We start from the raw sequence: 107,592 nt of genomic DNA on the forward strand, positions 1-107,592 counted from the left end.
ACCGAGTGACTATTCGCATCGCATCCCATGCGGACAGGCTTTTGCTTGGGACACCCCTTGCACTGACCTTGTCAGCGCAGTCGGCGGAAGCTGATACCATTCGCTTCTGGACCACGGAAGAACAGCCCGAACGCCTGGCAAAACAGCAGGAAATGGCTGATCAGTTCAAAGCCGATACAGGCACCACCGTCGAGGTGATCCCGGTGACGGAAAGCGATCTGGGCACGCGCGCAACCGCAGCGTTTGCCGCCGGCGATCTGCCGGACGTGATTTACCATACCCTGCAATATGCCCTGCCATGGGCAGAAGCAGGCATTCTGGACACAGAAGCCGCTTCCGAAGTGATCGAAGAACTGGGCGCTGATACATTCGCACCCGGAGCGATCGCGATGGCCGCGTTCAACGATGAAACCGCATCGGTGCCTGTAGACGGCTGGACCCAGATGGTCGTCTATCGCAAGGACCTGTTTGAGGAAAACGGTCTCGAAGCCCCGGATTCCTTTGCCGATATTCAGGCGGCATTGGAAAAACTGCACAATCCGCCCGAGATGTACGGGTTCGTGTCCGCCACCAAAGTCGATGAGAACTTCATGAGCCAGGTTCTGGAGCATGTTTTCCTCGCCAATGGCGTCAGCCCGGTTGGTCCGGATGGCTTCCAACCACTGGACGAAGCCAAAACCACCGAAGTTCTGGATTTCTACAAGGCGATTTCCAAAGCCTCACCTCCGGGAGAGTTGTACTGGAAGCAATCGCGCGAGCTGTATTTTGACGGCAAAGCGGCAATGATCATCTGGTCGCCTTTCATTCTGGACGAGCTGGCCGGTCTGCGCGATAGCGCTCCGCCGACCATCAACGACGACCCGACCTCGCGTGATCTGGCGGGCAAGACAGGTATCGTGACCAAATTGTCCGGCCCTTCCAATCCTGACGGCGCGGCCTGGGGTGACGTCCGGTATTTCGGCATCACCAGCGACGCGGACACCGATGCAGCCATGGAATTCGTGAAATACGCCATGGATGACGGCTATACTCAGACGCTGGCAATCGCGCCCGAGGGCAAGTTCCCGGTCCGCCGAGGCAATGCCGAAAATCCGACGGCCTTTGCAGAAGCCTGGGCCGAATTGCCGGTCGGGGTGGATCGCAAGGCACCCTTGGGTGAGCTTTATGATCAGGCGATGATCGACGAAATCGTCGGTGGTCTTGACGTCGCACAACGCTGGGGCGTGACCGAGGCGCAATTGTCCCTGGCATCAAAAATGATCAACTCGCAGGCCATCAACCGTGTCGTTCGTCAGTATATCGACGATGAAATCGACGCTGCCCAGGCCGTAGCGGCCATGAACGACGAACTGGCCAAAGTTCAGTAGAACCGTCTCTCAATCGGAAACCGCAGCGGCGTGCGCGCCGCTGCACCCAACCCTCTCCGAGGTCTTCCATGTCTTCTTCGGTAACCCCACCGACCGGAACCGGGGCACTTGCCAAACGCGAGGCGCGTATGGCCTGGGCTCTGCTGGCTCCGACCGTGATCAGTGTGTCGCTTGTCGTGATCCTGCCGTTGCTGGCAATCATCTGGATCAGCTTCAAGCCATTTTCCCTGTCCGACCTGCGCCCACCCGCGCCGGTTGTCCGTGAAAGTCTGCGCGGATCGGGCGACGATCTGCGGATCGAATACCGCTTGCGCAACTCCAGCCAGGAGATCGCGATCGAAGGCGTGACCCTGGCCGATGTTCTTCCTGACGGGGTGACCGCCGGAGAAGTCGTTGCGCCATGTGTTCTGGACGGGCAGGACTTGTTTTGCGATTTCGGCACTTTGCAGGGTGGACAGCGTGAGCGTATCCGCATCCCGGTCACATTCGACGGCGACCCGGATGCGGTCGAGGATGCGGTCGAGGGATCAGAGCCGAAAGTCACCGGCAGCGGGCCGAATGTACTGACCAGCCTTGAATTCAGCCTCGAAAACTTTGCCCGCGTCTTTGACGGGAAAGAATTCTGGGGCGTTCTTTGGGTCACTCTGTTCTATACTGTATTCGGCACAATCGGTGCGCTGGTCATGGGCCTCTTTGCGGCCCTGCTGCTGAACAAAAGCTTCAGGGGGCAGGGCATCATCCGAGGCCTCTACCTGTTCCCTTACGTTGCCCCGGTGATTGCGGTCGCCTTCACATGGGTCACGCTATTCGACCCATTCTCAGGTTCCGCCAACGCGTTGCTGGTGCAGATGGGACTGACCAGCGATCCCATCAACTTCTTCGGTGAACGCCCATTGGCCCTGATCATGGTCACAGTGTTTGAGATCTGGCGCTATTTCCCTCTGTCCTTCCTGTTCATCCTCGCCAGGATGCAATCTATCGACTCCAGCATGTATGAAGCGGCGGATATGGACGGGGCTTCGCCATTCCAGAAATTCTGGTGGCTGAGCATCCCGCAATTGCTGGGTATCCTGTCAGTGCTGTTCCTGCTGCGCTTCATTTGGACGTTCAACAAATTCGATGACATCTTCCTGCTGACCGGCGGCAATGCGGGCACTCGCACGCTGACCGTGAATGTCTATGAACAGGCTTTTGCAATATCGAACATCGGCGCCGGTGCGGCGGTGGCGGTGGTGATCCTGGTGTGCCTGATTGCCTTCAGCTTTGTCTTCTTCCGCTTCATTAGCCGTGAGGAGGGTCTGTGATGCGCAAAGGGTATATAACCGGCCCAATTCTGGGCGCGCTTTGGCTGGTTGTCATCGCGACAACCGTTGCCGTCACCATGTCGTTTTCCACCGGGGCGGCATTTCGTCCCCAGATACTGCTCTGCCTGATCTGGGGTGCGCTGGCAGGATGGATCTACATCCGGTTCCCGGCGCACCATGCACCGGCCCGCCTGGGTATATCGGCCATGCTGGGCCTGTCCGGCCTGACCGGGTTTGGCCCCGTTCTGATCGGCCCGGACACGTCGGTGCAGGCAGTCCTGGTTACTGTTCTGGCAATGGCCGCCGTAATTCACGTCTCGTTGGCTGCAATTCTCAGGGAAACCCCGTTCGGAGAGCTGACCCGGCACGAATTCGAGGATGCGGTAATCCGGTTCTGCACCGGCTTCGGGTATATTTTCTTCACGGCCATCGTGGTCATCCCGTTTTACGTCATGGTGATGACCAGCCTGAAATCCCAGCAGGCGTTGCTGCAAAATCCGCTGGATTTCTCGGTCGACCTGAGCCAGGGCACCGCACTTTTCCGCAGTTATACCGAGCTGTTCCGTGACTTCAATTTCGGCACCTATTTGTGGACATCCTTCTACGTCTCGGTCCTCACGGTATTCATTACGCTGGCCTTCAGCGTCCCCGGGGCCTACGCTGTTGCGCGGTTCCGGTTCAAGGGGCAAAAGGCGTTCTCACGCTCGATCCTGTTGATCTACATGGTCCCGATGATCGTACTGGCGCTGCCGATCTATATCGCATTCTCTCTGACCGGCTTGCGCAATTCGATCCTTGGCATTGTCATGATCTATCCGGTGACAACTATCCCGGTCGCGCTCTACATGTTGCAAGGCTATTTTCGCGGCTTGCCGACCGAGGTCGAGGAAGCCGGTTTGATGGATGGGTTGTCACGCCTGTCGGTGATCTGGAAGATCACCCTTCCGCTCAGCCTGCCGGCTCTGGCGTCGGTCTCGCTTTACGTCTTCATGATCGCCTGGAATGAGTTCCTGCTGGCCTTCATGCTGCTGGACGATCCGTCAAAATTCACCCTGACCCGAGGGGTCACGATGCTGAATTCCTCAGAAATTCCCCGTCAGCACCTGATGGCCGGTGCCGTCATCGCCACTGTCCCGATCATGGCGCTGTTCCTGGGGCTTGAACGTTTCATGACCAAGGGCCTGACTGCGGGGTCCGTCAAAGGATGACACAGATGAACCAACATACGAACCCCGACCGCGAGGCGCGCAATATCCTGATCGCCAATGACCGGGGAGGCTACACCATCCCGACCGAAGGGCTGTATCCGTATCAATGGAACTGGGACAGCGCGATCGCCGCGCTTGGGTTTGCCGAATTTGACATAGATCGCGCCTGGATTGAGCTTGAGACGCTGTTCTCGGGACAATGGGCTGACGGGATGGTCCCGCATATCCTGTTTCACAAACCCGATCCTGGGTATTTCCCTGGACCGGATGTCTGGGGATGCAACGGCCCGATCCCGTCGTCGGGCATCATCCAGCCACCCATTGCGGCCACCATGGCACGCCTTATCTGGGACAAGGACCGGACACTGGGCGAAGCTCGTATTCGCGCGCTGTTCCCTGCCATGCTGGCCTGGCACCGTTGGATCATGAAATGGCGGCTGGACGATCTGGGGGCTGTCTGCACCACCCACCCCTGGGAGGCGGGCCGCGACAACGCTCCGGACTGGGACAAGGCGATGGCACGTATGGATGCCTCGGACGTGGGCGAATATGTCCGCCGGGACACAAGCCACGTCAACAGCGACGACCGGCCCACCAAGTTCGACTATGACCGGTACATCAAGCTGGTTCAGATCGGACGCGAGGCCGGATGGGATCAGAAGACCTTACTCCGTAAGAACCCGTTCCGCGTGGCGGACCCGACAATGACCTTCACCACCTTACGCGCGGCCCGCGATCTGTTGGCCGTAGGCACCGAACTCGGTCTGGAAACCGACAGCTTGAGCAACGACATCGCCCGGCTGGAGGAGGGCGCGCGGTCGCTGTGGAATGCCGATCTGGGGTCTTTTGACTCGCGCGATGCCCATAGCGGCGACTGGGCGAACAGTATCTCGAACGCTTCCTTCATGTGCTGGTTTGCCGGCATCGAGTCACCCGAAATGCTGGAAAGGCTCCGAAAAGTTCAGAAAACGGTCCCGCACCCTATTCCCAGCCACGACACAGAAAGCCCGAAATTCGATCCCCGCCGATACTGGCGCGGACCAACCTGGGCGATCATGAACATGATGATCGGCATTGGCCTTGCCGAAATGGGCCATGAGGCCGAAGCGGAAGACCTGCGCGCCAAAACCGCCGCGTTGATTTCCAATTTCGGGTTTGCTGAATACTTCGATCCCAATACCGGCAGTCCCGCGGGCGGGAATTCGTTTACATGGACAGCCGCCGTTTGGCTGATCTGGGCAGGGAGGAACTGATGGGCAGCATCAAGCTCAACGCGGTCGAAAAGTGGTTTGGTAACGTTCAGGTCATCAAGGGCATTGACCTTGACATAGACGAAGGTGAGTTCATCGTGTTCGTAGGCCCATCGGGCTGCGGTAAATCCACCCTGTTGCGTATGATCGGCGGCCTTGAAGATACTTCGCGCGGCGCAATTCTGATCAACGACAACGACGTCACCGATCACCCGCCTTCGAAACGCGGTCTAACCATGGTGTTTCAATCCTACGCCCTTTACCCCCATCTGACCGTGGCCGAGAATATGGGGTTTTCGCTGAAGGTTGCCGGTGCCCCAAAAACAGACATCGACGCCCAGGTCAGCAAGGCTGCGGAGGTGCTGAAACTGACGCCATTTCTGGAACGCAGGCCTAAGGACCTTTCAGGTGGTCAGCGCCAGCGTGTCGCTATCGGCCGCTCAATCGTGCGTGATCCCACCGCATTCCTGTTTGACGAACCTCTTTCGAACCTCGACGCCGCGTTGCGCGTCGAAATGCGCTACGAGATCGCCAAACTGCACCAGAACCTGAAACGTACCATGATCTACGTCACGCACGATCAGGTCGAGGCGATGACGCTGGCAGACCGGATCGTCGTGCTGGAATACGGTCATATCGCCCAGGTCGGCACTCCGCGCGAATTATATGAGCATCCAGCGAACCTGTTCGTAGCCCAATTCATCGGCAGCCCGAAAATGAACATCCTGCCGTGCACGACCGACAATGGTTCTTACCGCCTTTCGGGGGGTGGCAGTGGAACCTATGATCGGGCTGTAGCCGCGACACGGTTGGGCATCCGCCCCGAACATATTAAGGTCGTAGCACAAGGTGCAGGTCAGTGTGATGGCGTTATCGAGGTTATTGAGTATCTTGGCGCAGACACATTCCTGATCCTCGATTGTGGTGGCGAAGACAAAGTTACAGTCCGCATCACCGGTGATACCGAATTGCAGCCTGGCGCAACGGTTGGGTTGCACCTTGCACCAGAATTCCTGCATTTCTTCGATGTCGAGGATCAAAGCGTTGATGTGTAAATGGGATTCTAAAGGCTAAGGTCGACACAATTGCACCCGTGACATGGCCCGAAGTAGGCATGCGCCGCCCGTTTGCACGTCGCACGGCCTGGATGTTTTTCCGGGCGCCCCTTCGGGATGAATTTACCTCAATCCCGGCGTGAAGAATTCAGTTTCGATCTTTGCTTCCGACTGAAAAACATGGACTCTGAAACAGGAGGCAATGTGATGCGGACAGGCGGACAGGTTTTGATCGACATGCTGCGGGTCAACGGTGTTGAGGCCATTTTCGGTGTCCCCGGTGAAAGTTACCTAGCGGCCCTGGATGCGCTGCATGATTGCTCGAACACACTAAAGTACTACACGACACGGCAAGAGGGCGGCGCGGCCTTCATGGCGGCGGCGTATTCGGACGCCACAGGCAAGCCCGGGGTCTGTTTCGTGACACGGGGCCCCGGGGTGACCAATGCCTCCATCGGGGTGCATACTGCGCAACAGGGCTCGACTCCGCTGATCCTGCTGATCGGTCAGATCCCGCGCACTCATCGCGACAAGGAGGCGTTTCAGGAGGTCGATTACCGTCGGTTTCTGGGCCATATGGTGAAATGGGTGGCCGAAATCGACGATCCCGCCCGCATCCCGGAATATGTGAACCGCGCCTTTCGCACCGCCCTTTCGGGACGGCCCGGCCCGGTGGCGCTGGCCCTGCCCGAGGATATGCTGGCCGAACTGACCGACGCCGCAGATCTGCCAAAGGTCAAACTGACCCCTCCCGCACCCACACCGGCCGATCTGGAACAGGTGTCCGCGCTTCTGGCCGAAGCCGAGCGCCCGCTGCTGCTGTTAGGCGGCACCTGCTGGACCGAAGAGGGGCATGCAGCCGCGATCCGCTTTGTCGAAGACCACGGGCTTCCGGTTGCCGTAGGGTTCCGCCGCCAGGGTCTGTTTCCGCATGACCACCCCAATTTTATCGGGAATCTGGGTTTTGGCGGCAATCCGATGCCAAATGAATACGCGACATCTGCTGATCTGGTGATCGCACTGGGCGCGCGCCTGAATGACGGGACCACACTGAAATTCAGCCTCATCCAATCGCCCCAACCGGATTGCAAGCTTGTGCACATCCTGCCGGGCCCCGAGGATCTGGGACGGCTCTATCAGGCCGACCTGCCCATTCTGGCCGACCCGAACGAAGCTGCAAAATCCCTGGCCTTGCTGCCGGTCGCAAAACGCCACTCGCCTGCCCGCGCGCGTGCCGATTACCAGGCGATGCGGGCCCTGCCTGTCCAACGCGGCCCGGTCGACATGGCCGAAGTGATGTGCGTGCTGAACTCCACTTTGCCTCGGGAAACTACGATGACCACCGGTGCGGGCAACGCGGCCGACTGGCCCAACATCCATTTCGACTACCGTCAGTTTCTGGGCGCTCTGGCCCCGATTTCCGGCGCGATGGGAATGGGCGTTCCGGCGGCGGTCGCCGCCAAGGTGGCGCGCCCCTATGCACCGGCCGTCTACGTCGCCGGGGATGGTGATTTTCTGATGAACGGGCAAGAGTTGGCGACGGCAATTCAATATGGGCTCGATCCTATATTCATCATCGTTGACAACGGCATGTACGGCACCATTCGCACCAATCAGGAGCGAAAGCATCCCGGGCGTATTTCGGGCACTTCACTGACAAACCCCGATTTCGCGGTCGTCGCGCAAGGCTATGGCGCACATGGCGAGCGGGTTGAGACGACCGCCGATTTCGCACCCGCGCTGGAACGCGCAATGGCATCCGGAAAAGCCGCCGTCATCCATATTCTTGTTGGCCCCGACAGTCTTGGCCCCAATCTGACCCTGACCGATCTGGCGGAGGCATCATGATGCTGTCCCGACTGGTCGACGCGCTGCCCGCATCACCGATCATCGGTGTCTTCAACAAAGCCTTCGAAATGCGGCAGGCCGGGGCCGATCTGATCGACTTTTCCGTGGGCGAGCCGGATTTCGACACACCCGCCCATGTTTGCGAGGCCGGGATTGCCGCCATTCGGGCGGGCGACACACGGTACACTCCGACCGACGGAAACGGAGCCGTCAAGGCGGCCGTGATCGAAAAGTTCCGCCGCGACAACAACCTGACCTTCTCTGCACAAGAAATCATCGTCTGTTCAGGCGCGAAGCCATTGCTGGCAACCGCCATTCAGGCAGTCCTGAACCCAGGGGACGAGATGGTCCTGCCTGTACCACTCTGGGCCTCGCACTTGGGTATGGTGCAGGCCGTGGGCGGAACGCCGGTTTTGGTCGACACTGCAGACAGCTGCTTCAAACTGACGCCCGAAGTATTTGAAACGGCAATCACACCCCGGACGCGGCTGATGATGATCTGCTCACCCTCCAATCCGACCGGAGCCGTGTATTCGGCCACCGAGCTGGAGGCGCTGGCCGTGGTCCTCAGACGCCATCCGCAGGTCAATGTGATCTCGGACGATCTGTACGAACACATCATTTTCGATGGCGCGGAGTTCGCGACACTGGCTGCTGTCGCGCCGGACCTGCAGCAGCGGATACTGACAGTGAACGGCGTGTCGAAATCCTACGCCATGACGGGCTGGCGCATCGGGTTTGCCGGTGGGCCCGAATGGTGGACCAACGGCATTCGCAGCCTGTTCAGCCAGACCAATGGCGGTCCGTGCTCGATCAGTCAGGCGGCGACAGTGGCGGCTCTGACCGGGCCGCAGGAATTCCTGAAGGACTGGTGCGCCATCTACCAGAAACGCCGCGATCAGGCTTTGACCGGGCTGGCCGAAATCGAAGGGCTGCAAACACAGAGCCCCGGCGGCGCGTTCTATTTGATGCCCGAATGCGGCGGATTGTTTGGACGCCGGACGCCCGAGGGTAAGATACTGACCAGCTCGACCGAACTGGCGGCCTATTTTCTGGAACATGGGGTCGTCGTGGTCCCCGGGCCCGGATTTTCATGTGATCCGTTCTATCGCATGTCAATCGCAACGTCTGAAAACAACATATCGGAAGGTTTGAAGCGCATGAAATCCGCCGTGGACGTGCTGAGCTGATGGGACACAGATTCGACCATTTCGCCGCCAATCTGCGCCATGATGATCTGCCCGAAACCGTCCTGTGGACGCTGCGCCGGTCCTTTGTCGACACGATCGGCGTGGCGGCCGTCGGCGTGACCACCGAAATGTCGGGCATCGCACGCCGCGTTGCACCGATGATATTCGGGGCGGGCACATCTGGTTCGGCGAAGATGCTGATGGATGGCAGCTCGGTCAGCCCTGTCGGGGCCGCCATGGCCGGCGCATTCACAGTGGACAGCATCGACGCCCATGACGGCACCACCCCTTGCAAAGGTCATGCGGGTTCAGCCGTGTTCCCGGCGTTGATCGCAATGGCACAGGCCAGCGGCAATCAGATCGACGGCAGGCGCTTTGCCGAAATCCTCGCCACCGCATACGAAGTCTCCTACCGTGCCGGGTTGGTGCAACACGCAACCTGCGCTGATTATCACACCTCGGGGGCGTGGACCGCCGTAGGGGTCGCCGCCGCTGGAGCCAAACTGCTGGGTGGTAAAGCGGAACAGATCCGGCAGGCCGCGGGGATCGGGGAATACCATGGCCCCCGCAGCCAGATGATGCGCTGCATCGACCATCCCACCATGGTTCGCGATGGCGTCGGTTGGGGCGCGCCCTCGGGGGTGACGGCGGCTTATCTTGCAATGGAAGGGTTCACCGGTGCCCCGGCGCTGACCTGCGAGGGAGAAGACGGCGCGGAATTCTGGGCCGATCTGGGCACCGGCTGGCGGCTGGTCGACCACACGCATTACAAGGCCTATCCCTGCTGCCGCTGGGCCCATCCCTCGCTCGATTCCGTACACGACATGATGCAGAAACACGGCTTCACCCACGAACAGGTGAACAGCGTCGAAATCCGCACCTTCCACTATGCAACACGGCTGGCCGGTCACGAACCGCAAACTCAGGATGAGTTCGCCTATGCAATCGCCTTTCCCGTCGCCGCGATGCTCGTACGCGGTCAGGTGGGCGTCGACGAACTGAGCGCCGAAGCCCTACGCGACCCCGACATCCTGCGCGTAAGCCGCACCATCAAGCTGATAGACGATCCGGAAATGACCCGCATAAGTACCGACAAACGCTGGGCGCAGGTGACAATCATCCTCAGGAACGGTCAGCGGATCGTGGATGAGCCCCGCACACCGCGCGGTGACGCGGACATGGCACTCAGCGACGACCAGATCACCCAAAAGTTCCGCATGCTCGCCGTTCCGGTTTTGGGTGAAACCCGAGCCGAAGAAATCCGAGACCTGTCCGCGCAGTTCGATCAACTGGCAGCACAAGACCTGCGGCATCTGTTCGATCTGTGCACGGCTCCCGTATAAGGGGACAGGGCTGGGAGCAGCGTATCATTTGTTCTAGGGTCCGCACGTTGGCCCTTAACCGGATGTTCAGATGTCACGCAAGATACCGCCATTTGCCGCCATTCGCGCGTTCGAAGCCGTCGTACGGCTGGGGCGCAACATCGAGGCCGCGCGCGAGCTCAATATCACGGCCTCGGGCGTGAGCCATCAGATCCGGTCACTCGAAACCTTTGTCGGCACGACCCTATTGAAGCGCGGAGCGCCTCAGAGCGTGGAACTGACAGACGAAGGGAAAGCGCTGTTCGGCCCAGTGCGCCAAGCCCTGGACACGCTTGATGCCGCTTTCGCCGAATATACCGGCGACAAGAGCGAGCAGACCGTGTCAGTCCATATGTACCAGTCACTGGCCAATATGTGGCTGATACCGAACCTGCCCAACCTGCGCGAGGCAGCGCCGAACGTGAACGTCAAAATCATCACCATGCCCGAGGAAATCACCCTTGCAGGGAGCGACATCGACATGGCGATCGTCTTTGCCGACAAACCCCCGCAGGAGGCCCGCTGCGTCAAGCTGTTCGATGAGATCATCCAGCCGGTTTGCGCCCCCGAATATCTGGAAGCCAGAGGCAGCATTCCCTTGCCCGAAGAGATGCAGTCCGAGCCTCTGATCAGCAGCAACCACCACGCGAATGAGTGGAGCCGTTGGTTTTCGGCAGCTGGTCTGAGCGAGATTTCGTGGAAACCGGTCGCCGAGATGGACAATCGCTCGAACGCACTGCAGGCCGCCAAAAGCGGGCTGGGCTGGGCCATGGACCGCCGCCCTTTTGGTGAGGAAAGCCGGCGTAAGGGCCAACTGGTTGCGCCCCTTGATTTGAGCCTTCCGACCGGCAATGCCTACTACCTGCTGACCTCGTACCGCGCCGACGGGTCGCGTGCGGTCACCCAGTTCCGCAACTGGCTGCTGCGCATTTGCGCCAGAGAATTCCTGCTCAGGTAGGTTGTTCTGTTTCGCGCTTGAAATAATTCAGCGACGGGAAATGCACCTGTGCGCGCTGTTGCGGAAACCTGAGGCGTCGGCATTAGAAGGCTGGTCTCAAGCTGAACAGGTTTCAACTGGGATATACCCGTATTCTTCGACTGCCGGACAATGCCTGAGGGCGACCACAGTCAATAGGTTGTGCGCATCTGATAGCCTTGGTGGAATGTCATGCGCACGAACGTGACGGGTTTGTTCTGAAACCATGTCGTGCGTTCCAGCTGAAACAGCGGTGTTCCGGACGGGACGGACAAAAAGTCCTGCAACGGGCCTGTGGCGGGAACGGCCGAAAAGGCGATTTCCGCATTTGAAAAGGGTACTTCAGCCAGCAGCCATTCGTTGGGACCAACTGTCAGGAAATCTTCGTTCGCAACATGGGGCACGGCGTCGATATTGATCCAACGCTCTTCGAACTGGAAAGGGCGGTTGTCGGCGTGGTGCATACAGGACAGATGAAGGACCTGCGCCGCCTCGGGCAGGCCCAACTTGGCCTGCAGCCAGGCCGGGCAGGCAATGACAGTTCGGCTGACAAGCGCATAACGGTATTCGGCATTCATCTCTTCGATGGTCTGACGAACCACGGTAATGGGCAGTTTTGCCTGTTTGACCGGCATGGTGACCACGCGGGTGCCGCCCTTGCGTTTACGGGTGACGATCCCCTGATCTGCCAGTTCGCGCAGGGCCCGGTTGACCGTTGCCCGGGCGCAGCCGAACTCAGCCGCCAGTTCCAGCTCGGTCGGCAGCAGGCTGCCCTGCGGCCAGACACGCGTCTGGATGCGGTTCAGCACTTCATCGCGGATCGCCTGAAAGCCTATGTTTTTCTGCTCGGTCAAGTTCTGCTCACTATATCATTTTGCCCATATTCATATTATGTCCAGATTAATGACAACATGCAAAGAAATTGACCCGCATGCGTATCAGGCTTGAGGAGACGGCAGCCGCCCCCTGGGCCAATGGCGGTGGCGTGACCCGTGAACTGGCCGTCCAGCGGATCAAAAATCAACTCGACTGGCGCATAAGCGTTGCCGAGATCGGCCGTGACGGGCCATTCTCGCGCTTTCCGGGTCTTGCGCGGGTGCACACGATCATCGACGGGGCCGGGCTGAATTTGCAAGGCTCGACCGACATTTATAAGGCCCGGCCGTTCAAGCCGCTGTATTTCGATGGGGCGTTGCCGCTGAATGCGCGGCTGCTGGGCGGGCCGTGCCGGGCATTCAATGTGATTTACGATCCGCAGGCTATCACGGCCAGCGTGGATGTTCATATCGGTGCACAACATTTCGATGTGGCACCGTTTAGCTTCGTCTTTGTTGCGAAGGGTCTGGCTGTCACATCAGTTGGTGCTCAGTTGATCGCGGGAGAGGCGGAATGGCCGGAAGACGCCTTAACCGTCACTCCGGCCCCTGATGCCATAGTCCTGTCTGTCCGATTTGCACAGGTTCGGGCCTAGAGACCAGACAAAAGCCCGGCCATGGCGGCCCGGTAGCCGGAGATGATCTGGTCCCGTGCCACGTGGCGGCCATTTTGCACGCGATGGCGGCCGGCAGACCACAGATCTGTCACCACATGGTCCTTTGCGGCAAATACTAGCCCGTCCAGAAGCTGGTCCGGGCGCAAGGCACACAAGGCTGGGTTTTGGCCGTCCACAGCCACGAGGTCGGCGAGCTTGCCCTCGGCAATCTGCCCCGCATCGCGGCCAAGCGCCTGCGCGCCACCCTCTGCCGCGCCGCAATAAAGCGTCCGCCCGACCGAGCCCTCACCTACGACCATCACATTGCGCGACAGATCGCGCAGACGCTGGGAATACTCCAGTGTGCGCAACTCTTCAGTCAGGGATATCAACACGTTGGAATCCGAACCCACGCCAAAGGCGCCGTTTGCAATTAGGTAAGTAGGGCCGTTAAAGGGACCATCGCCCAGATTGGCCTCGGTCACGGGGCAGAGGCCCGCAACGGCACCGCTGCCAGCCATGGCGCAGGTCTCGGCCTCAGTCATATGCGTGGCGTGGATCAGGCACCAGTTGGCATCGACCGGCGCATTGTCCAGCAGCCATTCAACCGGGCGCGCACCCAGACCCGCCTGCACTTCAGCCACCTCCTTCGGTTGTTCGGCGATGTGAATGTGGATCGGGCCAGCGCCCTGCGCGGCGATAACCTGCGCCAAATCTGCTGGCGAGGTGGCACGCAGGGAATGCGGTGCGATGCCGACCCGGCAGTCATCTGGCAGATCACCAAGCGCGCCACGGGCTTGCTCCACCAATTTGCAGAAACGGTCCACATCGTTGCCAAAGCGGCGCTGGCCACTCTCCAGCGGCTTTTCCCCGACGCCCGCATAGGAATAGAGCACCGGCAGATGCGTCAGTCCAATCCCGGTCTCGGCGGCAGCGGCCATGATCCGGTCCGACAGCTCGGCAAGGCGGTCATAAGGCGTCCCGTCCGGCTGGTGATGCAGATAGTGGAATTCGCCGACCGCGGCATATCCGGCCTCCTGCATCTCAAGATAAACCAACGCCGCGATGGCCTGAACCTGTTCGGGGCTGAGGTGGCCGGTAAAGCGATACATCAAATCGCGCCAGGTCCAGAAACTGTCGCGACCGGCCAGACGATACTCGGTCATCCCGGCCATGGCGCGCTGGAAGGCGTGACTGTGCAGGTTCGACAAGGCAGGCAGCAGAATGTCGACGCGGGTATCTTCATCACACGCCGCGGAATCCGGGGTCAGGCGCGCAATCCGCCCGCTTTCGACCTCAAGCCGCAGGTTCTCTGCCCAGCCAGTGGGCAGCAGGGCGCGATTTGCGAATATGGCTGTCATGTGTGTCTCCGCTTTATGGATAGACATATGACATAAAGACCTGTACCAGAAAAGAGAGAATTGCAGGGGAGGGGTATTCGAATGCAGGCCCGCGATCATCTGTTCACCGATCTGCACGCAGCGACGATGTTGGAAGCTGCCAATGCCTATGGTCTGATCGAGGATGCCGCGATTGCGGCTGTGGATGGCCGTATCGCCTGGGTCGGTCCGCAGACCGAACTGCCCGCTGAATTTGCAGCGCTGCCCCGGACCTCGTTCGAGGGTCGACTGGTGACACCTGCATTTATTGACTGTCATACGCATGTGGTCTTTGGCGGCCACCGCGCGGTCGAGTTCGAGATGCGGCTGAACGGCGCCAGCTATGAAGAAGTGGCGCGTGCAGGCGGTGGCATCATCTCGACCGTAAAGGCGACGCGCTCTGCCAGTTTGGAGGATCTGGTCACGCAGGCGCTGCCACGAGTGGATGCGATGCTGGCCGAAGGTGTTTCGGTGATCGAGGTCAAATCCGGCTACGGGCTGGATAAAGAAACCGAATTGAACATGCTGCGCGCGGCAAGGGCGCTGCCACGACATCGCCCTGCCCGGGTCGTGACCAGCTTTCTGGGCGCCCATGCAGTTCCGGTTGAATATCAGGACCGCCCCGAAGCGTATATCACCGAAATCTGCATTCCGACCCTGCGTGCCGCCCATGCGGAAGGGTTGGTGGACGCGGTGGATGCCTTCTGCGAAGGGATTGCGTTCCTGCCCGAGCAACTGGTGCCATTGTTCGATGCGGCCACAGAATTGGGACTGCCGATCAAATGCCATACCGAACAGTTGTCCAATCTGGGCGGCACGAAACTTGCCGCATCCTACGGGGCGATCTCAGCCGATCACATTGAATATCTGGACGAGGACGGCGTTCAGGCCATGGCGGCTGCCGGCACGGTCGGCGTCATCTTGCCCGGGGCCTTCTACACCCTGCGCGAAACACAAGCCCCGCCAATCGACCTGCTGCGCAAGCACAAGGTACCGATGGCGCTGGCCACTGATTGCAATCCGGGTTCTGCGCCAATGACCTCGCTTTTGCTGGCGATGAACATGGGTTGCACCCTGTTCCGGATGACGCCCGAAGAGGCGCTGCAGGGTGTCACCACCCATGCGGCCCGCGCACTGCGCCTGGACGATTGCGGCCGTATCGCCCCCGGTTTGCGCGCCGATCTTGCCGTCTGGAATGCAACGCACCCGGCTGAACTGGCCTATCGCATCGGCTTCAACCCGCTTCATTCCCGCATACTCGGAGAACTCAATTGACCACCCTGACACTCACCCCCGGCTCTGTGTCTCTGGCGCAACTGGAACAGGCATACCGGGAAGAATGCGCGGTTCGGCTGGACCCGACCTGCCGCCCCGGTATCGAAGCTGCCCATGCGCGCATTGCCGATGCGGCAGCGGGCGAAGCGGCGGTTTACGGGGTCAATACCGGGTTTGGAAAACTGGCCAGCGTCAAGATCGCGGCCGAAGATACGGCGACCCTGCAGCGCAACCTGATCCTGTCCCATTGCTGTGGGGTGGGGCCGGCCATTCCGCGCGCCCATGCGCGGCTGATGATGGCGCTGAAACTGCTCAGCCTCGGGCGCGGTGCATCCGGTGTGCGGCTGGAACTGATCGACCTGATTGAGGCGATGCTGGACAAGGGCGTGACACCGGTGATCCCAGCGCAGGGGTCCGTGGGCGCGTCAGGTGATCTTGCGCCCTTGTCGCATATGGCAGCGGTGATGATGGGCGCAGGCGAGGCCGAGTTTGGCGGCACCGTGATGCCGGGCGACCAAGCACTGGCCGCAGCCGGTCTGACCCCGGTCGAACTTGGCCCCAAAGAAGGTCTGGCCCTGATCAACGGAACCCAGTTTTCGACCGCGTTTGCTTTGGCCGGTCTTTTTGGTGCGTGGCAGGCCGCTCAAAGCGCGCTGGTGACATCGGCGCTGACCACCGACGCGATTATGGGGTCAACCGCGCCATTGCAGCCCGAGATTCACACATTGCGGGGCCATCGCGGCCAGATTGAGGCCGGAGCCACCATGCGCGCATTGCTGGCCGGATCGGTGATCCGCGACAGTCATCGCGAGGGCGACACGCGGGTGCAGGACCCTTATTGCATCCGCTGCCAGCCGCAGGTCGTGGGTGCCGCGATGGACGTCCTGCGACAGGCCGCCACGACGCTCGAGATCGAGGCCAATGCCGCGACCGACAACCCGCTGGTGCTGGCCGACGCGGGGCTCATCGTCTCGGGTGGCAATTTCCATGCTGAACCCGTGGGGTTTGCCGCCGATATGATCGCGCTGGCGATTGCGGAAATCGGGGCCATTGCGCAGCGCCGTATCGCCCTGATCGTCGATCCGGTGCTCAGCTTTGACCTGCCGCCCTTCCTGACCCCCAATCCTGGGCTGAACTCGGGGCTTATGATTGCCGAGGTCACCACCGCCGCCCTGATGAGCGAGAACAAGCATCTGGCCAACCCCTGCGTGACCGACTCTACCCCGACCTCGGCCAATCAGGAGGATCACGTGTCCATGGCCGCTCATGGTGCACGACGTCTGGGGCAGATGGTGACCAATCTGGAACGCATTCTGGGGGTCGAACTGCTTTGCGCCACGCAAGGGATCGAGTTCCGCGCGCCGCTGCCCACCAGTGAAACCCTGCAGGGCGTGATGGCGCGTCTGCGCGCGGTGGTTCCTCCCCTTGGCGATGACCGCTATACCGCCCCGGATATCGAAGCCGCCTCGGTTCTGATTGCCAGTGGTGAGATTGCCAATGGCACAGAGATAGAAATGCCCGGGCTTGGCGCATGACCCATCCGATGGAAAACATTCGGGGCGACAGCCCCCTTGTGCTTGGGCTGCCCCATACGGGCACCTACGTTCCGCCTGACATCAAGGCCAGGCTGAACGACCGCGGCCGGGAACTGGCCGATACGGACTGGCATATTGACCGGCTTTACGACGGGCTTCTTCCGGGGGCCACCACGGTGCGGGCCACATTCCACCGTTATGTGATTGATGCCAACCGTGATCCGTCGGGCGTGTCTCTCTATCCCGGGCAGAACACCACGACGCTGGTGCCGCTGACGGATTTCGACGGGCATGACATCTGGGACCAGCCACCTTCCGAGGCAGAGATCACCGAGCGCCGCGAGACGTTCCATGCACCGTATCACGCAGCGCTCGAGGCCGAACTGGCGCGGGTGAAGGCGATCCATGGAATTGCGGTTCTGTATGACTGTCATTCGATCCGCAGCCACATTCCATTCCTGTTTGACGGTGTCCTGCCGGACATGAATCTGGGTACCAATGGCGGGACAACCTGCGCGCCCCAGATCGAGGCCATTGCCCATGAATTTGCCGCCTCGTCCCCCTACAGCACCGTATTGAACGGGCGGTTCAAGGGCGGGTGGACAACCCGGCACTATGGCCGCCCGGCTGAGGGTCTGCACGCCATTCAGATGGAACTGGCCCAATCCACCTACCTGACCACAGAAAGCCCGCCCTGGTCCTATGACGACCGCAAGGCCACCCGCCTGCGCCGCTGGCTTTCCGACATTCTGGACGCCATCCAAGACACTGCACTGGAGCTTGCCCCATGACCGACCCACGCAAGAACACCCGCGACATCTTTCCGCCAACCGGCCCTGAGTTGAACGCCAAAAGCTGGATGACCGAAGCCCCCCTGCGGATGATGATGAACAACCTGCACCCGGACGTTGCTGAAAACCCGCATGAACTGGTGGTCTATGGCGGCATCGGGCGCGCCGCGCGGACGTGGAAAGATTTTGACACCATCGTCGCCAGCCTCAAGGATCTGGAAGAGGATGAAACGCTGGTGGTGCAGTCCGGCAAGCCGGTGGCCATCGTGCGCACCCATGCCGATGCTCCACGTGTGCTGATCGCCAACTCGAACCTCGTGCCGCACTGGGCCAACTGGGATCACTTCAACGAGCTCGATAAGAAGGGCCTGATGATGTACGGCCAGATGACCGCCGGCTCGTGGATTTATATTGGCACGCAGGGCATTGTTCAGGGCACTTACGAAACCTTTGCCGAGGCCGGACGTCAGCATTATGGCGGCGATCTGAAAGGAAAATGGATCCTGACTGGCGGTTTGGGCGGCATGGGTGGCGCACAGCCTCTGGCCGCCGTCTTTGCCGGGGCCTGCTGTCTAGCGGTCGAGTGCAATCCCGACAGCATCGATTTCCGCCTACGCACCAAATACCTGGACGAAAAGGCCGAGACGCTGGACGAGGCGCTTGAGATGATCGACCGCTGGACCAAAGCGGGAGAGGCGAAATCCGTCGGCCTCCTCGGCAATGCCGCCGAAATATTCCCCGAAATCTATGCCCGGATGCAGGCCGGCGGCATGCGTCCCGATATCGTCACCGACCAGACTTCGGCACATGACCCGGTCAACGGTTATCTGCCCCTGGGCTGGACCATGGCACAGTGGAAAGACAAGCGCGAAACCGATCCCAAGGCGGTCGAAAAAGCGGCACGGGCCTCGATGAAACAACATGTGGCCGCCATGGTCGATTTCTGGAACGCAGGCGTTCCGACATTGGATTATGGCAACAACATTCGGCAGGTGGCACAGGATGAGGGTTTGGAAAACGCCTTTGCCTTCCCCGGATTTGTCCCGGCCTATATCCGTCCGCTGTTCTGCCGTGGTATTGGCCCGTTCCGCTGGTGTGCGCTGTCGGGCGACCCCGAGGATATCTACAAGACCGACGCCAAGATGAAGGAACTGTTCCCCGAGAACACCCATCTGCACAATTGGCTCGACATGGCGCAGGAGCGTATCGCCTTCCAGGGCCTGCCCGCGCGCATCTGTTGGATCGGGCTGGGCGACCGTCACCGCGCCGGGCTGGCGTTCAACGAAATGGTCAGGAACGGCGAGTTGAAAGCACCTGTCGTCATTGGTCGCGACCATCTGGACAGCGGTTCGGTCGCATCACCCAACCGCGAGACAGAGGCAATGCTGGATGGCTCGGACGCCGTCAGTGACTGGCCGCTGCTGAACGCGCTGGTCAATACTGCCTCGGGCGCCACATGGGTGTCGCTGCACCACGGTGGCGGGGTCGGAATGGGGTTCAGCCAGCACGCAGGCGTCGTGATTTGCGCCGACGGCACGGATGCGGCCGCCAAACGGCTTGAGCGCGTCCTGTGGAACGACCCGGCCTCGGGAGTCTGGCGGCACGCGGACGCCGGCTATGACATCGCAAAAGACTGCGCCCGCGAACATGGCCTGCGCTTGCCCGGCATCCTGGGGTAAATGTAAGTGGCGGAGGGGTTGCCCCTCCGCATCTGTACTGAAGATTGCGATTGCCACGGAAGCCCGCAAGGCCTAGGCCTTGCGGCACCTGAATTCAGGTTCGAACGCAGTGGTGATCGCGTGCTCCCTTATCTTGGGCGACCCGATACTAACGGACATTCCCGGCCGCCTCAGCCCTCCATCTTGGCATCGACCATCGCCTCTTCGGCGATCATTGCTTCCAGTTGGCGGCGGAACCGCAGCTGGCCTCCGTCGATGCTCAGGTCGATATGGGGGCTTTCCTTTTCGTCCATGCCGATCTGAACCTCTTCGAGAACGGCCAGGTCTTCTTCGAATGCGTGGCGGACATCCTCACTCATCATCCTGGAAAGCTCGGCGTCGTCCGGGCGGATGTTGCGCAGCTGAAACCAGTAATACCGGGTCTCGGTTTCCGAGGTCGGCGTCATGAAGTTGTAGCTGTCCATGATGAAGGTCCGCGCATGCAGCGGTCCGTCCGGCCCCCCAGTACCAGCAGGGGTGAAGACGGCCTTAATCAGCGCATGGCTGGGATAGTGCACTTCATAGTGCTGAAGCCGGTCGCAATTGCCTTCGAACTCGACCACCTTCTTGTAAAACGGGGCAGGTTCCACATCCATCATCCACCGATGCACGACGATGCCGTTGTCCTTTTTTGTAACCGACAGCGGCGTGTCCTTCGTGGCATCCTGCGCGAAAGAGCTTTGGTGCACCCACGCGACATGGGTTGGAGGCAACAGGTTGTCGATCATGTACAGATAGTTGCACCTGATCTCCATCGCCGCACCACGGTTTATGCCCCAGTCGGGGTCGTCGTAATGCTCGATCTCGAAGATCTCGGAAGGCTCGGCCATGGCCGGATTGCCCATCCAGATCCAGACCAGTTCGTATTTTTCGTGCACGGGATAGGAATGCACCTTAGCCGAGGATGGGATGCGCCCTTTGCCGGGGGCCGAGACACACTGACCGACGCAGTCGAACGTCAGCCCGTGATAGCCGCATTCCACATCGTCGCCTTTCATGCGGCCTTTTGACAGCGGCAGTTTTCGGTGCGGGCAGGCGTCCTCCAGCGCGACAACTTCACCGGCCCGGGTCCGATAGACACAGATTTTCTTGCCCAGAACCCGGATTTGCCGCAGCTCATGAGTGATCTCGGAACTCCAGGCCACAACGTACCAGGCATTTTTCAGAAACACGGTTCACCTCCCGCAGAATAGTTTGTTCGAGCTTTAGGAACTTATGTGCGGGGAATGCGGGCTTGTATAGTATTGCTGCCTGCCTTGTTGTTCAGGAAAACTAAATCATTTTACCGATCTCTTGAGGAGTTTCCGAGCGATCTTGAGACGTCCCGTCCTGCCTGCAGAATCTAGTCCAGAAAGCTGCGTGCCGTTCGTTCATCCAGCGCGCCTTCACCCCAGCAGACCAGATAGGGTCTGGGCAATGGTATTTCCTGTTCGGACAGGCGACACAGATAGCCCATCTGCAAGTCCCGTTGAACAAAAGACGTTTGCGCCAGCGCCACACCACGTCCCTGAATGGCGGCATCCAAAGCTAGGCTGGACAGCGAAAAGACGGCATCCTTCCGTCGTGGTGAGGCGTCGATATCGTTCGCTGCAAACCAGTCTTCCCAGTCCGGGACGTCTTCGAAGCCGGGCCCCCAGTCTGTGCAGAGCAGGGGCGCGCGCGACCGGTTTGTTCTTCCAGCACCTTGAGCTGCTGACTGACCGCACCGGGTGTGACGTTCAGCTCCCGCGCGGTATCGGCGACGGAATTGGTACGCCCAAACACCTCGAATGTTTGCAAGGCCCGGAGGGAGGGGAGGGGGGGTCGACGCATATATACCGCTTGGCGAAGTTTAGAAAACTGCATTGTGATGCAGGCTACCCAACTTGGCGTCTGAAGAAAACAGATCCAGTTCAGGTATGAACACAAGAAGCGGCGACATGACCGACGGCTTTCACCTATAGGCCTTAAGCAACATAGGTGGACACCAACCCGGCCGTTCGAGCTGGCCACAGATCGGAATTGGCGAAGAGCGGCACCGCGGGGAGCTTCTGGTCAGGGGGGCGCCCCCCGAATTGTTGATTGGCCCAAAAAGCGATCCGATGATCACTGATGGCCAATGCAAGATCAGATCAACGAAGGCTTTGATCTCAACCATAAAGATGAGAGCATGCGCGCGGTGGTCGAATTTGAAGCCGCTGACAAACGTGACATTTTCAGAAGGTGCCTCGATGGTTCAGAATTGCCCGGTCCGATGCTCGCTTGATCTTGTAAGTCCGGGCAAGCGGACCGGTTTCATCGACGTGACCCTGTCCAACAATGCGCTTGCTTTCAGCACCATTCGCGTTCCCATTGGCGTGTTGTGCGGTGGGGCCGGACCTACGGTGCTACTTACGGCGGGCAACCACGGGGACGAGTACGAAGGGCAGCTTATCCTTCACCGGATGCTGAGAGAGCTCGAGCCGGAGCAGCTGAACGGGCGCATCATTGTGCTGCCGGCATTGAATGCGCCTGCCGTGCGTGCGCGTACCCGTGTGTCGCCACTGGATCAGGGAAATATGAACCGGGCGTTCCCCGGGACACATGCTCCCGGACCGACGGCTGCTATTGCCCGGTTCGTGTCACAGGAGTTGATCCCGCAATCCGACATCATTCTGGATTTTCACTCAGGGGGAACTGCGACGCGCTACATTGACTGCGCGTTCGTTTGCCTGGGGAATGATGCGGCGCTGAATGCAGACAATATTGATCTTGCGCGCCAATTTGGTGCCGATTTTACAATGGTAAGCCGAACGTCCGACGAGGGTGCAGATTTCGACTCGGAAGCCTATCGTCAGGGCAAAAAATTCCTTTCCTGCGAGCTTGGGGGGATGGGCACGATGACCACCCGCTCTTTCCAGATTGGCTGGTCGGGCTGCTGCCGTGTTCTGTCTAACCTAGGGCTTTTCGCAGCCGATGAGGTCATGACGGAACCCGCGGATGCTGCCATGACCCGTTTTGTTGATGTGGGTGCAGACTGCTCGCATGTCACCAGCAATTTTGAGGGGTTGATTGACCTTCACGTGCAGCTTGGTGGCGAGGTCGGCAAAGGACAGGTCGTTGCGACCTTGTATGACATACACAACATCGGGCACCCACCTGCGTCATTGACGACTCAGCAGAACGGAGTCGTTTGCGTCACGCGTCGAAACCCTTTGGTCTCACCCGGTGATCACCTGCTGATGATTTGCGGGGACTACGCAATTTAGCCAATAGGCTGCGTGGGCCGGCCGAGATTCTGCCGCAGACCGACAATCACAGCATGGGCATGGGGGACGTGTTCAGGCAAGTGGCGACGAACTGTGACCTATGTCAAGGACAGCGCTCGGGTCTCGGTGTCCATTGGGCGCGGTTTGTTGGCCGGGTTGCGACCCGTCCGATCATGAACAGTGTTGACGCTGATTTGCCGGGGTTGTCCTTGCATTCGGCTGAACCCGGAGAAACACAGATGGCTGATGGATGCGCCTGCGACCGGCACGCCCACCTGTACGTGTCCGTGGCTGACGCCCTGACACGGGGGCTGGCCGCCGCCAATCCGATTGTCGAAACAAAGCCCGTACCGCTGACTGAGGCGATTGGCCGGGTTCTGGCCGAGGATTGCCTCAGCAAAACTGACATGCCCGCCTTCGACAACTCTGCCATGGATGGCTACGCGATCCGCACTCGCGATCTGGGCGCGGGGCCGGTCTTTGATCTGCCCGTCGCCGGGCGCGTGGCCGCCGGGGACAGCGGCGCGCATCAGGCACCCGCAGGAAGCGCCTTGCGTATCTTTACCGGTGCGCCGGTGCCAAATGACTTCGATGCCATTCTGATGCAGGAGGATTGCGAGCTAACAAAAGGCGGTATCCGCTTCTCAAGTCGCCCGACCGCCGAACAGCATATCCGCCGCGCGGGTGAGGACCTGAAAGCGGGGGCACTGATCCTGCGTCACGGCTGCGAGATCGGCGCGCGCGAGGTCGCGGCGCTGGCCTCAGCCGGGTTTGGCCAGGTCAAGGTATACCGCAAGCTCAAGATCACCATCTTCTCGACCGGCAGCGAATTACGCCAGCCCGGAGAAGACCTTGGCCCCGGCCAGATTTACAACTCGAACCGTAATATGCTGCGGGCGCTGCTGGACAAGCGCTGGATCGACCTGACGGACATCGGCCCGGTCGAGGATGACCCGGTTTTGCTGGAACAGGTCTTGCGGCAGGCATGCGACACATCCGATCTGATCGTCACAACCGGCGGCGTGTCTGTAGGCGACGAGGATCACATGCCGCGCCTGTTTTCCAAAATCGGCGGTCAGACGGATGTGATGAAAGTGGCCATGAAACCGGGCAAGCCGATCATGTTCGGACGTCACGGCGATGCGCTTTATATCGGGTTGCCGGGCAATCCGGTTTCCGCCTACGTTACCTGGCAAATCATCGGGTCGCCGATGATGGCACGGCGCGCCGGTTTGCATCCAAGCCCGCTTGTCGCCGAACAGGCGGTGCTGGCGGAACCGCTGCAGCGTCATCCCGGGCGGCAGGAATTTCGCCCGGTGCAGATCCGGGGCACAGCTCCGGACGGCAGGCCGCGCCTGCACCTGATGGCACCGTCCTACAGCGGGCGCGTGGCGTTGCTGGCGCAGGCGGACGGGTTGGCCATTATCCCTGCGGATGTCGAAACCCTACCAGAGGGGTACGCGCTGGAACTGTTGCGGTTCTGAACGCTCGGTGCCCGAGCTGAAGGTTATGTCCCTATTGTGTGTTAAAAAGCGGTGGCTTGATCCTTTGGTGGGCAAAAAATCAAGCATTCTCTGTACTTTCCACTAGTGGCTGTGAGCTTCATCAACCAAGACCTTGGGCAAGCTTCTTCAGCTCACATTGTGGGGCCACCAATCGTTCTGCCAGCGCGACATTGTCCTCCATCAGCGCGCGGCAAATCTCTTCCTCCAATTGGTTTGCAAGTCGCAGCAACAAAGGCGCGACTTCGTTGACACCGTTGTTGTTGCCAGAGGCTCCGGTTTGACCCAGTTTGTTCGTTGATACTTGTGGCATAGCGCGAATTCCCGATTGGCTCTCCGGGACAGGGTATCCGCATGAACTTGGTGATGCCGTTGACTTATCGTTGATGTATCGTTGATCTTGCAGGCAGTGTGGGAGGAGCACATGCGGCGATGGATATTGAATCTCAAGGATGGCAAATTGTCATCGGGACAGGATCAATCGACACTATCGCCAAAAGCTACCGAAGTGCTGGAGTACATGATTTCCAGGGCCGGTATGGTTTTGTCTCGCGAAGAAATACTTCAAGCCGTATGGCATGGCTTGTTTGTGAACCCGGATCTTGTGCGCGAGTACATTTTTGAGATCCGAAAATCGCTCGGGGATGACGCAAAAAATCCAAGTTATATTGAGACTGTAGGCCGGCGCGGATTTCGGCTGATTGGACCAGTTTCCGTCCAACACGGTGAAGATCAGGCTGCACACTCTGCTCTTTCCCAGGCGCAACCCAACCCATTGCCTTTGGTGAAATATTGTCGTTCCAAGGACGGGACCTCCATCGCGCATACTGTTTCCGGCGAAGGGTATCCGATGTTGATTTCCGGAAGCTGGATGACCCACCTGGAACAAGACTGGCAAAACCCTGCTTACGGCGATTACATTCGACACCTTTCGGATAAATTTACGGTCATTCGCTATGACCAACGGGGGAATGGTCTGTCCGAGTGGGCGGATGTCGACATCAGTTTTGAGCGCATGGTCGACGATATGGAAGTCGTGATCGATGCCTACGATTTTGAACAAGTAGCGATCCTGGGTTTGTCGCAAGGTGCATCTGTTTCGTTGGCATATGCGCTGAGGCATCCGAAACGAATTTCGCATCTTGTACTAAGTGGAGGGTATTCAAGGGGGCGAAAACATCGCGGCAACGAAGCCGAGATTGAAGAAAGCGAAGCTCTTGTCAATTTAATCCGCAACAGCTGGGGAAACGAAAACCCCGCAATCCGGCAAATCCTGACCACGATGTTTATGCCGGACGCTACAAAAGCAGAAATGCAGTGGTTCAACGATTTCCAAAAGCTCTGCGGACCAGCCGAGAATATTGCTCAGTTTCGCGCTTTGTTTGACGACATTGACGTGAGCAACCTGCTAACAGAGATTTCATTGCCGACCTTGGTTCTTCACAGCGACAGGGATGCAGTGGCACCGCTTTCGGAAGGGAAAATACTGGCTTCCCAGATTCCGGATGCTTCATTCGTGCAACTGGATAGCCCCAACCACTTACTTTTTTCGTCAGAACCAGATTTCGAAAGAATGATTGCCAGCATCGAGAGCTTTGTTCGGTCCTGATGCTTAAACTTGATGAGTTGTCGTTCCTTTTCCAACAGTTGCACAACAGGCCTGCCAAGAAACACCGCTTCAGCCCGGCGCTCTGAGAAATTCAGACGCCGGGCCGCTTGGCTCGGATCAGGCGGTTGCGCCCTTTATGCGGATGGCACTGCCCACCGCGCCCGCGCAAACGCCGACGGCGATGGCGATCATCAGTTCCAACACTTCGACATGGGCAAACTGCCATTTGGCAAAAACCAGTGTCTCCAGCACGCCGACCACACCGCCCATGACCGCGCCCAGCCACAGCTTGCGGGTCATCATGCCAAGCGCCAAACCCAGAATGCCGGGCAGGCTGAGGATGTTGCCACCGATGGTTCCAAGTAATTCAAGCATATGTCGAGCTCCTCTCAGTCTGCCCGTTTGGCCAGAAACGACCGGATTTCGTCACTGCCTGCCGAGGCGTGCTGCTGCAGGTTCTGCGGCGCCTCGTCCAGTTCGGCAGTGATGTCCTGATAGGTTTCCAGATAGTTGGGCGGCAGACTGTGGGCGATGCCCTGGTGGCAGTCGATGCATGTCATGCCGGAATCGATGGCGCGCTGATGCTCGGACGCGGCGCGGGTTTCCTGAAGGGTGAAGTCCATATACTCGAAATTGTGACAGTTGCGGCATTCGCGGCTGTCGGATTCCTTCATTTTCTTCCACACCGCCGAAGCCATGCTCAGACGATGGTCTTCATATTTTTCGGGTGTGCTGATGGTGCCGGCCAGCTCGTGATAAACGTCCTTGACCGCCATGATCTTGGCTTTGATCTTGTGGTTCCATTCGTGCGGCACGTGGCAGTCGGAACAGATCGCGCGGACGCCCGAGTGGTTGTTGTAGTGGATTGTCTCGCGGTATTCACCCAGATTGGTTTCCATCGTGTGGCACGAGGTGCAGAATTCCTCGGTATTGGTCAGTTCCAGCGTCCAGTGGAAACCGCCCCAGAACAAGATACCGGCCAGAAAACCGGCCAATATCAGAAAGCCCGAGCTGAACATCACAGCCGGGGTCCAGATCGCGTTCCAGAGGCGGCCAATCCAGCCGCGATTTTCGGGGGAGTCTGCCATATCGGTGCTCCTTTCAAAGATGCGTTGGATCAGTTGCCGGAAGAAGGTTCGAATTCATTGTCGACCAGCGCCGGAGTGTCGGCCTGCGGCACGTGGCACTGATTGCAGAAATACCGTGTGCCCGCGATCCGGTCCAGTTCACGGCCTTCGCGGTCCAGGTAGTGGGTCATCGAAAGGGTCGGTGCGTTGCGCTCGCCCGCTTTGGTCCAGTCGTGACAGGACAGGCACTGATTGGTGCGCAAGTCGATCTGGTATTGTTCAATCGAATGCGGGATCAGTGGTGGCTGCTGGCGATAATTCCGCTGCATGCGTCCTTCGACATTCCGATGGACTTGATCGAGGACCACTGGTTCATCCACTTCGGCTCCGCGTAGCGAATTCACCTGAGCGGACTGCGCCAGAGCAAACCCACTCAGGAGCAAAACGGGGATCAGGGCAATTCCGCCTGTCAGGATTGGTCTATTCATCATGGCACTCCCTTAGATAGGTCTGGCGGCGCGCGGCTTGGGCGCGGCGGCTGGATCGGCAGGCGCGACGAGGGCCTCGTCGAACCGGTGAGTAAATTTGAAGACATCAACCGCGCACACATCAATGCAGCGGCCACAATTGGTGCAGTCAGGCGACAAGATCAGTGGGCTGGATCCCGGCTTGCCCTTCAGCGCGGGCGAGATCACCTGGTTTTCCGGGCAGACCGCATAGCAGTCCATGCAATCATCACACGCAGCGCGGTTGCTGGCGCTGACGCGCAGCAGGCTTTTTGTGCCGATCAGGCCGTAGAAAGCCCCGACCGGGCAGATATGACCGCACCAGCCATGGCGTGCGACCAGCAGGTCAAACACAAAGATCGCGGCGATCATGGCCCAGACAAATCCCATGCCGAAGATCAGGCCCCGGTGCAGCATGGTGATCGGATTCACGATCTCCCACGCAATCACGCCGGTCAGGCCCGAGACGATCAGGACTGTCGCCAGAACCCACAGACGGGTGCTGCGCTTTGGCTGCCAGCCCTTCGGCAAGTCCAAACGCCGATGCAGCCAACTGGCGGCATCAGTCACCGGGTTGATCGGACAAACCCAGGAACAATAGACCCGGCCACCGATCAGCGCGTAAGTGACAAGCACGATCAACCCGCCGATCAGTGCGGTCAGTTCGGGCCAGTGGCCTGCCACCATGCTTTGCAGCAGGATCAGCGGATCGGTCAGCGGTAGAACGCCCAACGTCAATGATCCGGCCAGGCTGCCCTGAACAATCCAGATGCCAAACCACGGCCCCAGCAGGAACAGTACCAGAAAGAACACCTGGCTTGCCCGGCGCAACAGCAAAAAGCGATGCGCGCCGATCCAGCCCTTGGCCTCGATCGCCTCTTGGCCCACAGGTATCTGGGTGCTGGCGCTCATTGCCCCACTCCCGGCAGGTTGTAATCGGGCGCAAACCCTCCGGGTGTGACCAGATTGTCGGTACCTGGTCCCGGCAGGCGGTCGGGCAGGTCAATGATGCCCTCGACCAGAGGTGCTCCCTTGGCGGCCTTTTCTTCCCAGCCCTTGCGGTAGTGATCCGCCGCGCTGCCACGCGCCAGACGGGCTGGAAGCACCTTTATCGCGGCTTCCGGCAAAACGCAGCTTTTCTCGCATACGCCGCAGCCGGTGCAGCGGTCCGCATGAACCGTCGGCGCAAAGATCGCGTGGCTGCCCGAGCGGGTATTGTGTGACGGCTCAAGCGTGATGGCCTCGTCAATGACGGGGCAGACGCGATAACAGACATCACAGCGCAGGCCGAGGTAGTTCAGGCAATTCTCCTGATCCACCAGCACCGCAACGCCCATCTTGGCATCGTCGATGTTGTCCAGCGACGGGTCCAGCGCGCCGGTGGGGCAGGCGGCGACGCAAGGAATGTCGTCGCACATCTCGCACGGCACGTCGCGGGCGGTGAAATACGGCGTCCCGGTAGCACCGGAATCCGACCCCAGTTCCGCCAGTTTCAGCGTATCGTAAGGGCAGTCCCGCACGCATAACCCGCAGCGGATGCAGGCCGACAGGAAATCCTCTTCGGGCAGCGCACCGGGCGGGCGCAGGGCCTCGGCCGGCAGGCTGCGCGCATCGCGCGCCAGCCAGGCCAGCAGCGATCCTGCAACCACGCAGCCGCCCGCCGCGCGCGCCGTTCCCTGCAGGAAACGACGCCGTTGCGGCGAAAGAGGTGTGCCGGCAAGGGACATGGGGACTACCTTCGCGATCCGTGCCGGTTACGCGCGCTCGACCTTGCAGGCGCATTTCTTGAAGTCGGTCTCCTTCGAAAGCGGGCAGGTCGCGTCCAGCGTCAGCTTGTTGGTCAGCTGACCCTCGTCGAACCACGGCATGAAGACCAGACCACGCGGAACCTTGTTGCGCCCGCGGGTCTCGACCCGGCTTGTGACTTCGCCGCGACGGGTGGACAGAACGATCTCCTGACCACGGCGCAGACCCCGATCCTTGGCATCCTGCGGATGCATGTAGACCACGGCCGCCGGATAGGCGCGGTGCAGTTCGGGCACCCGGCGGGTCATCGAGCCGGAATGCCAGTGCTCCAGCACACGACCGGTGCACAGCCAAAGGTCGTATTCCGCATCCGGCTCCTCTGGGGCGGGTTCATACGGCGCAAAGATGATGCTCGCCTTCCCGTCGGGCTTGCCATAGAACTTCACGCCTGCGCCTTCGGGTACATACGGGTCATAGCCTTCGCGGAAACGATAGAGCGTTTCCTTGCCGTCCACGACCGGCCAGCGCATTCCGCGCGCCTGATGGTACATTTCGAATGGTGCCAGATCGTGGGCATGGCCACGTCCGAAATCGGCATATTCCTCGAACAGGCCTTTCTGAACATAGTATCCGAAATGCTCGGCATCATCGTTGTCGAAACCTTCGGCTGTTTCCGACAGAGGGTACTGGTCGATCTTTCCGTTGGCATACAGCACGTCATACATGGTCTTGCCGCGATGTTCCGGCATGGCAGCCAGCAGTTCCTCGCCCCAGACCTCCTCGACGGTGAAGCGTTTCGCGAATTCCATCAGCTGCCACAGGTCGGACTTGGCCTCACCCGGGGCCTTGACCTGCTGCCGCCAGAACTGGGTGCGGCGCTCGGCGTTGCCATAGGCGCCTTCCTTCTCGACCCACATGGCGGTTGGCAGGATCAGGTCGGCGGACAGGGCGGTAACGGTGGGGTAGGGGTCCGACACGGTAATGAAGTTTTCCGGGTTGCGGTAGCCGGGATACCCTTCTTCGTTGATATTCGGCGCAGCCTGCATGTTGTTGTTGCACTGCACCCAATAGGCGTTCAGATCGCCATCCTTCAGCTTGCGGTTCTGCAGCACAGCGTGGAAGCCCGGTTTGGGCGGGATGGTGCCCGCAGGCACGTTCCATGCGGTCTCGCAGATCTCGCGGTGCTTGTCATTTGTCACCACCATGTCGGCGGGCAGACGGTGGGCAAAGGTGCCGACCTCGCGCGCCGTACCACAGGCCGAGGGCTGGCCGGTCAGCGAGAAGGGCGAGTTGCCGGGTTCGGAAATCTTACCAACCAGCAGGTGCACGTTGTACATCAGCGAGTTCACCCACGACCCGCGGGTATGCTGGTTGAACCCCATGGTCCACAGGCTCATGACCTTGCGGTTCGGATCGGCATATTGCTGGGCCAGCTTCTCAAGCTTTTCGGCGGGCACACCGGACAGTTCCTCGGTGTATTCCAGCGTGTATTCCGACACCGCTTCGGCATATTCCTCGAAGCTGATCGGTTCCATCTTGCCGACGTTGGGGTTCGCTGCCTCTTGCTGCAGCGGGTGGTTGTCGCGCAGACCATAGCCGATATCGGTGGCAGTCTTGGTGATGTTGACGTGGTTCTTGACGAATTCCTCGTTCACTGCGCCGTTCTGGATGATGTAGTTGGCGATATAGTTCAGGATCGCCAGGTCGGTCTGCGGGTTGAACACCATGCCGTTGTCCGCCAGCTCGAACGAGCGGTGTTCGAATGTCGACAGAACATGTACCTCGCACCCCGGCTTGGTCAGGCGCGTATCGGTCAGGCGCGACCACAGGATCGGGTGCATCTCGGCCATGTTCGACCCCCACAGCACGAAGGTATCCGCGTGCTCCAGATCGTCATAGCAGCCCATCGGTTCGTCGATGCCGAAGGTGCGCATGAAACCCACAACGGCCGAGGCCATGCAGTGCCGCGCATTCGGGTCGATGTTGTTTGACCGGAACCCGGCCTTCATCAGCTTGGCGGCAGCATAACCTTCCCAGACCGTCCACTGACCGGAACCGAACATGCCGACACTGGTCGGGCCTTTCTTGGCCAGCGCTTCTTTCCACTTGGCGGCCATCACGTCGAAGGCTTCGTCCCAGCTGACCGGCTCGAATTCGCCGTTCTTGTCGTATTCGCCGTTTGACTTGCGCAGCAGCGGAGTGGTCAGGCGGTCATTGCCGTACATGATCTTGGACAGGAAATAGCCCTTGATGCAGTTCAGGCCCCGGTTGACCGGCGCGTCCGGGTCACCTTGCGTGGCCACGACGCGGCCATCCTTAGTGCCGATCAGAACCGAACAGCCTGTGCCGCAAAACCGGCAGGCCGCCTTGTCCCAGCGAATATCAGGCGTTGCCACCTGGGCATTGGCCTGTCCGGCGGCCATTGGAATACCTGCGGCCGAAGCAGTGGCTGCCGCGGCTGAAGCTTTTAGAAAAGTCCGGCGAGATTCAGAGATGGTCATTGCATGGGCCTCCTGCTGGTCGGTTGGCTTGGGGCATCAGGACGCGGATAGCTTTCCGCGAGATCCTCGAAATGGTGATAGGTCAGCGTCAAAGAGATCACTCCGGGGATCTGGTGCAGATCCATGATGATCTCGGACGCCATACGTGCGGGCGTATCTTCTACGACAACGACAAAGCGGCCGTCGTCGGTTGCGGCGTGAACCTCGACCCCCGGCGTGTCTTCCATGACCTGGCGCGCTGTGCCGGTGCTGTCCGGGGCAACGTGAACAAGGCAACCGCAGATATTCATTGCAGTGTCTCCGGGTGTAAGGTTGCAGGGCGTTCAAATCTGACCGCGTCGGCGGGGCAGGACGTGGCGCAGCCGCCGCATCCGGTGCAGGTCTCGGTATTCAGAACCGGTTCCGCCTTGCCGCCAGGCATCAGCTTGAACCGGATCGAGCCTTCATCGCAACTGTCCTGGCAAATGCGGCAACTGATCCCGTTCAGTGACAGGCAAGCGCTGGCGACAATAGATGCGCGCCAGGGCCAGTCGGCCATGCGATCAGCGATCAGGGCGCCCGTCTGGCAGGCTTCCACGCAATCGCCGCAGAACGTGCACGCACCGTCCGTCATCCGCAGCGTCGGGTATCCACCCGCGCTGAGCGTAATGACATCTTCGGGGCAGGCGTCCAGACAATCACCGCAGGCGGTGCACAGGTCCAGAAACCTGCCTTCCACCGCGCCCGGAGGCCTGATGGCACCGGGGTCTTCGCGGAGCATGCGCCCACTGAGAAAAGCGCGTCTGCTGGTTGGCTGACTCATGCGTTGCTGACCTGCGTTTCTGGGGGCAGGTGATCCTGCCCGGATTCGCTTGCTAGCGCATTTTCACAAGACCGGAGTTGATCCAGATCATGTTTTTTCGGAACCGTTTCTCCGGCTTGCAAAAACAAGGCAGACACGCCCAAGAGCGGTTGCCGAAGTATCTGCTTGTTTGCCAGCGAAACATCCACTCTCACAGTGGTACAACACCTTCGGCCCTTTGCCAAAACTTTTGTGCCACAATCAAAAGTTGTGATCAGATCATCATCTCGATCCGACTTCCGGGAAAGCGGTCCAGCACGGTATCAACCCGCGTCTTTGGGATCAGGCAAAGGGCTGTGGAAAGACCATCTGCAATCGCCGCTCGGGGGGCAGAGACCGAGACGGCCCGGTGCAAGGGCTTGCTGCCGTCCGGGCTCAGGATGTGGCCCTGACCGTCCTTCAGAATCGTGCCTCCGGGTGCAGAAGTGGCAACCGCCCGGTCGCTGATCCCGATCCGTTTCAGAACCGCACCGTCTGGTCCGGCCAACCCGACACGCCAGTGGCGGCCATCCGCGTTGGCGCCTAGGGCTGCGATCTCGCCCATGTCCACCAAAACGTTCCCAAGGCCCATGGACCGCAACAGATCCGCAATACGATCTGTTACCGCCCCCTGCGCTATTCCGTTCAGGGTCAGAGCCGACACACCGGGTTGTGGCAGAAGAATATGATCTGCCGTGACTGTGACTTGGTGCCAGCCGACCAATTGCCGGGCCGAGCTGATCACGCTTTCATCGGCACCAGAGGCCAAGGCAAGCCACAGAGGTTGAACACTCGGATCAAACGCCCCACCCGATGCGTCATGCAGTGCCGCACACAGGCTGAGCACGTTCAGCAACTCCGGCGCAGGGGCGGTCAGCATCCCGTCGCGGTTCAACCTGCTCAACTCGGAATCCGGGCGATAGAGGCTGAAAATGTTCTCAAGCCTGTGCAGTTCCGCCTCGATGGCAGAGATCACAGGACGGGCCTCGTCATCGGTCAGACCGGACAATTGCAGGCTGGCACGCGCGCCCAGTGCGGTGCCGCGCCAATGGGCGACTGGGGCAGCCTTTGCTCCGGCGGGCAAGGCCATGCAAGCCGCGGAAATCGACAGGAAACGGCGACGGGACAAAACGGTCATACGGGGGTCTCCAGATTCAGGTCCAGATCGACGGGCCCCAGAACCTCGTCAGCCGGGATGTCGGACAGGGGCAGGGCGGTGCCGCCATACCGATTGATAAAGTCATCGGCGTCGGCGGGATCACCAAAAGGAACAACCTCGCGTGCGCCCATGCCGCCGGCGACGTTGGCCCCGACCACAAATGTCGCGCCGCCGGCGGCGATCCAGTTGGAGATACCGGGTTCCCGCCAGTTTACCGCGATGCCCATGTCACTGACATAGACGGCGGTGATCTTGGCATCGCGTTCAGGGCTTTTCAGATAGGCCACCATGTCGCGCACCTGCGCAAAAAAAAGCGGCGCGGGGTAGCCATCCAGATGGATCTGCCCCTTGGGCCCACCATGCTCGGCGATGTTCATCTGGCAAAAGAAACTCAGCGCATCCGGGGTCAGATCGACCGGATCGGGGACGACAGCGACCTCTTCCTTGCAGGCGGCCAGAGCAATCAGCGCAATCAGGCACAGGCGTTTCACGGCTCGACCCTCCGGAATGCCGCACGGGCAAGGGCAAAACCGATCAACGGCCAGAGCAGCAGCGACGCGGGTGCGGCCCAGACGGGCAGGGCCTGCGCTGCACCGGTCATGCCGGACGCCATAGCGACGCCTTCGGTCGCGGCGATGTTCCACAGACGGAATGCGTCGGCCGGGTTGGCCACCATCACCCATGGAAAGACGGATTGGGTGAAGGTGCCGCCCTTGTCCATGACGACGGCCCCCAACAGGCCCAGATCATAAAGGACGACAAATACCAGCCATAGCCCGGCCGACAGACCTGCCGCCGCCGTGGACCCCTTTGCCAGGGCGGACAGCAGGTATCCCAGCGCCAGAAAGACAGCGCCCAGAAGCATGGATGTAAGGATGAGGCGCGCCAGCGCCATCAGGCTTTCCGGGCCTGCGCCACCAAAGAAGGCGGCGACGGCGCCAGCGGTTCCGAAACCGACGGTCATGGCAAAGGCCAGGGCGGCCAGATGGGCGGTGAACTTGCCTAACAGGATTTCTCCGCGCCCCGCCGGGTAGGACAGCAGCAGCGACAGGCTGCCGCGGTCCACATCGCCTGCGATAGCGTCGAACGAGATCATCAGCGCCAGCAGCGGCGCCAGGTAGACTGAAAGCGTTGTCATCGAGGCGACCGAGACGGTCAGCATGTCAACGCCCAACGTGCCGGTCGGGGCGCTGCCTGCAAAGGTCAGGGCTAGCGCGAACAACACCATTATCAACGTTGCCACCAGCAGCCAGCGGTTGCGGCGCAGGATCAGCATCTCGGTGCGGGTGATGGCGAGGAAGCGGGTCATAGCCTCTCCTCCTGTGCATAATGGCGATAGAGGTCTTCCAGCTTGGGCGGGGTCATTTCCACATCCGCCACCGCGTCGCCCAACCCGGCGATTCGGCGCAGGGCCTCCATCTTGTCGTCAGATGTACAGAGCAACTCAACGGATGCGCCGTTGATCCGGTTGCCGCCCAGTTCGGCGGCAAGCGCTTCAGGGTTGGCGCTGGCGCGGACCCGCAGGCGTATCGGAAGTCCCGCCAGGGCGGACAGGTTGGTCAGCGTATCGTCGGCCACCATCCGGCCCTTGCGCATGATGGCAATGCGGTCGGTACGCGCCTCGACCTCGGTCAAAGCATGCGAGGCGATCAGGACCGCCGTGCCTTGCGCCGCCAGTTCGTCGATGATGGCGTAGAGATCCTGCCGAGAAATCGGATCCAACCCCGATGTCGGCTCGTCCAAGAGGGCCACTTTCGGCCTGCCCAGAAGAACCTGAGCCAGACCCAGACGCTGCCGCATCCCCTTGGAATAAGCGCCAATCCGGCGGTCGAGTGCATCGCTCAGGCCGACGCGTTCCAGCAGACCGGGCACATCGGCTTTGGCTCCGGACAGCTTGGCAAACAGCGTCAGTTGCTCGCGTCCGGTCAGGGCCGGGTGGAAGGAGACCGCTTCGGGCAGATAGGCCGTCTCGCGCCGAGCTTGTGCGCTGCCGGGGGCGGCATCCCCGATCCGAATGGCACCACCATGGATAGGTGTCAGTCCGAGAATGGATTTGATCAGGGTTGACTTGCCCGCACCGTTATGGCCCAGCAACGCGACGCGCTGGCCAGGGGCAAGTGACAGGGTGATATCGTCAAGAACGCGGGTTTTCCCTCGGTCCTTGAGTACATGGTCGATTGACAGGGCCTTATCCGTCATGAGGCACCTTTTTCATAGCTGGGGGTTCAGGGGCTTGCATTAGCGGGTTGCTGTCCATCACACCGCCCGGCAGCAGGGCCGGGAATGCAGATTGGGACCAGCGCACCAACTGCACGGCAGGCGAGCCGAGCAGCAATTTGGCTGAGGGTTGGGTCCACAGCACATGGTCCATCGAGTCATTGGGGCGATAGGGGGCATCGGCGATACCGTTGCCATCCACATCATACGCGGCGAAATCGGACCAGTAATTGCCGCGCCCTTCTTCTGACCACTCGACCCATTTGGTCGAAACGTATTTCACCTGTGTCCGGTTACCGACAAAGGCGTTGCCGACGATCCGATTGCGCTCGGACCCAGCGGTAAAGTGGATGCCGATGCCGCAACCTTGGAACCAGTTGTCGGTAAATTCGTTTTTGTTCGAGTTATAGAGGAAGGTGCATTTTTCCTTGGCACCTTTCACCACGTTTCCGGTGATAACGCTCTTGTTAGCGTAGTTCAGCATCACGCCATGTTCCCGGTCACTGATCGAGACATTGTTGGCGACGGTCACATTGGTCGTGAACATCACCGCATAGCCCAGATCGTTCCCGATTGAGACGTTGTCGCTGACCACCGAATTGTCGGCATACATGTAGTGCACGGCAAATCGAAGATCGCGGAACAAATTGCCCGTGAAGGTGTTCTTCTTGGACGAGTTCACAAAGATCCCATCGCGGCCGTAGCGAATGTCGTTGTCTTCCACCCGCGCGCCCGGCGCGTTCCAGACGTAGACTCCATTGCCACGGTCGTTCATCCGCTGGTCCAAACGCCCTTCGATCCGGTTACCACGCACGATGCTGTGCTTGGCCCCGTGAATGTCGACGCCATAAAGGTTGCCCAGCAATACGTTATCCTCGACCACTGGCGCATTGGCCGTTTTGGTCAGCTGGATGCCACTGTCGATTCCGTCATGGTCAGAACCCGAGCCGACCACCGTCAGCCCGCGTACCGTTACGCCCGGCCCGGTCACGGTAATGACGCTGCCGTCGCCTTGCCCGTCGATGGTGGCCTGGCCCTGCCCGTCGAGGGTAACGGGCCGGTCCAGAACCAGTGTTTCAAAGTATACGCCTGGGCTCAGGCGGAGGGTGTCTCCATCCGCCGCCTGCGCCAGTGTTTCGTTGATGGCCCCCGCCCGGTTGGGCACATCCCAGTCCGCCGCCCAAAGGGGCGAGCCGAGCAGGAGCGGTATGAGCAGGGACCAACGCATCGTTATGCGCTCCGCGGCTCAACAAACATCCGGCCGCGCATTTCCATGTGCAGCGCGTGGCAGAACCACTGGCAGTAATACCAGTGCACGCCCGGACGGTCGGCAATGAAGGTGACCGAGGCGGTGGCCTGAGGTGCGATCTCCATCGCGACGCCGAAGTTCGAAAGGCACAGACCGTGGGTCACATCATCCACGTCATCCAGGTTGGTGACATAGATGGTGACTTCATCGCCCTGCTTGACCGTGAACTTCTCCATGCTGAAAACGGGCGCGGTCGAGGTCATGTAAACGCGGACCTTGTTGCCGTCACGGATGGGTTCTTCGGCCCCTTCCTCCAGATCGACACCGTCTGCCGCGGCCTGCTGGCGCGCTTCTTCCCACATCGGGTCGTTGCGGTCCCAGACATTGACCGGGTTCACCTTCGACCGGTGCACGATGATCGAGTCGTGCGGTTCCGCAAAGGTCGGGCCGTCGTGGACCACTTTCATCTTGTCGCCCGAGATGTCGATCAGCTGCTCGTTCTCGGGCTTCAGCGGACCCACGTTCAGGAAGCGGTCTTTCGAGAACTTATTCATCGAAATCAGCCACTTGCCGTCCGCCTCGGCCGTTTCGCCCATCGAGGTCGAGTTATGGCCGGGCTGATAATGCACATCCACCTTGTCGACAATGGGATCGACGTCCGCACCTGCATAGGCTTCGATGGCCTTGGCGATGTCCCATTTCACCACCTGGCTGTCCAGGAACAAGGTGGTATAAGCGTTGCCCTTGCCGTCGAACGCGGTGTGAAGCGGGCCAAGGCCCAACTGCGGTTCAGCAACGATGGCGGAACGCGGATCGGCATTGTCAGCAAACAGCGCGTCGACTTTCTCCACATCGATCACGGACACTGTCGGCGACAGCTTACCGTTGATCATGATGTGTTTCTTGTCGGGCGCGGCGTTCACACCGTGCGGCGAGTTCGGGATCGGGATATAGCGGGTCAGGTTGCCGCCAGCCTCTTTGCGGCCGTCCACGACCTTGACGCCGTTCAGTTCCTGATAGTTCCCGGCGGCCACGGCCTCTTCGATGCCCTTGAGGTTGAACACGACCACGTGGTCCAGCTCGTTCTCGGTCATCTCGGCAAGGTTCATACCCATTTCCGAGTTGTACGAGGTCGAGAAGGCGTATTTGCCCTGATAGTCGCAGTCGGTGTTGTCGAGGTTGCCCGACACCATCACCTGCCACGCGATCTCCATCGTGTCACCGTCGATGGCGGTGAAGATGTTCACGTATTGCGACGGATCGTCGAGAATCTGACCATCGTTCACCAGCGGCGCTTCATGCTCACCATTGGCAAAGACGTAGCCGGTGCGCGGGTATTTCTGCGGACGCAGGCCGTGGATGTCATGCGCGTTCGGGATCTCGATGATCTTGTCGCATTTCATCACGTCACAGCGCACACGGGCGACACGGGTGTTGGCCTTGTCATTCATGAACAGATAGCGGCCGTCATAGGTGCCATCGGTGAAGGACATGTGCGGGTGGTGCAGGTCGCCGTTGTCGTAAGTCACCTTGCCGTTTGCGGCCAGGAATTCCTTGGTTTCGGGTAGCAGGCCCTCGGTCAGGATTTTCAGTGACTCGTTGGTCTGACCCCAGCCCGTGGCCGAGCAGCGGTTGAACACCGGAACCCGCATCAGTTCGCGCATGGACGGCACGCCCATGATGCGCAGTTCGCCGGTCTGGCCCGAAGACCAGAAGCCATAATACTCATCCAGTTCGCCCGGTTCCAGCGCGGCATTGGCGGCAGCACTGGCTTGCTTGGCCGTCATCAGGGTCGAGCCCAGACCGGTCCCGGCGATCACCGCGCCGGTGGCGGTTGCCCCCAGCATCCCGCGGCGTGTGATGTTCAGTTTGTTTTCATTGTCCGACATGATCGTTCCTCCTTTTTTAGGAAACGGATTGCGGTTTGGCGTTCGGATGGTTCGCCGGTGGTTGTCCGAGAGGGGTCTTGAGGTTGACCGACCCTGTCTTGGCCCGCCGTTTTAGCTGGCGGATAACGACGGGACATTTCGTCTCGGACTGATAGAGCACCTGGCAATGCAGACAGGTGACGCACTCGTTCGGGTTGATCTCACCTGTGGGGTGGATCGCCTGAACGGGGCATTCGTTGGCGCAGGTCTGACAGGGGCTGCCGCAATCGGGGTAACGGCGCAGCCAATCGAACATGCGGATACGGGCAGGGATCGCCAGCGCTCCGCCCAGCGGGCAGAGGTAGCGGCAGTAGAACCGTTCGATGAACAGCCCGATCCCCAGCAGGGCCAGCGCAAAGACCACAAAGGGCCAGTCACGCATGAATTTCAGAATGATCGCGGTCTTGAACGGCTCGACCTCGGCGTATTTCTCGGCCAGCGGGATCGAGACAAAGCTGATGCCGAAGAGAACGAGGAAGATCATGTACTTCGCAGGCCAAAGCCGTTCGTTCAGGCCCCAAGGCAGGGTCCATTGCGGAACCTTCAACGCGCGCGCAATCTTGTTGGACAACTCCTGTAGTGCACCAAACGGGCACAGCCAGCCGCAATAGGCCCCGCGCCCCCAGAACAGCAGCGCAGCGGCGACAGCGAACCACTGAATGAAGACCAGCGGGTCCAACAGGAACGCGTCCCAGGAAAATCCGGTCCGCAAGCTTCCGGCCAGTGCCATCAGATTCACCACACTCAACTGCGCATTGGCGTACCAGCCAATGAAGAACAGCGTCATGGTCAGGTATCCGATGCGGAACCAGTAAAAGACGCGCGCGTTCATGGTGGCGTGGAACTGGAAGAAGAAAGTCGCGGTCAGCACCAGCAGCATGACGATCAGAACGCCGATCTCAACGGTGCGGTCCTTCCAGATGCGTTGCCACAAGGCGGCCTTGGCAGCGGCTTCGCCGGTGGCATCATCGACAACAACGGGGGCAGCGACGGGCAGCAGGTACTGTTCCGGCAACTTGTAGCCCAGGTCGAAGGTCAGAAAGGTTTTTTCGACCGCACCCACGGCGCGCTGCACCAGCAGTTGCAGTCGGAAGGGTGCGGCGGGGTCAAACTCGGCGTCGGCCGGGATCTTGAAGATGTCCAGCTCGGTGAAACTGGGCGCGTCAGAGGCTGCAACTTCCCCCAAACGCCGTTGTTGACGGTCGAAAAAGCGGACCGATCTGTCACCCTGGATCAATTGAATACGGTCAAAGATGCCGCCACGCACATAGCCCGAGCCTTTGAAACTATAGGCGCCGCGCCCCAATACCAGAATGGCCTGCTCGCCTTCGTCCAGCCAGTTGATCAGGTTCTGGTATTCAGCCTCACCCAGCAGCGACTTGCCGATGGACGGCACCAAAACCAGTGCCACGTGCATGTCGATGAAGGTATCATCGGGTTCGCCGGGTTCGGGGCGTCTGATGGCGCGCTGATCTCCGGTGGCCTCGAAGGCGGCATTCACCTGGCCGATGTCCAGCGTCATCCGCCGGACCGAACCGTCGCCCGAAAGTGTCGTCCAGTCGAAAACAGCATTCTGCGCCATGTCGACTTCGCGTTTCGGTCCATCGGCCTTTACCGGAGACAGTCCACCCAGCCCCAACGCGCGCGCCACTTTGATACCACCACGCACAAGGCTGTCGTCAATCACCATGATCGTCACGGTCGCGCCCGAGATGATGTCCAGGTCATGCCCTTCACCGCCGGTTTCGGCCTCACGCTTGAGGTCCAGGCCGGCATAGCCTTCGGTCAGCTCGACCATGCGCGAATTGGGGATGCCGATCAGAACGATCGGTTCCGAGTGTTTGACCAGTTTCACACCGGTCAGAACCGCGTCACTGTCGATGGCCGCCACCACGTGAATGGGTTTGCCGGAATAACCGGTGGTGCCGACGAAGTCAGACGTCAGGAAAGCCCAGGCAACCGTTTCGCCCCCCTTCAAAACCGGGGCAACGGGTATGTCATCGCGGACCGGACCAAAGGCATCGGCTGCTGGAACCAGATCGGCAGGAGCAATTTCGGGCAGAAAGCTGGCGAGGCTGTCGGCATGCGCGCTGATCGCCATCAGGCAGGACAGGGTGAAGGCCAGCAGGAAATGGATTGCGCGACTTACGACCATGGCGCACCTCCGAATACTTGGGTGGATGCCATGGACGCGCGCAGGGCGCGTTCAGATTCTTCTTTGGTCAAATGCGGGGGACCCCGGGTTTCGGGCCATAGCCATTTCGGGCTGTGCAAATCGCACAGGCTCTGGTTCGCAACGTGGACAAGCCGCACATCTCCGGCCTGCGCGACAAGCGGCAGGTCTGGCAGCGGCGCTGCCGTCGTCACCGCGCAAAGCGCACAATCGGCGCATTTCGGACAGGGCGCGGTCGGGTCGTCGGTATCTTCTTCCAGATCAACCTCAACCCAGACCGCCCCTGCCTCCGAGCAGATCTCGATCCACATGCTGTCGCCGGAACTCGCCAGTGCCGGGCCAAGCATTTGTAACAGCAACAGGAATATGCCCACCAAACCGCACACCGCGCGGGACACGCGATCAAACAGGCTATGCGGAGGGCGGAAGGTGGGCATTGAGAATCCAACTCGGCGTTCTTTCCCGAACCCTATGGGATTCTCTCAAGCAGAAACTTGACTTAGGTCAGGTCCGAGAAATTTTGCACCTATTCATCGGCCTCGTCCATCAACCCGCGCAGCCAGCGCCCGGCCAGCCATGTCGCTGGAATCCCTAAAGGAATCGACCAAAGGATCGCCGGAACTGGTTCAATCGCGCCGAACCCGGCGCTGTGCAGGATCAGGCCAAGCAAAAACAGGTTGATGGCCACGGTCAGTGCGGTGGCCGGGTACAGCAGTATGGCCAGTTTCCAAACCGACCATCTGCCCTCAGTGGCTGGTGCCTTCCGAGAAGGTGATCTTGTTCCAGACATTGTATTTCCCCGAAGGTTTGCGCATCGGCAGACGGCGAACTTCCTCCAGCGTCTGCGCATCATAGACGATCACCGCGCCGTCATCCTCCCAGATCGAAACCAACGCATGGCTGCCGTCCTTGGTAAATTCCACGTGGGCCACGGTTTCGCCCGGAGCAGGTCGCAGAGTCTTTATGATTTCAAGGCTTTGCTTGTCGATGACATGCATCGCGTCCTTGTTGGGTCCAAAGAACACGTCGGCCCAGACGTAGGGTGAGTTCTCATGGCTGCGCATGAAGAACCCGGGCCCATCGGTCTTGATCCGCTTGACGGTTTCCCATGTCTGCATGTCGATCACCGACACGGTGCCATCGGTCAAATGTGGAGTGGCCATCACGGTTGTATCACCGTGCTGCCAAGTGATGCCCGACCCCAGATGCGGCATCCCCGGCAGGTCCAGATCGGCCACTTTCTGACCGATGACCAGGTCGATCACCTGCCCGCCTTTACCATCGCGGGACGCACCCATGACGTATTCGTAGCTCTGATCGAAAAAGAAGTCGTCCAGGTAGTCCGGCGTCGTGATCTTGCGCACCGGGAAGGGGTCAGGGTTCTTGAACTGCCCTTCGATGCGGAAGTCATGACCCAGCCCGGATTGCGGCGGGTTGGCGCCATAAAAGACCTCCCATATCTCGGGCACATCTTTCAGCGCCAGAACAAAACTCTCGCGCGGCGGAGCCTGATACACGGCCGAAACACGGCTGCCCTTGCCCTTCTTGCCTTTGATCTCGATGACCTTTGCAACCGACAGATCCTCTGTCGACAACAAGGTCAGGGTGTTGGGCAGGTAATTTGCCACGGCCACCCATTTGCCATCGCCTGACATAGCGATGTTACGGCTGTTCAGGCCGGCGCGCGCACGACCCACCTGTTTCAACGCCCAGATGTCATATTTCTGCACCCAGCCGTCGCGCGACATGATGAAGACATATCGCCCGTCGGGGCTGAACTTTGGCCCGCCATGCACGGCAAAGGGTGTCTCGAACCGGTCGAGAACCTCGAAAGTGTCACCATCCAGAACGCTGACATGGTGATCGCCAGTTTCAACGACCAGCGTGATGTTCATGGGGTCACTGTCCCAGACAGGGGCATCAACCGATGTGTAATCCTCGTCCAGAGCACGGCTGGCCATAATCTCGGCCTCACCCCATTCCGGGTCGGTCTCCAGCGGCGATTTCAGCCAACCTGCCAATTCCTCGATCTGCAAGGCGTCAAGCTCATGCGAAAACCCCGGCATCTGTGTCGCCGCCCGCCCTTCGGCAATTACTGCGGCAACACGGGGGCCGCGCATGCGTTTCAAGGTCTCGGGGATCAGCGCCGGACCCACACCGCCCAGACGGCTCTCACCGTGGCACGATGCGCAATGCTCGGCATAGTCTGAAGGCGCATCCGCCCATGCCGCCCCGACACTGAGGATCGAACACAAGACCCCGATCTTCATCTTTTTACAAATACTCCCGCCGGAGGCTTCAGAACTCACCACCCGCACAGGTGCTGGGTGAACAGAACGCCCATTATCAAAAGAACTGATGCGCCGGATCATGACGTTTCCCCCGGAACGGCGTGACCTGCAGACGTTCGCCCGCGTCGTCCACGCCGATTTCTTGATTTGACAGATAGCAGGCCGGATCTTCGGCCCAGGGATCGCCGGTCAGTTGCAAGGCGCGAATGCGGGTGTTGCCGCCACACACATCCTTCAGCTGACAGGCGCCACAGCGCCCCTTCAGCGGGCGGGGGCGCGTGCGCAGCATGGCCAGCATCGGGTCATCACTGGTCCAAAGTTCTGAAAACGATTTTGTCTTCACGTTGCCGACCGTGTAGTCGGACCAATAAGTGTCGGGATGCACGCGACCGAGATTGTCGATATTGGCAACACCCAGACCGCTGGAGTTGCCACCCCATGCGGCAAGATGTTCGCGCACATGCGCCTCTTTCTCTGCATCGAAACGCGAACGTACCCAGTTCAGAAAATACCCGGCATCCGCGTCGTTGTTGCCGGTGACGATATCCAGCGGTCGCCCTCCAGAGGCCGCCTCCCATGCGCGCTCCAACAACAGGTCCAATCCCTTGCGGGTGAGCAGATGCTCGGCATCCTCGCCCCGGTTCTTGTCGCCACGTCCGGCATAGACCAGGTGGGACAAGTAGAACTTGTCCACTCCCTCGTCGTCACACAGTTTCAGCAGGTCGGGCAGGTGATGCTGGGTCCCTTCGGTCAGGCAAAAACGCAGACCAACCTTGATGCCGCGTTTCTTGCATTCACGTACGCCGCGCAGGGCGTCGGCAAAAGCACCCTTGACCCCACGGAACCAATCGTTCGTGGCCCCGATCCCGTCCAGCGAGATGCCGACATAGCTGAACCCCACATCGGCGATCATGTCAGCGGTTTCGTCGTAAATCCGCGTTCCATTTGTCGACAGCGCCAGCATCGGCACCAGATCGCGGGCGCGTTTCGCGATGTCGAAGAAGTCGAACCGGTCCAGCGGCTCCCCACCCGAGAGGATCAGGGCCGGGACGCGAAACTGGCCCAGATCCTCAAGGGTAACCATGGCTTGCTCGTGGCTGAGCTCACCCGGGAAGGCCACATCCGCCGAGACGGTGTAGCAATGGCGGCACTTCAGGTTGCAGCGCCGTGTCAGGTTCCAGATCACCACCGGCTTCACCGGACCCGGACGCCGTTTGCGCACCGGCGTCGGATTGACCAGTTGATGCATGTATTCGGTCAGGCGGAACATGTTTCAGCCTTTCAATTGCTCTTTGGACTTCAGACGCAGCCCGGTTTTTTTCAGGATGCGTGTAGAATAAAGGATGTCTTTGGCGCGGCAGGCGTCGCCCAGAATGGCCGTGATTTCTGCCCGCTTTTCTTCGACCTCGGTCCGGTCCGAACCATGGACCATGGCAAAAAGGTTATAGGGCCAGTCGGGCAGGGCGCGCGGGCGTTCATAGCAGTGCGTAACATAGGGCAGCGCGCCGATTTCTGCGCCCAGTTCGGCAACACGGTTGTCGTCCACATCCCACACGGTCATTCCGTTCGACGTCATGCCCAGCTTGTAGTGGTTGGGTGCCGCAGCGATACGGCGGATCACCCCGCGCGATTTCAGACCCGCAAGCCGAGAAAGCAAGGCGTCTTCGTCCATGCCCAGGGTTTCGGCCACACTGGCATAGGGGGCAGGGACCAGCGGCAGGCCGCCTTGCAAAGCCTCAATGATCTCTCTGTCTTTTGCGTCGATCATGCTGCCACCCGGAAGCCTATGAAAAATTCCTGTAGTTTGGGGAACTGCAGGACGGCGATCCCGGTTTCCCTTTCGATTGCCTCGGCCGCTGTTGCAATCCCTTCAGGTGTTTCGGTCGCCAGAACGAACCACATGTTCAGCCGGTGCGTGCGTTCATAATTATGGGCCACCTCGGGGTGCGCATTGACTTTGGTTAGGACGGCTTCGAAATTCTCGGGTTCAACAGCCATGGCACAGAGGCAAAAAGCCCCCCCCATGGCGGCTGCGTCGAAGAACGGGCCAAACCGGGTAATCACACGCTCTTTCTTCATCCGGGACAGGCGATTCAGCAAATCGCTTTCAGATATGCTCAACGCGTCTGCCACGGCGGCGTAGGGGTTCGGTACCAATGGCAGGTCGTCCTGCATCCTGTTCAGGATTCTGCGATCAATTGCGTCGAGTGTCATGCGGCGGACTCCTTCGGTTGGATCAGCGCGCCGGTCTGTTTGAAGCAGCGGGTCGAAAACAGAACCTTGTGCCGCGCACCGGTCAGCTCCTGAAGCTCGGTCGCGCCAGCCAGCACCTCATACGCTTCGCTCCGCGAGCGGGCGTGGATCATGGAATATAGCCGATAGGGCCAGACCCCCTCGACCGGATTGCGTTCGTAACACAGGGTGATCCCGGGATGGGCCGCAAGGGCCGGTCCAGCAGTGTCAATCTGATCGGCGGGAAGGTCCCAGACGACCATCGCGTTGGCAGACCATCCGAGTGCACGGTGACGCACGATGACGCCCAAACGCGAGATGATGCCCGCCTCGTGCAGGCAGCGAATGCGCGTCATTACATCTTCGGGCTCTCGACCCAGCGACCGGGCCAGCGCCGCGTAAGGGTCACCGACAAGTGACAGGCCCGAGCTCAGTGACTGGAGCAAATCACGGTCACCGTCCTGCATGGCCGACCGGTCGATCCGACGCGCGCTGGGAACGCGTCGCGCGCCACCGGACATGCGGAACCCCAGATCTACGTTGAAGGGGCGCACCAGCCGCAGGTCGAGAACGCGAAGTCCGGTTTTTTTTCTGATCCGGGCCAGCGTGTTGTCGACATGTGCGCGATCCGGCCCGGTGGCGACGAACCAGAGGTTCCAATCATCTTCCCGCTGGTAGTTATGGTTCACGCCCGGTTCCGCGTCGATCAGGGCAGCAATCTTTTCAATGCGGTGCTCAGGTGCCGCAACCGCAGCCAGCGTGCTTGCGGAAACCGCGCCGGGCGCGATGGTCGCCCCGACACGCGTGATCCGGCCTGCCGCCCGCATGCGGGCCAGCCGGTCGATCACATCGGCCTCGCTGAGCTTCAGTGTGTCGGCCACAACTTGGAAAGGGCGTTCGGTGACTGGAAAGTTGCGCTGGAAATCATCCAGAAGGTGGCGATCGATCGGGTCGGTGATATGGCACATGGGTTACAGGCCTGTTCTGTGCGCGCGGGCGGTGAAGAAGATGCCCGATGGGCTGTCCGCTTCGATTTCACGCAGTTTTTCAAATGTTTGCGTGTCGTAGATCATGACCTTGTTGGCATCCCGGACGCTGATCCAGACCTCATGACCGCGCGGCGTGAACTCCATGTGCAGTACGGCGGGGCCGGGTTTGAATTCGTGGATGATGTCCTTGCTGACACTGTCGATGACCTGGATCGTATCGTTCAGCGGGTGGGCGAAGTTGACCCAGACTTGCCGCCCGTCGGGCCGCGCCATTGCAAAGACCGGCTGGCCATGGGTTTGGGTACGCCCGGTCTCGGTCAGGGTATCGGCGTTGATCCACAAGACCTCGTGATGGCCAACAGCGGGCAGAACGAATTCACGACCGGTCAGCGCCCAACCTTCAAGATGGGGCATCTTGTAGACGGGCATCTCTTCTTGCCCGCGCCCGTAATCGGGCAGCACGCGGATGGGTTGCGGGGTGTCAGCCCAGAGGTCCAACGCCGTTAAGCCATCCTCGCCAAACAGGCCTGTGATATAGGTCCGGCCATTTGCGGTTATCAAAGCGTCGTAGGGGTTTTCACCCATATCGGGGATTTTGGTGATTTCCGGCGTACCTGAGGAAAAATCGGCTATCCAGGTCTCACCCGTGTCCCACATGGTGAACACGAACCGCCGACCGGGCGCGTCAACCAGGCCGATGGTTTTGCTGCCGGTCGGAATGTCTGCGACCATTTCAAGCGTATCGGCATCGAACACGCGCACGCCGCCGGGTTCATAGTTGGACACTGCCACCAGCGTACCATCGTCAGAGATTGCGCCGCCGATGGCGTTGCCCGCCTGTACAACACGATTGGCAATCTGGCGGGTGACGATGTCGACCTTGGACAGACCTCCATCGCGGCCGAACACGTAGGCAAAACGTTCGTCGGGCGAATAGACCAGCGACGCATGAGACAGATCGCCCAGGCCTTCGATCCGGGCCAGCGCCGTGCGCTCGGATTGATCGACCAGCAGGACTGAACCCTGCGCCCGTTCGATCACCAGCCCGAGGTCGCCGGTGGCGGTGGGTTCCGCCTGCGCAGTGGACATCATGAGGGTTGCGGCAAGGCCGAGGATGAGCTGTTTCATTGTGCCTCCGGTTCCAGCAGGTAGCGAGCGATCCACTCGGCCTCTTCTTCTGTGATCAAGGGGCGCCAGGGCGGCATCGCGGTGTCCGGGATTCCGTCAAGGATGACGCCGGTCAGAACTTCGGCGTCGTAATGTGCAAGAGTTCCCGCACGCAAATCGGGGCCTAGGCCCCCCTTCAAAGACAACCCGTGGCACGATCCGCAATCCTGATGGACAAGCCGCTTCAGAGCGTTGGGGTCCAGCGTATCGGCGGCAATTGCCGAGGTTGCCACCAGCACGGCCATGGTCAGAACGGTGCGCCCGGCCCATCCTGACTGCGGATTATTGCGGGCCGGCGCGGTATTTTGGCGACCTAGCCTAGCCATGAGCCTGTTCCAATAACTCAGCCACGGGTCGCTCGGAATATAGCGAAACGACCTGACCGATGATGAACAGCGTAGGGGCCGCAAGTTCCGCCTGACGCACATCCGCAGCCAACCGATCCAGCCGGGAAACAAGGCGGCGTTCTGCGCGGGTGGTGGCCTTGGCGACGGCCAGAACAGGGGTCGATCCGGGCAGGTTTTCGGTCATCAGACCCATGGCGATCTGACCGATGTTGGCAACGCCCATATAAACCACCAGCGTCGAATCCGGGTCGGCCAGACGTTTCCAGTCCAGATCCAGAACCTTGTCTGCCTGCCGGTGCCCGGTGACATATTGGACTGAGGTCGCAAGGCCCCGATGGGTCAGTGGCACGCCCGTTGAACAAGACGCGCCTTGTGCCGCTGTAATTCCGGGCGCGTATTCGACCTCGACGCCGTGGTCCACCAGATAGGCGGCCTCTTCCGAACCGCGGCCAAAAATCATCGGGTCGCCGCCTTTCAGGCGCGCCACAGTATGGCCAGCGCGGGCCTCTTCCAGCAGGATTTCGTTGATGCGGTCTTGTGGGACAGTGTGGCATTTCGGGGCTTTGCCGACAGGTATGAGTCGTGCCCCTTCGGTGTGCATGGCAAGGATTTCGTCCGAGACCAATCGATCATAGACCACCACATCCGCCTGTTGCAGCATCCGCAGGGCGCGCAGGGTCATCAGCTCCGGATCACCCGGTCCGGCACCAATCAGAAAAACCTTACCGCTCATGTGCAAACTCACTTGTCCTGAATGTCGTCGGAACCCGGTGTTTCCTGCGCGAATCCAGTGTGATTACGGGACGTTGCTGGGTGAACCGGGCGTGTCATGACGGCAGGTTGGCGCATTCGCGGTTCAACCTCCTTGACATAAGTTAAGGAGCGCGGGATTTGCATCCGCGCTCCTTACTTCTGCCCGTATGTCTGCTTCTGCTCAGGGACCTACTGTGATCATTCCGATCATGTTCTGTGTCTCCCAATGCGGACCGCACAGATAGTCCTGCGGCCCCGGGGTGAGGAAGGTCAGATCAACCGTTTCCTCGGGAAACAGCCGGTCGCTTTCAGGTTCGCTGCCGTCTTTCAGCAGCACGCTGTGGCTGGTGCGTTTGTCCACGTTCACCCAGCGGACCGTGGTTCCTGCTTTGACCGTCAGTTCGGCAGGGCAGAAATTGTATTTGTACATCAACACAACTTCGGCGTCCTCAACGGCTGACGATGGTTGGTCGAACAATTCGACATAACGTTCTTCGGCCTCGGCGCAGATTGCGGCTGTGTCTTCGTCGGCCGCAAGCACCGGTGATGCCAGAAACAAAAGTGCAGGAAGAAGTCTTTGGGTTTTCATGATCCAATCTCCTTTCTGAAAGGTCAGGGGCCGGATCCTCCGGCCCCAACCGTTACTGTTTCACCACGTTGATATTCGCGCTGTCGTCGTCCAGCGCGAGGCTGGTGTTCAGCGTCACATGGTGGAACCTCGCACTGGCATAGTCATCGTGGATTGCAAAGCCGACCGTATAGGTCTGCCCGGGTTCCAGCGGCACATCACCCGGCGCACCGGAGTTCAACGGCCGCGTGAACACGACAGTCCACGTTCCGCCGGAAAGCTCGGCCGAGGCGGCGATTTCACCGTCATTGACCACGCGCTGATCCAGCAGATAGCCGTTGGTTGCACTGCCATCAGCATAGACCCGCATCAGGTCAAGATAGGCACCGTCGGCCAGGTATTGCTCAATCTGCTCGGCAGACTGCAGCTTGTCCCAACCACCCAGGGGCTTGCCACCGCGGCCCTTGACTTCAACCTCGGTGCGGCTTTCGCTGATGTATTTGGTCACCGTGTCCTGCGCGGTCAGCCGTCCCGTAACATCACCATTGGCGGCAATGGCATCCGCACCCGGGTCAAAGGGCATGTAGCTGTTGTCGGCGTGACATGAAGCCCAGCAACCCACTTGATCACCCAGTTCAATATCTGTGCCGGTGATCATCATGGCGACCTTGATCTGGTTGTCGGGGTCCATTTTGCCGCCATCAACGAACGGGGCAGGGCTATGGCCCGCATCCGGCCATTGCAGGCGGATATAGAGGTTTTCATCGTCATGCGCCGCCTGAACGGTTGCGTCGATCACCCCACGTTTGCCCGGGATCGGGGTCGGTTCCAGTTCGCCACCGGCAACGATCTTGTTTCCGATGGTGTCCAGTTCCTTGGCGTGACAGGTCGAACACTGATCGCCCCCCTTGGTCAGCGGACGGGCACCGCCGTGGGTCTTGCCGTTTTGCACCCATTCGAACGACGCCTGACCGGGGTAGAACAGTTTCAGGTCCGCACTGGCCACGGCATTCCAGTCGATGTTCGAAGCGACGTCGCTGCCACCGCCGCCCGCAGGCGCGGCCGAGGCCTCTCCCGCAGCGTTGGCGCGTTCTTCCGCCACAGCGGCGTCAACAGCGGCCGCAATCTGGGCCTGAACAGCCTCTTGCTGGGCTTGTTTGGCGGCTTTTTCCGCGTCGGCCTCGGCAGCTTCAAGGGCTTCGATCTTCTCGAGGCTGGCTAGATATTCTGGCGGGATCGGCCGGACAAACGCAGGGTTCGGGGCTTCCAGCTCTTCCAGATACTCGTCGGTTGCACGGTCCCGGATGTTCGAGTGCGCAATCCCCTTGTGGCAATCGATACAGGTCTGACCGGTTTCCATCGCGTTCAGGTGCTGCTGACGGGCGCGGGGTTTCTGGAATTCGGGCATCATCGATTCGAAATCGTGGCAGTTACGGCACTCGCGCGAGTCGGTAGCCTTCATCCGCTCCCATTCGTTCATCGCCAGATGGATGCGTTTGGCTTCGAATTTCTCTGGGGTGCTGATGGTCCCGACCATTTTGCCATAAAGCTCTTTGGAGGCCTGGATTTTGCGGATGATCTTGTGGGTCCAGTCCTTGGGCACGTGGCAGTCTGAACAGACCGCGCCCACGCCGGAACGGTTCACATCGTGGATCGTGCCGGTGTATTCGGTGTAAATATAATCGCGCATCTCGTGACACGAGACACAGAACTTCTCGGTGTTGGTCGCTTCCATGGCGGTGTTGAAGCCGCCCCAGAAGATGATGCCTGCAGCAAAGGCGGCAGCGAGACCGGCCACGGGCATTCCCCACAGGAAATACCGGCGCCAGATCGGTGGTTTTTTATCCGGTTCGGAGGTCATATCCGTGCTCCGTTATGGCTGTCTTGTCAGGCCTTGTGTGGCAGGCCGGTGAGTTTGGCTGATAGGTCAAACGAGGAAAGGGCGGGCGAGGGGCCCGCCCTTTCCGGTTCTGGATGCGATCCCGTCAGGTGACGTGGTTCGAACGGTTGTAGACGTTGAACTTGCCGGTCGGGGCATAAAGCCCTTCGATGCGGCCAATTTCTTCCAGCGTCTTGGCGTCGAAGATCACGATCTGACCGTTGGGTTCTTTCGAATCCGACAGGTTCCATTTGGAAACCCAGACCTCGGTACCATCCGCGTTGAACTCGAAGTGAACAGCAGCGCTGCCTTCATCTTCGGTGATCTGGATGGTTTTCACGATCTCGCCGGTCTCTTTCGAGATGACCTGAACGGACTGCTGAATTTCCGGTTCCGGATGTTTGGTCTGGTCAGCCCAGATGTAATCCGAATTCGGGTGCGTGCGGATAAACAGGCCGGGGCCGTCGGTTTCCACTTCGTAGCAGACCTTCCAGGCATCGTCCGGACGGTTCTCTGGGTCGTTGCCCCAGACGGTCACGGCACCAACACCAAGGTGGGTTGTACCAGCAACCGGACCACAATTCGGGTCAACCCAGTTGGCACCCGGGCCGGGGTGCGGCAACGCGGCCGTGTCGATCATCGCCTCAAGCTTGTGAGTTTCGGTGTCGACGACAACCATCTTGTTCGACGCGTTCGCGGCGATCTGGAAGTAACGGCCTGTCGGGTCGAAGAACCCGTCATGCAGGAACTTGGCACTGTCGATCTTGTCGATCCGCAGGTTCTCAAGGTCGGTATAGTCGACCTGCCACAGCTGACCCAATTCCTTGATCGCGACAATCCAGGTTGGCTCGTTCGGTGTGGTGTAAATTGCGGCCACGCGGGCCTCTTCCACATAGTCCCCGTCCACGTTCACGCCGCGTGTCGATACAACTTTGACCGGTTCCATGGTCTGGGCATCGACGATTGCGAAATGCGGCGGCCAGTAACCACCACCGATGACGTATTTGCCATCGCCGGAAACGGCCACATCGCGGGCGTCATAGGCAATCTTGACTTCGGAAACCAACATATTCTCAGGTTTCTGCCAGAGGTCGATCTTGGTCATCTTGCCGTCGCGGCCCATGGTGTACCAGAAGCGGCCCGGATGTTCCGGTTCGGTAGTGCTGTGGTGTTCGGATGCTTTCAGAACGTGGACAGCGTAACCGGTCGGGATGTGTGTCAGCACTTCTTTGGTGTCGCCGTCGATCACGGCCACTTTACCTACGTCACGTTCGATGACGACAAAGAAGTTCTCCCAGTTGCGGCCATGCAGCGGTTCGGTCGGATAGTCGGCTTCTTCGACATAGACCTTGCGTGTCGCTTTCATCTGTTCCAGCGACATCTCAGGCGGCTTGGGGGCCTCCATCATAATGTATGTCGCCATGTCCTTGATTTCCTGCTCGGTCATGATGTCCGAGAAGTTGTTCATGCCGCCTTCGGTCCCCCAGGCGATGATCTTTTCAAGACGTTCCTGCCCAAGCGCGAGGGTGCCGCCTTCGGTCACGGTGCCATCGGCTGCGGTTTTCTTCCAGTGGGGTTCAAGGTTTTTGCCTGTGGCGCCTTTACGCAGAACGCCGTGGCAACCTGCGCATTGCTCGAAATAGAGCTGTTTGGACGATTCAAACGCTTCGTCGCTCAATGTTGGCTCTTCGGCGAAGACTGGTGCAGCGACGCTGCCCAGCAGCATCGCCAAACCGACCCCAAAGGCGCGGCCAGTTTTGTTGTAGCTGATTCCAAGTGACATGATCACTCTCCATTTGCTGGTGAGGCAGGCTGGAGACTGAAACATCACGGAGATGTTATCCTTGACCAAAGTCAACGGAAGGGACGGAAACGGGTTTGTACACAGACTGAAATGCAAAAATAATTCCTAATAAAAGAGGTGTTTCCGGGTCATGTTTTGCGACGGTTTTGATTTTGGTTAAGTCATCCGGGCCGCCGGGCTGCTACGTGTGGCAAAACGGTCTAGGAGAGCAGAAATGCCCACGATCATCACCCGTATTTTTGGTGAAGGATTCCGAGTTTTTTTCCTGTCTGCAGGTCTCTACGGCTTGTTTGTCGGCCTTGTCTGGGGGCTGTGGCTGGCGGTGCCGTATTTGGCACCGGATTACGGCATGACACCGCCTATGTGGCACGCGCATGAGATGATTTTCGGCTATGCCACAGCAGCTTTGGGAGGGTTCTTCCTGACCGCGGTGCCGAACTGGACCGGTGCGCCCGACGCGCGGGCTCGCTTCATCGCACTGGCGGCAGGGGTCTGGCTGGCCGGCCGGATGGCAATGTGGTTTTCCGGGATACTGCCGCCGCTTGTGGTCGCGGTTTTGGATCTGGCCTTTGTGCCAATTCTGGCAGCCAAGATCGCCACACTGCTCATCCGCCGTCCCAAGCCGCAGAACATGGTGTTTCTCCTGCTGCTAAGCCTCATCTGGGTCGCGAACCTGCTGACCCATCTGGAATGGGCTGGTATTACAAGCGACACACTGCAAACAGGTCTGCGAGCAGGCTTGCTGACACTCTGTGCGATGATCGCCATTCTGGGGGGCCGGATCACTCCCGCCTTTACACGCAATGCAATGAAACGCGCCGGAGAGCCCGAGGCGAACTGGCCGGTCTCGGTGGCGGGCCTGGACAAGGCGGGCATGATTCTGGCCTTGGTTCTGCCCTGTGGCGTTCTGGTATTGGGCGCGACGGGCACGGCCGGAGTGCTGGGGCTGGCCCTTGGCGGTGTGCAAATCCTGCGCATGTTGCGCTGGCGCATGATCTGGTCCGCGCGGCAGCCAATCCTGCTCGCGCTGCACCTGGGACTTGGAATGCTGGCGCTGGGGCTGATTCTTTGGGGGCTTGCGGCATTGGGTTTCGGCAACGAGGTTGCTGCGCTGCACGTTCTGGGCATCGGTTGCGTGGGCGGCATGACCCTTGCGGTCATGAGCCGAGCTGCGCTGGGGCACAGCGGACGGGATCTGATCGCACCCGGCCCGATGGTCGTGGCCTATGGACTGATGGCCGCGGCAGCGATCTCGCGCTGGATCGCGGCGGATATGGAATCTGGCTATCTAGTTGCGATGCTGCTGTCCGATGGTCTCTGGGTCAGCGCCTTTGTGCTGTATCTGATCGCCATGTGGCCTGCGCTGACGGGTCCACGGCTGGGGCACTCAAACTGAATCTGATTTCCTGTCGCAAGTCTTGACTTTCGTTAAGGCGATACCATGACCCACCCGCCATTCTGAGCAAACTAGCTAATCTGCGCAAAGGAGAGCGCGATGCGAGAAGTCATGACAAAGAGCATGGCTCGCAATATATTCTATGGCGGGTCACTGTTCTTCATTCTAATCTTTCTGGCCCTGTCGGCCCATTCCCACCTGTATATCGTCAATTCCGAAAACGCGGCAAAGCTTGACGAAAGTGTGGTTCGCGGCAAGCACGTCTGGGAAAAACACGCCTGCATCAACTGTCACTCGATTCTCGGCGAAGGGGCCTACTTCGCCCCGGAAGTCGGTAACGTGATGACCCGTTGGGGGGTGCTGGACGACCCGGAATCAGCCTTTGAATCCCTCAAGGGCTGGATGGAGGCGCAGCCGACCGGCATTCCCGGTCGCCGACAGATGCCCAATTTCAACCTCAGCGACGAAGAACTCCGCGACCTGACCAACTTCCTGATCTGGACGGACAATATCGACGCTCAGGGCTGGCCGCCCAACGAGGCAGGCTGAGAAAGGGACAAGGACAATGAAATACGAATCCCAAAAAATCGCCTACGCCTACTTCGCAGTGGCAATAGGCCTGTTCGCGATCCAGGTGATCGGCGGCCTGCTGGCCGGACTGATCTATGTATCGCCAAACTTCCTGAGTGAGCTTCTGCCGTTCAATATCGTGCGGATGCTTCACACCAACTCGCTGATCGTCTGGCTGATCCTGGGCTTCTTCGGCGCTGCTTACTTCCTGATCCCGGAAGAGGCCGAGCGCGAGATCCACTCGCCCAAGCTGGCCTATCTGCAGCTGATCATTCTGGTCGTCGGCACGCTGGGCGTGGTCGTGACCTATGTCTTCAACCTGTTCGAAGGCAACTGGCTGCTGGGCAAAGAAGGGCGCGAGTTCCTGGAACAGCCCAAATGGGTCAAGGCGGGTATCGTCGTGGCTGCGCTGATCTTCCTATACAACGTGTCGATGACCGTTCTGAAGGGCAAAAAGACCGCTATCACCAACATCCTTTTGTTGGGTCTGTGGGGTCTGGCGCTTTTGTTCCTGTTCGCTTTCTACAACCCCGGCAACCTGTCCTTGGACAAACAATACTGGTGGTACGTTGTCCACCTGTGGGTCGAAGGTGTGTGGGAACTGATCATGGCCTCGATCCTGGCCTATCTGATGCTCAAGCTGACCGGCGTTGACCGTGAGATCGTCGAGAAATGGCTCTATGTCATCGTTGCCGCGGCCCTGTTCTCAGGCATCCTCGGCACTGGCCACCACTACTACTGGATCGGTACGCCTGCGTACTGGCAGTGGATCGGTTCGATCTTCTCGAGCCTCGAGGTGATCCCGTTCTTCGCGATGATGGCCTTTGCCTTCGTCATGGTCTGGAAGGGCCGCCGTGACCACCCCAACAAGGCCGCCCTGTTGTGGTCGCTGGGCTGTGCCACGCTGGCGTTCTTCGGTGCCGGTGTCTGGGGCTTCCTGCACACGCTGCACGGGGTGAACTACTATACCCACGGCACACAGATCACCGCGGCTCACGGTCACCTTGCCTTCTACGGTGCCTATGTCTGCCTCAACCTGGCGATCTTCAGCTATGCCATGCCGATCCTCAAGAACCGCGATCCCTACAATCAGGTTCTCAACATGGCGTCCTTCTGGCTGATGACCAGCGGCATGGTCTTCATGACCTTCGTGCTGACCTTTGCCGGTACTGTTCAGACTCACATGCAACGGGTGGTCGGTGACTACTTCATGGATGTGCAGGATCAGATCGAGATCTTCTACTGGATGCGTCTTGGTTCTGGTCTGGTCGTGGTCCTTGGTGCGCTGCTGTTCATCTACTCGATCTGGGTTCCCCGGAAAGAGATCATTGAACCCGGCGCAGCCGAAACACCTGCGGAGTAATGGATATGGACGGCTCCATACAAATGGGAACGGGGGCGGCTGACGCCCCCTTCTACCTCCCCCAGGGCGACGAATGCGATGTGTTCGCCGCCGCCTATACCAACAACCTGCCGGTCTTGCTGAAAGGACCGACGGGCTGCGGCAAGACCCGCTTTGTGGCCCATATGGCCGCCAGCCTTGGCCGCCCGCTTTACACCGTGGCCTGCCATGATGACCTCGCTGCCGCCGACCTGATCGGCCGCTACTTGCTGAAAGGCGGCGAGACCGTCTGGGTCGATGGCCCCCTGACCCGCGCAGTACGTGAAGGTGCAATCTGCTACCTTGATGAGGTAGTCGAGGCTCGCAAGGACGTCACCGTCGTTCTGCACCCGCTGACCGACGACCGGCGCATCCTGCCGATCGACCGCACGGGCGAAGAGCTTGAGGCCGCACCCGGTTTCATGCTGGTGGCCTCGTACAACCCCGGTTACCAGAATATCCTGAAAACCCTGAAACCCTCGACCCGGCAGCGGTTCATCTCGCTGGAGTTCGACTTCCCGTCGCCCGAGATGGAGGCCGAGGTTGTCGCCCAGGAAAGCGGGCTGGCGCTGGAGCGCTGCAAACCGCTGATCCGGCTGGCGAACAAGCTGCGCGGGCTCAAGGGTCAGGATCTTGAGGAAGGTGTTTCCACTCGTCTGGTTGTCTATGCGGCGACGCTGATCGCACAGGGCATGTCCACCGACCGCGCCATCCTTGCCGCAATGATCGAACCTCTGACTGATGATGAGGACATCAAACGCGGGCTCCTCGATCTTGTCACGGCTGTCTTTGGGTGAGGCCGGCCGATGGTCAGGATCGAATTTGAGCCATGGGAACCCGAAGAAACGATCGGGAAACTGTGGCACACCCTTGCCAGCCGCCTCGATGCACCTGAGGTGCATGTTGGAGCCGCGGTCGACCTCTCTGAGGTCGCGGGGCGGCTGGCAGTCCTCTTCCGGGGACTGGGGGGCAGTCCGGGCGTCGAATTGCGCCCGGTCTCTCCTGAAGTTTCGCGCCACCGTCTCGGCTGGCGCCGCCGTCTGGCGACCGAAACCGAACTGATGCCGCGCGCGTCGTTCGACGGGGAAGTACTGCGCTTGCCGGACCGGCTGGCCGTATTCCCCGCGCGCGAAGCAAACGGCGCGCTTTATGTCTGGCTGGCCGCAACTGCCGCCCATGCCGCAACAAGAATTGACGAAGACGATCCTCTGCGCGGCGACCTGCGCGCACTGGTCGCTGCCCGGCACATGGTCGAGGCGACATTGGAAAATGCCCCCGGTCTGCGCCCGCTGTACGCTGAACTCTGCAAGGGCGTTCTGTATCAACGGAACATACCCGGCCTGCCACCGCTCGAGGCGGCGGTCGAAGAGGTTGTCCGCAACATGCTGGGTGACCCCACGCCCCTGTCACCGCAAGCCCAAGAGCTTTTGGCACTGAGTGACGATCTCACCGCCCCGCGCGGCTATCAGCATTTCCGCCCGGTCCCGCTGTGGCCCGAGTTGCGCGCCGTCGGGTTTTCCGAACATAACGAGGTTGAAAACCCGGATACAGAAGGCCCACCCGAAGAATCCGGTGAAAAGACCCACCGCGCGCGGCGCCGAAAATCTGACCAGGCTTCGCGCAGCGACAGTTTCATCCTGCACAAGTTCGAAGCAATACTCAGTTGGGCCGAGTTTTTGAACATCAACCGTCGTATCGACGATGATGACCCCGACAACGCGAAGAAAGCGGCCGACGATCAGGAGGAGATCGGCCTCGGTCAGATCTCCAAGGCGCCGCCGACCAAGTTAAAACTCCACCTCGATCTCGCGCCAGAAGACGTGAACCGAGAACGCCTGTCAGGCCGCATCCTCTATCCTGAATGGGACGTGCGCACCGGTCAATACCTGCCCGACCACGTCAACGTTCTGCTGTCCGACGCCGATATCCGCGAGGATGCAGCCGAGTTCGGCAAGGACCCCGCCACGGCCCGCCGCATTCGTGCCGTCAAACGCCAGTTCGAAGCCCTGCGCCCCGGTCGGGTCATGACCAGAGGTCATCTGGACGGTGATCAACTCGACATCGAAGCCGCCGTGCGGGCTGCTACCGACCGTCTCGCAAGCGGGGAAAGCAACGAACGCGTCTGGATGCAATCCCGCCCCGAGGCCCGCGATCTGGCGGTGTCGATCTTGCTGGATGTCAGCCGCTCGACCGAAAGCGCCGTCGCCGGCCGCGCTGTGATCGACATAGAACGCGAGGCGCTGGCGGCGCTGGCCTGGGGCCTGAATGCCTGCGGCGACGATTTCGCCATCCACGCCTTCAGTTCGCTGAATCGCGAACGCGTATACGTTCAGCGTTGCAAACGATTTGACGAACCCATGGGGCCGAAGGTCGAGCAACGTATCGCTTCGCTGCGACCGGGGCACTACACCCGGCTCGGAGCCGCAATTCGCCACTGTTCTACCGATCTGGCCGCGCAATCTCGCAAGCGCCGCCTGCTTCTGGTCATCACCGATGGCAAACCCAACGACCTTGACCATTACGAGGGCCGCCACGGGATCGAGGATACCTGTATGGCCGTGCGCGAAGCCCGCCGTGCCGGTCATTCGGTCTTTGGCGTCACCATCGACAAGACCGGCAAAAGCTGGTTCCCGCGCATGTTCGGGCAGGGTGGCTTTGCCGTCATCCCGGACCCGCACCGGCTGACAATGGCCCTGCCGCAAATCTACCGACAACTGGTCGGCGCATGAGAGACACCACCCTGATCGACGAACTGCCCGGCGAATTGCTGATGTGGGTGCTGATCATCAGTGAACTGCTGGTGTTTGGGGCAGGGCTGATCGCCTTCATGGGCGTGCGTCTGACTGACCCCGCAGGATTTGCCGAAGCCCAGTCGCATCTTCACCGCACCGGAGCTGCATTGAACACCATCGTTCTTGTCACGTCTGGCTATCTGGCCGCACAGGCACTGCGCTGGCGGCGGGATGCCCGCCGGAATACCGCCCGATTGGCCCTGTTGGGTGCGTCCCTGCTGGGACTGGTTTTCCTTGTCATCAAAGGGGTGGAATATGCCGGCAAAGCAGCGCAGGGTATCAGCTACGAAACCCACCCGTTCTTTCTCTTCTATTATCTGCTGACCGGATTTCACGCCGCACATGTGCTGGCCGGAGCCTTCATCCTCCTGCTGGTCGCCTGGCGGGATGAACCCCGAAATGTCGAGGCAGGCGCCCAGTTCTGGCACATGGTCGACCTGGTTTGGATCATGCTGTTCCCGGTCATCTACCTGCTGGGATGAACATCATGGCCGCCTCTTCATCTTTTCCCAAATACTCCCGCCGGAGGCTCCCGAACCCGCTAACAAAGGCCTGGCTTGGACTACTGGCGCTCAGCCTGGCATCCGCGCTTCTGACCCTGCTGCCTGCGGCGCCTGCGACAATAGGGGGTGGAATCCTGCTTTTGGCTTTGCTCAAGGCGCGCCTCATCCTCGCGCGCTACCTCGACCTGACGGACAGCCCCGGCTGGCTACGAGGCTTTACGATGGTATTGACCGGGTTTTCAGTCACGGTTTTTGGCCTCTACCTGGTATGATAGAAAAAGCCGCCCGAAAGGGCCAGCCCATGCGATAAATGTTGAAGATTTCTGAGCCTTAGTTGGCTCAGAAACTTGCTCCGATAGAAGCGTCTTTCAAAACCCGATCTTTTTTCTAACTTGGAGCTTGATCAACAAATTCGTGATCGAAGAGTTTTTTTGCAATTACGGTTTTTGCTTCTGCCATTTTGGATAGATTTGGAACAATTAACTCCACGCCATTCCTACGGGACTTGTGTACCCAGTTAGCCTTGCTCATCGCCCCTAGAACGCTATCGATGTTTTCTCTTCGCTCTGGCGGTCTTCCTCTGAAAACAGCTGAAATTAATCGGCCTTTTCTCGATTGTAGGAACACCTTGTCGATAATCGAGACTAAATCCAAAAAGGCCTCCGGAGCGCCTTCCTGACGCAAACTATCGAAACTAACATCCTCGCAAACTTTCTTGTCGATGCTGTTATGTGAGCCGAGACTTTTGGTTACTACCTTGAAAAGGTACTCAGGCGCCATCAGAGTGTCGACTTGACAGCCCTGGAATACTGGTAAACGGTTCGGATTGTCGACTTCGATTGTGAGCGTTTCAATTGCACAGCAGTCTAAGGTGACATTGGAAAAATCTGCATCGCTATCAACGCGAAGGCTACCAACGTAAAGGTTCGAAAATAGCACTTCTTGTTGGACTTTAGCGTCATTCGCGAACGCAATTGAAAGTAGATCTGATGACATGTTTCGAGCGGCGTCTGAGTTGTTCTCCGAAAAGAACCTCAACGCTCCAGTGAGCAATGTATCAGCGTCTTGTCCGAGCAATTCGTATACCAGCCGGCACCCAAGATCACCAAGCGGATGAGCAACCCCATCACAAATCTGGCCATCGAACTCATATGGAATTTGTACGGCAGACAGTACATCTTCTGCACTGAGTGCATCCGCAAGATCAGTGTCCACAAAGAACCTGGAACCTCTTTCCAAGTCAGATGAATCTAAACCTGCGAGGCTGCCAGACATTCCAGGCAATCGCAGAATTGCTGTTACGCTCCGTTCTTCGGGCTCCACGCCCGTTACCTCCACAAAAGCTCGCCTACAATCCGAGAAACTTAAAGGGCCTCGCCTGTCGGTCTTTTTTCTGGCCAATGTTGCCATGCGACCAAAAATTCTTCGTAACTCCTTGGGCTCTAACGCGATATAGACCTGCCCAACTTCACGCTCACAGATTTTGTCGATTAGAAAATTCCATCCCAGTGCTGGGTCGAAACTCTCAGCCAATTGCCCATCTTGTCCGGAGAGCAACAAGTCGTTTTGCTTTACGTATGATATCAATAGGGGTTTCTTTGGAACCCAATCAGGCAGATCACCTTCCCACCCGTGATCAGAAATAAACCTGGATAAATCTTCATCATCCAAATCATGGAGTTCGAGAAGCAACCAATTGTCTCTGAGACCCAGCGCCGCATGTAGTTCCTGGTTGGTGTCGAAGTAGTTGTTTCTTCCTGCCAAAAGGATTCCACCTTCTGACGGTGTTTCTTCAATAAGTCTGCGCACCAAAGAGATTGCGGAGTTGCGCAAATCCTGTGCACGTTTTTTTGAGTTCGTGGCTATTCGCGGAGCCAGTTCATCAAATCCATCTAGTAATAAATATACTAGTCCCGAGCGCCATGCCTTTATCAATTTCTCTGGGTTTGTCATTCCAATGCTAGACGCATGGCGTCTCAAACATTCATCAGGGTCATATTGCTCGATGTGGTCCCGCAAATTTATATATACAGGAAATTGGGAATCGTTGCCTGATCGATAATCCTTTGAAAGGCGTTGAAAAATATCCCTCAACGCCATGCTCTTACCCGCTCCAAACTCGCCAACGATCAAAGCCCTAGTAGCTCTTTTTGCAAATCTCTTAGCGATACTCCCGGTGTGCGTATAATCCCCTGTTTTTAAGTCTAAAATTTTTGTTGGAGTATATTTCAACTCCTTGTCGAAGGAACCATCCGTTGGATGCCTTATGCTGCCGAAAGGTTTTTTGGGTCTTTCGATAAGGTATTCCTTTGCATCAACCATATTTGCGTAGAAGGATTCATATGTTCTGTGATTTACGGTTGTCCGGTAGCTATGAAGAATGGCTCCTTGCTCACCCGTAGGTTCAAAACGCGTTACGTACCATCCTGTAACTCCCTTTTCTGGGTGAAGCCCACGCAGCCTTCGCACGTGTTCGTCGAGCTTTTTGCATGCCTCAAGAGTGTGTTTGGCAGTTTTGGAAACGGTAACTTCCAAACAGTAGATCATATGATCATTTTCAAGAACGCCGTCCCGTTCTTTACCGTCAATTGTGATTGGACCAGAGTACCCCTTTGTTCCCCAGCATTCGGTAGCGATTTTTCTCACGAACGACTCGAATTCGTAATTGTCTGAAAAATTGAACTTCATTTTTTTCTCTATTTTTTAGTTTCTTATTCTTTTGCAGCCGCCATGGCATTAGGCTGACGTTGCTTCATCGGCGCTGCTCAATTCTGTAGCCAGGGCCTCGGCCTGTCTAAGGACTGTCTTCACGGCTTCTGTTGTGAGATCCGGCGGATACCCATGTCTTTGAAGGATCCTCTTTACAGCCACTCGCATTTTTGCCCGTACGTTCTCTCTGCGCCACCAGTCAGTTCCAGAATTGCTTCTGACAGTTTTAACGAGTTCGGTTGCAATCACCTGCAACTCTTCGTTCGACATGATTTCGACTGCGCTCTCGTTTCTTGCTAACGCGTCGTAGAATGCCCTTTCTTGACCGCTCAGCCCATCGTCGGGCTGGTCTTGCAAATCTCTGGCAATCTGAATGAGCTCTTGCAATATCTGAAGCGCGTCAACGCTACGATTGTGGTAACGTGCGATGGCCTGCTCTAGCCGTGTAGAGAACTCCTCTTTCTTCACGATATTGCTGCGTGTTTTTGCAGATATCTGACCGTTCAGCAGTTTTTTCAAAGCCTCAACTGCTAGGTTCTTGTGCTGAGCGTTCTGAATTTCCAGCATAAACTCTTCTGATAGGACGCTGATGTCCGGCCGATCAAAACCACAAGCTTCAAGAATATCGACCACTTCTGTAGATGCGACCGCGCTATTCAAAAGTTGTTGGACAGCAAGATCTGTAGTGGCCGATTTCGCCTTCTTTGAACCTACATCGAGTTTTTCCAGCCCAGCCCGGACGGCCATGAAGAACGCAATCTCTTCAGCATGGCTCTTGGCCTCAGTACTGCCTGCCGCGAGCTTGAAGGCGCGAACCAGGGCGGCCATCGCATCTTGAAAGCGCTTTACGCCTTTCTGCGTGTCGTTAGAGGTGTCCGAAGCCTTCAGTATGTGCTCGATGGCCGATGGTAGCACGGACAATCGCTTTTTCGGTGTACTGCCAATCGCTACTGAATAATCAAAACCGTGGAACTGCTGTCGAACAACATCTAGGCAATCCAGAAAGGCAGAAACGGCTGCACCTTCATCGATACCAGTTTGAGCTTGGTCAGATTGGGAATAGTGCGCCAAGGCGTTCTTTAGTTCCGCAGCAATTCCGATGTAGTCGACAACCAGCCCTGCTGGTTTGCCTTGAAACACTCGGTTTACCCTTGCAATGGCCTGCATCAAGCCATGGCCCCTCATTGGCTTATCTACGTACAGTGTGTGCATACAGGGGGCATCAAAACCGGTCAGCCACATGTCACGAACAATGACGAGCTTTAAGGGGTCATCCAGAGACTTGTAGCGGTTCCTGATCGCCTCTTGGCGATTCTTCGACCTTATGTGTGGCTGCATGTCTGCTGGATCGCTAGCGTTTCCGGTCATTATGACTTTGACAGCGCCAGTATCGTCCGTTTCACCATGCCAATCCGGCCGAGCTGAGACGATCCTATTGTAGACATCCACACAAATCCGTCTGCTCATGCAAACGATCATTGCTTTGCCATCGATGGCTTCAATCCGAGCATCGAAGTGCTCCAGAATGTCAGCTACTACTGCATCCAACCGATTGTCAGCGCCCACAAGAGCTTCGACCTGGGACCATTTTCGCGCAACAGAGTTAGCTTCGTCGTCTTCGAGCCCTTCAGTTGCCTCATCGAACTCTTCGTCTATCTGGCAAGCAATGTCGTCATCCAACTCGATTTTCGCGACCCGAGCCTCGTAGTAGATGGGGACTGTGGCTCCGTCTTCTACAGCTTGCGCGATATCATACACATCGATGTAGTCGCCAAATACGCCCCGTGTGTTTGCGCCAATAAGTTCTACTGGGGTCCCTGTGAACGCAACATACACAGCGTTTGGAAGAGCTTTCCTTAGTTGATGCGCCAAACCGAACTTGATCTCACCCTCTTTAGTGAGCTTTGCATCAAACCCGTACTGTGTACGGTGGGCTTCGTCTGCCAAAACGATCACATTTGAACGTGAGGTAATCTCAGGAAACTCCCCGCCTCCAGAAGGGCGGAATTTCTGAATGGTCGAGAACACAACCCCACCGACCTCCCGGTCAAGCCTTTCTCGCAGGTCCTCAATGCTTTCAGCCTGTACCGGATCTTCGCCAAGAAGGTCTTTGCAGCGCCCAAAGGTGGCGAATAGCTGGTTGTCGAGATCGTTTCTGTCTGTGAGCACGAGAAGCGTTGGGTTCTCCAAACCCGGATGATGCATCACTCGGCCGGCTAGGAAGGTCATTAGAAGTGATTTGCCTGATCCTTGCGTGTGCCAGATGACACCCGCCTTACCATCGCCCGCTCGAGCCGTCTGGACCGTATCCATGGCCTTTTTGACGGCATGGTATTGATGATAGCCAGCAATCTTTTTGGTCGGGCCCTTTCCCTCATCTTCGAAGACAACATACCATCGGAGCATGTCTAACAGGGTCGTGCGGCTCAACAGACCCCGGGCTAGCGTTGTAATCGCCAACTGGGAGTGTGGCGGGATCAGCGTTTGCCCATCAATTGTGCGCCACGCCATGAACCGGTCCAAGCCAGCCGACAGGGAGCCATATCGCGCATTGAAACCATCGCTGACGACATTCAGTAGGGACGTACGGAACAAGTCGGGGATGTCGGACTTGTAGGTTTGGATTTGGTTGAATGCCGCCTCGATATCGGCACCTTCAGTGCCCTTTAGCTCGAGGATCACGAGCGGCATACCGTTCAAGAAGATCACGATATCGGGTCGCCGGACTGATACACCAACCACATCGACCTGGTTGATGGCTCTCCAGTCGTTGAGTTCATCGCCCCAATCAACCAATTTCACAACGGCATTTCGCTCTTCGCCTTCTGCGAAGTAGGTGATTTTGATCCCGTCTACTAAAAGTCTGTGCAGCCGCCTGTTTTCTTGAATGAGGTCGGTTGTGAACACGGCATCCAGAACACGTTTGGAGGCTTCTTTGATAGCAGGCGACGGCAGCTCTGGGTTGATGCGCCTCAGGCTTTCTACGAGGACAGGCGTAAGTATCGTTTCCCGATTGCTTGAACGCAGGGAGGGTTTGACGTCCGGACTGAGCTGCGCGCCATGCATCAGGTAAAAGCCCAGATCTCCGAGCTCTTCCATTAAAACGTCTTCTAGATCAGCTTCGCTCAAGAACGCCATTATTTACTATCGCTCCGATTTCTGAACGCTACGCTGAGGTCCGCAATTGTTCTGCTAAGCGCTTGCTCCAGTTTACTTATGTACTCCGAATGCCACTTCACATACGCAGGCCATTCTTCCCTGTGGTAACCTTCGCACGGTAACGCAAAATACAGGCGCGACTCCTTGTAATTGTCGAGTCTCAACCAAACCAACTCATCTCCAAAAACGGTTTCCAAATCCTCTTTATTCTTGAGTAGTTCGTCAAACAGCCACTTATTCTCGGCCTTGTTTGAACGCGCAAATGCAAACTCAACGCGGATCTCTTTTTTCAAAAATATCAGTCTGTACGGACAGGCAGCCAAACCAGATCCTGCGCTTAGCCAGTGATCCTCTGACGGGCTGATGTTTTGATAGAGGGAAACGCCATCTTCGCGCATCTTTTCTAGCGCCATCGCCCAATAGTCTTTGCGCAACTTGTGGCTCTTTCGCCTTGTGCCTTGAGCCGTCCGGGCTTCCGTTTCTTTTTCCGCCATTCCAATCATGAAATCAGCGGCTTCCGGTGTGGGTATCACGGGTTGAATGTCGACAAAAAGCTCTTCTGCAAAAACGTAGGGGACAACTTTGAAACAGCGAGCATCAACGCCATGCTCTCTCAACCACAGAACTGTTGCCGTAACTTCCTTACGGAAATTGGCGGCAATGAAGAAGAGTCGCTGATCGTTTCCAGGGTTAAGAACAATCTCGTCGAGTTCTTCAACCTCCAAAAACTCACAGATACCTTGAAGGGCGTTGCCACCACCGCAGAACCGATCAAGATACTTTTGATAAATGTCAACAATTTGCGCCTTGGTAAGGCTGGAAACATAAGCCGTGTACTTCAGCGCTTGCCAAGTTACATCTCGCCCAGAGTCATCGAGTTTGTTTTCTATGACAACAAGTTGTCCATCTTTGTCCAATGCAAGCAAGTCCAATCGCTCGCGAGTACCGGCGAAGCCGTCGAATTCCTTCTGAATAATCAATAGATCTTCGCCGAGCGCATCCGGTTGATTTGCGAGCCATTCTTGCAGATGCTCGCGTTCGCGTAGATTCATTTCGGTAAAGCCCTTACGCGACAAACGGGACAGTCGGTTTTGGTTCAAATCAATGCGAAACAATAAGGTCCTCACTTACGTCAGTGGCGTCAAAGTATGCGATGCCGTTTAAGTTCTCAGTTTCCAAAAAAGATTGCATCTCAAATGGGTTCCTGGCTAGTTCAAGCCAATCAGGGTCCCGATCATGCACTCGTATCTCTTGCGTGTCGTCGAGCATGGTTAGACCGCTCACCAAGCCGCACCCCTGACCAATTTGGAAAAGCTCGTGCAAGGGGATCATCCCCCCGTGCAGATTACTCAGATACCGCGATTTTTTGCTCTGCACGAACCGTGCCGAACTTACGCTACATCCCCAAAAGCTTGGTGCCTTGAAGCCAGGATATGGGGTAAGAAACAGGCTCCGATCTCTAACAAATTCGTGGTTGTAGAAAACATAAATTGGATTGTTTGGGCCAGCGCGACTAATCAATGTTTGCGCTTGGTTTTTTGAAAGGTCATGGCCGTCATAGCGCCCAGGAAGCAGGTTGTTTCGCTTGTCATGCCGCCTGTAAAGTTTCTTCGCTTGAACACGAAAACCTATTCTGCATGATCCATGCTTAAAGAACCAAACCCAGTCAGCTCCGGTCTCCTTTTCTCGCGCACGTGTGTATAGCCTTGTACGGAAGCCATGAGAACTCAGGTCTCTTGCCATTTGTAGCAGCATACATTCGGTAATCGTTTCTTCTTGAAGGTTTAAACCTTGTTCGTAGGCGTTGTTTTGTTCTCGCCAAACTACACCTGCCAGTGCACGCATGTATTTCTGCAACCCCATATTATGCAGAGGAGGTTTTCCGGGCCAAAATCTCAAACCAAAGCCTCAATTTTTTTGTTGGCTGCACTAACACACAATTCACCGGACATCAGGCACGGCAGGAGAGTGTCGCGGAGAATGGCAAGCGTTTGGTTTTCATGCTTAGACGCTTCAATCTTTGACATGATTGGTGAGACCGCAGTTGCAAATTTTTTACGTATCTCGCGGGGTGAAACTACGAGTTTCTGTTGAGCAACCACATCTGGCCTTACAGCCGGGTAGGCACCACCATCGGCCAAATTTGCCAATGCTTGAATTGCTTCCGGCGCTGTCGCTGCGAGATAGACTAGCTCAGCATCATCTGCATGTTTTGGCCGCAATACTGCGAAGCCAGTGCTACCCGTCAGACCGTCCACACTAATAAATGAATAGGAGCCATTCCCAGGTCGGACGGTCCCAACAATTGTGTCTCCGGATCGCAGCAACATTCTCGCGCGAGACGGCGCTTCGACCCACGAGAAATTGGTTGTGGAATCAATTAATCCCCATTTTGTGTTCGATAGGTCCACGTAGTTAATGGCGTCAGGATGGCGCTTCTTTGTGTGTTTTTCAGGGTTAAGGTCAGCTATGACGGCTACGACGCCGGCCTCCCACCCCATCGGCAACCCACATTCTCCAAAGCGGTTCGGAAACAGAGCCGCCGTTTCTGCATCCATATGAGCAGGCTCGCGCCCTTCAACCTTGGCCCAAACGGGGTCGAAGTCGACGAACCACGACCGATAGAGCGCCCGCGCCATCTCTTCCAGGGTTGCAGCCGTCTTGCGGTTTAGTTCGATTTTGTCGTCTAGAGCTCCGAGAATCGCGGCGATATCTCGCTGTTCGTGAATGGCCGGCAGGGTTATTTCGAAAGCGGTTCTTTGATCTGTGAGCGACACATAGGGCGCCATGTCTGTTTGGCCGGCAGACCAAGAAATCTGGTTCAGCATCTCTCTTGACCGCATAGCGAAGTATAACCAGCGCGGATGAATCAACTCACTATCCAAACTGCGCCAGAAACAGAGTTGAGGAGAGTAGATGAACTCTGGATCACCTTCTTTTACAAAGGCTAGCCGTCCTATTGTTCCCTTTGTTGTCATGACTACGTCGCCAACCATTGAGCGCTTGCGACCAGCCTTTCCAACGCTTTCAAATCCAAGCAGATCAGTCCCATCTGTGTTTACGCGACCTACAACATCACCTGCTCTTACAAACGGTATGCCCTTTTCTGCCATTTCAGAGTTTTTCGCGCGGTAGCCATCCCCAATTTCAAGAACGCCTCTAGAAATCAATTCGGCCGTTTTGAATTTGGTCCAAGTCATTTTAACGCCGCCAATCGTTCCTTTATCTCATTCTCAAGGCGGCTTCCCTCGTCGAATTGGCTGTGCAGTAAACTCGTCAAGCGGTCGAATTTCTCCTCAAAGGGTTCATCATCCTCCTCCTCGGCACCAGCTCCCACATATCGACCAGGCGTCAGAACGAAATTATGTTTTGCGATTTCATCCATTGAGGCCGACTTACAGAACCCCGCAACATCGTCGTACTCCCCGGCATCCGGCTCACCGCGCCACGCGTGATAGGCGGTAGCAATTCGTGCCATCTCCTCTTCCGACAGTTCCTTCTGTTTCCGGCTGCCTTCAACCAGCGCACCCATCGTCCTCGCATCGATGAAGAGTATTTCCCCTCGTCGGTCTCTGAGGGTCGCTTCCTTGGCGATGCCATTCGATTTGTCTTTTGCGAGGATCCAGAGGCAGGCGGGAATCTGCGTCCCGTAAAAGAGCTGCCCAGGTAGAGCCACCATTGCATCAACTGCATCAGCCTCAACCAAGGCGCGTCGGATATCGCCTTCGCCACTTTGCATGGACGACATCGATCCATTCGCCATGACAACACCACCAATGCCTGTGGAGGACAGGCGAGCATATATGTGCTGGATCCAGGCGAAGTTTGCATTTCCAACGGGCGGCGTTCCGTACGTCCAGCGGCCATCCTCTCTCAACAGGTCACCCGACCAGTCCACGATGTTGAACGGAGGATTGGCCAAGATGTAGTCAAAGCGTTCATCCGCGAACTCATCGCGAAGCAACGTGCCCTCAGAGTTCCAGCGTAGATCGCCGAAGATGCCGCGGATCGCCAGGTTCATCCGCGCCAAGCTAAAAGTCGTATGATTTCGTTCCTGGCCGTAGATTGCGACATCCGACTTCTGGCCTTGGTGCGCTTCAATGAACTTCTCTGACTGAACGAAGAAACCACCCGTGCCGCAACACGGATCGTAGACACGCCCCTTAGTGGGTTCGATCATCTCGATAAGCGTGTTGACGACGGACTTGGGTGTGTAGAACTCTCCACCTCGTTTGCCCTCGGAGGAGGCGAATTCACCAATACAGTACTCATAGATGCGGCCGATCAAATCAAAATCGGCAGAAGTTCCGTCGAGCTTCAAGTTTGTAAAAAGATCGATGAGACCGGAAAGGATCAGTTTGTCGAGCGTATCGCGCCCGAATACTTTAGGAAGAGCTCCCTTAAGGCTTTCATTCTCGGTTTCGATGTCGCGCATTGCCTGATCCAGCATTATGCCGATCTCAGGGTTCTTCGAATTCTTGGAAAGGTAAGACCAGCGAGCTTTTTCTGGAACCCAGAAGATATTCTCGGCCAGATACTCGTCCCGATCTTCCGGGTCGCTGTACTCGTCTGCTGAAAGCTTCTCGTGCAAGCGCTCGAAAGAAACGGACACGTAGCGCAGAAACAGCAGCCCCAGAACGATATGTTTGTACTCGCCTGCATCCATTGCCCCGCGCATTTTGTTAGCGGACGCGAAGACGGTCTTTTCAATACTCATTGCGTTCCCTCGTTGACGACTAACAGTCTCACTTCACATAGGGGCTATTGAAGCTCCTTGGTTGGCCGCTGCCGCCACATATTATTGATTTTATGCCAGAACTTACTACTGAATCGCCGACACTGCTCTGAATCAAACGTAAAGACTCAGAGAACACAACATCTAGTTGTATGACAAAAGGTCTCTCGGGTAGATTTTGCCTTTCGTCAATCCGAGCCGCATAGCCGGTGTCTGATTATCGTTTTCAGGAGGCGCGAGCATGTAGTTGTAGTAAAATCTGAGGATAGCGGCCATCTTGGGGACCATCTCAGGATTGTAGTAAGAGTATGCGTGCCAAATTCTCTGTTGGTTGGACGCAGTTGGAATCCCGCGCTCAAAACCAGCGACGCGCCTGCGTGCAAAATTGAAATAGGAGTCGACTGGGTGAAGTGATGCCAACGAAAGCATTTGGCCCAAGTCGACCCATCTCATTCTGTCCGCTAGGGTTGCCCACCTAACAATCTTTAAAGGTTCAGCTTTCGTGTGGAATGGCCACATCACGCCTTCCCGATTAAAGGCTTGAATGCGCTCCTCCGACGTCTTTGACTCGAGCATATTGTTTAGTTGAATTGCCATGCCGGCTTGCATATCCGTTAGCTCTGGATACTTTGCCTGCACTAATGGGATCAAGCTACGATAACCTGCTTCCATGTACCGGAACATGCGCCGCCCTTCGTTAACATATCTCAGGCGTTCGTCATTTGTCAGACCCTTCACGAATCTAATCTCAAACACGTTTACGCGTTCTGATTTGACAAGATCTACATTCAACGCGCAAATCGCTGCCGCGAGGCCTGACTCCGCATCCAAACAGTAGTTGGCAACATTGAATTGCTGTCCGATCAGCTTTTTCACTAGCATCATATGTGCGTATTGAAAGGCATCACCTCGCACTCTGGTTCCGTGGCCCGGCAGCTTCAATTCTCCACCAACTGCGAGATCATCAATGGAGTGGCCTGGAGGCATTTGCCTTGCCAGTGATTGTGAGTACTCCTTATACGACCAGAGCCTAGCGTGTTTGCGCATGGAGCGGTTGATTTCAAAGTCTCCGCATTGCTCCATTGCCTCTTGCAAGTCCCTCGGGTCGACAGCGGGGTCATAGTCAACTGTCGACGCCACTACGAACTGGGAGTATTTGTGCACCGTCGCCATGTGCAGCAGAGGGATGGTGCCTCGGCGCTTTTTGACCGGCCAATTGACGAGAATTGTTTGGATGTCTGTTGCGAAATAGGGATCTTGATCCTCAAAACAGAGATGCAGGTAGTTCTCCCGATCTCTCGCAAAAGCAGTGACTTGACGATACAAGAAGTCAATCTTGCCGTGGACCTGCTTTAAGCTGACGTCGTGCATCTCGCAAATCCGGCTAAGCGGTACTTTGTTTACAAGACATCGTAGGATCGAGGCTGTATCGCTCGTCTGTTTGTGGCGTCTGGTGGGTGATCCAACAGACACAGTTTTCTTGCAGCTCTTGCAACGATAGCGTGGATCCCCCTTGGCAGTTTTTCCAAACTTCTGATACCGGCTTGGCATCAAGCTCATGGAGGCTGCGAAATTATCGCAACGTGGATTTGAGCAATGTACTTGATTTGTTCGCCTGGCTAGCTGTCTCAGACGTGCGTACTCTTCCATCACTGCTTGGTTCGACTTTACAATGCTGGATCTGTTGCAGGCAGGGCAGATGTACGTTCGGTCTTCGCCGGCGCCTGAGATTTTCCCCCTTGCTTGCCCTAGACCCGGTCTTCCTCGTCCATCCAATGGGTCTGGAAAGATGCCAAATCTCTCGCATGTACTGTTTCGACAGAAGTTAATTGAGAATCCACCGGGGGTGGAGGGAAGCCTTCTCCGCACAACTCTCGACGATTTCTTCGGGGACACTTTACTGTCAGGAGTCGTGGGATTTGGCATAGAAACCCTGCAACATTAAACGAAACCCCGCCAGCATACTGACGGGGTTTTGAATTATCAACATTTATGGCAGGGGCTGGCCCGAAAGGGCGGCCATTTTATACAATTTTCAAGCCGGTATCACTGCGCGGCCATCGGCCGCCGGGCAATCTGACAGCGTTGCCACAGCGCGGACAGTGCGCCGACAAGATGATCGATATCTGCGTCAGTATGGACGGGCGACGGCGTGATCCGAAGACGCTCGGTGCCTTTGGGAACGGTCGGATAGTTGATCGGCTGGATATAAATGCCGAATTCTTCCAACAGCGTGTCCGAAATGAATTTGCATTTCACCGGATCACCCACCATCACCGGAATGATGTGACTGGGGTTGGGAAGATGCGGGATGCCTTCGGCATCCAGTCTGGCCCGGACCTGTTCCACACGGGCCTTCTGCAAACCGCGCTCGGCGTTCGACTGTTTCAGATGCCGAATTGATGCCGCTGCCCCGGCTGCAATCGCCGGCGGCAGGGCGGTCGTAAAGATGAATCCACTGGCGAAGCTGCGCACGAAATCGCATAAGGCGACCGACGCTGCGATATAACCGCCCACTACTCCGAACGCTTTGCCAAGCGTGCCTTCGATGACGGTCAGGCGGTCCATCAGCCCTTCACGTTCGGCGATGCCGCCGCCACGTGGACCATAGAGGCCAACGGCGTGAACTTCATCCAGGTAAGTCATCGCCCCGTACTTGTCGGCCAGGTCGCAGATCTCTTTGATCGGGGCGATATCCCCGTCCATTGAGTAAACGGATTCAAAGGCGATCATCTTGGGCGCATCGGGGTCAGCGGCGGCCAGTTTGGCCTCGAGATCGGCAAGGTCGTTGTGTTGCCAGATCACCTTTTGCGCCCGTGAGTGGCGAATGCCCTCGATCATCGAGGCATGATTCAGCGCGTCGGAGAACACGATCAGACCAGGAATTTTCGCCGCAAGTGTACCAAGCGCGGCCCAGTTCGAAACGTAACCGGACGTAAACAGCAGCGCGGCTTCTTTCCCGTGCAGGTCAGCCAGTTCCGCCTCGAGCAACACATGATCGTGGGTTGTGCCGGAAATGTTGCGCGTTCCACCCGCACCTGCGCCGCAGCGATTCAACGCATTTTGCATCGCGTTGATCACATCCGGATGCTGACCCATGCCCAGATAGTCGTTCGAGCACCAGATCCGCACATCGCGCTGGATATCGCCATCGGTTTGCCGCGCATTTGGAAAAGCGCCGCGGTGGCGTTGCAAATCGATGAAAACCCTGTAGTTTCCCTCATCCCGCAATGCGTCGAGGCTTTGACTAAAAAATCGCTCGTAGTCCATGGTGTGTGCTCCCCGGATTGCTGGCTTTGCAGCGAGGTTAATCGCTGCGGCCGAGGCGTGACATGACAATAGTCAAGTTGGTGGGCGGGAAAGGGCTGGTGCCTGGGCGATGGCTTTGGCATAGCCATAAAGCAAGGAAAATACCGGTCGGAGACCCGGCCTGAAAAAGGGGAATATTCGTGGCCCATGAAGCCGAAAAGGCAGTTGCCCGGCAGTCTTTGCTGCTCAGGAGCTTGCCAGAGCAACATGTAGATACGTTACTGAGCCAAGCCATCTGGCGCGAATACGACCGTGGGGAAACCATCTTTCTGCAGGAAGAGACGGCTCAGGCCGTTCACGTGGTTCTGGCTGGGTGGATCAAACTGTTCCGGATGTCTCCGTCCGGTGCCGAGGCAGTGGTCAGCGTTTTCACCAAGGGCGAAAGCTTTGGCGAGGCGGTGGCGTTGCGCAATATGCCCTATCCGGTCTCTGCCGAGGCCGTGTCGCGTTGTCAGGTGATGCATATCCCGATCCCTGTGCTGATATCTCTGATGAAGGAAGACCCCGAAATCGGTATCTCGATACTGGCGGCAACATTTACGCACCTGCATTCACTGGTGGCGCAGTTGGAGCAACTGAAGGCGCAAACCGGGGCACAGAGGGTGGCAAAATTCCTGCTGGGTCTTTGCGATCGCGACAGCGGTGCCTGCGAGGTGGTGCTGCCCTATGACAAGATGCTGATCGCCGGACGCCTTGGAATGAAGCCCGAAAGCCTGAGCCGCGCATTTTCGCGCCTCAAGGCAACCGGAGTCGTCATCGATCGCAACCACGCGCGGATTTCAGATGTCACTTCTCTTCTGGAATATGCTGAAAGCGACCCGATGGACAAATGACCGGACTGTCCTGTCACTTCGCTGATTAAGCCTGAACTTTGTCTTCTCATCATGCAAGTTTCTTACATGGCTTCGACCCGTTTTGAGCCGGGGCCCTGTGCACAAGTTCCATTCCGGAATATTTGGAACCGTTGCGAGGTACTGAACAACCCGTCAAGCAATGGCTGCGCAGGCTCTCTCGGCCCATGCACGCCCGGCGGGTGATAGCTGCGAACTGATCCGGCGCAGGACCTCGGCGTTATATGCGTTCAGCCAGCTTCGTTCCGCTTGGGACAACTTGTCAGTAAGCAGCATATCAGTCTGGATCGGTATCCATGTGAGGTTGGAAAACACCATGAAGCCATCGTCCTCTTCGACGATCTCGAACAGGTTTTCGATACGAATGCCGAACCGGCCCATCTCATAATACCCCGGCTCGATGGACAGGATCATACCCGGCACAAGATCCACCGGGTTGTATGGCTTGCCTATACGCTGCGGGTGTTCGTGTACGGAAAGGCGATGCCCGATGCCATGTCCGGTTCCGTGATCATAGTCCAACCCCAGATCCCACAAAGGGCGGCGGCAGATGGCGTCGATGTGGTGGCCCTGTGTGCCGGGTGGAAACCGCAGTGTTGCTAGGGCGTGGAACGCTTTAAACACGGCGGTATAGGCGCGGTCATACCCATCGGGCCTGACCTTTCCGAAGGCAAAGCTGCGGGTGGCGTCGGTTGTGCCGGTCTCATACTGGCCGCCGGAATCCAGCAGATATGTCCCTTCAGGGTCAATTGTTGCCGCATCCTCCGGAATGGTCGCGTAATGGCACATGGCAGCATTCGCACCCGCGGCCGAAATGGTATTGAAGCTTTCCTCAAGATACCCGGCACGGTCGCGGCGGCAGGACTGAATTTTGTCTTTTGCTTCAAGCTCGGTCACTTGTCTGTTGAGAGAGGCTCGCGCGGGGACCTCAGCGTGTAGCCAACCACAGAACTCGGTCCACGCGATGGCGTCTTCAACGTGACAAGCACGCAGGCCTTCTATTTCCGTTGGATTTTTCCGGGCCTTGGACAGCGTCAGCGGACTGCTGGCCGCTCGACCTTGTGCAGATGACCGGTCGAGGGCCAGACGCACCGCAGCCGGGGAAAATTCGGCATCGTATTGCACGCACGCGCCACGACCCGACAACTCCGAAAGGGTCGGTAGAAATGCTGCTGGCGGATGCAGCGTCACGGTGTCGGGCAGATGATCGCAGATTTCTGGGCTGAATTTTTTGGTTTCGACGAACCAGTCAACCTGACCCGATGAACGCGCCAACAAAAAAGACTGTGGAACCGGACAATAAGCCACATCCGAACCGCGCACATTGAGAAGCCATGCTATGTTGTCCGGCTGTGTTTCCACCAGCAGATCGACCTCGCCGCTTTGCAGGGTTGCGACAAGCTGAGAGATCTTTTCATCCGCGCCTACACCCGTGAATTGTGTCGGAAAGGCAGAGATGATGCCGTTGGGCGGCGCGGGCTGATTGGGCCAGATCGCGTCAACAGGGTTGTCTTCAACGGCGACAAAACGGGCGCGCGATCCATTCAGCGCATCCGTGAAGCGGTCATGCAAAACGGGCGGCAGGTGCATGGCGTCAAACCCGACGGACCAGCCCTGTTCGGCAACGGTGGCCAGCCAGAATTCAGGCGGCTCGTCGTGCAGATGGTGATGCGAGAACAAAGGTTCCGGGCATTGATTGGCAGCCTGAACCACATATCGTCCATCAACAAACATGGCGACAGTGTCACCTGTCACGATGGCCAGTCCGGCAGTACCGGTGAAGCCGGTCACATAGGCCAGCCGTTCGTCATGCGGCGCGACGTATTCGGCCTGATGCGCATCGTAGCGGGGCAGAACAAATGCATTAAGACCACGGGTGCGCATCTCGTCGCGCAGGGCTAAAACGATCCGAGCGCGGTCAGGCATGGGCGTTGATCTCTTTGACGTGGTGGCAGGCGACCCGGCCGCTATTTTCGAACGGCATCAGGGCAGGAGTATCGGTCCTGCAAATCTCGGATGCGTGGCGACAGCGGACATGGAACGGGCAGCCCGATGGCATGTTCAGGGGCGAGGGCAACTCTCCTTCAAGCGGGATGGCCTTGCCCCGATCATCCGGGTTCAGGGATGGCGCGGCAGACAAAAGCGCCTGACTGTAGGGATGGGCAGGGGCGGAGAACAATGTCTCGCTATCGCCGATTTCGACGATCCGGCCCAGATAGATCACCGCAACGCGATTTGACACATGCCGCACCAGTCGCAGGTCGTGAGCCACAAACAGGATGGTCAGGCCCAGTTTTTGCTGCAGGTCCAGCAGCAAGTTGACCACCTGCGCCTGCACCGACACATCCAGCGCCGAAACCAGTTCATCCGCAATCAGCACTTCGGGCTCGACCGCCAGTGCGCGGGCAATGGCGATGCGCTGTCGCTGGCCACCGGAAAACTCGTGCGGCAGTTTGTGCTGAGCGTCCTGAGGCAGACGCACAAGGTCCAGCAGTTCCGCGACACGGGCGGGGATGTTCGCTTTGGTGCGCATGTCGTGGACCGCCAACGCCTCGGACAGAATCTGGCCCGTTGTCATGCGTGGGTTCAGCGAGGAATAGGGGTCCTGGAACATCATCTGAACGCGCCGGTTGTAACTGCGGTCGCCGCCTGCATCTTCGAAGATATCCTGCCCCTCGAAACGGATCGTCCCGTCACTGGGGCTATGCAATCGAACGATGCAGCGGGCCAGCGTGGATTTCCCGCAACCGGATTCGCCGACGACGCCAAGCGTTTCACCCCGGATAAGATCCAGGCTGACGCCATTCAGCGCCCGCACCACGCGACCCGGCCGGCCGGTGGCAAGATCAGAAAGGCTGCGACCCAGGGCAAACCGCTGATGCAGGTCGCGTATTTCGATCACGGCATTGTTCATGCGGCGTTTCCTTCGGCCTTGGTCACAGGGTTGAAGCAGGCCACCTGCCTGCTGTCCGCGATCACCGACAGAACCGGGCGGTCCTGCTGGCAGGGCTGGATGCAGGCCTCGCAGCGTGGCGCAAAGGCGCATCCCTGCGGAAGCGCGTCCAGAGATGGAGGAACACCCGGCACGGAATAAAGCGGCGTCCGAGGTGTAAGATTTTCCGGAACCGAGCGCATCAGGCCAACTGTGTAAGGATGGCGGGGTTCGCGCAGCACATCCCGAACCGGCCCCTGTTCGACGATCCGGCCTGCATAAATAACCGCCACGTTGTCACAGGTTTGGGCGACCACGCCCAGATCATGAGTGACAAGGACGACGCCCATTTCCATCTCGTCCGCCAGACGCAGAATCAGATCGAGGATCTGCGCCTGAATGGTCACATCCAGCGCCGTAGTCGGCTCATCCGCCAGCAGCAACCTGGGGTTGGCGGCCAGTGCGATTGCGATCATGACCCGTTGGCGCATACCACCGGAGAACTGGTGCGGGTAATCCCTGAGCCTTTGCGCCGCCGAGGGGATACCGACCAGATCCAGCATCTCGACCGCCCGGTCGCGCCGGGCTTTTCCGGACAGATCCGTATGTGCGCGCAATGTCTCCTCCAGTTGCAGACCCACTGTCAGCAATGGGTTCAGCGAGGTCATGGGTTCCTGAAAGATCATCGCGATCTCGCGCCCCTGGACCTGCCGCAGAGCGCGGTCCGGCAGCGGCACCAGATCGCGGCCCTGCCAGCGGACCTGCCCGCTGACATCGCCATAACGCCGCGCCAGTCCGATGATCGAGCGCAGGGTGACGCTTTTGCCCGAACTGCTTTCACCGACCAGCCCCAGAACCTCGCCACGAGCCACGCTGAAGCTGACGTCGCGCAGGGCCGGCAGTTCCCGGCTGTTGCGGTGGAAAGTGGTGTTAAGCCCCTGAACCTCGAGGATGGGAGTTCGTTCAGTCATCTCTTTTCCCCGTGGTCTCAGCAGATCGGCCAGCCCGTCGCCCAGCAGCGAAAAGCCAAGGCCCGTCAAAACGATTGCCAAACCGGGCATCAGGCTGAGCCACCATGCGGTCGAGATGAAATTGCGCCCCTCGGCGATCAGCACGCCCCATTCCGCCTGCGGTGGCTGCGCGCCCAACCCAAGATAGCCCAGCGACGAACCCAGCAAGATCACCAGCGCCATGTCAGTCATCCAGTAGACAATGACCGGGGTGATGGCATTGGGCAGCAGGTGACGGAAGATGATGCGCCGGTCGGAATAGCCCATGACGACCCCGGCGGCCGCATAGTCATTGCCCATCTGCGCGATCACCTCGGCTCGCATCAGACGCGCGTAATAGACCCAGTAGACCACTGATATGGCGATATACATGTTGATAAGGCCCGGCCCCAAAACGGCGACTACCGCGATCACCAGCACCAGAAATGGAAATGTGATGACCGCATCGACGATCCGTCCGAAGATCAGATCGGCAATGCCCCGGTAATATCCGACCAGAGCTCCGATGATGACACCCGTCACCAGAGCAAAAACTGTGCCGAAGATCGCCATTTGCATATTGACCTGATAAGCCCAGATCACGCGGGACAAGCTGTCACGGCCTAGCAGGTCGGTGCCGAACGGGTGCTCCCATGATGGCGGCTGACGCACCGCCAGATAGTCAATTGCATTTGGATCGTAAGGAGCAAACGCTCCGGGAAAGATGGCCAGCAGGGTCGATAACCCGATGATCAGCAAACCGGCCACAAAACCCGGCTTGCGCAAGGCGGCGCGGGCAAGGGATGGGCGGTCGGCTGTGAAAGGCACGTCACTCATTGCAGGCGCATCCTTGGGTCCCGGCGGCTTTGGAACAGGTCCGTCATCAGAAAGACCAGCGAAACCAGAAGCGCGAAGGTCAGGGTCAGCCCCTGTATCAGCGGGTAGTCGCGCGCAAAGATCGCTTCCAGCATCAGCCGTCCCATTCCGGGCACCGCAAAGACAGTCTCGGTAACCAGCGTTCCGCTCATCAGATTGCCGATGGACAGGCCCAGCAGGGTGACCGTGGAGATCAGCGCGTTGCGCAACACGTGACGGCCAAGGATCAGGCGCGGCGGCAGACCCTTGGCGCGGGCGAACTGGACATACTCGGCATCCAGAACCTCGATAATCGCGCTGCGCAAGTTCCGCATGATGATGGCCGAAGTATAAAGCGCCACGGTCACCGAAGGCAGAAACAGGTGATAGAGACGCTCACCAAACGTGTCGCCATAGCCACCCACCGGGAACAGGCGCAACTGCGCCGCCAAAAAGGTCAGCAGAACCAGTCCGATGTAAAACACCGGCATCGACAGGCCGATCTGGAACACAGTGCGGATCACCGCATCGGGCCAGCGGCCGCGATTGAGCGCCGCGACAAAGGCCAGCGGACCAGCGATGATCAGGGATAGCACAACCGAGTAAATCGTCAGGAAAACCGTGATCGGCAATGACGCCCACGACATCCGTCCGCATCAGGATCGAACGGCCCAGATCGCCCTGCAGAGTATTGGTCAGAAACAGCCAGAATTGCACTGGCATCGGTTCCGTCAGACCCAGTCTTTCCCGGATTGCAGCAATATCGGCGTCAGATGCGCGGTCCCCGGCCATGGCGATGGCCGGATCACCGGGCAACAGGCGCACCAGCATAAATATGATGATCATGACCAGAAAGAAGGTCGGGATCATCAGCAAAAGCCGTTTGAAGATGTAGGACAGGCTGGACAATTCGACGCTCCGCAAAGGGCCCCGCCGCAGGGTGCGGCGAGGCAAGGGATCAGCTCTTAGCGGCTGACTGTGGCTTCATCGAAGATGTTATTGCCAAGCGGGGTCTGAACATAGCCCTCGACCGCCGTCCCCAGCGCGACAGCGAAAGGTGTTTCATACATGAACAGCAAGGGGGCTGCCTCGGCATAAAGTGCCTGCATGCGGTCGAACTTGGCCTTTCGAGAGTCCGGGTCCATGTCTTTGGCGGCCTCTTCGAACAGGGTGTTGAACTCTGCGTTCTCCCAACCGGTGCCGACAGCCTTGGCAGTCGGTGTGTAGCCCAGCCAGCCGACAACCTGGCTGGGATCGTTCACATCGTTGACCCAGCCATAGGTGTGAATGTCAAACTCACCCGAGCGGTTCTTGGCCCCGCGCGTGGCGCCGTCGACCTGTTCGACCACCAGATCAATTCCCAACTCGCCCCACATTTGCTGAAGCGCGGCGAAAATTGTTGCGTCATCGGCGGATCCGGCCAGCGTGGTCAGAGTCACCTGCGTGCCGTCCGCGACCCCGGCATCCGCGATCAACCCTTTGGCTTTTTCAAGATCATAGCTATAGAGCGGGCTCAGATCGACCGCATATTGCGTTGCTTTGGCCATCAGCGGTGAGCTCATGGGTTGGCCCGCACCGTGCAGAACCACACCGATCAGAGCATCCTTGTTGGTTCCATAGTTCAGCGCCTGCCGCACGCGGGGGTCTGCCAGCGGGTTGGGGGAACCGTCGGCGCGTGTCTCATGGGTGTTGATCGGCGAATAGATGATCCGTGTTGACGGATACAGCTGCATGTTGATGTTCGGATCGGCCTCAAGCTCGGCCACGCGGCTGAACGGGATGAACTCGGCTGCATCAACCTCTCCCGCCTGGAGGCGTAGAATGCGGGTTGCATCATCGGGAACGATCTCGAAATGGACGCCGTCCAGATAGGGCAGGGCTTTGCCATCCGCGCCCATGCGCCAGTAATGCTCGTTGGCGCAGAAATCCATGCTGGCCCCTTGTTCAAAGCCGCACAAATAGAACGGGCCGGAGCCGACGCCTGCGCTTGTGGCCGCAAAAATGGCAGCGGATTTGTCCTGATCCGTTTCACCTGCGGCTGCGTCGAATGCGGCTTTCGAAACGATGGCGGTGTTGAATATGGCCAACATCGACAACAGGGTGGGATCGGGGTCTTTCAAAGCGATGGTGATCGCGTTTCCATCCGCGGACACCGCGTCAATCGACCCCAGTAGACCAGCCCATGGGCTCAGGTCAGGGTTGCGGGCGCGATCCAGCGAAAAGACCACATCCGCGCCCGACATGGGCGAGCCGTCAGCGAACTGGATACCTTCTCGCGGGGTCAGGGATACGGTCTTGCCGTCCTCTGACACTGCATAGTCTTCTGCAAGCCCGGGTTCGACCGAGTTGCCATCGGGGCTGCTGCGCAAAAGCGTGTCGAACAGGCTGCCAACCATCCAGATATCGGGGTTGCGGTCCGCGTAGATCGGATCGATAAGGCGCGATCCGTCATAGCGGGCAAAGTTCAATGTGCCCCCGCGTTCTTGCGCCAGAACGGGCAGCGCAAGCGTCGCGGCGACCGTGGCGCCCAATAGTGTCTTCAGCTTCATCTTCTTCTCCTCCCGCAAATCTTCTTGCTCCTGCGGAGGGACATTAAGCGATTCTTAGTTTTACTAAAGTTTTTTTTAGCAAAAGATGAAACGTTTTTAGACCGCGGCATTCCGGGACTGAGTTTTTCGCAGTCCTAACCGCTGTCTGGTGGCGCGGAATCCTTGATCGGAGAGGTTGTAACCCACAGTTCGACGGCCTCGGTTTCGCCCAGGACAACGGAATAGTGAGGCGTCGATGTGTCGTGATGAACCACGTCACCGGGTGACATGATAAAAACACGATCACCCAGATGGTATTCCAGTTGACCGGCTTGCAGATAGCAAAAGGCTTCACCGCTGTGGCACATACGTTCCGATATGTGCCCCGGCGGACGATGAACGATCTGCGGGTGGAACAGAGCGCCCAGAAATCCCGGCCCGAGTTTCTCGTAAAACCGCCCGCGCAAACCAAGGGAATAGGTCTGTCTGCTATCCTTGGCGACAAACTCGGAAAAGACCTGTGGAACGCTCAGCAGCTGTTCAATGGTTGTTTGCAAAGCCGCGGCAATTGCCATGAGAGAGGTTAAAGAGGGAGAGCTGAGCCCACGCTCGACCTGCGACAGAAAGCCAGTAGTCAGATCGGCTTTCTTGGCAACCTGATCCAGCGTCAGCCCCATCGCCTTTCGGCGTCGCCGGATCGCCTGACCCAATTCGGTCGGCTGCCCCTTGGTTTTTGCCCGCGTTGTCGGAGCTTGCATCCGGTCTCTCCTGCATTCCATTTGTTCTGACCATTGAACAGAAGAATGTGGGTAAGATCAAAATTTATTTTAGTGCAACTAAAAATCTGGCATCAAGTGTTGTCAACTTTGCTTCCTTGCCTTTTGAAAATCAAGAAACTCCCGTGAGATGGCTTGAGCCGCCATCTCCAACAGTCGGGCTCCGTCTGTAGGCGTGGCCAGCGCGGAATGGGATCCGACCCGCCCGTCCGGGAATTCTGCGCGGTGTTCATCGGGCGGCCCGTGACGGTCTCCGCTGTGATCACGCAGGTATTGAGGGGTCAGCTTTTGCGGCGGCTCATCGGCGCGTTCGTCGGATATGGCGCCCAACAAGGATTGCGTGATGGCAACTTCGGACGGGGTGGCGTGCATCCCTTCCCATTCTCCGTATAGCGTTCGCCGCAATGCGTTGACGGGTTCAGGCTCCCACCAGCTGCGGATGATCAAGGCGTTCGGGGGCAGGTCGGCGCTTATGGCCTGCAGCGGTGCAATGTTCGCACCATGGCCGTTAACGATGAAGACGCCAGAAAAGCCCTGCGCCAAAAGGCCTTCAATGATTTCCCTTGCGTAAAGGGTGAACACATCCGGGGTAACGGAAACCGTGCCGGGAAAGGCAGCGTTGAAGGGTGCGGGCGTGTAGGCCAGGGCGGGTGCCACGATCGCGTCACACAGATCAGCGGCGCGCAGTGCGACGGCCCCGGCACAGATCGTGTCGGTCCCGATCCGCCCGATCGGCCCGTGTTGTTCGGTCGAACCGATAGGAAGCATCACCGCGCAGCCACTGCCAAGGCGGTCGTCAACTTCGTACCAGGTCATGTGTTCCAGTTGCATCATGTGTCCTTACGGTTACGCGCGCTTTCCCTTTTTGTACCGGGGCGTTACGCTGCGTGCATGGAAGGTTCCGCACCCATCGAAGGGGAAAAGCCCCGGCTGGATCAGGTAATCGGCGCAGCGGTCAAAGCCCATAGGGTTCTGGCCGGCCTGACGATCGCTGAACTGTCGGCGCGCGCCAATGTCTCGCCAGCGATGATTTCCAAGATCGAGCGGGGACAGGTTTCCGCTTCGCTGAGTTCGCTTGAGGCGTTGGCGAAGGCCACGGGCGTTCCGCTGATCAATTTCTTCGCCGGAACTGCCGAAGTGACGGATGTATCCTTTGTGGCCGCCGGCGAGGGCATGACGGTTCAGCGTATGGGTAGCGATTTTGGGCATGCGTTCAAACTGATCGGACGTGCCGAAGCCAGCCACGTGAGCTTCGAAAGCTTCCTTGTCACGCTTGAAGGCCCCTTGCCGCCGGGTCCGCTGTATCAGCATGAAGGGGCAGAGTTCGTGCATGTAACCGAGGGCGAAATGATCTTTCGGTGCGGCGAAGGCTTGTACCACATGCGCCCCGGCGACAGTCTGAGTTATGATTCCAGTACGACCCATGGGGCGGTTGAGCTAAAGACGGACAAGGTCAGTTTTATTTCGCTTCTGGCCAAAGCATTGCCCGGATAGACCGTCCGCTCCGGCCGGAGCGAACGGTTCTGAATATGGGGATCAAAGCCCCCATTTTTCCTTGTTGGCCTCAAAGAACCCCTGCGCCTTTTTCACTTTGATCCAGTTGTTCACGTAATTGATCCACACCTGATCGTCCTGTGGCAGCAGCATGGCGATGGGCGAAGGAGAACGCGCCTCGGCGCCTGCAACGGGGACAACCGGAAATTTGGCTTCCAGCGTCGCGCCTTCGATGTTTGACGTGATAAAGACGTCGGCACGTCCGGCCAGAACCTCCTGAAATCCGCGGGCAGGGGCCTCGACCACCTTGATATCCGCATTCGGGAACCATTCGCGCGCGCGTTTTTCGAATGTGGTGCCAAGGGTTGTTGCAACCTTGACGTCAGGCTGGTTGATCGAGTCGTAGCCGTTGAAACGGTCGGCCTTGTCCTTGGTCGTGAAAGGATAGAGTTCGACCGAGATGTAGCTTTCCGAGAAACCCGCAACCTTCATGCGTGGCGGCGAGATCGAAGCCGAACCGGTCATGTGGTATTTGCCCGAGACCACGCCGTTGACCAGCGTTTTCCAGTCGGTCGGAACAAACTCGACCTCGACCCCCAGGTCGTTGGCCAGCTCGGTCATGATGTCGATGTCATACCCTTTGTAGCTGTTGGTCGCAGGGTCGCGCAGGGTCATCGGATTCCAGTCACCGGTTGTGCCAACCTTCAGGACACCGCCATCAAGGATTTCGTTCAGCGCTGACTGGGCCTGTGCGGCCCCGGCAAGGGCCAGTCCGATGGCTGCCGCAGCGGCCGTCCTGAGTAGGTTTTTCATCTGAGTGCTCCCGTTGGTTGTTCATTGATTGCCGTTGTATACTAGCATTTTTGATGCTTGATTTAACGTCAAGTGCAACGTTAACCTCAAGAAAAATATTTCTTCCCAGGAAAACTTCATACCAAGGGAGCCCGGCCAGTGAGCGAAACGGCAATCGAACTTTTGAATGTCAATAAATGGTACGGCGATTTCCATGTTTTGAAGGACATCAATCTTAGCATCAAGTCGGGCGAAAAGGTTGTGATCTGCGGCCCTTCGGGGTCCGGCAAATCGACCGTGGTGCGCTGTATCAACCGATTGGAAGAACACCAGAAAGGCACCATCCGTGTTGATGGAATTGAACTGACGAATGACCCCAAATCCGTGACGGCCATCCGGTCAGAGGTCGGAATGGTGTTTCAGCAGTTCAATCTATTCCCGCACCTGAGCGTTCTGGAAAACCTGACCCTTGGCCCGATCAAGTCACGAGGAATGTCGCGTGCCGACGCCGAGGCTCGGGCGAGGCATTATCTGGAACGGGTTCACATCCCGGATCAGGCCGAAAAACGCCCCGGCCAACTGTCCGGCGGACAGCAGCAGCGCGTTGCCATCGCGCGGTCGTTATGCATGGAGCCCCGGGTCCTGTTGTTTGACGAACCCACGTCGGCACTGGACCCCGAGATGATTTCCGAAGTGCTCGATGTGATGGTGGAACTTGCGCAAGAAGGTATGACCATGGTCGTGGTGACCCATGAGATGGGCTTTGCCCGCAAAGTGGCAGACAACATGGTGTTCATGGATGCGGGGCAGATTGTCGAGCAGGGCAACCCCGAGGAGTTCTTTGGCGCCCCCCGATCCGAGCGCTGCCAGAAATTTCTCAGCCAGATACTGCAACATTGAGGGGGCCAAACGCGATGATAAGAAACCTTCTTCTTCTCCTGTCGTTTCTGGCGCTTGCAGCTTGTTCCAGTTCTTCCACATGGGGATGGTATGTCATCAATCCGATGACCGAAGCGGGCTGGATCAATGTCAAATTCCTGATTTCCGGCATGGGCGACACCATCTTGATTTCAGTGATCGCTGCCGTCATCTCGATTGTCCTGGGGCTAATCGTGGCATTGCCGGGGCTGGCCAAAAGCCGAGGCTGGCGTTTGGTGAACCGGATCTATGTCGAACTGATCCGCTCGATCCCGCTGCTGCCCATGCTGTTCTGGGTCTTCTACGGCCTGCCGATCGTTTTTCGCGAAATGGGCCTGAACATACCGATTGATCCGTTTTGGGGTGCAATCATCACGCTTGCCTTGTCCGACAGCGCATTTACGGCCGAGATATACCGGGCCGGTATCCAGTCGATTGCCAAGGGACAGACCGAGGCGGCCCAGACCATCGGCCTGAACTACCTTCAAACCATGCGCTATGTGATCCTGCCTCAGGCGATCCGGCGCATTTTGCCGCCGCTGGCGAACCAGTTCATCTACATTGTCAAGATGAGCGCCTTTGCCAGCGTCATCGGCATGCAGGAACTGACGCGGCGCGCGAACGAGCTGGTGGTGACAGAATACCGCCCGCTTGAGATCTATTCGCTGCTGATCCTTGAATATCTGATCCTGGTTCTGATCATCAGCGCCGGAGTGCGCTGGCTGGAACGCCGCATGGGATCGGACGAACGCGGCTGAAGGAGGACGACATGGACTGGAATGACTTCATGGCCGCGATTGAGGCCGACATCGCAACATATTCGAAAGAAGTGCCCGAGACGGTCAAAGGCTTTGGCATCATGGGTAAGGCCGCCAAGTCCAACGGCGCGCTCAGCGAAAAAACCAAAGAGTTCATGGCGCTCGGGATCGCAATTGCGACGCGGTGTGACAGTTGTATCGGCTTTCACGTCCGTTCTTTGGTGCGCCTCGGTGCCAGCCGGGAAGAACTGTGCGAGGCGCTGGCCATGGCGACCTATATGGGGGGCGGCCCGTCTTATGCCTACAGCGCCAAGGCGCTCAAGGCGTTCGACACCTTTTCAAAACAAGCTTAACGGCTGATCGTGATGCCCGCGCGGCGCGCCGTTGTTCTCAGCTGATCCAGCAAGTCCGCGTCGCGCTGAACGTACCGCGTTTCTGTTACCGTCAGCGCGCCGGGTGTTACCCGATCTTCGAACAGCATCATCGCCAATGCGGAACTGTCACGCACGGATGACCAGATCATGCCATCTGCGGCGGGATTGTCTTTCCAGATCAAGGCGGCAAGCTCCCGGCAAGTGGGATAGTTGCTTTCATCGTAGGTAAGCAGGTCAGCTTCCGCGATGTCCCAGGCGGCGAGTTCCGGCGTAAACAAACGAACCAACTGAAGTTCCCGCCTGGTCGTTAACCGGCTTGCTGCATAGTCATCAAGACGGTTACGAGGGAATGTCTGATACTTGGCCGGACGTTCTCGGAACAGTGTTTCATAAGCCGCGCCATCAAATGTGGTAGCGGAGTAAAGAGTGGGAACTATTTTGCCCTCGAGATCCTGAAAGGGGGCGAAGCGGGACGTGCCGTAGCCGGGATTGAACTGATTACCATCCAGAACGTCTCGGTGCAGGCGAAAGACCTCTCGCCCGCTTTCCAGCGCAAAGTAGGGATGCTGTCCGGCCGAATTCGGAAGTATCACGCGCCGTCAGCCTGCCGGCGTTTTAAACGCGCGTGCAGCGGCATCGGCAACCCGCGCGTCACCGGCCTGAACAAGATCAATGGGCCGGGCACCATCCAGCGCGTTTTGGGGCGCGACAAGCCAAAAGGCCGTTTGCCAGGGAGTCAAATCCTGCGGAAGCGCCGCAAGCACGTCCACCAAGGTCGCATAGGGCCGCCCATCAGCATTAAATTGGAACGCCGGATACAGGTCCTTGCCCTGCAGTTTGACCGAAAAGATCTTTCCGGCCTTTTTCCAGTCGTTCGCCGTGGCTGACTTGTTTCTCGATGTGCTGCCAGACATGGCATGGATCTGGGCGCTTGTAAGGACCTCAAAATCGCTCAGGAACTCAGCGCGCAGCCGGGCGTTGTCTTCGTCAATCTTTGCCTCGACCTGATCGAACGCGTCCGTGTCGAGATAGGCATCGATCATCGCGTCAATACGCTCCTGAGCGCGCTCCAGCTTTCGTCTGGCAACCGAGGATGCGATGAGGTGAAATGTCCTGGGCGACATGTCCCGAACACCGCTGATAAGGATCAGGGATTTGTCCTTTTGGGCAAGCCGAACCGCTTCCTGCGCGGAAAGATCGCGTTCGGTATCTTCTGCGACATCATAAAGATGAAGAATCCTGGACATCACAAGCTTCCTTATATTTCATATATGACAATATAGATAAGAAGTATCAGAAAACAAGCATTGCGAAGCCGTTGTCGTTGGCCAAAGCGAGTACCTAAACGATACACCCCCACGTTATTAACATAATCATCGTTATGCGGGATATCCCGACGAACGCCATTTAGAGTTGTATTTTCATAAAACCACGGGAAAACGAAACGTTAGCTACTTCCCTGACGCATGCATTTCGCGTTTCCGGTTGCGCGTGCGTACGGTCGCCTCCTCTGAGCCGTCGTGATATGTGCCGAACCACTTGTCCCACGGCATTTCCGCGTTGCCGTAGTTGCATTCGTAGTATCGATGATGCAACTGATGAAAAAAGGCACCGATCAGGAGTGCTTTGCGGTCGTGGGCCCAAATCGCCTCGTAACCTGAATGAGATGAAGCGGCGCCCAGCATCAGCCAAAATCCCAGAAAGATCATGTGAACCGGATGACTTGGCAATACCAGAACGATCAGGATCGCGCTGAGGTAGCCGAGAGCCTCGACCGGGTGCATCGACATGCCCGACCAGGGTCCGGTGTTTACGTTGCGATGATGAACTGCGTGGACATGTCTGTAAATGAACGGTTGATGCAGAAAAAGATGCACCATGTAGAAATGAAAACTCTGCCATATGGCGAGTATCGGAAACAGTAGAATAAACCAGACCGGATGAGCGTCAAAGCTAAGCGTGGCGACGTAACCATTGGCATACATCCAGCGCAAAAAGCACTCGAGCGCCGACAGGATCGTGGCACCGTAGACCAGCGAATAGTACATATTGTCCCAGGTCTGATAGCCGAACTTATAAAGCGCATTCTTGCGCTTCATGTAGGGTCTTGGGTCGTATTTCAGCAGCTTGCCCTGCCCGTCAATTCCGTAGAACCAGAAATGCAGCCCACCTGCGACAATGATCAGCAGAGCCCAGTTTCGGATGAAAACCCATGACATCCACCCGAACGCGAATTGCATTTGTTCGGGGCCAACGGGTTGCATCCAGAACGCCACAACAAACGACAGTGCCAAATAGATCGAACGATCGGAAACCTGCAGGTAATTCTGCCAAAGCCACTTAGCCAGAACACGAGGTTTCGGCGGCCAATGCCAATATGGCGCGTGGTTCACCGGCAATTCAGGGTGCCAGTGCCACTCGCGGCTCATCGGACCAGGCTCGGGGCGATGGGCGGCATTTTCCGTTGGGTTGGTGTCCGCTGTCGTCATGTCCAATCCCCTACTCGCGATTTAGCAGCACCAGCTTGCCGGACAGAATGGCCCTGGCGGCCACAGCTATGATATGCCTGAGCCGGTTCAAAGCCCGACGTGATCAGGTCATTCAGCGGCTTTCAGCGCCTTGCCTTGCGGGATCACCTCATAGCCGGGCTCTTCGGGTTCATCGTCTTCCATCTCGGGCGGGAAGCCGGGTGCAAGGATCTCCAGGCCTGTGACCTCTTCCAGGCGCCTGATTATGTTGGGCGACAACTCACGTTCGCCAAAACGTTCGATCCCGTCCTCGAAAATCTGAACCAGCATGGGCGAGATTTCCAACGGGACGTTGTGGCGGTCGGCAACCTGCTGGAACAGGCTCACGTCCTTTTTGACCAGATCCATGGTGAACGAGATGTCGCGTGATCCGTTCAGGATGACCTGACTCTCGGTCTCATGAACAAACGATGTGCCGGAACTGATCTTGATCGCTTCATAGGTGGTATTCAGGTCCATACCTGCGGCTTTGGCCGTGACCAGAGCCTCGCAGCAGGTCACCAGATTGGCTGTGGCCAGATAGTTCGTCAAAACTTTCAGGACCGAAGCCGACCCCAACTCACCGGTATGCAAAATACGGCGGCCCATGGTCTTGAGGAACGGCGCGATACGCTCGAACGTTGCGCGATCACATCCCGCAAAGATCGAGATATTTCCAGTCGCCGCGCGGTGGCATCCGCCTGAGACCGGGCAATCCACTGCCGCCCCGCCCCGCTCCATCACCATGGCCCCCAGGCGTTTGACTTCAGCCTCATCCGTGGTGGACATCTCCATCCAGATTTTGCCGTCGGTCACTTCAGGCAACATCTGCTGCATGACGGCGTCCGACGCAGCAGGCGACGGCAGGCAGGTGATGACCGCATCACAATCCCGCATCAGTTGCGCCGGTCCTTCCGCCTTTTTCGCACCACGGGCCACGAAGGCATCAACCAGTTCTTCGTTCAGATCATGGACTGTCAGGTCCATACCATTGCGCAGCAGCGAACCCGAAAGCTTGCCGCCGACGTTGCCCAGACCAATAAATCCAACTTTCATGAGCGCGTTCCCCAGGTTGTCCGGTCTGATCAGGCCGGTGAAAATTCCGTTTGCGCACCGATTTAGCGACGTTGAAGCGAAAAAGTAAAACGAATAAAAAGAGCAATAATCACAAACTTTCCTTGGTGCTGAACGTGTCCAATTCCCCAAATCTTGTCTGGCTCAGATCGTTTGAATGCGCAGCGCGGCATATGAGCTTTACGGCCGCAGCTAAGGAACTGGGCATAACGCAAACGGCGCTCAGTCTGCATGTCCGCTCGCTAGAGGCGCAGTTGGGGTGCAAGCTTTTCTTTCGCGCGGCCAGAAACCTGAGCCTGACAGAGGTCGGACAGGCCTACGCCTATTCCGTGCGGCGCGCGCTAAGCGATATTACGGTATCGACCGCCAGCCTTTTCGGGTCCGGAAGCGCGCAGGTTCTAACCGTGCGGGCTCCGATCTCGACAGCGACGCTCTGGCTGGCACACAGGCTGCCGGAATTCACCCGCAGCCAGCCCGATGTATCCATTCGGCTGGTCTCGAACATTTGGGCGGATTCGGCTGGTCGCGAAAACGTGGATGTCGAGTTGCGCGTGGGGGTTGGTGACTGGCCTGATGCGCGAACCCGAAAAATCTCGACCGAGCGTATCGTACCTGTCGCGGCGGATTCGGCGTCGGGGCAAAGCATTCCGGTTGCCGAACTCCGCAAGCAACCGCTTGTGCAGATTCTGGGATTTCAGGACATGGGGCAGAAGTATTTCGAAGCGTTGGGCATAGCGTTTTCTGAACCCTTGTCCCCCTACTCCGTCGATACAACCGTCGCCGCGATGGGCGTCGTTGCGGCGGGCGGAGGGTACGCAATGGTGCTGGAAAGGTTCGCGCAAACCGCGATCGAGTCCGGACAGGCCATCGCGATTGTCGGCGATGCGGTCCCAATCAACCAATCCCACTTTCTTGTTGAGACAAGCGGAACAGGCGCAAACGAGCCTGTTAAGCAACTGTTCGAAACCTGGCTTGAACAGGAGTTTTCAGAGCATCAATAGGCATGACCCGAACCAGATCAGATGTGAAAAAACTGGCTTTCAATCGCTACGGCAAGATCCGTTTTCAAGTGGGAGGTCGGATCTGAGTTGCCACGAGGGGGAAAAGCAACTGCATGCCGCAGCGATTGAGTGTGAGCGGCGTCAATGCCAGTGGCTATGTGAACTGACGTTTGATTGAGACCAAAATATGACCCATTCTACTAATTCTTTAATTTGTCAAAAATTTTAACAATGACAGTGCTTTAAGCTACTTCGCCATTTACTGTCAGAACGATATTTCGGGGCCGGATTTTGCCCCGCGCATGATCAAACGATCTGGGTGCTGTGCGAGATATTTTTAACAATCATATAGTTTTCCAGACCCTCCGTCCCGCCTTCCCGGCCGTATCCACTGGATTTGACCCCGCCAAAAGGTGTTTCCGGCAATGATGCTTCCAGCGTATTAAAGGAAAGGTTTCCGGCTTCGACTTCATCGGTCATCCGGTCAATATAGTCGGCCCTGTTTGAAAACCCGTAAGCGGCAAGACCAAAAGGTGTCGCATTCGCCTTGGCTATGGCTTCGTCCAGTGAAGCAACCGGATTGATCACGGCCAGCGGGCCAAATGGCTCTTCTTGCATCACGCGGGCGTCGTCAGGCACATTCGTCAAAACGGTCGGCGCAAAGAAATAGCCTTTGGCTCCGATCCGACCGCCCCCGGTGCAGATCGTTGCACCGGCATCACGGGCATCTTCCACAAGTTCGCTCAGCGCGGGAACGCGGCGGTCGTTTGCCAGCGGCCCCATTTCGATACCCTCTTCCACTCCGTTCCCTACGACAGTGGCAGCGGCCCGTTTAGTGAATGTGTCCAGGAATGGCTTGTAGATGCTTTCGTGCACAAAAAACCGGGTTGGCGAGGTGCAGACCTGCCCTGCATTCCTGTATTTGCGGACCGCTCCGCTAAGTGCGGCTTTTTCAACGTCTGTATCTTCACAGACGATGACTGGTGCATGCCCGCCCAGCTCCATCAGGACGCGCGTCATGTTCTCCGAGGCGAGCGTCGTCAGGTGGCGCCCGACCGCTGTTGACCCGGTAAAGGCGACAAGCCGTACTGGATCCTGCCGGATAAGATGGCTTGAGATATCCGCAGGCTCACCAAAGACAAGGTTCAGGACACCCGGTGGCAAGCCGGCGTCGTGGAAGGCGCGCGCGATATGCATGGCACCTGCCGGAGTTTCTTCAGCCGCTTTCAGGATGATCGAACACCCCGATGCCAGCGCGCCTGCAATCTTGCGTGCCGGCTGGCTCATCGGGAAATTCCAGGGCGAGAGGCCAAGAACCACCCCGATGGGTTGGTGGTGCACAACATATCGAACGCCGGGCGCCGAGGGGATAACGCGGCCATAAGTACGCATGGCCTCGCCCGCGTCCCATTCGAAAAACTCGCAGCCGCGGATCACCTCGAGCCGGGCCTGTGCCAGCGGCTTTCCATGCTCGGCAGTGATTGAGCGGGCAATCTCCTCCTGCCGGTCGCGCATCAGCGCCGCAGCCTTGATCATGATGTCCGCACGGTCGCGTGGGGCCGTGCGACGCCAAACGCGAAACCCCGCTTCGACCGCAGCCAGCGCGTCATCCAGATCGGACCTGCCCGCTTTGGGAAGCCTGCCGATTTCCTCTTCGGTCGCAGGGTTCAACACGGGAATGTCGTCTGCTGCCTTGCGCCACTCACCGCCGATATAAAGTTTCAGGTCCGGATAAGTGCTCATGGCGCCCTCGCAGGTTGCAATTCAGCTTCAGGGTCTCATTTCCGCTGGCATCACCTCAACTGAATTGAAGAAATACTGATATCCGATTGCGTGATATCTGCAGGGATGGTTCAGATGTCCCCTGCTGCCGCGCGCAGGGCATCCAGAAATGTGCTGCTTGCCGGGGACAGGCTGTTTTCCCCTCTGTGCGAGACGCCAACCGGGCCCGCACCAAATGGGACAGCCCAGTCCAGGCAGGCCAGCAGGCCACGGTCGATATCCAACGAGGCGACATGGGCCGGCATCAGCCCGACAAAATCGTGGGATCGCAACAGGGACCTGTTGGCAAGATAGGAGACCGATTCAATTGAAACACCCGGCTGGTACTGATCCTGCCGCACAAAATACTGGTCGGTTTGGCGGCGCAGAGTGGTTTCGACCGGCGGAAGTATCCAGCCAAAGCGTCTGAGTTCTTCGAAAGTGATATTCGGCTTGCCGACCAAAGGATGCTGCGTTCCCGTCACGGCCAATACCCGTTCATCAAAGAACTTTTCCTGCGTGATCCGTGCTCGGTGGCGATGACTTGGCAGACGACCGACAACCATGTCGATCTCGCCCGACAAAAGCGCAGGCATCAGCACTTCGTTTGTCCCCTCGACAATTTTGACCGCGACTTTCGGGCGGTCTTTCAGCAGCCGTTCGACAGCGCGTGGCAGCAAGGTTGGTGACGCCGCCAGCAGGGTTCCCACCACAACCCGGCCGCTGTTGCCTTCGTTCAGATCATCCAATTCCTGAGCGGCATTTGAGACCTGCGCGAAGATCAGCTTGCCATGGCGGATCAGTGCTTCACCAAACACCGTGGGCACAACGCCGCGATTGGTCCGCTCGAAAAGCTTGACCTCGAAATCCAGCTCCAGGTCCTGAATCATCTTGGTGGCGGCAGGCTGCGAAATGCCCAGATCGCGCGCCGCGTTCTGGATGCTGCCGTGCTGCCCGACCGCAACCAGCAGACGCAACTGGCGCAGCTTCAACCGCGTCAGCGCGCGCTCAACGATACGGGTATGATGTGCGACCATGAAGGCCCCTCAGATACTGATCGCTGCGGGCTGTCTTTCGATGGCGGCAATCGCGCTCATGGCAGCCAGAGCCGAACTGCGCGGGTTGTCCGGCAGCGCCTTTCCTTCGATCCTGAATGTGAAGGTGCCAAAACTGCCGCGCGCCTCGATTTCGTGGATATTGGCATTAACAGCCGGATCGGCGATCAGTTCAACCCTTGTCTCGTCAAATCCCAGCCCCGCCAACGCTATGGCCGCTGCCACGTTGGCGTTCTTTGGATAGGCCACGGCTGCTTGCCGGGCAGTTCCGCAAAAATGTACTGCCGCTGATTTTAGGTCGTCCAGCTTCAATTGTTCTTCTGCAGCTGAACCGCGCCATCCCGCCGGGGGCTTGCTGCCGCGATAGATGACCTCGGTCAGCCCCCCTACCCTTGCGGCGGACAGACAATCCAGTGCGCCGATTGCCCCGCTGGCAAGGCGCAAATGCGAATGACCGTTACGCGCCGCCAGTGCCAGCGCCTGTTCAAGATCAGGGTCAGCCAATGCGCCGACTGACAGTGTTACCAGGTCGATGCCCCGTTCCAGAATGGCGGCTCCGTGTGCTTTCAGGCCCGCATGGCCCGCGCAATCGACCATCAGATCGATCCCGCCGGGCAGGTCAGAGACGCAGGAAACACGGGATGGACCGGCCTCCTTTCCGTCAAGTCGCCGTCCGGGTGAAACCAATATGGCATCAGGCCCTTCGCCTTTTTCAAGCAAGTGCTGTGCCACGTAACGCCCGATAGCGCCTTCGCCGATAATGCCGATTTTCATAGAGCCTCCAGATGCAGCCTTAACCTATCCGAAACTGCAGGCTCTCTGTTATCGAAATATTTAATATCCAGATCCGCCCTATGCGCTTGGCTTTGTGCGTTTGACGGAACCAGAGTGTTTGCACGCTAGCGATCTAACATCTGACCTTCGGACTTCCTGCCCATGAAATATGCCAAACACGACGCCAAAGCCTATTCGCGCGAAACCATGCGGGGGATTTGGGCAGCCGCGTTGAACCCGTTCAACGAAGACCTCAGCCTGAACGAGGCCGGATTGCGCCGGAACATTCGGCACTGGATCGACGATCTGCAAATTCAGGGCCTGTTCATCGCAGGCAAACAGGGTGAGTTCTGGTCGATGTCGCTGGACGAACGCAAACGCAACATGACCATCGCCGCCGAGGAATGCGGGGACAAGGCCGGGACGATCATGTCGATCTCGGATCAGAACGTGGACACCGTGCTGGAGCTTGGACGGCATGCTCAGGACTGCGGTGCGGATTATGTGGTGGTCCACGCCCCGATGCTCAGCTTTTGTCACGACCGCGACGAGGTTTTGTACAATTACTACAAGTATATCTGCGACCGCCTGGATATCGGCATCGCCATGTGGAGCCATCCCGACAGCGGGTATCTGATGCAGCCCGAAACTTGTGCGCGTATTGCGGAGCTGCCCAACATCATGGCCATCAAATACTCGGTCCCCCGGGACATGTATGCAAAACTGACGCGGATGGTGGGTGACAAGATCCTGGTGTCCACGTCTCTGGAAGACGACTGGCTGGACAATATCGAGGAGCTGGGCTGGCAGCTTTACCTGTGTTCCTCGCCGCCCTACCAAATCCAGACGGCGAACGACTTGCGTATGCACGAATACACTGAATTGGCATTTGCCGGAAAGTTCGACCAGGCCCGGCGCGTGCGTGACAGTCTTGATCCGGTCCGAACCGCGATTAAGCGTACCAAGCCTGGCGGAAAACCAACCGCTCACGGTAAATACTGGCAGGAATTGCTTGGGCAGGTCGGAGGCCGCGTGCGCCATCCCATGCTGGAACTGACCGAGGCCGAAAAAGCCGCCACAAGCGCAGCGTTCGAGGATTGCGGCCTTCAGCTTTGATCAATCTGATATCAGGTTAATGGATACCGACATTCCCAGAAACAAATATTTCTTTCATACGGCTTGTCCTAGGCTTTTTGACGGCACGATATAGTGTTGCTGTGCCCCAAGCACCGGTCAGGCAGGAGAAAGCACATGGGACAACACCCGACGCTGAAACCCTTCAATTTCCAGAAATGGGTGGAAGACAACGCTGACAAACTGCGCCCTCCGGTTGGCAATCAGTTGCTGCACAAGGAAGGCGACATGATTGTCATGGTCGTTGGCGGCCCGAATACACGTGTCGATTTTCACGATGATCCGGTTGAAGAATGGTTCTTTCAGCAAAAGGGCGACATGATGCTGAAGATCGCCGACGGCGGCAAAATCTACGATGTGCCGGTGCGTGAAGGCGAGGTTTTCCTGTTGCCGCCTCATGTGCGCCACGCGCCGCAGCGCCCACAGGAAGGATCGATCGGCATCGTGGTCGAAGCCCCGCGTCAGCCGGGGATGAAAGAAGGGTTCGAATGGTTTTGCTTTAACTGCGAAGGCCTTGTGCATCGCGAAGAAGTTGCGCTTGATGGCCCCGAAGGGATCGTCACCGCACTGCCAAAGATTTACGATGCTTTCCATAACAGTACCGAAGCTCGAACTTGTCCGAACTGCGGAACGCTGCATCCCGGAAAGGGTAAGCCGCCTGCGGACTGGGTCCAGCTCTGAGCCGAACCGGAACAAAACAGGGAGAATACAATGAACTACCTTCACAAAGCCCTCTGCGGCGCGACTGCTGCGGTTGTGGCTTCTTTTTCCGCAACGATTGCGCTGGCAGATGAGTTTCGCCTGGGTCTGATCACGCCACCGCCGCATATCTGGACCAAGGCGGCCGAGGCCTTTGGCGCAGACTTGTCGGAAGCCAGCGGTGGCGCGCATAGCGTGACAGTTTTTCCGGCGCGTCAGTTGGGCAACGAAGCCGAGATGCTGCAGCAGTTGCAAACAGGTGCTTTGGACATGGCGTTCATGACAGTGGCCGAAGTGTCCAATCGCGCCAAGGATTTCGGCGCGTTCTATGCCCCGTATCTGGCCAGCGATATCGGCCACGCGGGCCGCATCCTGCGCAGCGATGGCGCACGCAGTATGCTGGATCAGCTTCCGGCCGAGGTTGGTGTCGTCGGCACCGGGTACGGCATGGCCGGCCTGCGCCAGATCGTTGCCCGGGGCGACGTGAACTCGGCAGAGGACCTAGCCGGTCTCAAACTGCGGATCACTCCGTTCGAGCCTATTCTCGACTTCTACAACGCCGTTGGTGCGGCCCCGACCCCGATGCCCCTGCCCGCCGTTTACGATGCGCTGGCCAACGGTCAGGTCGATGCCATCGACATGGACGCAGAACTGATCTGGGTTCTGAAATATTACGAACATGCCGACACCGTCGTGCAGTCGGACCACATGATGTTCCCGATGGTTGGTCTTGTGTCGGCCAAGGTCTGGGCCGGTCTGTCCGAAGAAGACCGCACCATGATCGGTGAACTGATGGCCCGTCACGTGGACAGTACCATCGACACCTATGTTGCCAAGGAACAGGAATGGCTGGATCAGGTGAAAGGCACCGGCAAAACCTATGTTCAGGTGGACAGCTCATTCTTTGGTGATGCCATTGATCAATGGAACCAGACCTGGGCCGGGAAATCAGGTGCGCTGGATCAATTGCGACAGGTTGCTGCGGAAACCGCCAACTAATACGGTACTCATGCAATTGGGGCGCAGGTGATTTGCGCCCCTTGTTTTGAGGAGTGAGCGCAATGATCCGGCGGATTTCTGCAGCATGGGCGCGTGCTGAACTGTGGCTCGCGTCTTTTCTGGCCGCCGCCATATCGGTTCTTATCCTGCTGAACGTCGTGACACGGAGCCTGGGGTCCGCTTTGTTCTGGGTGGATGAGCTGGCGATCTATGCCATGGCCTGGATGACCTTTCTCGGCGCATCCGCGGCGCTGCACTATGGTCACGCTGTGGCCGTTACGATCCTGACGGATGCCCTGCCCCCTATGTTGCGGGACTTGGCGGCCCGGCTTGTTGACCTAATCGTTCTGATCTTTGCCCTGTTCATGATCTGGTTCTGTTGGCGCTGGTATTCACCGCTGGAACTGGCGCGGCATGGGTTCGACACCAAGCAGTTTCAGGGTGCGACTTTCAACTTCATCTACGCGGAACCGACAACAACGCTGGGCGTTCCGAAATACCTGGTCTGGATGGTCATGTGGCTGTTTGCGCTGGGGGCAACGCTGCACAGCATTTCAAATCTGACCGGCCCCCGTGTCCCTCAACCCGAGGGCAACGCATGACGCCTCTGATTTTTGCCTTCAAGCTGCTGATCGCGGTTCCCGTTGCGCTGGTCCTGTCGCTGACCGCAATCTGGTACATTTGGGAAAGCGGCAACACCGTTTTGTATGACAGCTTTGCCCAGAAGATGTTCTCGGGCCTCGAGAACTATGGGCTTCTGGCCATTCCTCTTTTCATGCTGACCGGCGAGATGATGAACGAAGGTGGCATGACCCGACGGCTTATCGATGCCGCCCGGGTCTTTGTCGGCGGCTTTCGCGGCGGGCTGGCCTATATCAACCTGCTGGCCAACATGTTCATGGCCGCCATCATCGGATCGGCCACGGCGCAGATTGCCGTCATGGCGCGGGCCATGACGCCTGAGATGGAGCGGGAAGGCTATGACAAGGGCTTTGCCGCTGCCACCACAGCCGCTGGGGGATTGCTGGCACCGGTCATTCCACCATCCATGATGTTCGTGATCTTTGGCGTTCTGGCGCAGATCCCCATCGGTGACATGTTTCTTGCCGGCATCCTGCCCGGACTGTTGCTGTCGATCTCGTTTGCCGTGGTGATCGCCCTGATCGGTTTCGCGCAGGGATTTCCCAAAGGCGCCTGGTTTACGCGGCAGGAATCGATTTCGGCCCTGCTTGCCTGTTTACCGGCGGTATTGATCCCCATGGCCATTATCGGGGGGGTTCTGTTCGGTATTGCCACGCCCACGGAATCCGCCGCTATCGCGTCCCTGATCGCGTTCCTGATTGGCTGGCTGATCTACGGAGAGCTTAAGCCCAAGGCGCTGCCCCAGATGTTCCGGCGCACGGCAATCAACGCGTCTATGATCATCTTCATGATTTCTGCCGCAAGTGTTTTTGGCTGGGTAATCATCTATGAGGCACTGCCGCAGAAGCTGGCGGTCCTGATCACCTCCATTACAGATGATCCATTCCTGTTCCTGCTGATCGTCAACCTGATCCTGCTGGGGGTCGGAATGTTGATCGATGGCATCGCGGCCGTCATTCTGATCACCCCCATCCTGCTGCCCATCGCAATGAACGACTACGACATCAGCCCCTATCAGTTCGGCGTCGTCATGTGCCTGAACCTAGTTCTGGGCCTGCTGACGCCACCGGTGGGTGTCGGGCTTTACATCGCATCTTCCATGAGCGGGGCCTCACCGGGTCGCATTTTGCGATCGCTCTGGCCCTTCTTGCTGGCTGTTGCAGCAATCCTGGTTCTGCTTAGCCGTTTCCCATGGTTTTCAACCGCCCTGGTCTAAAGCGGGACTATTCCAGTGACACCCACAGAACCTGCGCGTCTTCCTCGCTGGTGGATACGCATCCATGGCCCATGCTGCTGTCATAATAAAGCGAGTCCCCCGCCTTCATCGGCAGCGGGCGATAATGCTCCGAAACAAAGATCAACTCGCCCTTCAGGACATACATGAACTCTTCCCCGGAATGCCGGATCCAGTTGTCGAATTCGGATATGTCACGCGCCTTGATTGTCGCTACATAGGGTAGCATGCGCTTGCTGGTCAGTTCCGGGCACAGCAACTCGTGCATGTAGGTGGCGGTATGCCTGATCTCGCCCGTCCCTTTTGGGGTGAAGTCACGCCGCCCGGCGACCCCCGTCTGACCGGATTGCCGGAACAGCTGCGGCGGGTTCATATCCAGCGCCTGAGTCAACCGGCGGACAATATCGAAACTGGGTCGGGTCTGGTTGTTTTCAATCTTTGAAAGCGTCGAGCGACCAATGCCGGCGGCCCTGCCAGCCTCTTCCAGCGTCCAGCCCTTCTCACGGCGTGCATCCCGGATCGAGCGACCCAGAGCGGCTCCATCGTCCTGGTCCTGAAGTCCCGCCCCATCAGGCTGTAAATCGTCTGACATATTGAATCCCCCCACTTTCAGCAAGGATACATAGTTCCCGATTAGCCCTCAACATAACAAATCGGAAAAAAATGTTGCCTCAATCATCCGTTCTCCACTATAGGAAACAAAATCCCCTGTTAAGGATTCGGATTTCGGAGGAGGAAATCATGTTCAGAACGTCTCTTGCAGCATCCGACCCGGTTATTGCGGCGTCGATTTCGCGTGAAGCTTCCCGTCAGGCTGAACAAATTGAGCTTATCGCGTCCGAGAACATTGTCTCGCAGGCCGTAATCGAAGCGCAGGGTTCAGTACTGACCAACAAATATGCCGAAGGCTATCCCGGTCGTCGCTACTATGGCGGATGCGAATATGTGGATGAGGTCGAGATTGAAGCCATCGAACGGCTGAAGTCGATTTTCGGCTGCGAGTTTGCCAATGTGCAGCCGCATTCCGGCGCACAGGCCAACGGTGCCGTCAAACTGGCGTTGCTGAGCCCGGGCGACACGATCCTGGGCATGTCGCTGGATGCTGGTGGCCACCTGACTCATGGCGCGAAACCTGCGCAGTCGGGCAAATGGTTCCGTCCGGTTCAGTACGGTCTGACCGACGCGGGTGTGATCGACTACGATCAAGTCGCCGAACTGGCACGCGCAGAGAAACCCAAACTGATCATCGCGGGCGCGTCGGCCTATTCGCGCAAGATCGACTTTGCCCGGTTCCGCGAAATCGCCGACGAAGTCGGGGCGTGGCTGCTGGCCGACATGGCCCATATCGCGGGTCTGGTCGCGACAGGTCTGCACCCTTCGCCTGTCGGACACGCGCATGTCGTGACGTCGACAACCCATAAAACGCTGCGCGGTCCGCGCGGCGGCATCATCTTGACCAATGATGAAGCGCTGGCGAAGAAGATCAATTCCGCTGTGTTCCCAGGCCTTCAGGGTGGCCCGCTGATGCACGTCATCGCAGGCAAAGCAGTCGCGTTTGGCGAAGCTCAGAAGCCGGAATTCAAGGAATACATGCAACGCGTCGTCGACAGCGCCGAGGCATTGTCCAATGTGATGATGTCGCGCGGCTGTGACATCGTTTCGGGTGGCACGGACAACCACCTGATGCTGGTCGATCTTCGACCCATCGGGGTGAAGGGTAACGCGGCCGAGGCGGCGCTGGAGCGCGCCGGGTTCACCTGCAACAAGAACAGCGTGCCCGGAGACCCGGAAAAGCCGACGGTCACAAGCGGAGTCCGCCTGGGCACCGCCGCCGGATGCAGCCGTGGCTTCGGTCCCGAAGAGTTCAAGAAGATCGGCCACCTGATCGGCGACGTTCTGGATGCGCTTGCACAGTCGCCGGATGGGGATGAAACCGTCGAGAAGGCAACCCGCGAACAAGTCCGCGCCCTGTGCGCGAGCTACCCGATCTACTGAGAGCAAGCCCATGAATACCTACGATCTTATCGTTATCGGTGGCGGACCCGGCGGCTATGTCGCCGCGATCCGCGCAGCTCAGCTGGGGCTGAAAGTGGCCTGCGTGGAAGGACGCGGGGCACTGGGCGGAACCTGTCTGAATGTGGGGTGCATTCCCTCCAAAGCCTTGCTGACCTCCTCGGCCAAATATGCCGAACTCTCCCATCTCTCCTCCCACGGCATTGCAGTCGAGGGGGCCAGCATCGACGTTGGCGCGATGATGGAGCGCAAGGACAAGATCGTAGGTGATCTGACCAAGGGCATCGCGTTTCTGTTCAAGAAGAATGGTGTCGATCTGATCGAAGGCTGGGCCAGCATCCCTGCCGCAGGTCAGGTCAAGGTCGGCGACGCGGTTCATAAAGCCAAAAACATCCTGATCGCCACCGGGTCCGAGCCGACCTCGCCGCCGTGTATCGAAATTGATGAGCAGGATATCCTGAGTTCGACCGGCGCGATCGCGCTGGAGAGCGTACCCGAGCATCTGGTCGTAATCGGTGCGGGTGTAATCGGTCTGGAACTGGGGCAGGTCTGGGCGCGCCTGGGCGCCAAGGTCACTGTTGTCGAATATCTGGACCGCGTGCTGCCGGGCATTGACGGCGAGATCGCCAAGCTGGCGCAGCGGGCCTTGTCCAAGCGCGGGCTGAAGTTCCAACTGGGCCGCGCCCTGAAGTCGGTTGAAAAAACCGCTTCAGGCCTGACCCTAACCATGGACCGCGTCGGCAAGGACAAGGAAGAGGTGATGGAAGCCGACAAGGTTCTGATCGCAGTCGGTCGCCGTCCCGTTACCCGGGGTCTCGGGCTGGAAGAACTGGGTGTTGCCGTGAATCAGCGCGGCTTTGTCGAAGTCGACAGCACATTCCAGACATCGGTGCCCGGCATCTACGCCATAGGTGACTGCGTGCCCGGTCCGATGCTGGCGCACAAGGCAGAGGAAGACGGTGTTGCCTTCGTCGAGATGCTGGCCGGGTTGGCCGGGCATGTGGATTACAACACGGTACCCGGCGTGGTTTACACCGACCCCGAGGTTGCGTCCGTTGGTCTGACCGAAGAAGCGCTGAAAGAGACCGGATCGGAGTATACGGTCGGAAAATTTGCCTTCATGGCCAATTCCCGTGCCCGATCGACCGGAGAAACAGACGGCGCGGTCAAGGTTCTGGCCGACGCGGATGGCAAGATACTGGGGGGCCATATCTGCGGGGCGCATGGCGGTGACCTGATCGCCGAACTGGTGCTGGCCATGACCAAAGGCGCAACCGTCGCCGAGGTCGCCGCAACCTGCCACGCGCACCCGGCGATGGGCGAGGCTGTCAAGGAAGCCTGCCTTGACGCCATGGGCCGCGCAATCCACGCCTGAACCGGAGCAGCCAGATGACCATCCAGCTTCGCCCACGCCACCCGGAAAAGGCCAAAAAGGCCGACAGTGTCATACCGCGCAAACCGAAGTGGATACGTAAGAAAAAGATCGAAGGATCCGAGTATTACGAAACCCGCCGCCTGATGCGCGAGCACGATCTGGCGACCGTTTGCGAAGAAGCCGCCTGCCCCAACATCGGAGAGTGCTGGTCCAAACGCCACGCAACCATGATGATCATGGGCGAGGTCTGCACCCGCGGCTGTTCCTTCTGTAACGTGGCGACGGGCCGTCCTGACGCTCTGGATGCGTTCGAACCGGGCCGGGTCGCGGCGGCGGTCAAAAAGCTGGGTTTGCGCCATGTGGTGATCACTTCCGTGGATCGCGACGATCTGGAAGACGGTGGGGCCGAGCATATCGCGCAAACGATCCGCGCCGTGCGTCATCAGAACCCCGGGACGACAATCGAGGTTCTGACGCCTGATTTTCTGGGCAAGGGCAAAGCCCCGGATGTCGTCTTCGAAGCGGCGCCGGATGTGTTTAACCATAATCTGGAAACCGTGCCGCATTTGTACCCGACGGTGCGGCCGGGTGCCCGTTATTATGCCTCTTTGCGGCTTCTGGACGATGCCAAACGGGCCGAACCGGAAATCTTCACAAAATCGGGACTTATGGTAGGGTTGGGCGAAACAATTAATGATGTGCGCCAGGTGATGGACGATCTGCGCGCTGCCAATGTCGATTTCCTAACCGTCGGACAATATCTGCAACCGACCCCGAAACACCATCCGATTGACCGGTTTTGGTCACCGGAAGAGTTTGAAAAGCTAGAACAAATTGCCCGTTCCAAGGGCTTTCTGCACGTGTCGGCAACACCGCTGACCCGGTCGTCGTTCCACGCGGACGAAGATTTCGCTGCTCTTAAGCAGGCCCGCCAGCGGGCCGTCGCCAACGGGGCATAAACCTGACGCAAATGGGAGGGAAACCATGGAAGCGTTATCTAACTTTGTAGGGGAAATAAATAGCATCGTGTGGGGGGTACCAATGCTGGTCCTCATCCTCGGCGCTGGTTTCTTCCTACAGGTCGGCCTGAAGTTCATGCCGATCCTGCGAATTGGCACAGGCTTCAGCCTGCTGTTCAAAGGCCGTGAGGGTCAGGGCGAAGGGCAGATCAGCCCGTTCAACGCGCTGATGACCTCGCTGTCGGCAACAATCGGCACGGGTAACATCGCCGGTGTGGCCACTGCTGTCTTCCTGGGCGGTCCGGGCGCCTTGTTCTGGATGTGGATGACCGCCCTGGTGGGCATGGCCACCAAATACGCCGAAGCTGTCTGCGCCGTGAAATACCGCGAGCAGGACGAGTTGGGCAACTTTGTCGGCGGTCCGATGTACTACATCAAGAACGGTTTGGGCGCGAAATGGGCCTGGCTGGGTGTTGCTTTCGCCCTGTTCGGCGCGGTGGCCGCTTTCGGAATCGGCAACGGTGTGCAGGCCAACGGTGTGGCGCAGGTTCTGGAATCAAATTTCGGCCTGAACACTTCGGTCACTGGCGTCGTCCTGATGGTTCTGACAGCAGCCGTGATCCTGGGTGGTATTACCCGCATTGGTGCGGTTGCCGGCAAACTGGTTCCGTTCATGGCAATTGCCTACATCATCGCGGGACTGCTGGTTCTGCTGATTAACATCGGCAGCATCGGTCACGCCCTGTCGCTGGTCTTCACCCACGCGTTTACTCCGTCGGCCGCCGAAGGTGGTTTCGCCGGTGCAGCAGTCTGGGCCGCAATCCGGTTTGGCGTGGCGCGCGGTGTCTTCTCGAACGAAGCCGGTTTGGGTTCAGCTCCGATCGCACACGCAGCGGCCGAGACCAAAGGTCCGGTCAACCAGGGCCTGATCGCGATGTTGGGTACGTTCATCGACACCATCATCGTTTGCTCGATCACCGGTCTGGCGATCATCTCGTCGGGTGCATGGACATCGGGTGAATCCGGCGCGGCACTGACCTCGGCGGCGTTCGAACTGTCCCTGCCTGGTATCGGTGGGTATCTGATCGCCATCGCTCTGTCGATCTTTGCCTTCACCACCATCCTCGGCTGGTCCTTCTACGGCGAGAAATGCGTCGAGTTCCTGCTGGGCGTCAAATCCCTGCTGCCCTACCGCATCCTTTGGATTGTCATGATCTACTTCGGTGCAACCGCGGATCTGGGCTTCATCTGGCTGCTGGCGGATACGCTGAACGCGATGATGGCGCTTCCGAACCTGATAGCCCTGGTCCTGCTGAGCCCGATCGTCTTCAAACTGACGAAAGAGTTCTTCGCCTCGGGCGGCCAATCGGAAGAACCCGGCAACACTCCTGCCGAGTAATTCGAACAGAAAAAACGGGGGGCCGTCCCGGCCCTCCACCTTCGAAACAGAATTCCATATCTCGAGGAGAGACGTGATGGCCACGAAAATCCTGCTGCCAATTGATCACACCGACGACCACTCGTGGAAGCTGGCTTTGCCGGTCGCGTTGGAACAGGCGAAATTCTACGGTGCCGAGCTGCACGCGATCGCTGTCATCCCCGAGATCATCCAGCTGCCGAACCTGCCCGCCAACTATGGCGCAGGCGCAAAAGACCACGTGCGGGGCAAGGTTCAGGCCATTCTGGATCACGGCAATGCCTCTGACGTGCCCGTGCATGTCGAGGAAGGCAGCGTCTACCGCGAAATTCTGAAGCTTGCCCACAAGGAAGGCTTCGACCTGATCGTCATGGCGTCGACCAAAGGCGATTTCCCGAATTATGAAATCGGTCCGAACCTGGCACGTGTCGTGCGCAATGCGCATTGCACCGTTATGGTCGTTCGCGACCAGTCCCGCTGATTGAAAGGTTGAGAAGATGACCGAACCGAAACGTACGCCGCTATACGACCTGCATGTCGAACTGGGCGGAAAGATGGTGGATTTTGCCGGATGGGAGATGCCCGTTCAGTATCCGCTGGGTATCATGGGTGAACATGTTCAGTGCCGGGAAAAAGCCGCGCTGTTCGACGTCAGCCACATGGGTCAGGTGATCCTGCGTGGCGAGAACGTGGGCGAGAAGCTGGAAGCCATCTGCCCTCAGGCCTATGCCACTCTGAAGCCCGGCAAGGCACGTTACGGGTTTTTCACCAACGCGGAAGGCGGGATCATGGACGACCTGATCGTGTCCAACGCGGGTGACTATTTCTTTGTCGTGGTCAACGCAGCCCTGCGCCATCAGGACATCCCGCACATGAAAGAGCATCTGGAAGGGGTCGAAGTCACCGAGATTTTCGACCGTGCTCTGGTCGCTGTTCAGGGACCGAAGGCCGAGGATGTGGTGGGCGCGCTTTGCCCTGCGGCGCGCGATTTGAAGTTCATGGAAACCACAATGGCCCCGATCAACGGCGTCGAATGCCGTATCTCGCGTCTGGGCTATACCGGCGAGGACGGTTACGAAATCTCGATCCCCGAGGACAAGGCCATCGAGATCAGCAAGGCGTTTCTGGCCCACGAAGACTGCGAAGCGGCCGGTCTGGGCGCGCGCGACAGTCTGCGGCTCGAAGCCGGTCTGTGCCTCTATGGGAACGACATCGATCAGACCACCTCGCCGATCGAGGCGTCGCTGGCCTGGGCCATTCAAAAGCGCCGCAAGGAAGAAGGCGGTTTCCCTGGCGCTGAGCGTGTTCAACGGGAACTAGCAGAGGGCGCCGCGCGCAAACTGGTCGGCATTCTGCCTTCCGGTCGTGCCCCCGCGCGTCAGGGCGTCGAGATCCAATGTGCCGAAGGAAATACCATCGGGCAGATCACTTCGGGTGGCTTTGGTCCGACCATCGGCGGTCCGGTCGCGATGGGCTATGTGTCCGCAGGCCACGGCGAGCCGGGCGAGAAGGTGAACCTGATCATTCGGGGCAAGGCGCAACCGGCCGAGATCGTGGCCACGCCTTTCGTCAAACAAAACTACAAGCGTTGAAGTCAGGAGAGAACAGGAATGTCGACGTATTATTCTGAAGAGCACGAGTGGCTGCGAGTTGAAGGAGAAGTTG

At 58.3% G+C, this 107,592-nt stretch carries 99 protein-coding genes and 2 pseudogenes; 42 read left to right on the plus strand and 59 right to left on the minus strand.

Going from position 1 to position 107,592, the window contains the following annotated elements:
* Positions 1-5: 5 nt before the first annotated feature.
* From ACR0MI_RS18720 to ACR0MI_RS18760, 9 genes are all read left to right on the plus strand, one after another.
* Positions 6-1,367 carry an ABC transporter substrate-binding protein gene (locus ACR0MI_RS18720; protein WP_480855242.1) on the plus strand — a complete coding sequence of 454 codons (1,362 nt, stop codon included), beginning with the start codon at positions 6-8 and terminating at the stop codon, positions 1,365-1,367.
* A 68-nt stretch (positions 1,368-1,435) separates the two neighbouring features.
* Positions 1,436-2,671: a carbohydrate ABC transporter permease gene (locus tag ACR0MI_RS18725; RefSeq protein ID WP_170614040.1), complete on the plus strand. Its 1,236-nt coding sequence runs from the start codon at positions 1,436-1,438 to the stop codon at positions 2,669-2,671.
* Positions 2,671-3,879, plus strand: coding sequence for a carbohydrate ABC transporter permease (locus ACR0MI_RS18730; RefSeq protein WP_170808044.1), 1,209 nt, complete (start codon positions 2,671-2,673; stop codon positions 3,877-3,879). The genes ACR0MI_RS18725 and ACR0MI_RS18730 overlap by 1 nt, the downstream gene beginning before the upstream one ends.
* A gap of 5 nt (positions 3,880-3,884) precedes the next feature.
* A complete protein-coding gene (locus tag ACR0MI_RS18735; RefSeq protein WP_480441080.1) occupies positions 3,885-5,132 on the plus strand; it encodes an MGH1-like glycoside hydrolase domain-containing protein in 1,248 nt (415 codons plus the stop codon).
* Positions 5,132-6,184, plus strand: a complete 1,053-nt coding sequence (locus ACR0MI_RS18740; protein WP_170614114.1) for a sn-glycerol-3-phosphate ABC transporter ATP-binding protein UgpC — start codon at positions 5,132-5,134, stop codon at positions 6,182-6,184. The genes ACR0MI_RS18735 and ACR0MI_RS18740 overlap by 1 nt, the downstream gene beginning before the upstream one ends.
* 180 nt (positions 6,185-6,364) lie before the next feature.
* A complete protein-coding gene (locus tag ACR0MI_RS18745; RefSeq protein WP_170619354.1) occupies positions 6,365-8,032 on the plus strand; it encodes a thiamine pyrophosphate-dependent enzyme in 1,668 nt (555 codons plus the stop codon).
* Complete coding sequence (locus ACR0MI_RS18750) at positions 8,029-9,222, plus strand: pyridoxal phosphate-dependent aminotransferase (RefSeq protein ID WP_170614036.1); 1,194 nt, start codon at positions 8,029-8,031, stop codon at positions 9,220-9,222. Before ACR0MI_RS18745 ends, ACR0MI_RS18750 begins: the two co-directional genes overlap by 4 nt.
* Entirely contained in the window at positions 9,222-10,565 is a 1,344-nt protein-coding gene (locus tag ACR0MI_RS18755) for an MmgE/PrpD family protein (protein WP_480855180.1), read from the plus strand. Before ACR0MI_RS18750 ends, ACR0MI_RS18755 begins: the two co-directional genes overlap by 1 nt.
* Before the next feature lie 70 nt (positions 10,566-10,635).
* Positions 10,636-11,541 (plus strand): LysR substrate-binding domain-containing protein, encoded by a 906-nt coding sequence (locus tag ACR0MI_RS18760; RefSeq protein ID WP_170614034.1) that lies wholly within the window; start codon positions 10,636-10,638, stop codon positions 11,539-11,541.
* Positions 11,542-11,711: 170 nt separating this feature from the next.
* On the opposite strand, the gene ACR0MI_RS18765 is transcribed toward ACR0MI_RS18760, so the two are convergent.
* On the minus strand, positions 11,712-12,413 hold the full coding sequence (locus ACR0MI_RS18765) for a GntR family transcriptional regulator (protein ID WP_170614033.1): 702 nt from the start codon (positions 12,411-12,413) through the stop codon (positions 11,712-11,714).
* 77 nt (positions 12,414-12,490) lie between these two features.
* Between ACR0MI_RS18765 and ACR0MI_RS18770 the strand changes: the two genes are divergently transcribed.
* Entirely contained in the window at positions 12,491-13,030 is a 540-nt protein-coding gene (locus tag ACR0MI_RS18770) for a HutD family protein (protein WP_170614032.1), read from the plus strand.
* Here ACR0MI_RS18770 and ACR0MI_RS18775 read toward each other — a convergent pair.
* A complete protein-coding gene (locus ACR0MI_RS18775) occupies positions 13,027-14,391 on the minus strand; it encodes a formimidoylglutamate deiminase (protein ID WP_170614031.1) in 1,365 nt (454 codons plus the stop codon). The genes ACR0MI_RS18770 and ACR0MI_RS18775 overlap by 4 nt on opposite strands.
* Before the next feature lie 81 nt (positions 14,392-14,472).
* Here ACR0MI_RS18775 and hutI point away from each other — a divergent pair, with 81 nt between their 5' ends.
* The 4 genes from hutI to hutU are packed head-to-tail and all read left to right on the plus strand — an operon-like array spanning position 14,473 to position 19,689.
* Complete coding sequence (gene hutI, locus ACR0MI_RS18780) at positions 14,473-15,684, plus strand: imidazolonepropionase (protein WP_170614030.1); 1,212 nt, start codon at positions 14,473-14,475, stop codon at positions 15,682-15,684.
* Entirely contained in the window at positions 15,681-17,219 is a 1,539-nt protein-coding gene (gene hutH / locus ACR0MI_RS18785; protein ID WP_170614029.1) for a histidine ammonia-lyase, read from the plus strand. Before hutI ends, hutH begins: the two co-directional genes overlap by 4 nt.
* Entirely contained in the window at positions 17,216-18,010 is a 795-nt protein-coding gene (gene hutG, locus ACR0MI_RS18790; protein ID WP_170614028.1) for an N-formylglutamate deformylase, read from the plus strand. Before hutH ends, hutG begins: the two co-directional genes overlap by 4 nt.
* Positions 18,007-19,689, plus strand: coding sequence for a urocanate hydratase (hutU, locus tag ACR0MI_RS18795; RefSeq protein ID WP_170614027.1), 1,683 nt, complete (start codon positions 18,007-18,009; stop codon positions 19,687-19,689). The genes hutG and hutU overlap by 4 nt, the downstream gene beginning before the upstream one ends.
* 170 nt (positions 19,690-19,859) lie before the next feature.
* On the opposite strand, the gene ACR0MI_RS18800 is transcribed toward hutU, so the two are convergent.
* The 3 genes and pseudogenes from ACR0MI_RS18800 to ACR0MI_RS18810 form a co-directional block, all read right to left on the minus strand.
* Entirely contained in the window at positions 19,860-20,900 is a 1,041-nt protein-coding gene (locus ACR0MI_RS18800; RefSeq protein ID WP_480855188.1) for an aromatic ring-hydroxylating dioxygenase subunit alpha, read from the minus strand.
* Between the two features lie 170 nt (positions 20,901-21,070).
* Positions 21,071-21,379: a LysR substrate-binding domain-containing protein gene (locus ACR0MI_RS18805; protein WP_480441199.1), complete on the minus strand. Its 309-nt coding sequence runs from the start codon at positions 21,377-21,379 to the stop codon at positions 21,071-21,073.
* Between the two features lie 23 nt (positions 21,380-21,402).
* Positions 21,403-21,573, minus strand: a pseudogene (locus ACR0MI_RS18810) (LysR family transcriptional regulator); the annotation flags it as partial.
* Between the two features lie 253 nt (positions 21,574-21,826).
* Between ACR0MI_RS18810 and ACR0MI_RS18815 the strand changes: the two are divergent.
* The 3 genes from ACR0MI_RS18815 (at position 21,827) to ACR0MI_RS18825 (ending at position 24,439) form a co-directional block, all read left to right on the plus strand.
* The gene (locus ACR0MI_RS18815) at positions 21,827-21,973 is read left to right on the plus strand and encodes an MDR/zinc-dependent alcohol dehydrogenase-like family protein (RefSeq protein ID WP_170817021.1); all 147 of its coding nucleotides are present in this window, start codon (positions 21,827-21,829) and stop codon (positions 21,971-21,973) included.
* Complete coding sequence (locus tag ACR0MI_RS18820) at positions 21,939-22,955, plus strand: succinylglutamate desuccinylase/aspartoacylase family protein (RefSeq protein WP_170817022.1); 1,017 nt, start codon at positions 21,939-21,941, stop codon at positions 22,953-22,955. The genes ACR0MI_RS18815 and ACR0MI_RS18820 overlap by 35 nt, the downstream gene beginning before the upstream one ends.
* 173 nt (positions 22,956-23,128) lie before the next feature.
* Positions 23,129-24,439, plus strand: a complete 1,311-nt coding sequence (locus ACR0MI_RS18825) for a molybdopterin molybdotransferase MoeA (protein WP_170817023.1) — start codon at positions 23,129-23,131, stop codon at positions 24,437-24,439.
* Between the two features lie 121 nt (positions 24,440-24,560).
* Here the strand turns inward: ACR0MI_RS18825 and ACR0MI_RS18830 are convergent, their stop codons facing one another.
* Complete coding sequence (locus tag ACR0MI_RS18830; protein WP_170619357.1) at positions 24,561-24,770, minus strand: hypothetical protein; 210 nt, start codon at positions 24,768-24,770, stop codon at positions 24,561-24,563.
* 111 nt (positions 24,771-24,881) lie between these two features.
* On the opposite strand from ACR0MI_RS18830, the gene ACR0MI_RS18835 reads away from it, so the two are divergent.
* Entirely contained in the window at positions 24,882-26,066 is a 1,185-nt protein-coding gene (locus tag ACR0MI_RS18835) for an alpha/beta hydrolase (protein ID WP_480855191.1), read from the plus strand.
* Positions 26,067-26,183: 117 nt separating this feature from the next.
* Here the strand turns inward: ACR0MI_RS18835 and ACR0MI_RS18840 are convergent, their stop codons facing one another.
* The 28 genes from ACR0MI_RS18840 to ACR0MI_RS18975 all read right to left on the minus strand — a co-directional run bounded on the left by ACR0MI_RS18840 (position 26,184) and on the right by ACR0MI_RS18975 (position 53,441).
* The gene (locus ACR0MI_RS18840; protein WP_170614021.1) at positions 26,184-26,441 is read right to left on the minus strand and encodes a hypothetical protein; all 258 of its coding nucleotides are present in this window, start codon (positions 26,439-26,441) and stop codon (positions 26,184-26,186) included.
* 14 nt (positions 26,442-26,455) lie between these two features.
* Positions 26,456-27,154, minus strand: a complete 699-nt coding sequence (locus ACR0MI_RS18845) for a NapC/NirT family cytochrome c (protein ID WP_170614020.1) — start codon at positions 27,152-27,154, stop codon at positions 26,456-26,458.
* Between the two features lie 29 nt (positions 27,155-27,183).
* Entirely contained in the window at positions 27,184-27,621 is a 438-nt protein-coding gene (locus tag ACR0MI_RS18850) for a nitrate reductase cytochrome c-type subunit (RefSeq protein ID WP_170614019.1), read from the minus strand.
* Positions 27,622-27,633: 12 nt separating this feature from the next.
* Complete coding sequence (napH, locus tag ACR0MI_RS18855) at positions 27,634-28,551, minus strand: quinol dehydrogenase ferredoxin subunit NapH (RefSeq protein ID WP_170614018.1); 918 nt, start codon at positions 28,549-28,551, stop codon at positions 27,634-27,636.
* Positions 28,548-29,366 (minus strand): ferredoxin-type protein NapG, encoded by an 819-nt coding sequence (gene napG / locus ACR0MI_RS18860; protein ID WP_170614017.1) that lies wholly within the window; start codon positions 29,364-29,366, stop codon positions 28,548-28,550. The genes napH and napG overlap by 4 nt, the downstream gene beginning before the upstream one ends.
* 27 nt (positions 29,367-29,393) lie before the next feature.
* Positions 29,394-31,886, minus strand: a complete 2,493-nt coding sequence (gene napA / locus ACR0MI_RS18865; RefSeq protein ID WP_170614016.1) for a nitrate reductase catalytic subunit NapA — start codon at positions 31,884-31,886, stop codon at positions 29,394-29,396.
* Positions 31,883-32,176 carry a chaperone NapD gene (locus ACR0MI_RS18870; protein WP_170614015.1) on the minus strand — a complete coding sequence of 98 codons (294 nt, stop codon included), beginning with the start codon at positions 32,174-32,176 and terminating at the stop codon, positions 31,883-31,885. Before ACR0MI_RS18870 ends, napA begins: the two co-directional genes overlap by 4 nt.
* Positions 32,173-32,646: a ferredoxin-type protein NapF gene (gene napF, locus ACR0MI_RS18875; RefSeq protein WP_480855196.1), complete on the minus strand. Its 474-nt coding sequence runs from the start codon at positions 32,644-32,646 to the stop codon at positions 32,173-32,175. The genes ACR0MI_RS18870 and napF overlap by 4 nt, the downstream gene beginning before the upstream one ends.
* Positions 32,647-32,941: 295 nt before the next feature.
* Entirely contained in the window at positions 32,942-33,844 is a 903-nt protein-coding gene (locus ACR0MI_RS18880) for an FAD:protein FMN transferase (RefSeq protein ID WP_170614013.1), read from the minus strand.
* Entirely contained in the window at positions 33,841-34,356 is a 516-nt protein-coding gene (locus ACR0MI_RS18885) for a nitrous oxide reductase accessory protein NosL (RefSeq protein ID WP_170614012.1), read from the minus strand. The genes ACR0MI_RS18880 and ACR0MI_RS18885 overlap by 4 nt, the downstream gene beginning before the upstream one ends.
* The gene (locus ACR0MI_RS18890; protein ID WP_170619359.1) at positions 34,353-35,174 is read right to left on the minus strand and encodes an ABC transporter permease; all 822 of its coding nucleotides are present in this window, start codon (positions 35,172-35,174) and stop codon (positions 34,353-34,355) included. Before ACR0MI_RS18890 ends, ACR0MI_RS18885 begins: the two co-directional genes overlap by 4 nt.
* Positions 35,171-36,064 carry an ABC transporter ATP-binding protein gene (locus ACR0MI_RS18895; RefSeq protein ID WP_170614010.1) on the minus strand — a complete coding sequence of 298 codons (894 nt, stop codon included), beginning with the start codon at positions 36,062-36,064 and terminating at the stop codon, positions 35,171-35,173. The genes ACR0MI_RS18890 and ACR0MI_RS18895 overlap by 4 nt, the downstream gene beginning before the upstream one ends.
* The gene (locus tag ACR0MI_RS18900; protein ID WP_170614009.1) at positions 36,054-37,310 is read right to left on the minus strand and encodes a nitrous oxide reductase family maturation protein NosD; all 1,257 of its coding nucleotides are present in this window, start codon (positions 37,308-37,310) and stop codon (positions 36,054-36,056) included. The genes ACR0MI_RS18895 and ACR0MI_RS18900 overlap by 11 nt, the downstream gene beginning before the upstream one ends.
* Before the next feature lie 2 nt (positions 37,311-37,312).
* A complete protein-coding gene (gene nosZ / locus ACR0MI_RS18905) occupies positions 37,313-39,220 on the minus strand; it encodes a TAT-dependent nitrous-oxide reductase (RefSeq protein ID WP_170614008.1) in 1,908 nt (635 codons plus the stop codon).
* 16 nt (positions 39,221-39,236) lie between these two features.
* Complete coding sequence (locus ACR0MI_RS18910; RefSeq protein ID WP_170614007.1) at positions 39,237-41,414, minus strand: NosR/NirI family protein; 2,178 nt, start codon at positions 41,412-41,414, stop codon at positions 39,237-39,239.
* Complete coding sequence (locus ACR0MI_RS18915) at positions 41,405-41,869, minus strand: DUF2946 family protein (protein WP_480441060.1); 465 nt, start codon at positions 41,867-41,869, stop codon at positions 41,405-41,407. The genes ACR0MI_RS18910 and ACR0MI_RS18915 overlap by 10 nt, the downstream gene beginning before the upstream one ends.
* A gap of 89 nt (positions 41,870-41,958) precedes the next feature.
* Complete coding sequence (locus ACR0MI_RS18920) at positions 41,959-42,222, minus strand: hypothetical protein (RefSeq protein WP_170614006.1); 264 nt, start codon at positions 42,220-42,222, stop codon at positions 41,959-41,961.
* Entirely contained in the window at positions 42,179-43,702 is a 1,524-nt protein-coding gene (locus tag ACR0MI_RS18925) for a nitrite reductase (protein ID WP_170614005.1), read from the minus strand. Before ACR0MI_RS18925 ends, ACR0MI_RS18920 begins: the two co-directional genes overlap by 44 nt.
* Before the next feature lie 76 nt (positions 43,703-43,778).
* A complete protein-coding gene (nirJ, locus tag ACR0MI_RS18930) occupies positions 43,779-44,993 on the minus strand; it encodes a heme d1 biosynthesis radical SAM protein NirJ (protein ID WP_170614004.1) in 1,215 nt (404 codons plus the stop codon).
* 3 nt (positions 44,994-44,996) lie between these two features.
* A complete protein-coding gene (ahbB, locus tag ACR0MI_RS18935; RefSeq protein WP_170614003.1) occupies positions 44,997-45,491 on the minus strand; it encodes a siroheme decarboxylase subunit beta in 495 nt (164 codons plus the stop codon).
* Positions 45,488-45,937 (minus strand): Lrp/AsnC family transcriptional regulator, encoded by a 450-nt coding sequence (locus tag ACR0MI_RS18940; protein ID WP_170614002.1) that lies wholly within the window; start codon positions 45,935-45,937, stop codon positions 45,488-45,490. The genes ahbB (ACR0MI_RS18935) and ACR0MI_RS18940 overlap by 4 nt, the downstream gene beginning before the upstream one ends.
* A complete protein-coding gene (gene ahbB / locus ACR0MI_RS18945) occupies positions 45,934-46,923 on the minus strand; it encodes a siroheme decarboxylase subunit beta (protein WP_170614001.1) in 990 nt (329 codons plus the stop codon). The genes ACR0MI_RS18940 and ahbB (ACR0MI_RS18945) overlap by 4 nt, the downstream gene beginning before the upstream one ends.
* Before the next feature lie 3 nt (positions 46,924-46,926).
* A complete protein-coding gene (locus ACR0MI_RS18950; RefSeq protein WP_170614000.1) occupies positions 46,927-48,072 on the minus strand; it encodes a cytochrome D1 domain-containing protein in 1,146 nt (381 codons plus the stop codon).
* Positions 48,069-48,356 carry a c-type cytochrome gene (locus ACR0MI_RS18955; protein WP_170825200.1) on the minus strand — a complete coding sequence of 96 codons (288 nt, stop codon included), beginning with the start codon at positions 48,354-48,356 and terminating at the stop codon, positions 48,069-48,071. The genes ACR0MI_RS18950 and ACR0MI_RS18955 overlap by 4 nt, the downstream gene beginning before the upstream one ends.
* Positions 48,357-48,429: 73 nt before the next feature.
* A complete protein-coding gene (gene cobA, locus ACR0MI_RS18960) occupies positions 48,430-49,191 on the minus strand; it encodes a uroporphyrinogen-III C-methyltransferase (protein WP_170613998.1) in 762 nt (253 codons plus the stop codon).
* A 201-nt stretch (positions 49,192-49,392) separates the two neighbouring features.
* Positions 49,393-49,800, minus strand: coding sequence for a plastocyanin/azurin family copper-binding protein (locus tag ACR0MI_RS18965; RefSeq protein WP_170613997.1), 408 nt, complete (start codon positions 49,798-49,800; stop codon positions 49,393-49,395).
* A 52-nt stretch (positions 49,801-49,852) separates the two neighbouring features.
* Complete coding sequence (locus tag ACR0MI_RS18970) at positions 49,853-51,640, minus strand: NapC/NirT family cytochrome c (RefSeq protein WP_170613996.1); 1,788 nt, start codon at positions 51,638-51,640, stop codon at positions 49,853-49,855.
* Between the two features lie 124 nt (positions 51,641-51,764).
* Positions 51,765-53,441: a cytochrome D1 domain-containing protein gene (locus tag ACR0MI_RS18975; RefSeq protein WP_170613995.1), complete on the minus strand. Its 1,677-nt coding sequence runs from the start codon at positions 53,439-53,441 to the stop codon at positions 51,765-51,767.
* Between the two features lie 235 nt (positions 53,442-53,676).
* Between ACR0MI_RS18975 and ACR0MI_RS18980 the strand changes: the two genes are divergently transcribed.
* The 7 genes from ACR0MI_RS18980 (at position 53,677) to ACR0MI_RS19010 (ending at position 60,376) form a co-directional block, all read left to right on the plus strand.
* Positions 53,677-54,858, plus strand: a complete 1,182-nt coding sequence (locus ACR0MI_RS18980) for an NnrS family protein (protein ID WP_170613994.1) — start codon at positions 53,677-53,679, stop codon at positions 54,856-54,858.
* 99 nt (positions 54,859-54,957) lie between these two features.
* The gene (locus ACR0MI_RS18985; protein WP_170613993.1) at positions 54,958-55,407 is read left to right on the plus strand and encodes a c-type cytochrome; all 450 of its coding nucleotides are present in this window, start codon (positions 54,958-54,960) and stop codon (positions 55,405-55,407) included.
* A gap of 16 nt (positions 55,408-55,423) precedes the next feature.
* Positions 55,424-56,791: a cbb3-type cytochrome c oxidase subunit I gene (locus tag ACR0MI_RS18990; RefSeq protein ID WP_170817028.1), complete on the plus strand. Its 1,368-nt coding sequence runs from the start codon at positions 55,424-55,426 to the stop codon at positions 56,789-56,791.
* Positions 56,792-56,796: 5 nt separating this feature from the next.
* Positions 56,797-57,606 (plus strand): CbbQ/NirQ/NorQ/GpvN family protein, encoded by an 810-nt coding sequence (locus tag ACR0MI_RS18995; RefSeq protein ID WP_170613991.1) that lies wholly within the window; start codon positions 56,797-56,799, stop codon positions 57,604-57,606.
* 9 nt (positions 57,607-57,615) lie between these two features.
* Positions 57,616-59,538 carry a VWA domain-containing protein gene (locus ACR0MI_RS19000; protein ID WP_170817029.1) on the plus strand — a complete coding sequence of 641 codons (1,923 nt, stop codon included), beginning with the start codon at positions 57,616-57,618 and terminating at the stop codon, positions 59,536-59,538.
* On the plus strand, positions 59,535-60,083 hold the full coding sequence (locus ACR0MI_RS19005; RefSeq protein WP_170817030.1) for a cytochrome c oxidase subunit 3: 549 nt from the start codon (positions 59,535-59,537) through the stop codon (positions 60,081-60,083). The genes ACR0MI_RS19000 and ACR0MI_RS19005 overlap by 4 nt, the downstream gene beginning before the upstream one ends.
* A 5-nt stretch (positions 60,084-60,088) precedes the next feature.
* Positions 60,089-60,376 carry a cytochrome C oxidase subunit IV family protein gene (locus tag ACR0MI_RS19010; RefSeq protein ID WP_170613988.1) on the plus strand — a complete coding sequence of 96 codons (288 nt, stop codon included), beginning with the start codon at positions 60,089-60,091 and terminating at the stop codon, positions 60,374-60,376.
* Between the two features lie 115 nt (positions 60,377-60,491).
* Here ACR0MI_RS19010 and ACR0MI_RS19015 read toward each other — a convergent pair whose 3' ends face one another.
* The 8 genes from ACR0MI_RS19015 to hemA all read right to left on the minus strand — a co-directional run bounded on the left by ACR0MI_RS19015 (position 60,492) and on the right by hemA (position 73,977).
* Positions 60,492-62,792: an NACHT domain-containing protein gene (locus ACR0MI_RS19015; protein ID WP_480855206.1), complete on the minus strand. Its 2,301-nt coding sequence runs from the start codon at positions 62,790-62,792 to the stop codon at positions 60,492-60,494.
* Between the two features lie 48 nt (positions 62,793-62,840).
* Positions 62,841-65,951 (minus strand): type I restriction endonuclease subunit R, encoded by a 3,111-nt coding sequence (locus ACR0MI_RS19020; protein ID WP_480855207.1) that lies wholly within the window; start codon positions 65,949-65,951, stop codon positions 62,841-62,843.
* Entirely contained in the window at positions 65,951-67,024 is a 1,074-nt protein-coding gene (locus ACR0MI_RS19025; protein WP_480855209.1) for a DUF4268 domain-containing protein, read from the minus strand. Before ACR0MI_RS19025 ends, ACR0MI_RS19020 begins: the two co-directional genes overlap by 1 nt.
* Positions 67,025-67,073: 49 nt before the next feature.
* Positions 67,074-67,817 (minus strand): DUF6615 family protein, encoded by a 744-nt coding sequence (locus ACR0MI_RS19030; RefSeq protein WP_480855211.1) that lies wholly within the window; start codon positions 67,815-67,817, stop codon positions 67,074-67,076.
* 50 nt (positions 67,818-67,867) lie between these two features.
* The gene (locus tag ACR0MI_RS19035) at positions 67,868-69,172 is read right to left on the minus strand and encodes a restriction endonuclease subunit S (protein ID WP_480855213.1); all 1,305 of its coding nucleotides are present in this window, start codon (positions 69,170-69,172) and stop codon (positions 67,868-67,870) included.
* Positions 69,169-70,689: a type I restriction-modification system subunit M gene (locus ACR0MI_RS19040; RefSeq protein ID WP_480855215.1), complete on the minus strand. Its 1,521-nt coding sequence runs from the start codon at positions 70,687-70,689 to the stop codon at positions 69,169-69,171. Before ACR0MI_RS19040 ends, ACR0MI_RS19035 begins: the two co-directional genes overlap by 4 nt.
* A gap of 162 nt (positions 70,690-70,851) precedes the next feature.
* Positions 70,852-72,078, minus strand: coding sequence for a hypothetical protein (locus ACR0MI_RS19045; RefSeq protein ID WP_480855217.1), 1,227 nt, complete (start codon positions 72,076-72,078; stop codon positions 70,852-70,854).
* Positions 72,079-72,753: 675 nt separating this feature from the next.
* Positions 72,754-73,977 carry a 5-aminolevulinate synthase gene (hemA, locus tag ACR0MI_RS19050; protein ID WP_170613975.1) on the minus strand — a complete coding sequence of 408 codons (1,224 nt, stop codon included), beginning with the start codon at positions 73,975-73,977 and terminating at the stop codon, positions 72,754-72,756.
* A gap of 179 nt (positions 73,978-74,156) precedes the next feature.
* On the opposite strand from hemA, the gene ACR0MI_RS19055 reads away from it, so the two are divergent.
* Positions 74,157-74,849, plus strand: a complete 693-nt coding sequence (locus ACR0MI_RS19055) for a Crp/Fnr family transcriptional regulator (RefSeq protein WP_170613974.1) — start codon at positions 74,157-74,159, stop codon at positions 74,847-74,849.
* Between the two features lie 153 nt (positions 74,850-75,002).
* Here ACR0MI_RS19055 and ACR0MI_RS19060 read toward each other — a convergent pair whose 3' ends face one another.
* The 8 genes and pseudogenes from ACR0MI_RS19060 to ACR0MI_RS19095 all read right to left on the minus strand — a co-directional run bounded on the left by ACR0MI_RS19060 (position 75,003) and on the right by ACR0MI_RS19095 (position 83,778).
* A complete protein-coding gene (locus ACR0MI_RS19060) occupies positions 75,003-76,793 on the minus strand; it encodes an aminopeptidase P family protein (protein ID WP_170815882.1) in 1,791 nt (596 codons plus the stop codon).
* On the minus strand, positions 76,786-77,781 hold the full coding sequence (locus ACR0MI_RS19065; protein ID WP_480855220.1) for an ABC transporter ATP-binding protein: 996 nt from the start codon (positions 77,779-77,781) through the stop codon (positions 76,786-76,788). Before ACR0MI_RS19065 ends, ACR0MI_RS19060 begins: the two co-directional genes overlap by 8 nt.
* Positions 77,778-79,625: a dipeptide/oligopeptide/nickel ABC transporter permease/ATP-binding protein gene (locus ACR0MI_RS19070; protein ID WP_480441050.1), complete on the minus strand. Its 1,848-nt coding sequence runs from the start codon at positions 79,623-79,625 to the stop codon at positions 77,778-77,780. The genes ACR0MI_RS19065 and ACR0MI_RS19070 overlap by 4 nt, the downstream gene beginning before the upstream one ends.
* The gene (locus ACR0MI_RS19075; RefSeq protein ID WP_480855222.1) at positions 79,622-80,290 is read right to left on the minus strand and encodes an ABC transporter permease; all 669 of its coding nucleotides are present in this window, start codon (positions 80,288-80,290) and stop codon (positions 79,622-79,624) included. The genes ACR0MI_RS19070 and ACR0MI_RS19075 overlap by 4 nt, the downstream gene beginning before the upstream one ends.
* A gap of 91 nt (positions 80,291-80,381) precedes the next feature.
* Positions 80,382-80,513, minus strand: a pseudogene (locus ACR0MI_RS19080) (ABC transporter permease); the annotation flags it as partial.
* A gap of 95 nt (positions 80,514-80,608) precedes the next feature.
* On the minus strand, positions 80,609-82,192 hold the full coding sequence (locus ACR0MI_RS19085) for an ABC transporter substrate-binding protein (RefSeq protein WP_170613970.1): 1,584 nt from the start codon (positions 82,190-82,192) through the stop codon (positions 80,609-80,611).
* A gap of 134 nt (positions 82,193-82,326) precedes the next feature.
* Positions 82,327-82,929 carry an XRE family transcriptional regulator gene (locus ACR0MI_RS19090; RefSeq protein ID WP_170613969.1) on the minus strand — a complete coding sequence of 201 codons (603 nt, stop codon included), beginning with the start codon at positions 82,927-82,929 and terminating at the stop codon, positions 82,327-82,329.
* Positions 82,930-83,031: 102 nt separating this feature from the next.
* Positions 83,032-83,778 carry a creatininase family protein gene (locus ACR0MI_RS19095; protein ID WP_170614111.1) on the minus strand — a complete coding sequence of 249 codons (747 nt, stop codon included), beginning with the start codon at positions 83,776-83,778 and terminating at the stop codon, positions 83,032-83,034.
* 60 nt (positions 83,779-83,838) lie between these two features.
* Between ACR0MI_RS19095 and ACR0MI_RS19100 the strand changes: the two genes are divergently transcribed.
* On the plus strand, positions 83,839-84,441 hold the full coding sequence (locus ACR0MI_RS19100) for an XRE family transcriptional regulator (RefSeq protein ID WP_170613968.1): 603 nt from the start codon (positions 83,839-83,841) through the stop codon (positions 84,439-84,441).
* A 42-nt stretch (positions 84,442-84,483) separates the two neighbouring features.
* Here the strand turns inward: ACR0MI_RS19100 and ACR0MI_RS19105 are convergent, their stop codons facing one another.
* Complete coding sequence (locus ACR0MI_RS19105) at positions 84,484-85,254, minus strand: transporter substrate-binding domain-containing protein (RefSeq protein ID WP_170613967.1); 771 nt, start codon at positions 85,252-85,254, stop codon at positions 84,484-84,486.
* Positions 85,255-85,392: 138 nt separating this feature from the next.
* On the opposite strand from ACR0MI_RS19105, the gene ACR0MI_RS19110 reads away from it, so the two are divergent.
* Genes ACR0MI_RS19110 through ACR0MI_RS19120 form a run of 3 tightly spaced genes read left to right on the plus strand, consistent with a single transcriptional unit; the run spans position 85,393 to position 87,262 of the window.
* A complete protein-coding gene (locus ACR0MI_RS19110) occupies positions 85,393-86,133 on the plus strand; it encodes an amino acid ABC transporter ATP-binding protein (protein WP_170817032.1) in 741 nt (246 codons plus the stop codon).
* A 14-nt stretch (positions 86,134-86,147) separates the two neighbouring features.
* Entirely contained in the window at positions 86,148-86,909 is a 762-nt protein-coding gene (locus ACR0MI_RS19115) for an amino acid ABC transporter permease (protein ID WP_170613965.1), read from the plus strand.
* An 11-nt stretch (positions 86,910-86,920) separates the two neighbouring features.
* A complete protein-coding gene (locus tag ACR0MI_RS19120; protein ID WP_170613964.1) occupies positions 86,921-87,262 on the plus strand; it encodes a carboxymuconolactone decarboxylase family protein in 342 nt (113 codons plus the stop codon).
* Here ACR0MI_RS19120 and ACR0MI_RS19125 read toward each other — a convergent pair.
* The 4 genes from ACR0MI_RS19125 to ACR0MI_RS19140 all read right to left on the minus strand — a co-directional run bounded on the left by ACR0MI_RS19125 (position 87,259) and on the right by ACR0MI_RS19140 (position 90,846).
* On the minus strand, positions 87,259-87,876 hold the full coding sequence (locus ACR0MI_RS19125; protein WP_480855233.1) for an RES family NAD+ phosphorylase: 618 nt from the start codon (positions 87,874-87,876) through the stop codon (positions 87,259-87,261). The genes ACR0MI_RS19120 and ACR0MI_RS19125 overlap by 4 nt on opposite strands.
* 6 nt (positions 87,877-87,882) lie before the next feature.
* On the minus strand, positions 87,883-88,530 hold the full coding sequence (locus ACR0MI_RS19130) for a hypothetical protein (RefSeq protein WP_170613962.1): 648 nt from the start codon (positions 88,528-88,530) through the stop codon (positions 87,883-87,885).
* Between the two features lie 204 nt (positions 88,531-88,734).
* Positions 88,735-89,772 (minus strand): sterol desaturase family protein, encoded by a 1,038-nt coding sequence (locus tag ACR0MI_RS19135; RefSeq protein WP_170613961.1) that lies wholly within the window; start codon positions 89,770-89,772, stop codon positions 88,735-88,737.
* A 108-nt stretch (positions 89,773-89,880) separates the two neighbouring features.
* The gene (locus ACR0MI_RS19140; RefSeq protein WP_170613960.1) at positions 89,881-90,846 is read right to left on the minus strand and encodes an NAD(P)-dependent oxidoreductase; all 966 of its coding nucleotides are present in this window, start codon (positions 90,844-90,846) and stop codon (positions 89,881-89,883) included.
* Between the two features lie 134 nt (positions 90,847-90,980).
* On the opposite strand from ACR0MI_RS19140, the gene ACR0MI_RS19145 reads away from it, so the two are divergent.
* Positions 90,981-91,865, plus strand: a complete 885-nt coding sequence (locus ACR0MI_RS19145; protein ID WP_480535894.1) for a LysR substrate-binding domain-containing protein — start codon at positions 90,981-90,983, stop codon at positions 91,863-91,865.
* 306 nt (positions 91,866-92,171) lie between these two features.
* Here the strand turns inward: ACR0MI_RS19145 and ACR0MI_RS19150 are convergent, their stop codons facing one another.
* The 3 genes from ACR0MI_RS19150 to ACR0MI_RS19160 all read right to left on the minus strand — a co-directional run bounded on the left by ACR0MI_RS19150 (position 92,172) and on the right by ACR0MI_RS19160 (position 95,455).
* Positions 92,172-93,608, minus strand: a complete 1,437-nt coding sequence (locus tag ACR0MI_RS19150) for an NAD-dependent succinate-semialdehyde dehydrogenase (protein WP_170613958.1) — start codon at positions 93,606-93,608, stop codon at positions 92,172-92,174.
* A gap of 110 nt (positions 93,609-93,718) precedes the next feature.
* Entirely contained in the window at positions 93,719-94,663 is a 945-nt protein-coding gene (locus ACR0MI_RS19155) for a LysR family transcriptional regulator (protein ID WP_170613957.1), read from the minus strand.
* A 9-nt stretch (positions 94,664-94,672) separates the two neighbouring features.
* The gene (locus ACR0MI_RS19160; RefSeq protein WP_170613956.1) at positions 94,673-95,455 is read right to left on the minus strand and encodes an aspartate dehydrogenase; all 783 of its coding nucleotides are present in this window, start codon (positions 95,453-95,455) and stop codon (positions 94,673-94,675) included.
* 162 nt (positions 95,456-95,617) lie between these two features.
* On the opposite strand from ACR0MI_RS19160, the gene ACR0MI_RS19165 reads away from it, so the two are divergent.
* The 5 genes from ACR0MI_RS19165 (at position 95,618) to ACR0MI_RS19185 (ending at position 100,145) form a co-directional block, all read left to right on the plus strand.
* On the plus strand, positions 95,618-96,571 hold the full coding sequence (locus ACR0MI_RS19165) for a dihydrodipicolinate synthase family protein (RefSeq protein ID WP_170619365.1): 954 nt from the start codon (positions 95,618-95,620) through the stop codon (positions 96,569-96,571).
* A gap of 135 nt (positions 96,572-96,706) precedes the next feature.
* Positions 96,707-97,270, plus strand: coding sequence for a 3-hydroxyanthranilate 3,4-dioxygenase (locus ACR0MI_RS19170; RefSeq protein ID WP_170613954.1), 564 nt, complete (start codon positions 96,707-96,709; stop codon positions 97,268-97,270).
* A gap of 30 nt (positions 97,271-97,300) precedes the next feature.
* A complete protein-coding gene (locus ACR0MI_RS19175) occupies positions 97,301-98,287 on the plus strand; it encodes a TRAP transporter substrate-binding protein (protein ID WP_170613953.1) in 987 nt (328 codons plus the stop codon).
* 62 nt (positions 98,288-98,349) lie between these two features.
* The gene (locus ACR0MI_RS19180; RefSeq protein ID WP_170613952.1) at positions 98,350-98,889 is read left to right on the plus strand and encodes a TRAP transporter small permease; all 540 of its coding nucleotides are present in this window, start codon (positions 98,350-98,352) and stop codon (positions 98,887-98,889) included.
* Positions 98,886-100,145, plus strand: coding sequence for a TRAP transporter large permease (locus ACR0MI_RS19185; RefSeq protein ID WP_170613951.1), 1,260 nt, complete (start codon positions 98,886-98,888; stop codon positions 100,143-100,145). Before ACR0MI_RS19180 ends, ACR0MI_RS19185 begins: the two co-directional genes overlap by 4 nt.
* Before the next feature lie 7 nt (positions 100,146-100,152).
* Here ACR0MI_RS19185 and ACR0MI_RS19190 read toward each other — a convergent pair whose 3' ends face one another.
* Positions 100,153-100,755, minus strand: a complete 603-nt coding sequence (locus ACR0MI_RS19190) for an XRE family transcriptional regulator (RefSeq protein WP_170613950.1) — start codon at positions 100,753-100,755, stop codon at positions 100,153-100,155.
* Between the two features lie 149 nt (positions 100,756-100,904).
* Here ACR0MI_RS19190 and glyA point away from each other — a divergent pair, with 149 nt between their 5' ends.
* From glyA to gcvT, 6 genes are all read left to right on the plus strand, one after another.
* The gene (gene glyA, locus ACR0MI_RS19195; RefSeq protein WP_170613949.1) at positions 100,905-102,158 is read left to right on the plus strand and encodes a serine hydroxymethyltransferase; all 1,254 of its coding nucleotides are present in this window, start codon (positions 100,905-100,907) and stop codon (positions 102,156-102,158) included.
* 10 nt (positions 102,159-102,168) lie between these two features.
* On the plus strand, positions 102,169-103,551 hold the full coding sequence (gene lpdA, locus ACR0MI_RS19200) for a dihydrolipoyl dehydrogenase (protein WP_170817033.1): 1,383 nt from the start codon (positions 102,169-102,171) through the stop codon (positions 103,549-103,551).
* Between the two features lie 14 nt (positions 103,552-103,565).
* Entirely contained in the window at positions 103,566-104,510 is a 945-nt protein-coding gene (lipA, locus tag ACR0MI_RS19205; RefSeq protein ID WP_170613947.1) for a lipoyl synthase, read from the plus strand.
* Between the two features lie 25 nt (positions 104,511-104,535).
* Complete coding sequence (locus ACR0MI_RS19210) at positions 104,536-105,909, plus strand: alanine/glycine:cation symporter family protein (protein WP_170613946.1); 1,374 nt, start codon at positions 104,536-104,538, stop codon at positions 105,907-105,909.
* Positions 105,910-105,985: 76 nt separating this feature from the next.
* The gene (locus ACR0MI_RS19215; RefSeq protein ID WP_170613945.1) at positions 105,986-106,408 is read left to right on the plus strand and encodes a universal stress protein; all 423 of its coding nucleotides are present in this window, start codon (positions 105,986-105,988) and stop codon (positions 106,406-106,408) included.
* A gap of 16 nt (positions 106,409-106,424) precedes the next feature.
* A complete protein-coding gene (gene gcvT, locus ACR0MI_RS19220; RefSeq protein WP_170807967.1) occupies positions 106,425-107,519 on the plus strand; it encodes a glycine cleavage system aminomethyltransferase GcvT in 1,095 nt (364 codons plus the stop codon).
* Positions 107,520-107,592 lie beyond the last annotated feature (73 nt).

It is taken from the genome of Ruegeria sp. D4 (genome assembly GCF_056534475.1).

Excerpts from the sequence above, each read along its gene's own strand:
- ACR0MI_RS18725 (WP_170614040.1), top strand. The coding sequence starts at position 1,436 with ATGTCTTCTTCGGTAACCCCACCGACCGGAACCGGGGCACTTGCCAAA.
- ACR0MI_RS18730 (WP_170808044.1), top strand. The coding sequence starts at position 2,671 with ATGCGCAAAGGGTATATAACCGGCCCAATTCTGGGCGCGCTTTGGCTG.
- ACR0MI_RS18735 (WP_480441080.1), top strand. The coding sequence starts at position 3,885 with ATGAACCAACATACGAACCCCGACCGCGAGGCGCGCAATATCCTGATC.
- ACR0MI_RS18740 (WP_170614114.1), top strand. The coding sequence starts at position 5,132 with ATGGGCAGCATCAAGCTCAACGCGGTCGAAAAGTGGTTTGGTAACGTT.
- ACR0MI_RS18745 (WP_170619354.1), top strand. The coding sequence starts at position 6,365 with ATGGACTCTGAAACAGGAGGCAATGTGATGCGGACAGGCGGACAGGTT.
- ACR0MI_RS18750 (WP_170614036.1), top strand. The coding sequence starts at position 8,029 with ATGATGCTGTCCCGACTGGTCGACGCGCTGCCCGCATCACCGATCATC.
- ACR0MI_RS18755 (WP_480855180.1), top strand. The coding sequence starts at position 9,222 with ATGGGACACAGATTCGACCATTTCGCCGCCAATCTGCGCCATGATGAT.
- ACR0MI_RS18760 (WP_170614034.1), top strand. The coding sequence starts at position 10,636 with ATGTCACGCAAGATACCGCCATTTGCCGCCATTCGCGCGTTCGAAGCC.
- ACR0MI_RS18770 (WP_170614032.1), top strand. The coding sequence starts at position 12,491 with ATGCGTATCAGGCTTGAGGAGACGGCAGCCGCCCCCTGGGCCAATGGC.
- ACR0MI_RS18775 (WP_170614031.1), bottom strand. The coding sequence starts at position 14,391 with ATGACAGCCATATTCGCAAATCGCGCCCTGCTGCCCACTGGCTGGGCA.
- hutI (WP_170614030.1), top strand. The coding sequence starts at position 14,473 with ATGCAGGCCCGCGATCATCTGTTCACCGATCTGCACGCAGCGACGATG.
- hutG (WP_170614028.1), top strand. The coding sequence starts at position 17,216 with ATGACCCATCCGATGGAAAACATTCGGGGCGACAGCCCCCTTGTGCTT.
- hutU (WP_170614027.1), top strand. The coding sequence starts at position 18,007 with ATGACCGACCCACGCAAGAACACCCGCGACATCTTTCCGCCAACCGGC.
- ACR0MI_RS18815 (WP_170817021.1), top strand. The coding sequence starts at position 21,827 with ATGCAAGATCAGATCAACGAAGGCTTTGATCTCAACCATAAAGATGAG.
- ACR0MI_RS18820 (WP_170817022.1), top strand. The coding sequence starts at position 21,939 with ATGGTTCAGAATTGCCCGGTCCGATGCTCGCTTGATCTTGTAAGTCCG.
- ACR0MI_RS18825 (WP_170817023.1), top strand. The coding sequence starts at position 23,129 with ATGAACAGTGTTGACGCTGATTTGCCGGGGTTGTCCTTGCATTCGGCT.
- ACR0MI_RS18830 (WP_170619357.1), bottom strand. The coding sequence starts at position 24,770 with ATGCCACAAGTATCAACGAACAAACTGGGTCAAACCGGAGCCTCTGGC.
- ACR0MI_RS18835 (WP_480855191.1), top strand. The coding sequence starts at position 24,882 with ATGCGGCGATGGATATTGAATCTCAAGGATGGCAAATTGTCATCGGGA.
- ACR0MI_RS18840 (WP_170614021.1), bottom strand. The coding sequence starts at position 26,441 with ATGCTTGAATTACTTGGAACCATCGGTGGCAACATCCTCAGCCTGCCC.
- ACR0MI_RS18845 (WP_170614020.1), bottom strand. The coding sequence starts at position 27,154 with ATGGCAGACTCCCCCGAAAATCGCGGCTGGATTGGCCGCCTCTGGAAC.
- ACR0MI_RS18850 (WP_170614019.1), bottom strand. The coding sequence starts at position 27,621 with ATGAATAGACCAATCCTGACAGGCGGAATTGCCCTGATCCCCGTTTTG.
- napH (WP_170614018.1), bottom strand. The coding sequence starts at position 28,551 with ATGAGCGCCAGCACCCAGATACCTGTGGGCCAAGAGGCGATCGAGGCC.
- napG (WP_170614017.1), bottom strand. The coding sequence starts at position 29,366 with ATGTCCCTTGCCGGCACACCTCTTTCGCCGCAACGGCGTCGTTTCCTG.
- napA (WP_170614016.1), bottom strand. The coding sequence starts at position 31,886 with ATGACCATCTCTGAATCTCGCCGGACTTTTCTAAAAGCTTCAGCCGCG.
- ACR0MI_RS18870 (WP_170614015.1), bottom strand. The coding sequence starts at position 32,176 with ATGAATATCTGCGGTTGCCTTGTTCACGTTGCCCCGGACAGCACCGGC.
- napF (WP_480855196.1), bottom strand. The coding sequence starts at position 32,646 with ATGCTCCGCGAAGACCCCGGTGCCATCAGGCCTCCGGGCGCGGTGGAA.
- ACR0MI_RS18880 (WP_170614013.1), bottom strand. The coding sequence starts at position 33,844 with ATGACCGTTTTGTCCCGTCGCCGTTTCCTGTCGATTTCCGCGGCTTGC.
- ACR0MI_RS18890 (WP_170619359.1), bottom strand. The coding sequence starts at position 35,174 with ATGACCCGCTTCCTCGCCATCACCCGCACCGAGATGCTGATCCTGCGC.
- ACR0MI_RS18895 (WP_170614010.1), bottom strand. The coding sequence starts at position 36,064 with ATGACGGATAAGGCCCTGTCAATCGACCATGTACTCAAGGACCGAGGG.
- ACR0MI_RS18900 (WP_170614009.1), bottom strand. The coding sequence starts at position 37,310 with ATGCGTTGGTCCCTGCTCATACCGCTCCTGCTCGGCTCGCCCCTTTGG.
- nosZ (WP_170614008.1), bottom strand. The coding sequence starts at position 39,220 with ATGTCGGACAATGAAAACAAACTGAACATCACACGCCGCGGGATGCTG.
- ACR0MI_RS18910 (WP_170614007.1), bottom strand. The coding sequence starts at position 41,414 with ATGGTCGTAAGTCGCGCAATCCATTTCCTGCTGGCCTTCACCCTGTCC.
- ACR0MI_RS18915 (WP_480441060.1), bottom strand. The coding sequence starts at position 41,869 with ATGCCCACCTTCCGCCCTCCGCATAGCCTGTTTGATCGCGTGTCCCGC.
- ACR0MI_RS18920 (WP_170614006.1), bottom strand. The coding sequence starts at position 42,222 with ATGTCTGGAACAAGATCACCTTCTCGGAAGGCACCAGCCACTGAGGGC.
- ACR0MI_RS18925 (WP_170614005.1), bottom strand. The coding sequence starts at position 43,702 with ATGAAGATCGGGGTCTTGTGTTCGATCCTCAGTGTCGGGGCGGCATGG.
- nirJ (WP_170614004.1), bottom strand. The coding sequence starts at position 44,993 with ATGTTCCGCCTGACCGAATACATGCATCAACTGGTCAATCCGACGCCG.
- ahbB (WP_170614003.1), bottom strand. The coding sequence starts at position 45,491 with ATGATCGACGCAAAAGACAGAGAGATCATTGAGGCTTTGCAAGGCGGC.
- ACR0MI_RS18940 (WP_170614002.1), bottom strand. The coding sequence starts at position 45,937 with ATGACACTCGACGCAATTGATCGCAGAATCCTGAACAGGATGCAGGAC.
- ahbB (WP_170614001.1), bottom strand. The coding sequence starts at position 46,923 with ATGTGCCATATCACCGACCCGATCGATCGCCACCTTCTGGATGATTTC.
- ACR0MI_RS18950 (WP_170614000.1), bottom strand. The coding sequence starts at position 48,072 with ATGAAACAGCTCATCCTCGGCCTTGCCGCAACCCTCATGATGTCCACT.
- ACR0MI_RS18955 (WP_170825200.1), bottom strand. The coding sequence starts at position 48,356 with ATGGCCGTGCTGGTGGCAACCTCGGCAATTGCCGCCGATACGCTGGAC.
- cobA (WP_170613998.1), bottom strand. The coding sequence starts at position 49,191 with ATGAGCGGTAAGGTTTTTCTGATTGGTGCCGGACCGGGTGATCCGGAG.
- ACR0MI_RS18965 (WP_170613997.1), bottom strand. The coding sequence starts at position 49,800 with ATGAAAACCCAAAGACTTCTTCCTGCACTTTTGTTTCTGGCATCACCG.
- ACR0MI_RS18970 (WP_170613996.1), bottom strand. The coding sequence starts at position 51,640 with ATGACCTCCGAACCGGATAAAAAACCACCGATCTGGCGCCGGTATTTC.
- ACR0MI_RS18975 (WP_170613995.1), bottom strand. The coding sequence starts at position 53,441 with ATGTCACTTGGAATCAGCTACAACAAAACTGGCCGCGCCTTTGGGGTC.
- ACR0MI_RS18980 (WP_170613994.1), top strand. The coding sequence starts at position 53,677 with ATGCCCACGATCATCACCCGTATTTTTGGTGAAGGATTCCGAGTTTTT.
- ACR0MI_RS18985 (WP_170613993.1), top strand. The coding sequence starts at position 54,958 with ATGCGAGAAGTCATGACAAAGAGCATGGCTCGCAATATATTCTATGGC.
- ACR0MI_RS18990 (WP_170817028.1), top strand. The coding sequence starts at position 55,424 with ATGAAATACGAATCCCAAAAAATCGCCTACGCCTACTTCGCAGTGGCA.
- ACR0MI_RS18995 (WP_170613991.1), top strand. The coding sequence starts at position 56,797 with ATGGACGGCTCCATACAAATGGGAACGGGGGCGGCTGACGCCCCCTTC.
- ACR0MI_RS19000 (WP_170817029.1), top strand. The coding sequence starts at position 57,616 with ATGGTCAGGATCGAATTTGAGCCATGGGAACCCGAAGAAACGATCGGG.
- ACR0MI_RS19005 (WP_170817030.1), top strand. The coding sequence starts at position 59,535 with ATGAGAGACACCACCCTGATCGACGAACTGCCCGGCGAATTGCTGATG.
- ACR0MI_RS19010 (WP_170613988.1), top strand. The coding sequence starts at position 60,089 with ATGGCCGCCTCTTCATCTTTTCCCAAATACTCCCGCCGGAGGCTCCCG.
- ACR0MI_RS19015 (WP_480855206.1), bottom strand. The coding sequence starts at position 62,792 with ATGAAGTTCAATTTTTCAGACAATTACGAATTCGAGTCGTTCGTGAGA.
- ACR0MI_RS19020 (WP_480855207.1), bottom strand. The coding sequence starts at position 65,951 with ATGGCGTTCTTGAGCGAAGCTGATCTAGAAGACGTTTTAATGGAAGAG.
- ACR0MI_RS19025 (WP_480855209.1), bottom strand. The coding sequence starts at position 67,024 with ATGAATCTACGCGAACGCGAGCATCTGCAAGAATGGCTCGCAAATCAA.
- ACR0MI_RS19030 (WP_480855211.1), bottom strand. The coding sequence starts at position 67,817 with ATGCGTGCACTGGCAGGTGTAGTTTGGCGAGAACAAAACAACGCCTAC.
- ACR0MI_RS19035 (WP_480855213.1), bottom strand. The coding sequence starts at position 69,172 with ATGACTTGGACCAAATTCAAAACGGCCGAATTGATTTCTAGAGGCGTT.
- ACR0MI_RS19040 (WP_480855215.1), bottom strand. The coding sequence starts at position 70,689 with ATGAGTATTGAAAAGACCGTCTTCGCGTCCGCTAACAAAATGCGCGGG.
- ACR0MI_RS19045 (WP_480855217.1), bottom strand. The coding sequence starts at position 72,078 with ATGCACGACGTCAGCTTAAAGCAGGTCCACGGCAAGATTGACTTCTTG.
- hemA (WP_170613975.1), bottom strand. The coding sequence starts at position 73,977 with ATGGACTACGAGCGATTTTTTAGTCAAAGCCTCGACGCATTGCGGGAT.
- ACR0MI_RS19060 (WP_170815882.1), bottom strand. The coding sequence starts at position 76,793 with ATGCCTGACCGCGCTCGGATCGTTTTAGCCCTGCGCGACGAGATGCGC.
- ACR0MI_RS19065 (WP_480855220.1), bottom strand. The coding sequence starts at position 77,781 with ATGAACAATGCCGTGATCGAAATACGCGACCTGCATCAGCGGTTTGCC.
- ACR0MI_RS19070 (WP_480441050.1), bottom strand. The coding sequence starts at position 79,625 with ATGAGTGACGTGCCTTTCACAGCCGACCGCCCATCCCTTGCCCGCGCC.
- ACR0MI_RS19075 (WP_480855222.1), bottom strand. The coding sequence starts at position 80,290 with ATGTCGTGGGCGTCATTGCCGATCACGGTTTTCCTGACGATTTACTCG.
- ACR0MI_RS19085 (WP_170613970.1), bottom strand. The coding sequence starts at position 82,192 with ATGAAGCTGAAGACACTATTGGGCGCCACGGTCGCCGCGACGCTTGCG.
- ACR0MI_RS19090 (WP_170613969.1), bottom strand. The coding sequence starts at position 82,929 with ATGCAAGCTCCGACAACGCGGGCAAAAACCAAGGGGCAGCCGACCGAA.
- ACR0MI_RS19095 (WP_170614111.1), bottom strand. The coding sequence starts at position 83,778 with ATGCAACTGGAACACATGACCTGGTACGAAGTTGACGACCGCCTTGGC.
- ACR0MI_RS19100 (WP_170613968.1), top strand. The coding sequence starts at position 83,839 with ATGGAAGGTTCCGCACCCATCGAAGGGGAAAAGCCCCGGCTGGATCAG.
- ACR0MI_RS19105 (WP_170613967.1), bottom strand. The coding sequence starts at position 85,254 with ATGAAAAACCTACTCAGGACGGCCGCTGCGGCAGCCATCGGACTGGCC.
- ACR0MI_RS19115 (WP_170613965.1), top strand. The coding sequence starts at position 86,148 with ATGATAAGAAACCTTCTTCTTCTCCTGTCGTTTCTGGCGCTTGCAGCT.
- ACR0MI_RS19120 (WP_170613964.1), top strand. The coding sequence starts at position 86,921 with ATGGACTGGAATGACTTCATGGCCGCGATTGAGGCCGACATCGCAACA.
- ACR0MI_RS19130 (WP_170613962.1), bottom strand. The coding sequence starts at position 88,530 with ATGTCCAGGATTCTTCATCTTTATGATGTCGCAGAAGATACCGAACGC.
- ACR0MI_RS19135 (WP_170613961.1), bottom strand. The coding sequence starts at position 89,772 with ATGACGACAGCGGACACCAACCCAACGGAAAATGCCGCCCATCGCCCC.
- ACR0MI_RS19140 (WP_170613960.1), bottom strand. The coding sequence starts at position 90,846 with ATGAAAGTTGGATTTATTGGTCTGGGCAACGTCGGCGGCAAGCTTTCG.
- ACR0MI_RS19150 (WP_170613958.1), bottom strand. The coding sequence starts at position 93,608 with ATGAGCACTTATCCGGACCTGAAACTTTATATCGGCGGTGAGTGGCGC.
- ACR0MI_RS19155 (WP_170613957.1), bottom strand. The coding sequence starts at position 94,663 with ATGGTCGCACATCATACCCGTATCGTTGAGCGCGCGCTGACGCGGTTG.
- ACR0MI_RS19160 (WP_170613956.1), bottom strand. The coding sequence starts at position 95,455 with ATGAAAATCGGCATTATCGGCGAAGGCGCTATCGGGCGTTACGTGGCA.
- ACR0MI_RS19165 (WP_170619365.1), top strand. The coding sequence starts at position 95,618 with ATGAAATATGCCAAACACGACGCCAAAGCCTATTCGCGCGAAACCATG.
- ACR0MI_RS19170 (WP_170613954.1), top strand. The coding sequence starts at position 96,707 with ATGGGACAACACCCGACGCTGAAACCCTTCAATTTCCAGAAATGGGTG.
- ACR0MI_RS19175 (WP_170613953.1), top strand. The coding sequence starts at position 97,301 with ATGAACTACCTTCACAAAGCCCTCTGCGGCGCGACTGCTGCGGTTGTG.
- ACR0MI_RS19180 (WP_170613952.1), top strand. The coding sequence starts at position 98,350 with ATGATCCGGCGGATTTCTGCAGCATGGGCGCGTGCTGAACTGTGGCTC.
- ACR0MI_RS19185 (WP_170613951.1), top strand. The coding sequence starts at position 98,886 with ATGACGCCTCTGATTTTTGCCTTCAAGCTGCTGATCGCGGTTCCCGTT.
- ACR0MI_RS19190 (WP_170613950.1), bottom strand. The coding sequence starts at position 100,755 with ATGTCAGACGATTTACAGCCTGATGGGGCGGGACTTCAGGACCAGGAC.
- glyA (WP_170613949.1), top strand. The coding sequence starts at position 100,905 with ATGTTCAGAACGTCTCTTGCAGCATCCGACCCGGTTATTGCGGCGTCG.
- lpdA (WP_170817033.1), top strand. The coding sequence starts at position 102,169 with ATGAATACCTACGATCTTATCGTTATCGGTGGCGGACCCGGCGGCTAT.
- lipA (WP_170613947.1), top strand. The coding sequence starts at position 103,566 with ATGACCATCCAGCTTCGCCCACGCCACCCGGAAAAGGCCAAAAAGGCC.
- ACR0MI_RS19210 (WP_170613946.1), top strand. The coding sequence starts at position 104,536 with ATGGAAGCGTTATCTAACTTTGTAGGGGAAATAAATAGCATCGTGTGG.
- ACR0MI_RS19215 (WP_170613945.1), top strand. The coding sequence starts at position 105,986 with ATGGCCACGAAAATCCTGCTGCCAATTGATCACACCGACGACCACTCG.
- gcvT (WP_170807967.1), top strand. The coding sequence starts at position 106,425 with ATGACCGAACCGAAACGTACGCCGCTATACGACCTGCATGTCGAACTG.